This is a genomic window from uncultured Brevundimonas sp., from assembly GCF_963975535.1.
GTDB lineage: Bacteria > Pseudomonadota > Alphaproteobacteria > Caulobacterales > Caulobacteraceae > Brevundimonas.
This window is the reverse complement of sequence record NZ_CAXBHE010000001.1, coordinates 110896-226238: the sequence shown is the minus strand read 5'-3', so window position 1 is coordinate 226238 and position 115343 is coordinate 110896. Positions and strand designations below refer to the sequence as shown.

Here is a 115343-nt window from a genome sequence, read left to right as displayed (position 1 = left end):
CATCCCAAGAGCTTCGTCTCGCTGGACCATGCCAACCATCTGCTGACCGACCGGGCCGATTCCGACTATGCGGCCGCGGTCGTCGCGGCCTGGGCCGGTCGCTATCTCGATCTTGCCGAGGACGCGGTTGAGCCGCCGGTCCAGGGCGTCCGGGTCGAGGAAACCGGGGCCGGGAAGTTCCAGGTGCGGGTGGTGACGCCCTCGACCACCTTCCTCGCCGACGAGCCGGCCAGCGTCGGCGGTCTGGATTCGGGCCCGACCCCCTATGACCTGCTGAGCGCCGGTCTCGGGGCCTGTACGGCCATGACCTGCCGGATGTATGCCGAGCGAAAGCAATGGCCGCTGGTCCGGGTGGTGGTCGAGGTCGGCCATACGGCCAAGACGACGTCGGAGCGGGACCGGTTCGTGCGCCGGATCGCCTTCGAGGGCGATCTGGACGCTGCCCAGCACGCCCGCCTGCTGGAGATCGCCGACCGCTGCCCGGTGCACCGCACCCTGACCGAGAGCGCGATCGTCGAGACCGGGCACCTGGCCGAGGATCAGCCGCACGCGGCCGTCGAGGACTGCCCCGAGGATCATCTGCTGCGCATGGAAGAGGCCTGCGCCGACGCAAACGGCGCGTAGCCGGTCAAACGATCGCCGGCTCAGGGCCGTCTGAGCAGGCGATCGACACTGACGGGCCCCGCGCCATAGCGGACCAGATACAGCAGCAGGCCGGCCCAGGTCAGGTGGGTGGCCCAGGCCCCCGGATAGACGAAGGTCTGGATCACCAGGGTCATGCCCAGCAGGCCAAGGGCGGAGAGCCGCGTCGCCAGGCCCAGCACCAGCAGGATCGGGAACAGATGTTCCGCCCAGGTCGCCAGATGGGCGGCGATGGCGGAAGGGATGAGCGGGACCCGGTATTCCTCGGCGAACAGATAATAGGTGCCGTCGGTGATGTGCAGCACGCCGTCGACCTTGGTCCGGCCCGACAGGAAGAAGACCGAGGCGATGCCGAACCGCACGACCAGCCCCAGCAACCACGGCGGGATCAGGGTTTCGACCAGGGCCGTGAACCGGGCGAACAGGGCGGTGATCCCGGTGCCGGGTGATGCGGCGACAGTGTCAGTCATGGGGTGGGGTCTCCGGTTGCAGCGGGGTCAGGGCCCCCATGGTCAGCAGGCTGGCGAACAGGGTGCCGAGGTCGAGCGTCGGGTCGCTGGCAAAGGCGTCCTGGGCCGCCTGTCCCAGGGTGTCGCCCCGGCGGCAGGCCTTGAGAAAGGTCCATTGCGGGTGGGACAGGCGATGCCAGGTCACCGCCCCGGCCGGGCGCACGATCAGCAGACCTTCGGGCCGCTCTTCCCAGACAGCGTCGGGCGCGTCGCCGTCGGCGCGGTTGGCGCTCCAGATCGTCGGCACGGTCCAGTCGAACCAGAACAGCCGGGCCGAGGGGTGCAGGCCGGTGCGGGCGGTGAACAGGCGGGCCGGGGCCAGGTGCGCGGTGTCGCGGCTGGACAGCGACGGGGCATCCGGCGCGCGATGGGCCTGGCTCCAGGCCAGGTCGAGACGGGCCACCGGGGCCAGATAGGGCAGGTCCCGCGCCGGCGGGAAGGCCACCAGCCAGTCGGGAAAGGCCAGGCCATAGTCGTCGAGCACGGCGGAGGCGGGCGGTGCGGCTTCGGCAAAGATCAGGGCGGCCTGACGAAACCAGTCCGTCCCGACCAGCCGTTCGACCGTGGGGAACAGGCCGGACAGGGCGTCGGCCCGGGCCTTGGCCACGGTGTTGCGATAGACGGCCAGGCCGGGCGCGGCGGAACCGTCGGCCGGCAGCCAGGCGGCCAGCGCCCGGTCATCGCCGGCCAGCATCGCGTTGAAGGCGGTCTCGTAGCTATCAGGTTCGGTCAGGGAGTCATGCATGGCGGAGCTCCGCAGGCATGGTCATCAGGGCGGCGGCCCGGTCGCGTTCGGCCATCAGCTCCGCGAACGGCGGCAGGTTGCCGTCACGCTCGATCAGGGTCGGGCGGGGACCGATCCGCTCGATCGCGTAGGCGTAGAGCGCCCAGACCGACTCGGCGACGGGGGCGTCATGGCTGTCGATCAGCAGGGCCTGGCCCTGTTGCGGGTCGGGTGTGTGTCCGGCCAGGTGGATCTCGCCGACGGCTGTCGCAGGCAGGGCATCGATATAGGCCCGGGCGTCGGTCCCCATGTTGTTGCCGGTGACATGGACATTGTTGACGTCGAGCAGCAGGCCGCAGCCGGTGGCGGCGACCAGTTCGGAAAGCAGGTCGGTCTCGCTCATCTCATGACCCTGCAGATCGAGATACAGGGACGGGTTCTCGATCAGCACCTGCCGGCCCAGCGCGTCCTGGGTCCGCGCGACATTGTCAGCGATGCGCTGCAGCCGGGCGCGGGTGCGCGGGAAGGGCAGCAGGTCGGGATGATAGATGGTCTCGTGGCGCGACCAGGCCAGGTGTTCGGACACGGCGAACGGCTGGTAGCGATCGACCAGGGCGCGGAGACGGGCCAGATGGTCGGGGTCAGGGGCGGCGAAACCCGCCAGGGACAGGCCGACGCCATGGAGCGACAGCGGCCTGTCCCGGCGGATCGCCTCGAGCCAGGCGAGCCGGGGCCCGCCTGTGACCATGTAGTTCTCGGCGTGAACCTCGAACCACAGACCGGTCGCCGACGCCGCCAGGGCGTCTTCGTAGTGCCGGGCCTTCAGACCCAGGCCCGCCGTCGGGCCGTCACCGCCGGGGGGGCGCGGGACGGGTTCGACCGGGGACGTGGCGACCGGTTGCAGGGTCATCGCGGCGTCGGGCTCAGCGCGAGACCGGCGTCAGCGAGCCGTTGCCCGCGGGGGTCCGGATCGAGGTGCAGGTGCCGGCCGGAACCAGCTTCCAGGCATTGCCCTGGTAGTCGCGGACCGAGGTGCCGGCACAGGTCGTGCCGGGACCGGCGGCGCAGTCATTCTTGCCGGCGAGGGCGACGCCGTAGCATTTTTCCATCGCGGGGGCGGTCGCCTGGCCACTGGTATTGGCATGGGCGATGCCGGCACCGGCGACGAGGGCCAGGGCGCTGGCACCGGCAATGGTCATCTGGGTGGGGGTCATGGGGGGCTCCTTGGTATGGTGCGGTCGTCGTGACCGGACACCCTCCCATTCGTCGGAGCCTCGCCACGGTTACAGTGGCGCTTCACTTTATTGTCGGGCGCGAACGCCCGGGGCGACGATGGTGGGTGATGCAGGGTTCGAACCTGCGACCCGCTGATTAAGAGTCAGCTGCTCTACCAACTGAGCTAATCACCCGAACCGATCGTCTGACGCCCCGCGAAGGGGCGTGTCGCCGCGGCTGGACCTGGTTGGACAGGACTGGCCGGAGGGCGGTCGTACTAAGGGGCCAACTGTTACAGTGCAAGTATGGATTTCTCCTGAACGCGTGGGGGCCTACGCTCGGCGCGGGAATCAGGGGCCCTGTCGGGTGCCGGGGGAGGCAACGGTCATGGCGAGACGGGATCTGTCGGGGGCGGTCGATTTCACCGTGCTGGAAGGCATGACCGGCGGTGACGACGGGATCGGCGAGGAGGTGCTGGGCCTGTTCGTCCAGCAGGCGGCGCTGTGGTCACCGATGCTGGACGTGCGCGAGGCCGGCTGGCGCGACGGGGTGCATACGATCCGCGGCGCGGCGGCGGGGATCGGGGCCGGGACCCTGGCCGAGGCCTGTGCGGCGGCCGAGGTGGCGGAGAAGGCCGAGGCCCCGCCCTTGCTGGACCGGGTGCGTGACGCGCTGGACGAGGCCCTGGCCGATGTGGCGGCCTACCGGCACGAATTGATGCTGCGATCGCTGAAGGGCTAACCGCGGGTCCGGTCCCAGACACCCAGTTCATGGGCGATGCAACGGTCGATCAGGGTGCGCCAGACCGGTTCGGCGATGGCGGGGGACAGGCCTGCGGGGGCGGCGGCCGCCAGCACCTTGGTCACGACATCCTCGATGCGGGCATCGTCATGGACCACGTCGCGGCTGGGCTTGATCCGCGCGGCGGCGTCCATATAGCGCTGGCGCTCGGCCAGCAGGGTGACGAGGGCACGATCGAGGGCGTCGACGCCCTGACGCACCTCGGCCATCGAGGCGCAGGACTCCGGCGCGGTGCGCGGATCGATCGTGACGCTATCCGACAAAGGCGCGCTCCAGCACATAGTCGCCCGGTTCGGCGTTCGAGCCTTCCTTCAGGCCGAAGGTTTCCAGCAGGGCCGCCGCCTCCTTGATCATGGCCATCGAGCCGCACAGCATGACGCGGTCGCGCCCGGGCGAAAACCCGGGTGGCAGGCCGAGGTCGGCGAACAGGGCCCCGGAGGTGATCCGGTCGGTGATGCGGCCGGGGGTGTCGAACGGCTCACGCGTCACGGTTGGATAGTAGACCAGCCGGTCGCGCGCCTCGTCGCCGACCAGGGGGTCGTCGTGGATGCCACTGCTCAGAAACTCGCGATAGGCCAGGTCAGCGACGCCACGCACCGTATGGCAGACGACGACCTGGCCGAAGCGCTGATACGTCTCGGGATCGCGGGCCACGGCCAGCCATGGGGCCAGGCCCGTGCCGGTGCCGATCAGGAACAGACGTTCGCCGTCGGTCAGGGCGTCCAGCACCAGGGTGCCGGTCGGCTTCCTGCCCATCAGGACGGTGTCGCCGGGCTGGATCTTCTGCAGGCGCGAGGTCAGGGGGCCGTCGGGCACCTTGATCGAGAAGAACTCCAGCTCTTCGGCCCAGGTCGGTCCGGCAATCGAATAGGCGCGCAGCACCGGTTTGCCGCCGTCCTCTCCCGGCAGGCCGATCATCACGAACTCGCCGGAGCGAAACCGGAAATCGTCGGGTCGTTCGAGGGCGAAGCTGAACAGCTGATCGGTCCAGTGGCGCACCCACAGGACCTTCAGCTCATGAAAGGCGGACGCCTTGGCGGGGGCGGGCGTGAGGGCGGTGTCGGTCATCGCGCCCTAACTAGGCGGTTGGACAGGCGAGGAAAAGGCGGGGACCGCAATCAGGGCAGACGGTCGCACCGAATCCGGATGACGGTCGCCGAAACCCCGGCTAGCTTCGCGGCCATGCGCACCCTTCTTCTCGCCTCCACCTTCCTCCTGGCCGCCGGATCGGCCGCTGCCCAGTCACCGGCGGGGGGGATGGATATCCTGACGCCCGAGCGGGTGTTCGCCAACCCGTCGCTGGCCGGGCCGGTGGCACGGGGGGTGACCCTGTCGCCGGACGGCGAGCTGGTGGCCTTCCTGCGCTCGCGCGAGGATGACGTCGATGTGCTGGACCTGTGGGCCGCTCCGACGGGGGAGGGGGAGCCGTTCAAGCTGATCGACGCCCGCGCCCTGGTGCCGGACGCGGGTGAACTGTCGGAGGCCGAAAAGGCCCGGCGCGAGCGGATGCGCATCAGCCAGCGTGGCGTGGTCGAATATTCGTGGGACGAGCAGGGGCGCTACATCCTGGCCCCGCTGGAAGGCGATGTCTTCCTGGCCAGCCGGTCCGACGGCACCGTGCGTCGTCTGACCGAAACCGCGGCCGATGAGATTGACGCCAAGGTCTCGCCGCGAGGCAACTATGTTTCCTTCGTTCGGGACCAGGATCTGGTCGTCCATGATCTGGCGACCGGCGGCGAGACCGAAGTGACCACGGACGGTGACGGCCTGATCACCTGGGCCACGGCCGAGTTCATCGCCCAGGAGGAGATGGATCGCGATACCGGCTACTGGTGGAGCCCCGACGAACGCTACATCGCCCTGCAGCGCACCGATGAATCGACCGTCGATGTGATCCCGCGCCTCGACATCACCGGCGGCGGGGCCAGCGTGATCGAGCAGCGCTATCCGCGCGCCGGTCGGCCCAATGCCGTGGTCGATCTTTATGTGCACGACCGCGAGAGCGGCGAGCGGGTCCAGGTCGATCTGGGGGCGAACAGCGACATCTACCTGGCCCGGGTCAACTGGTCGGCCGACGGCCGCACCCTGTATGTCCAGCGCGAGTCGCGTGACCAGAAGACGCTGGACCTGTTGAGGGTCGATCCGGCCACGGGCGCGTCGCGGGTGATCCTGACCCAGAGATCCGACGCCTGGGTCTCCCTGACCCATGACTTCAAGGTGCTGGAGAACGGCAATTTCATCTGGTCGTCGGAAGAGAACGGCTGGCGGCACCTGTATCTGTATGACCGCAACGGCCGGCGGCTGCGGGCGATCACGCGCGGTCCGTGGCCGGTCAAGAGCCTGAACGGCGTCAACCAGGCCACGGGCGAGGTCTTCTTCACCGCCTCGATGCGCGACGGCCGTGAGTTGCCGATCGAGCAGCAGCTGTTCCGGGCCAGCCTGAACCGGACCGTGGCCCCGGTGGCGGTGACCCCGGCGGGCGGCTGGTGGAGTGCCTCGGTCAACAAGACCGGTACCGCCTTCGTCGGCAACTATTCCGATCCGGACACCCCGTCGCAGTCGGGCCTGTACCGGGCCGACGGCAGCTTCGTGCGCTGGATCGAGGAGAACCGGCTGGATGAGGCCCATCCCTTCTTCCCCTATGCCGGCCGGCAGCAGGATCCGACATTCGGCACGCTGGACAGTCATGGCCAGACCCTGGTCTGGCAGATGACGACACCGCCGGACTTCGATCCGTCGAAGACCTATCCGGTGGTGATGCAGGTCTACGGCGGACCGTCTGGCGGCGGGGTCAAGCGGGCCTGGCAGAGCGCCAACAATCAACTGTTGACCGAGGCCGGATACATCATCTTCCGGCTCGATAATCGCGGCGAGGGCGACCGGTCCGCCGCGTTCAAACAGGCCCTGTATCTGCGGATGGGTCAGCCTGAGATCGAGGATCAGGTGTTGGCAGCCAACTATCTGAGGTCGCTGCCATTTGTCGACGACAGCCGCATCGCGGCCATGGGCTGGAGCTATGGCGGCTTCATGACCCTGCACATGCTGACCGAGCCGGCGATGGGCCTGACCTCGGCCATCTCGGGCGCGCCGGTCACGGACTGGAGCCTGTACGACACGCACTACACGGAGCGGTTCATGTCGACGCCCCAGGCCAATCCGGAAGGCTATGCGGCCTCGGACGTGGTCGACCAGCTGGACCGGCTGACCGGCCGCCTGCTGCTGATGCACGGCATGGCCGATGACAATGTCATCCTCGAGAATTCGACCCGGGTGATCGATGCGCTGCAGAGCCGCAGCATACCGTTCGAACTGATGCTCTATCCCGGCCAGCGCCATGGGGTGCGTGGCAACGAAAGGCAGCTGCAGCAATGGCGCACCTATCTGGACTTCCTCGACCGGACCATCGGGTCCCGGGCGATTAAGGTTCAATAAACCGCTCACCCCGGCAAAAGCCGGGGCCCAGTTCTTTCGCGACGCATAGCTTCAGGGACAACAGTCAATGCCAACGCCGACCTTCCCAACGTCCAAAGGACTGGGTCCCGGCTTTCGCCGGGATGAGCGGAAGTGGGGGACGGCCACCGCGCTCATGTTTGCGCTGATTGCCACCCCGGCGTTGGCGCAGGATGTCTCCCCGGAAGTGGAACCCGCGCTGGAAGCCGCGCAGGCGCAGTGCGGATACTTGCCGCATGCGATTTCGACCCAGGCCCTGGAAGACCCGGGGGCGGACTTTCGGGTCGTCGCGTTCAATCAATGCGTTGGTGACGCGATCACGGATCGGGCAATCATTCGCTGGGCGATGCCCGGACCAATTGAATTCTGGTCACGGCGACAGGGAAACATCCGTGGCCTGCCCATCCTGCTGAAGGACAACATCGAGACGCGCGACATGCCGACCACGGCCGGGTCCCTGGCGCTGGTCGACAACGCCCCCGGCCGCGACGCGCCGCTGGTGGCGCGGCTGCGGGAAGCCGGGGCCACCATCCTCGGCAAGACCAATCTGTCGGAGTGGGCCAATATCCGGTCGTCCAATTCGATCAGCGGCTGGAGCGCGGTCGGGGGGCAGACGCGCAATCCCTATGATCCCGAGCGCACGCCGTGCGGCTCGTCGGCGGGCAGTGCGGTGGCGGTGGCCATCGGCCTGGCTCCGGCGGCGATCGGGACCGAGACCAATGGCTCGATCGTCTGCCCGGCCTCGGTCAATGGTGTGGTCGGGTTCAAGCCGACCGTCGGGCTGGTGTCGCGCACCCACATCGTGCCGATCAGCCATTCGCAGGACACCGCCGGGCCGATCACCACCACGGTCGAGGACGCGGCCATCATTATGACGGTCATCGCCGGCTCGGACCCGCTGGATCCGGCCACGGTCGAGGCCGATGCGCGCAGGGTCGACTATCGCGCGGCGCTGGACGCCAACAGCCTGCAGGGGGCCCGGATCGGGGTGATGCGGTTCCTACTGACCAACTATTCGACCGAAACCCGGGCGGTGTTCGAGCAGACTCTGCAGGCCCTGCGCGACGCGGGTGCGGAACTGGTCGAGATCAACGAGGGGCCGGACATGCGGGCCATCGGCACGGCCAGTCGCCAGGTGCTGATGACCGAACTGAAGGTCGACCTGAACGCCTATCTGGCCTCGACCGATCCGGTGCAGGTGCCGACCCGGACCCTCGCGGACCTGATCGCCTTCAATGACGCCGAGCCGCGCGAGACGGTGCTGTTCGGCCAGGAGCTGTTCCTGGTGGCCGAGGCCACGAGGGGACTGGATGATCCCGAATACATCGCCGCCCGCGCCAGTTCGCTGCGCATGGCCGGGGTCGAGGGCATCGACCAGATGATGGCGGACAACCGCGTCGTGGTCCTGATTGCCCCGACCACCTCGCGCGCCTGGACCAATGACCCGGACGACGACGACCGGTCGCAGGGCTCGTCCAGCTCGCTGGCGGCGGTGGCCGGCTATCCGCACCTGACCGTACCGATGGGCTTCGACCGCGGCATGCCGGTGGGGATCAGCTTCATCGGCGGCCGGTGGGATGACGCGCGGGTCCTGTCGCTGGGCCATGCCTATGAGCTGAAGACCCAGGCGCGGCGCGCACCGGCGATCGCCAAAGTGACCCCGTGACCGCGCCCGGTGCCCGGCTGCGGCACCCGGCGTAGCCCTCATGAAAAAGCCCCGGCGCGATGGCCGGGGCTTGATGACTTCCGGGATCGTCGATCAGGCGGGGGCCTTGACCGTGCGCAGATAGGGCAGCTTGACGTCGACGTCGCCGAACTTCGCCCTGGCATCCTCGGTCGAGACCGACAGGGCGACGATCACGTCCTGACCGGGCACCCAGTTGGCCGGCGTGGCCAGCGGCATCCCGTCCGTGGCCTGAACCGCGTCGAGCGCGCGCAGGATCTCGGCGAAATTGCGCCCCACCGACATCGGGTAGGCCATGGTCAGCCGCACCTTCCTGTCCGGGCCGACGATGAACACCGTGCGCACCGAGGCGGAGTCTGCGGCCGTGCGCCCGTCGGGCATATAGGCGTCGGCGGGCAGCATGTCGTACAGCTTGGAGACGGTGAGCGAGGTGTCGTCGATGATCGGGAAGTTGGCCGGCGCGCCGGCGACCTTTTCGATATCGGCCTTCCATTTCACATGGTCGTCGACGCTGTCGACAGACACACCGATCACCTTCGTCCTGCGCTTTTCGAACTCCGGGGCGAGCTGCGCCACGGCCCCGAATTCGGTGGTGCAGACCGGGGTGAAGTCCTTGGGGTGCGAGAACAGGATCGCATAGTGGTCGCCGATCCAGTCGTGAAACCGGATCTGGCCCGCGGTCGAATCCGCCGTGAAATCGGGAGCAGTATCGTTGATGCGCAGACCCATCGGGCAATCTCCTGTCAGCAAAAAATTCAAGGTCGTGCCTGGACATAGGCCTTCCTGACGCCCCCTGCCAGACCGCGCGGAACCTGGAATCGGCCAGACCGTTGGGCGATCATGGAGAAGATGTTCATCCGTATGGCCAGCGCCACCGCCCGGATGGCGGGCAAGCCCTGGACCTTTCTGGCCTGTCTCGGGATCGTCATGGCCTGGGCGGCGTCGGGACCGGTGTTCGGGTTCAACGAGACCTGGCAGCTGGTGATCAATACCGGCACGACCATCGTCACCTTCCTGATGGTGTTCCTGATCCAGAATACCCAGAATCGGGACGCCTCGGCGATGCATGCCAAGTTGGACGAACTGCTGCATGCCGTGCGCGGGGCCGAGGAGCGGTTCATCGGCATCGAACATCTGACCGACCACGAGCTGGCGCTAATTCTCGCTGAAGTGGAGGCCCGCAGCCGGAAGATCCATGCCCGGCCGGGCCCGCGAGGAGCCGGATCGACCCGCGCAGGTCGCGGCAGGCCGGCAGGGTCCTGACCTGTTCGGAAGTCCGGGGGGGGCGGGCGCTGGACAGGGCGACGATTCTCCCCCCACCTTGTCGGGGGGATTCCAAAAGTGGTTGATATAACGGTGGTATTGGCGATCCGATCATGAAGTCGGGCGCGACGAACGACGTCCGCACGACAGGGCCCCGCCTCGTGGTGTTGCTGGGACTGGCGCATTTCGCGGGGTATGCCGACCGCGCCATTCCGGCCGTGTTCGCGCCGGGACTGAAGGCAACCTTCGGTTTGAGCGACGCCCAGCTGGGAGCCCTGCAAGGGGCCCCGTTCATTCTGAGCTATGTCCTGGCGACACTGTGGGCCGGGCGGCGGACCACCCGGCAGGTGCGACCGGGCACTCATGTCGGTCTGTGCATCCTGCTCTGGACCGCAGCTGCCGTCGTCTTCGCCCTGGCCCCCGACTATCCGACCCTGCTGGGCGGGCGGATGGTGTTCGGCCTCGGTCAGGCGGCGTTCGCGCCGGTGGCCCTGGCGATGCTGGCCACCGCCAACCCGATCGCCGGAATCCAGCCGGTCGGCATTTTCACGGCCGGGTCGGCCACTGGACGTAGCGGCGGCATGCTGCTGGGTGGACTGGTGCTGACGCTGGCGGCTGCCAGCGGGCTGACGGCGGTGCTCGAGCCGTGGCGGATCGCAGCCCTGTTGATGCTGGTTCCCAATCTGCTTCTGGCCGTCAGCTTTCTGGCGCGGCGGACCTCGGGACCCGCGCCGGAACCGGCCGGCGGCGGACTGGCCGACGCCCTGCGCTGGGTGACCGGCCGGCCGTGGACACTCACCCTCTATATGGTCGCCGCCTGCGGTATGGTGATGATGGTCCAGTCCCTGGCGGCGTGGAGTCCGTCCATCATCGGGCGGCAGTTCGGCATGGATCCGGCCGCCGCCGCGGTGCTGGTCGGCGTCGTGACCCTGCTGGCGGCCCCGGCCGGCCATCTGCTGGCCGGACGCACCGGAACCTCTCGGTTTCTTGCCGCGCGCGGACCCGGCCTGGCCCTCGGGGTCAGCGCGGCCCTGGCGATTCCGGCGGTGATCGGACTGAGCCTGGCCTCGACGCCGGACGTGGCGTCAGCCTGTCTGGCGGCCCTGATCGTCGCCAGCGGTTTCGGTGCCGCGATGGCGCTGATCGGCCTGCAGGACCTGGCACCGGCTCCGTGCCGGCGCGGCATGAACAGCCTGTTTCTGGTGCTGGTGACGATATTCGGGACGGCGGCCGGTCCGCTGATCACCGGCACAGTCAGCGACCGGATCGCCGCCAACGGCCTGGCGCTGAGCCTGGCCCTGGCCATCGTGGTGACGGGGGCAGCGGTGGTCGTAATGGCGGCCAGCCTTGCCGGAGCCCGCCGCTGGCGGCGTCTCGCCGCCGATGTCCGGACCGGAACCGTCCGGTCCGACGACCCGCAAACCGTTTGTTGAGATGTCGCGTCCCCATGCCTGACCAGTTCCAGTTTTCGAGTGCCGCCTTCGCCGAAGCGGAAGGGTTCGCGCATTACGTCCGGCTTTACAGTGGCGGCTCCGATGTCAGCCGTGGCGCGGGCCGCTTTCATGCCCGCGTGCGCGCCTGGCGGATGGCCAATCTGCTGCTGTTCGAACGGTACCTGTCGGGCGTCGTCCATGCGCGGACGGGACGGGCGAATACCGATGGCTTCGACCATATCGTCGTCACCCTTGTGCTGGCCGGTCGGGTAACCGGTAGTGCGGACAGCGGCTTCGGCGGGGTGGAAGCGGGTGACATCTATCTGACCGATACGCTGCGCCCGTCCCGAACGGAGTTCCACGCAGCCCATGTCCTGACCGCGAGTGTCGCCCGGACCCTGGTCGGCGTCGCCATGGGGAGCCATGCCGGCCTGCACGGGCGGGTTCTGAAGGCACCGGAAAACCTTGTGCTGGCGGATTTCATGCAGTCGCTCGTCCGCCACGGCGATCTCCTGCGCCCGGAGGTCCTGGCCAGCCTGGGCCGCGCCTTCATCGACGTCCTGTCCTCGGCCGCCGTCGTCGACCTGCCCGGCGGCGGAGAGGCCCGGCGCAAGGATTTCGTGCGGCGGGAGGCCGTCAAGCGGCATATCCTCGACAATCTCGGCCGTCGGGACCTGTCGGTTGAGTCGATCAGCAAGGCGACCGGCATCTCGCGGTCCGGGCTGTATCGCCTGTTCGAACTGGAAGGGGGCATCGCCGGGCTGATCCTGGGCCGGCGGCTGGAAGCGGTCCGAACCGCTCTCGATCGACGGGCCAATGCCACGCCCGACGGGCTGGCGGAGCAGTTCGGGTTCTCGGACGCGACGGCAATGGGCCGGTCGTTCGTCGAGGCCTATGGCATGTCGGTGCTGGCCTACCGCAAGACCGTTGCGGCGACCGCGCCCGGGGACAGCGAGGACAGCCAGCGCCGCTGGGAAAGCTGGCTGACCGAGATCATCTGACTTCGCCGCATGGCGGCCCGCCCGCCACATAGATGGTGCAGGTCGAGGAGTCGCCGGTCAGGGGATTGGCGAACGGCACGACCTGGGCCACCGGATTCGTGAAGACACGCCCCAGCAGTTCGATAAAGGGCCCGTCAGGCGCGTCGTCAGACCAGAGGGCGAAGACCCCGCCGGGGGTCATCCAGGACTTCATGCGGGCCAGGCCCTCGGCCGTGTAGAAGCGGGCATGGGCGGGATGCAGCAGTCGGCAGGGCGAATGGTCGATGTCGAGCAGGATGACGTCCCACAGTCCGCCCTCATCAGGGTCAGCATCGAACAGGCTGAAGAAATCGGCGTGGGTCAGGGTGCAGCGGGGATTGGCCCCGAGGCTCTCGCCGATCGGCACCAGTCCTTCGCGGTGCCAGTCGATCACCGCCTCGATCGCGTCGGCGACCTCGACCGAGGCGACCCGGGGGTCGGCCAGGGCCGCCTGCGCCGTGTAGCCGAGACCCAGGCCGCCGACGAGCACCTTGCATGCGTCGCCTGACGCCCGGGCCAGGCCGAGGGTGGCCAGCTCGGTCTCGCCGACCGTGAACAGACTCGACATCAGATGCTCGTCGCCCAGGATGACCTCGACCACGTCGCGATCCAGGGCCGAAACCCAGCGCCGCCGCAGGACGATCGGTCCCATGGGGGTGGGGCGGTAATCCAGTTCCTCGATCAGACGCGACAAACAACGACTCCTGGCAACAGATGTGAGCCGTCACCATCGACCATCGACCCGCGGGATGCACGCGATGATCGTCGCGACCCGGGGGCGGGGGCCTGACGCGGAACAATCCCGACATTGCCGTACCCGCCGAAAATGCTAGGCAGAAGGCCTGACACCGTCGGCCGGAGTGTCGGGGCGCGAACCGCGACCCGACCGGTCGGAAAGGCCCCGCTCGTGAGATCTGTCACCGCCCTGATCCTGGCCCTGTTCCTGACCTCTGCTGCAGGCGCGGTGCAGGCGACTCCGCGCGTCGACCCGGGCCTTCAGGTCGCGCCGGTGGCGGCGGACGTCCCGCCCGCCCGGCCGGCCGAGATCACCGTGGAAGCGGCAGAGCAGCAGGCCCGGCTGGAAGCCGCCCGGCGCGCCCGGTCGGCCGCCCAGCGACAGATCGAGACGGAACAGCGCGAACTGGCGGCCTATGCGGAGACCCTGACGGCGGCCGAGGCCGCACTGGATGCCGTGGCACAACGGCACGCCCTGGAGACCGAGGCGGCTCTGGGATTACGCCAGCAGGCGCTGGAGGCGCGTAGCGACCCTGCCAGGGCTGACGCCGTCTATGCCGACCTCCGCGCCGAGTTGCGGGCCACGCGCCAGCGGCTGGGGGCCACGCTCGACGCCATGCAGGGCCAGGCCGACCTGCCGTCCCTGCCGCCCGCCACAGCCGATTCCCTGGCCCCGGGTGTCGAGCGGACCGCCGTGCGGGTGCAGCGCGGCGTCCTGGAGGCGCGACGGGCGCAACTGGCCGTCCGCCTGCACGACGGCAACCGGACCGAGGCCCGCCTGTTACTGGTCCGCCTGACCACCCTGAACGAGGCGCGCCTCGATCTGCTGCCGCATCTGTCCGCCGCAAAGCGGCGTGCCACGACCGGCTTTACCCCGGCAGGCTGGAACCAGGTTTCGGCCGAGTTCGAGCATCTGGTGCTGATCGTCCGCTACCACGCCCATACGCTGGTGGAGGCGACGCGATCGGGCGTGATCGGACGGGATATCCTGTCCGCCAGCGCCCTGCTGGCGGCGTCCACCCTGTTGTGGATCCTGGCCCTGGCCGGTTTCGCGCTGTGGCGGGCCACCGCGCGGCGGGTCCTGCCGCTGTGGGAGCAGAGTCTGCAGGAGAAGCATCTGGCGACCCTGCGGTCGACGCCCGACCCGCGTCTGTGGGCTCTGCGCCTGTTCATAGCCGTGCGCGGTCCGCTGGAATGGCTGATCATGCTGTTTGTGCTGCGGGCGTCGCTGCCCACGCACGTGCAGAACCTGCTGGAAGTCGAGATCATCGGACTGGTGGTCGGCTGGACGCTGATCGCGGCCGTGGCCTCCCGCTTGCTGGATGCCCTGCTTGGCGCCGGCAATGACCGGATGGGCCGACGCGCGCGCGAGCTGGGCCCGTTGCGCCTGCGCTCGATGCGGCTGGCGACCAATGTGGTGGTCGGGTTCATCCTGGTGCTGACATTGACGGCCAAGCTCGTCGGCAAGGGGGCCTTCTACAATTGGGTGGCCTCCACCGGGTGGCTGGCAGCCCTGCTGACCATGCTGATCCTCATCATCTGGTGGCGGGGTGAGGTCTTCGCGCAGCTTGAGCGGCATCGGCGCCCCAGTGCGTTGCAGCGCTGGGTGCTGGACAATCGCACGGGCCGCACCGCGCCGGTCGCCGCGTTGCTGGGCACTGCGGACGTCGTGATCCGCAGTACCAGCCGGACGATCCGAACCGTCGGCAGTCGCTTCATCTCGGTGCGGCGCACCCTGGCCTTCCTGTTTCGGCAGCAACTGAGCCGTGCCGACCTGAACACGGTGTCGGACCTCGTGCCCTTGCCGGAAGACGCCTTCGCCAGCCTGTCGCCCGAGGTGCACGGCGAGACCTGGGTGGTGACCCGGCTGGAGCCGACGCTGGATCTGCTGGTCCAGCGCAGCGCGGGCGGTCTGGTGGTGCTGGTCGGCGAGCGCGGCGCGGGCAAGACCGCGGCGCTCAGGCGGTTGCAGCAGCGAATGGACGATGCCCGGCTGGTCACGGCCACGGAACTGCTTGCCGAAAGGAAGCCGCGCCGCGCGGCGTCGCGCGTCCGGGAGCCGGCGGCGGAACCGGCGGTGATGCTGGTCGATGAGCTTGAGGCCCTGGTCCATTTCGATGTCGGAGGACTGGCGGCTCTGGATGCCTTCCTGGACCTCGCCCGCGAGACCGCTGACCGAACGCTGTGGGTGCTGGCGATCGATAGCGCCGTCTGGGACCTGGTCTGCCGGCTGCGCAGCGCGCGCACCGCGTTCAACACGGTGATCGAGGTGCCGCACTGGACCGACACGGCGATCGCCGAACTGCTGCAGTCCCGGGTCGCCGGGGCCGGGATCACGCCGGGCTATGACCGGATGATCGAGGATATCGCCGATCTGGACGACATCGACCGCCGTGAGGCGGTGGAGGCCAAGAACGCCGCCTTCATGCTGTTGTTGTGGGACGCGTCGGACGGGAATCCGGGAGTCGCCCTGCATCTGTGGCGGTCGGTGCTGGGGGTGGCCGCGGACGGCTCGGTGTTCGTGCGCCCGCTGCACCCGGTGGTCGAGGCGGCGATCGAACGCCTGCCGCTGGAAGCCCTGTTCGTCTATCGGGCGGTGCTGCGCCGGACCGGGGCCACGCCGGAGGAGATCGTCGCGGCGACGCGTCTGTCCGCCGGTGTGGTGGCCGATGTGCTGCGATCCGGCGTCCAGGACGGGCATCTGCTGGTTCGGAACGACGGTTACCATGTGTCCTGGGACTGGTACCGGGCCCTGACCCGCAGTCTGGTCCGTCGTCATCTGGGGAGGGTCGTATGATCCGCCGTGTCACATCCGTCCTGCGCCCGGCAGCGCTGGGCATCGCGGTGGCCCTGGTCACCGCCGGAGCCGCGCGGGCCCAGGAGCAGGTCGACCTCAGCCAATTGGCCGGGTTCATCCAGTGGGGCGGGGTGGCCGCCTCGGTCGTCGTCTTTGTCCTGGCGCTCGCCCTGCTGCGCGGGCTGGAACATCTGTCGGCAACCCTGTGCGAGCGTTTCGTCAGCCGGCGGCCGACGATCCAGATGGTCGAATCGGCCTCGCGCTTCATCGTCTACCTGCTCACCATCATCATCGCCGTGCGGCTGAGCCTGAGGATGGATGCGACGGCCCTGACCGTGATCGGTGGGGGCCTCGCCTTCGCCGTCGGCTTCGCCATGCGCGATCTGGTGGCGGCGGTGATCGCCGGGATCACCATCATGTTCGACCGGCCGTTCCAGGTCGGGGACCGGGTCGAATACGCCGGCCAGTACGGCGATGTCGTCAAGATCGGTCTGCGCAGCGTGCGGATGAACACGCTGGACCACAACGTCATCACCATTCCCAACAACAAGGTGCTGACCGACGTCACCTCCAGCGGCAACTACGGGGCCCTGGAGATGCAGGTGCCGTTCGAAATGGTGATCGGTGCCGATGAGGATCTGGAACTGGCGATGACCCTGGTCCAGGAGGCCTGTCTGACCAGCCCCTATGCCTATCTGGACGAGCCGGCCCCGGTGCTGGCCCGACACGTGCTGGAGGGCAATTTCGTGATGATCCGGATCATCGCCCGGCCCTATGTGTTTGAAGCCAAGCACGAGAAGAGCTTTGAAACCGACGTGACCCTGAGGGTGCGGCGCGCCTTTCGCGAACATGGCATCGCCGCCCCGACCGTGGTTCTCCGCCGGGCCTGAACGGGCGGTACTGGCGGGCGGCGTTCCGGGCGGCGTTCTTGCCCCCGCGGCTGCTAGACCGACAGCGCTGTCGCCACGGCATGGGCGAGTTGCGCCTGGGTGAAGGGTTTGGCCAGTCTGGGCAGACCAGGTTTCTGCGGGACGGGGCGCTCACCCAGGTCCGCGTATCCTGTTGCGAGAATGATCGGCAGGACCGACCCGCCCTCTCTTATGCGGCGCGCCAGCTCCGTGCCGGTCATGCCCGGCATGACTTCATCGGTGACCACGAGGGTGATTTCGGGACGCGCCGCCAGATGGCTCAGCGCCTCCTCACCCGATGCGGCGGTCAGAACCTGGCGACCCAGATCTTCGAGCATCGCCGCCGTGTTCATCAGGACCAGGTTGTCATCATCGACGACAAGAACGAGACCGGCGCGATCGATGGGGCCTGATTGCCTGGAGGGGCCGGGCTGTTCGGTGGCCGCAGGCGTCGTCGTCGCCGGGAACCAGAGCTCGATCCGCGTGCCCTTTCCCGGTGTGCTCTCGATCGCAAGCGTGCCGCCCGACTGGGCCGTGAGCCCATGGACCATCGAGAGGCCCAACCCCGTACCCTTGCCGACGCCCTTGGTGGTGAAGAAGGGCTCCGAGGCCCTCGCCAGAATCTCGGGCGGCATGCCCTGGCCGGTGTCCGCGACGCAGAGGACCACATAGGCACCGGCTGACAGCTCGCCGCGGCCCTGGTCGAGGTGCCGGAGGTCGGCGGACATCGTGACCGTGCCGCCCGACGGCATCGCGTCGCGCGCGTTGACCACCAGGTTCAGCACGGCGGCCTCGAGCTGATTGGCGTCGGTCAGAACCCGGGGCAGGTCGGCCGGGAAGTCGAGCGTCATCTGGACGCCGGCTCCGATGGTGCGCTGGATGAAATCGAACATCCCTCGTACCAGCACCGAAAGGTCCACCGCTTCCATCTGCAGGTCCTGCTTTCGTGCGAAAGCCAGCATGCGCCTGGTCAGGGTCGCACCACGCTCCGCGCCCTGGACGGCGTTTTCGAGCAGGGGGGTGATGCGCGGATCATACGGCAGGCGTTTGCGGACCAGCTCCAGGCTGCCGAGGATGGCACCCAGCAGATTGTTGAAGTCGTGGGCGATGCCGCCGGTCAGGCTCCCGATCGCCTCCATCTTCTGCGCCTGGAAGAGCGACTGCTGCGCTGCGGCCAGGGCCTGATCGTTTGCGATCCGCTCGGTGATGTCCCGCGTGACCTTGGCGAAGCCGATGACCTCGCCCTGGTCGTTGCGGATGGCGTCGATGACCACATGCGCCTGGAATTGGGTGCCGTCCTTTCTGACGCGCGCGCCCTCCCGTTCGAACCGGCCTTCGGCGACGGCGGTTTCCAGCGCCTTCATCGGCCATTGCGCCTTCCGGTCGGCGTCGGTGTAGAAGGTCGAGAAATGGCGACCGATGATCTCGTCGGCCCGGTAACCCTTGATCCGCTCCGCCCCGGCGTTCCAGCTGACAACCGTCCCCGCCCGGTCGAGCATGTAGATCGCATAGTCGGTGACGCCCTCGACCAGCAGCCGAAACTGTTCCTGGCTGGTGTGGAGCGCATCCTCCGCCGCCTTCCGCTCCGAGAGGTCCCGCGTGATCTTGGCGTAGCCGATCAGCTCACCGTCGGATGACCGTATCGGGTCGATGATCACATGCGCCCAGAAGCGGCTTCCGTCCTTGCGGAGCCGCCAGCCCTCGGCCTCGAACTGGCCCGTTTCCGATGCCTGGCGCAGCGCCGCCGCGGGGGCACCGGCCCTGCGGTCCTCCGGGGTATAGAAGCGCGAGAAATGCCGGCCGATGATTTCCTGGGGCTGGTATCCCTTGAACCTTTCGGCCCCGCGATTCCAGCTGCTGACCCGGCCGTCGGCATCCAGCATATAGATCGCATAGTCGGTGATGGCGTCGACCAGCAGCCGGTATCGGGCGTCGTCGTTCAGCGGTCCGTCGCGTGCTGACGTCAAGAGTCGCATCTCCCCCTGCCGGATCAGGCGCGCGCGCGCCGGGACCCGCCGTCGTTCGTTAACTCTGCGGCCATGGACTTGGTTCCTGGGAGTCCGGTCGGGCGATATCCCGGGTCGTCGCCGCTGAGCACAATTCGTCCTGCCGGGATGGGTGATGGCGGGGAACCGGGGGCCTGCACCCGTGTCCGGGGAAGAGGGGGGCAGCCCCTTGTGCTCGGAGCACCGGATCGTCGGCACGGTCGTCAGGCGGCTGATCCCAAATCGATGCGCAGGATCAATATTCCGATCGTTTCGAATATTAGACAAGCTATATCAGGGCTCTACCGTTGCAAAGAAATAGGCTTGCGGGTCGGAGACGGCGGGCCGTCTAATGTCGTCTCGTGGAAGGGGGGCACAATGCAGAACGGACCGACCGACCTGAGTGCCTTCTGGATGCCCTTTACGGCCAACCGCGATTTCAAACAGTCGCCGCGCCAGCTCGGTTCAGCCGAGGGGATGCACTATTATACACCCGAGGGCCGCCCGGTGTTGGACGGGACCGCGGGGTTGTGGTGCGTCAATGCCGGGCATGGGCGCAGGGCGATTGTCGACGCCATCTCCGAGCAGGCCGCGACACTGGACTATGCGCCGACGTTTCAGCTGGGCCATCCCAAGGTGTTCGAGCTGGCCACGCGACTGGCCGACCTGTTGCCCGGTGACATCAACAAGGTGTTCTTCGCCGGTTCGGGCTCGGAGGCCGTGGATACGGCGCTGAAGATCGCGCTGTCCTATCACCGCGCCAACGGTCAGCCGGAGCGCACGCGGTTTGTCGGCCGCCAGCGCGGCTATCACGGCGTCGGTTTCGGCGGGATTTCAGTGGGCGGGCTGGAGAACAACCGGCGGGGTTTCTCCCTGCTGCCCGGGGTCGACCATCTGTCGCACACCCATAGCCTCGAGCATGCGGCCTTCACCCGCGGCCAGCCGGACTGGGGCGCGCATCTGGCCGATGAACTGGAGGCGCTGATTACCCGGCGCGGGGCGGGGACTATCGCCGCCGTCATCGTTGAGCCGCTGGCCGGGTCGACCGGCGTTCTGGTGCCGCCGGTCGGCTATCTGGAGCGGCTGCGGGCCATCAGTGAGCGCCATGGCGTGCTGCTGATTTTTGACGAGGTCATCACCGGCTTTGGTCGTCTGGGCGCGGCGACCGCAGCCGCGCTGTTCGACGTCATCCCCGATATGCTCGTCTGCGCCAAGGGTCTGACCAACGGGGCCGTGCCGATGGGCGCGGTCGGGGTGCGCGATTTTGTCCACGACATGATCGTGGACGCCAGCGCGGGCGGTATTGAGTTTTTCCACGGCTATACCTATTCGGGCCATCCGCTGGCTGCGGCCGCTGGATTGGCGACGTTGAACATCTATGCCGAAGAGGGCCTGTTCCAGCGGGCCGGCGATCTGGCCCCCCTGTGGCAGGAGCAGGTGCATCGACTGGGCAAGCTTGCCAACGTGATCGACATTCGAAATCTGGGCCTTGTGGCGGGGATCGAGCTGTCGGCGCGGACCGGTGCGCCCGGCGCGCGGGGGACCGCGGTCTTTCAGGCCTGTTTCGACCGGGGCGTTCTGGTTCGCGTGACCGGAGACACGATCGCCCTGTCACCACCCTTGACCGTCTCGCCCGACCAGATCGCGCAAATGCTCGACTGCGTGGCTGACGTTATTCACCAAACCCAATGACCACCCGGTTCACAATGAGGGGAAGATTGCCATGAGACAGTACCGCGCCGGTGCTTCGATTTTCGTTCTTGCAGTCGCCGCCTCGACTGCCGCCATGGCCCAGACGGCCCCGGCGGCCCGCCCCCAGGCCGCCACAGCCCTGGACGACGTCATCGTGACCGCCCAGCGGCGCGAACAGGCGGCACAGGATGTCGGCATCGCGCTCAGCGTGCTGTCCGGTGAGGCGCTGACCAATCGCGGCATCACCAACGTCAACCAGCTGCAGACGGCGACGCCCAACCTCGAGATCGAGCCCGCGTTCGGCGGCGGGGCGGCCCAGTTTCGCCTGCGCGGGGTCGGATTCCAGGACTATGCGTCGAACAACTCGCCGACCGTCGGCGTCTATGTGAACGAGGTGGCCTATCCGGTTCCGGTGATGACCCAGGGGCTGATTTTCGACATCGACCGGGTCGAGATCCTGCGCGGGCCGCAGGGCACGCTCTATGGCCGCAACACCACGGGTGGAGCTATCAGCTTCGTCACCCGCAGGCCGACAGAGGTCGTGAGCGCCGGGATCAAGGGCGAATACGCGACCTTTGATGCCGTTCAGCTCGAGGGCTATGTCTCGGGCCCGATCAGCGACACGGTGAAGGCTCGGCTGGCCGCCATGACCCAGCAGGGCGGGGGCTTCCAGTACAACCGGACCACCGGGGAATCGCTGGGCGATGCCGATCGCACCGGCTTGCGCGGTCTTCTGACCTTCGAACCGACGGCCGCCCTGTCGTTCACCCTGGATGTGCACGGCGGTATCGACAAGTCCGAGAACGAGGGCCTGTACCTGCTCAGCCCGCTGGTCACGCGTCTGGGCGGACCGGGCTCCGTCACCATTCCCGCCGACGTCGATCATCGCGCGACCGGCTGGGGGCTTTCACCCCGTTTCGCCGCCGAGATGGGGCGCGACGTCAATGCCAAGCCGGGCCGGGACAATTCGTCGTGGGGCACGTCCCTGAACGGCCACTACGATTTCGACACGATGCGGCTGACCAGCATCACCAGCTATGAAACCCTGGACCGCAGTGAATACGGGGACTGGGACTCCTCGTCCTCGGTCGAGGCGGACACCTTCTTCGCCAGTGACGTCAGCGTGTTCTCGCAGGAGTTCCGGCTGTCGTCGGACGCCGGGGGACCGCTGAACTGGGTCGCGGGCGTCTACTATTCGAAGCAGGAACTGGACGAGCGCTATTCGTCGGACTTCATCGATGTGTTCGGCACCTACGGTCAGGTGGCCTATGCCCAGGCGGTCGAGTCCTACAGCGTCTTCGGCCAGGCGGAATATCAGTTCAGCGACCGGTTCAAGGTGATCGGCGGCCTGCGCTACGAGGAGGAGACGCGCCGCCTCAACGGGTTCGGTACGGCGTTCGGCGGGGCCACCGCCCTGCCACCCACTTCGGTCGAGACCGAGATGACCCCGTTGACCGGCAAGGTCGCGCTGGAGTTCACGCCCGGCGACAACCTGCTGATCTACGGATCGTTCAGCCGCGGAGCCAAGTCCGGCGGCTTCACCACCTACAACACCGGCAGTGCCAGCGGCATCGCCCCGTTCCGGCCGGAAATCCTGCTCGCCTACGAAATCGGGTTCAAGGCGGATCCGACGCCGGCCTTCCAGCTGAACGGGGCCGCCTATTTCTATGACTATACCGACCAGCAGGTGCTGTCGGCGGTATGGGGGGTCAACGGGCCGGTCGGCAAATTCGCCAATGTGCCGTCGTCGGAAATCTACGGGGCCGAGCTGGAGGGTACCTGGCGGCCGGTGCCGAACCTGCGGATCACCCAGTCGATCAGCTACAAGCACGGCGAATACACCGACTTTTTCGATCTGGATGTCGCGGCGTCGCGACGGGCCAATGCGGCGGTCTTTGTCGACAAGTCGGGCGTGGAAATCCCGTTCCCGGCGGTCAGCTATGGCGGTTCGGCGGCCTATGACTGGCGGGCGGACCGTCTGGATGTCACGGCCGAGGTCAACTACAGCTATCGCGACGACTACCCGTCCTGGCTGGGTGTGAAATACGACGTGCCGTCCTACTGGCTGTTCAATGCCAGTGTGATGGTGTCGCCGCAGGCCGGACCGTGGTCCGCCGCCCTGTTCGTGCGCAACCTGTTCGACCAGGAATACGATCTGACCCGCAACTTCTTCACCACCGCCGATATCGCCCAGCCGGGCCGGCCGCGTACCTTCGGCGTGCGTCTGAGCTATCAGTACTGAGGCCCGGATCGACGGCCCGTCGCCCGTGCGCGCAGCGGACGCCGGCCGGTGGCCGTTGGTCGGTGTCTTCAGGACGGTCGAGCTGTCGACAGGAGGGTCGGGGATGAGCACCGCTACCGAAGCTGCCGCTGCGCCTGAGCCGACCGGCCGCCGTCGGGCGGTCCCGGGGCAGCGACTGCTGACGGCTGCCGGTATCGGGGTGGCGGTGCTGGTCTGTGCGCTCAGCGGCCTGGCCGCCGCCCGGACCGTCACGGCCGCGTCCGGCCCGCCACCCGCGCTGCAGGCCTCGCCCCACGGCGACCGACTGGTGCTGGGGCTGCCGCTGGAACCGCCCAATCTGGACCCGACGGTGGGAGCGGCCGCGGCGGTGGACGAGGTGGTCTACGGAAACATCTTCGAGGGCCTGACGCGGATCACCGCCAATGGGCTGGCGGCACCGGCCCTGGCGCACTCGTGGGAGGGTTCACCCGACGGCCTGACCTGGGTGTTTCACCTTCGTCGCGGTGTCCGGTTCCAGGACGGAACCCCGTTCGACGCCAGCGTGGCCAAATTCTCTCTGGACCGGATCACGGCCCCCGGATCGGGCAATGCCCAGAAGGCGTTGTTCGAGCCGATCCGGGCGGTGACGGTGATCGATCCGCTGACGCTGCACATCCGCCTCGATCGACCGGTCGCCGCCCTGCCGTCACTGCTGGGTTGGGGCGATGCGGTGATGGTCGCTCCCGGGTCCGCGGCGACCAATGCGACCCGTCCGGTCGGGACGGGCCCCTATCGTCTGGCCTCGTGGCAGAAGGGCGCAGCCCTGACCCTGACCCGCAATGACGACTACTGGGGCAGCGAGCCGCGGATCGGTGCGGTGGTGTTCCGCTTCATCAGTGATCCCAGCGCCGCCTTCGCGGCGATGAGCGCCGGCGACATCGACGCCTTTCCCAACTATCCCGCGCCGGAGAACGTGGCCCAGTTCCGCCGCGATGCGCGCTTCAAGGTCATGGTCGGGGCCTCCGAGGGCAAGGTGATCCTGGGCATCAACAACCGAATCGCCCCGTTCAACGATGTGCGGGTGCGGCGCGCGATCGCCCATGCCGTCGACCGGCGGGCGCTGATCGAGGGGGCCATGTTCGGGTTCGGCGAACCGATCGGCAGCCATTTCGCCCGGCAGGGGGCGGGCTATGTCGACCTGACCGATCTCTATCCGCACGATCCGGCGCGGGCCCGGGCCCTGCTGGCCGAGGCCGGCTATCCGGACGGCATCGATGTGACGCTGAGGCTGCCGCCGCGTCCCTATGCCCGGCGCAGCGGCGAGGTACTGGTGTCGCAACTGGCCGCGGCCGGAATCCGGGTGAAGACCGAGAATCTGGAATGGGCCCAATGGCTGGACCAGGTGTTCAAACGCCACCAGTTCGACCTGACCATCGTCGAGCACGTCGAGCCGATGGACTACGACATCTACGGCCGCAAGGACTACTATTTCGGGTACGACAACGCGGCGTTCGACGCCCTTCTGGCCCGGTTGAACGCGGCCCCGGACGAGGCGACGCGGCTGGCGCTGCTGGGCGATATCCAGCGCAAGATCGCCGAGGACTCGGTCAACGCCTTCCTGTTCCAGTCCTCGCGTATCGGTATCTGGAAGGCCGACCTGAACGGCCTCTGGGTCAATGCGCCCATTGCCGCCAATGTGGTCGCCGGGGCCTGGTTCGAGGGGGCAACGGGGACGGCGGCGACAGGCCCGGCCGCGCCGCGGGACGGGCTGCCATGGGGCTGGATCTCGCTGGCCGCCGCCGTGGCGCTGCTGGGCTATGCGACGCTTCGGTTCGGGGCGGCCTATGTGACGGCCAAGCTGGCCGGTCATGCCCTGACGATGGCGGCGGCGACCGTGGTCATCTTCCTGTTGCTGCAGGTCATTCCGGGCGATCCGGCAGCCTATATGATGGGTTTGAACGCCAGCCCGGAGGCGGTCGACGCGCTGCGTCAGCAGATGGGTCTGGATGGCTCGATGCCGGACCGCTACCTCGGCTGGGTCGGCGGCATGGTCAGCGGCAATTTCGGCGTCAGCTACACCTACCAGTCGCCGGTCGCTTCGTTGATCGCGGAGCGGTTCCAGGTCTCGGGGCCGCTGGCCCTGCTGGCGACGCTCATGTCGCTGCTGGTCGCGGTGCCGATTGGTCTGCTCGCCGCCAGCCGTCGCGGCTCGGCCGTCGACATGGGTCTGATCGGCGTGACCCAGGTCGGGGTGGCCCTGCCCAATTTCTGGATCGCGATGCTGTTGATCCTGGCCTTTTCGGTCAATCTGGGCTGGTTCTCGGCGGGTGGCTTCCCCGGCTGGGAAGCCGGCTTCTGGCCCGCCCTGAAGGCGTTGATCCTGCCGGCTGTGGCGCTGGCGGCCCCGCAGGCGGCGATCCTGGCGCGGGTGCTGCGCACCGCCCTGCTCGAGACGATGAACGAGGACTATGTGCGCACGGCCCGGGCCAAGGGGCTGAGCCGGTCCCAGGCCCTGTGGCGGCACGCGCTGCGCAACGCCACCATTCCGCTGCTGACCATTTTGGGGCTGCAGTTTCCGTTCCTGCTGGCCGGCGGCATCATCATCGAGAACGTCTTCTCACTGCCGGGTCTGGGACGGCTGGTGTTCCAGGCCATCACCCAGCGAGACCTGATCGTGGTGCAGGGCGTGGTCGTGATTCTGGTGTTCGCCGTGGTCGCCGTCGGCTTCCTGATTGACCTGGCCTATGTCGCCGTCGATCCGCGTTTGAGGGGCCGCCGCCGATGACCGCACCCGTTGTCGAGACGCCCGAAACCGCCGCGCCCGTCGCCAAGGCAGCGCTGCGCGTGCCGCCCGCCTTGATCGTGGGTGGGGTGATGACGGTGTTTACCGTCGCTGTCGCCCTGGTCTCGCTGGTCTGGACGCCGTTCGACGTTGAGGCGATCCGCATCGGCGACAAGCTGATGGCACCGTCGGCCGCGCACTGGATGGGCACGGACCATTTCGGGCGCGACGTGCTGTCGATGGTGATGGTCGGCGCGCAGACCTCGCTGGTCGTGGCCCTGGTCGCGGTCGCTATCGGGGCCGGGATCGGCGTGCCGTTGGGCCTGACCGCGGCGGCGCGCGGCGGGCTGATCGATGACGCGGTGATGCGGACCAACGACCTGATCTTCGCCTTTCCCGCCCTGTTGCTGGCGGTGATGATCACGGCCGTGTTCGGGGCCGGGGCCATCAATGCCGTCATCGCCATCGGCATTTTCAACATCCCGGTGTTCGCCCGGGTCAGCCGGGGCGCGGCGCTGAGCCTGTGGACGCGCGACTATGTTCTGGCGGCGCGCACAGCGGGCAAGACCTCCGGGCAGATTTCGCGGCAACACATCCTGCCCAACCTGACCAGTCTGCTGGTCGTGCAGGCGGCGATCCAGTTCGCGCTCGGCATCGTCGCCGAGGCCGGACTGTCCTATGTCGGGCTGGGAGCCCAGCCGCCGATCCCGAGCTGGGGCCGGATGCTGGCCGAGGCCCAGACGATGATCGGCTTCGCGCCCTGGCTGGCGATCTTCCCCGGTGTGGCCATCGTCTTCGTGGTGCTGGGCCTGAGTCTGACGGGCGACGGCTTGCGTGACGCGCTGGATCCGCGCGTGCGGCGGGAGCGTGGCGCATGAGCCCGACCCTGACGCCGACGCTGGCAATCCGTGACCTGGACGTGTCCATCGGTGACGTCCCGATCCTCAAGGGCGTGTCGTTCGAGGTGCCACCCGGACAGGTGATGGGACTGGTCGGGGAATCCGGCTCGGGCAAGTCGATGACGGCGCTGGCGGTCATGGGCCTGTTGCCGCCGCGGTCCATGGTCTCGGGTGACATCCGGCTGCAGGACGTCGCCGTGCCCCATGCCGACGACGCGGCGATGCGGACGGTGCGCGGGCGGGAGATCGGGATGATTTTTCAGGAGCCGATGACGGCCCTGAATCCGCTGATGACCATCGGCGACCAGGTCGCGGAGACGATCCGCATTCACACCAAGGCGACGCACAAGGCGGCGCTGGCGACGGCGGCGCGAATGCTGGAGCGGGTCGGCCTGCCCAACGCCGAGTTTCCCCTGAGCCGCTATCCGCACGAACTGTCGGGTGGTCAGCGGCAGCGCGTGGCCATCGCCATCGCCATCGCCCTGACGCCGAAATTGCTGATCGCCGACGAGCCGACGACGGCGCTGGACGTGACCACCCAGGCGCAGATCCTGGCGTTGCTGAAGACCCTGGTGCGCGAGGACGGCATGGGGATGATCCTGATCACCCACGATCTCGCGGTCGTCGCCGAGACGGCCGACCGGGTTGCGGTGATGAAGGCGGGCGAGATCGTCGAACAGGGCGAGGTCGGCCGAATGCTGACCCGTCGCGGCGCAGACGGCATGGTCCACCCCTATTCCAGGCGACTTCTGGCGGATGCCACCCATGCGCCGGTGCGGCGGTCGAAGCCCCGCGACGGGGCACCGGTTCTGGTGGTCGAGGGGATCGTGCGCGACTATCCCGGGGCCCGGCACCTGTTCAGCCGGGGTGCACCGAAGCGGGCCGTGGACGGCGTCAGCTTCTCGATCCAGCCGGGCGAAAGCGTGGGCCTGGTCGGGGAGTCCGGCTGTGGCAAGTCGACCCTGTTACGCACCGTGCTGGCGCTCGACACCCCGCAGGCGGGGGCGGTGCGGGTCATGGGCGAGGGCTTCACCCGTGCGCGCGGGGCTGATCTGAAACGCCTGCGCCGCCACGTTCAGGTGGTGTTCCAGGACCCCTATGGCAGTTTCGATCCCCGCTGGCGGGTCGAGCAGCTGGTGGCCGAGAATTTCCATCTGCTGGAGGAGCGGCCCGACCGGGTCGAGGGCCGTCGTCGGGTCGAGGCCATGCTGGATCAGGTGGGCCTGAGCCCGGCCGACGCCGACCGGTTTCCGCATGAGTTCTCGGGCGGCCAGCGGCAGCGGATCGCCATCGCCCGGGCCCTGATCACCAGTCCGTCGATCATCGCCCTGGATGAGGCGGTGTCGGCGCTGGACGTGTCGATCCGCGCCCAGGTGCTGGACCTGCTGGCTGATCTGTCGGACCGGCTGGGCCTGTCCTATCTGTTCGTGACCCATGACCTGACGGTGGTGCGGGCGATCACCGACCGGCTGATGGTGATGCAGGCCGGGCGGATCGTCGAGACCGGGCCGACCGAGGCCGTCTTCACCGCGCCGGCCCATGCCTATACCCGCAGCCTGCTGGCGGCGACGCCGGACCTGGCGCGCAATATTCTGGCCCTCGACGACACGGGCGGCCATCATCCGAGACCACAGGAGACTGAGCGATGAACCGCAGAACCATGCTGGGATCGATGGCGCTGATCGGAGCCGGATCTCTCGCCGGCCGCGCCGCCGCGGCTGCACCGGACGTCGTCGGACCGAACGCCGCCAGGGTGGCGGTTGGTGGCACCGGTCGCCTGAACCTGATCACCGATGTGCCGGGCCTCAAGGTCGGTCAGGCCCAGGATGTCGGGGTGCGCACCGGGGTCACCGTCATCCTGGCCGATACGCCGGCGACGGCGGCCGTCGATGTGCGCGGCGGCGGACCGGCCAGCCGCGAGACCGACGTGCTGCGGCCCGAGAACCTGGTGCAGCAGGTCGACGCGATCGTGCTGTCCGGTGGCTCGGTCTATGGCCTGGGGTCGGGCGACGGCCTCACAGCCTGGCTGGGCGCGCAGGGCAGGGGATTCGGCTTCGGTCCCAAGGTGCCGGGAATCCCGTTCTCGCCGATCGTGCCGACGGTCAGCCTGTATGATCTCGCCAACGGCGGCGACAAGGACTGGGGCACCGAGCCGCCCTATCGGAGACTGGCCGTGCAGGCGGCGGAGTCCGCTTCGCAGCAGTTCGCCCTGGGCACGGCGGGCTGTGGCTACGGGGCCAGGGCCGGATCGCTGAAGGGCGGTGTCGGCTCGGCCTCGGCGGTGCTGAGCACGGGCTATACGGTCGGGGCCATCGTCGGCGTCAACAGCGCCGGATCGGTGATCGCGCCCGGCGGCAAGACCTTCTGGTCGGCCCCCTACGAGATCGACGGCGAGTTCGGCGGACTGGGGTCCAGCGGCCTGTCGGCGGCCGGTGACGAATGGGGCGCGGCCCGACCCAATCCGCGGGCCGGCGAGAACACCACCATCGCCGTGGTCGCCACCGACGTCGCCCTGACCCGGGTCGAGTGCCAGCGGGTGGCCATCATGGCCCAGGACGGGATGGCCCGCGCCATCCGGCCGTCGCATGCCCCGTTCGACGGGGACATCGTCTTCTGCATCTCGACCGAGAAGCAGCAGATCCCCGAGGGGGCGATGCGCCAGTTCGTGGTGGCCCAGATCGGGGCGGCCGCGGCGGATGTGCTGGCCCGTGCCATCGCCCGCGGCGTCTATCATGCGACCAACTGGGACGGGGTGACGGGTCAGGCCTGGAGCGACCTGTAGAGGCGCGACCGCGCCGCCCGGTCAGAAGCTGGGCGGGGTGCAGGCGCTGACCACGTGGCAGGGTTCGGTCCCGATGCAGCGAAAGCGATGCGGTTTGTGGCTCTCGAAATAGTAGGCGTCGCCGGGTCCCAGGACCCGGCGTTCGCCGTCCACGGTGACCTCCAGCCGCCCGCTGATGACCACCGCCCCTTCCTCGCCGTCATGCATCAGGGGCACACGGCCGGTGTCGGCACCGGGTGCATAGGTTTCGCTGAGAATCTGCAGGCTACGGCCAAACAGGCTCTCGCCGACCTGGCGGTAGGAGATCGCGCCCTTGCCGATCTCGGTCAGTTCGTCGACGCCGTAGAAGAAGCGCGACGGCGCATCGGGCTCGATGGCGAAGAACTCGGCCAGACCGATGGGGATGCCGTCGAGGATTCGCTTCAACGCCCCGATCGAGGGGTTCATGCGATTGGCCTCGATCAGGGAGATGGTCGAGTTGGTCACGCCGGTCAGCCTGGCCAGCTCGCGCTGCGACAGGTTCTGTCGCTCCCGGACGAACCGCAAGCGGGTTCCGACATCAACGCTCATGGCACAGCTTCCTGTTGCGGGTGTTGCGGATCAGGCAAACACTGCGGCTGCGGGCACAGGATTTCAATGGCTTGCGGAAGTCCAGAAAAGGACTTGTTGTGTCTGCCGCAAGGGAGCCCAATCACCGTCTGATGACTTTCCGTTTTCCAGCCCCCCATATCCTGATCGACGGCCAGTGGCGGGAGGCCGACGGTGGTCAGACCCTGCCGGTCGAGGATCCCTCGACCGGCCAGACCTTTGCCCGGATCGCCGCCGGGACCGCACGGGACGTGGATGCGGCGGTCGCCGCCGCCCGGCGGGCGCTCGCGGGCGAATGGGGGGGCATGCCGGCGTTCGAGCGCGGCCGTATCCTGGCGCGCATCGGCCATGCCGTGCTGGCGCAGATCGATGCGCTGGCCGATCTCGAGGCGCGTGACGTCGGCAAGCCGCTGAAGCAGGCGCGGGCCGATGTCGTGGCCCTGGCCCGGTATCTGGAATTCTACGCCGGGGCCGCCGACAAGATCCACGGCGAGACCATTCCGTTCCAGGCCGGATACACGGTCTACACCCTGCGCGAGCCGCACGGCGTGACGGGCCACATCATCCCCTGGAATTATCCGATGCAGATCATCGGCCGGTCGGTGACCGCGGCCCTGGCCATGGGCAATGCGGCGGTGCTGAAGCCGGCCGAGCAGGCGTCGCTGACCTCGCTGGCCTTCGCCCGGATCGCGACCGAGGCGGGATTGCCGGCCGGCGCGCTGAACGTGGTGACGGGACTCGGCGCGGTCGTCGGCGCGGCCCTGGCCGGCCACCGCGACGTCAGCCATGTGTCCTTCACCGGCTCGACGGGGGTCGGGGTCGATATCCAGAAGGCGGCCGCAGCCAATGCCGTGCCGGTGACGCTGGAGCTGGGCGGCAAGTCGCCCCAGATCGTGTTCGACGACGCCGATCTGGACAAGGCGCTGCCCTTCCTCGTCAACGCCGGCATCCAGAACGCCGGCCAGACCTGCTCGGCGGGGTCGCGCATCCTGATCCAGCGCGGGGTTCTTGACCGGTTGCTGGCGAAACTGGTCGACCGCTATCGGGCACTGACCGCGGGACCGGCCCTGGCCGACGCCGATCTGGGTCCGCTGATCTCCGCCGAACAGAAGGCCATGGTCCTGGCCTATCTGGCGTTGGGACGGCAGGACGGCCTGATCGTCGCCGAGGGACGGGTGTCGCCGGAGGCCCCGGCGGGTGGCCACTATGTGCCGCCGACCCTGTTCGCCCCTGTCCCGCCGGATCATCGGCTGGCGCAGGAGGAGATCTTCGGGCCCGCCGTGGTCGTCATTCCGTTCGACACGGAAGACGAGGCGGTCGCCATCGCCAACGGCACGGCCTTCGGGCTGGTCGCCGGGGTCTGGACCGCGGACGGCGGACGCCAGATGCGGATGGCGAAACGGCTGCAGGCCGGTCAGGTCTTCCTCAACAACTACGGCGCGGCCGGCGGGGTGGAACTGCCGTTCGGCGGTGTCGGCAAGTCGGGCCACGGACGCGAGAAGGGGTTCGAGGCGCTGTACGGCTTCTCCACCCTCAAGACCGTCGCGGCGCATCACGGTTAGGATGACCATGAGACTGCAGGGCAGGACCGCGATCGTGACCGGAGGGGCTTCCGGCTTCGGGGAGGGCATTGTGCGCCGCTTCGCGGAGGAGGGCGCGCGCGTCATCGTCGCCGATCGCAACGGCGAGGCGGCCCGGGCGCTGGCGGAGGAACTGGGCAATGCGCGGCTGGGGCTAAGTGTAGACGTTGCCGATGCCGCTGACGTGGCCTCGCTGGTAGCGCAGACCCTGGAGTTGACCGGCCGGCTCGACATCCTGGTCAACAACGCCGGGGTCGGCCACACGCCCCAGCCGATGGAGGAGCTGTCGGAAGCCGAGTTCGATCGCCTCTTTTCGGTCAATGCCAAGGCCATCTATCTGCTGGCGCGCGAGGTCGTGCCGGTCATGAAGGCGGCGGGGGGCGGGGCGATACTGAACATCGCCTCGACCGGCGGGGTCAGTCCGCGTCCGAACCTGACCTGGTACAATGCGTCGAAGGGCTGGGTGATCACGGCGACCCGGGCCATGGCGGTCGAATTGGCCGCGTCGCAGATCCGGGTCAATGCGCTGAACCCGGTGGCGGGTGAGACGCCGCTGCTGAAGACCTTCATGGGCGAGGACACGCCGGAGGTCCGGGCCAAATTCCTGTCTTCCATTCCGCTGGGGCGGTTCTCGACCCCGGCCGACATGGGGGCGGCGGCGGCCTTCCTGTGTTCGGACGATGCCTCCATGATCACCGGCGTGGCGCTGGAGGTGGACGGTGGCCGCTGCATCTGACCCCGGGGCCTTCCGCCTGCTGGTCCTGCCGGGCGACGGCATAGGACCCGAGATCATCGGCCAGACCCTGAGGGTGGTGCGCTGGTTCGAGGTGGCCCGGGGCTTCCGGTTCGAGGTGGTCGAGGGTCTGGCCGGGGGCGCGTCGATCGACGCGACCGGTGAGCCGATCACCCAGGCGGTGGTCGATCAGGCCATGGCCTCGGACGCCGTGCTGTTCGGGGCGGTCGGCGGACCGGAATGGGATGCCCTGCCGCGCGCCAGAAGGCCCGAGATGGGCATATTGTGGCTGCGTCAGGCAATGGATCTATACGCCAATCTGCGACCGGCGGTCTGTTTCGACGAACTGCTGGACGCCTCGGCGGTGAAGCCTGAGCTGATCGCCGGTCTGGACATCATGATCGTGCGCGAGGCGACGGCCGGGGTCTATTTCAGCCTGCCGCGCGGGCAGGAGACCGGCCGCGACGGCCAGCGCCGCGCCTACGACACCCAGGCCTATACCGAGGCGGAAATCGCCCGGGTGTGCCGGACCGCCTTCGAGCTCGCCCGCGGCCGCAGCGGCCGGGTCTGTTCGGTCGACAAGGCCAATGTGATGGAGACCGGGGCCCTGTGGCGGACGGTGGCGACCGAGGTCGGGGCCCAATATCCCGATGTCGCCCTGAGCCATATGTATGCCGACAACTGCGCCATGCAGCTGGTGCGACGCCCCAGACAATTTGACGTCATCGTCACCGACAACCTGTTCGGCGACATCCTGTCCGACGCCGCCGCCGCCCTGACCGGGTCGCTGGGCCTGTTGCCGTCGGCCTCGCTGGCGGGGCTGGACCATTCGGGCCGCAGCCGGGCGCTGTACGAGCCGATCCACGGCTCGGCCCCCGACATCGCCGGGACGGGCAGGGCCAATCCGATCGGCACCATCCTGTCGTTCGGCATGGCCCTGCGCCACTCGTTCAATGCGCCCGAAGCCGCCGACCTGCTGGAGCGGGCGGTGCGCCGCGTCGTGGCCTCGGGCGTGCGCACGCCGGACATCGCCGCAGAGGGGGTTGCCGCCGTCTCGACGGTCCAGATGACCGATGCGGTGCTGGCCGCGCTGGATGCCCTTTCGCCTGACGCCCAAACATGAGGTTCGACCGATGAGCACCCGCGATCTGACCGCGCTGATGGACAGCATTGCCGGGCGGACCGAGGACCTGGTCGCCCTGACCCAGGATCTGATCCGCTTTCCGACCGTCAACCCGCCCGGCGAGGCCTACCGCCCCTGTGCCGAATACATCGGCGACCGGCTGAGAAAGCGCGGCTTCCAGGTGGAATATGTGCGCGCATTGGGGGCACCGGGTGACTCGGACCGGTATCCGCGCATCAACGTCATTGCCCGCCGCGAGGGGTCGCGTCCCGGTCCTTGTGTGCATTTTAACAGCCATATCGACGTGGTCGAGACCGGCGCGGGCTGGACCGTCGATCCGTTCGGCGGCGAGGTGAGGGACGGCAGGGTTTACGGCCGTGGGGCCTGCGACATGAAGGGGGGGCTGGCCTCCTCGATCATCGCGGTTGAGGCCCTGATCGATTCGGGCCTCGACCTGCCCGGCGCGCTGGAGATTTCCGGCACGGTCGACGAGGAGTCGGGTGGCTATGGCGGCGTGGCCTATCTGGCCGAGCGGGGCTGGTTCTCCAAGCCGCGCGTCGATCATGTGATCATTCCCGAGCCGCTGAATGTCGACCGCGTCTGCATCGGCCACCGCGGCGTCTGGTGGGCCGAGATCGAGACCAGGGGGCGCATCGCCCATGGCTCCATGCCCTTTCTCGGCGACTCCGCGATCCGGCACATGGGCGCGGTGATGCAGGCGTTTGAGGACAAGCTCTATCCGGCCATGGCCCTGCGCCATTCAGACATGCCGGTGGTGCCCGAGGGCGCGCGCCAGTCGACGATGAACATCAACTCGATCCACGGCGGCCAGGGCGAGGAATTCGAGGGCCTGCCGGCCCCCTGCGTGGCCGATTCCTCGCGGATGATCATCGACCGCCGCTTCCTGATCGAGGAAAGCCTCGAGGACGTGCGGGGCGAGGTCGTGGCCCTGCTGGACGAGCTGGCGGCGACCCGGCCGGAGTTCAAGTATCACATCAAGGACCTGTTCCAGGTCGCGCCGAGCATGGCCGACCGCGACGGGCCGGTGGCCAGTGTGACGGCGCGTGCGGTCGAGACGGTGCTGGGGCGCAAGGCCCAGTTCGTCTGCTCGCCCGGCACCTATGACCAGAAGCATGTCGACCGGATCGGCAAGCTCAAGGACTGCATCGCCTACGGGCCGGGCGTGCTCGATCTGGCGCACCAGCCCGACGAATGGGTCGGCATCGACGATATGGTCGCGGCGGCCCAGGTGATGGCGCGCGCCGCCCATGGCCTGTTGCACGGCGAGCGCTGAGGCGCGGGACGCGGAGGAGAGACCATGGACAACATCGTCGGTCCCCGGCTGCAGGGGTTGCGGGCGAAGCTGGGTCTGAGCCAGCGCGCCCTGGCCAGGAAGGCGGGGGTGCCGTCCAGCACGGTCTCCCTGATCGAAAGCGGCAAGTCGAGCCCGTCGGTGGGCTCGCTGAAGCGGTTGCTGGACGCGGCCGGCCTGTCGCTGGGCGAGTTCTTCAGCCAGGACTGCGACCTGCGGCCCAAGGTGTTCTTTCGTCGTGACGAACTGATGGAGATCGCCCAGGGCGCGGTCTGCTACCGGCAGTTGGGACACGGCCATCCGTCCAGTCTGCAGATGCTGCACGAGACGTATCAGCCGGGTGCGGACAGCGGCCGGGTACCCCTGTCGCATGCGGGCGAGGAGGGCGGACTGCTGATTGAAGGGCGGCTGGAAGTGACGGTCGGTGACCAGATCCGCGTGCTGAAGGCCGGGGACGGCTATCTGTTTTCCAGCCTGCTGCCCCACCGGTTCCGCAATCCCGGCCGCGAACCCTGTGTGGTCGTCAGTGCCTGCACCCCGCCGTCCTTCTGACGTTGGCCGCCTGATTGATGTTGGTACTGAGGCTGTTCCGCGGGGCTCAGGCGAAGTACCAACGCCAACAACGGATCAGGGAGGACGGGCGGAATGAAGGACTGGGTGATCGGCGTCATCGGTGGATCGGGGCTGTACGACCTCGATGGCCTGACCGACCGCAGGACGCTGCGGCTGGAGTCGCCATGGGGCGCGCCGTCCGACGACCTGGTGACCGGTCAGCTGGACGGGGTCCGTCTGGTCTTCCTGCCGCGGCATGGTCAGGGTCACCGCCTGCCACCGGGCGCGATCAACGCCCGCGCCAATATCGATGTGCTGAAGCGGGCCGGCTGCACCGACCTGGTCTCGGTCTCGGCGGTCGGCTCCCTGCGCGAGGAATTGCCGCCCGGCACCTTCGTCGTGGTCGACCAGTTCATCGACCGGACGGTGGCACGACCGTCGTCCTTTTTCGGCCCCGGCCTCGTCGCCCATGTGTCGCTGGCCGATCCGGTCTGTCCGGTGCTGTCGTCCGCAGCGGCCACGGCCGCGCGCGCGGCCGGTGCCACGACGGTCGAGGGCGGCACCTATGTCGCCATCGAGGGCCCTCAGTTCTCGACCCGGGCCGAGAGCGAGCTATTCCGCAGCTGGGGCTGTTCGGTGATCGGCATGACGGCCATGCCCGAGGCGCGGCTGGCGCGCGAGGCGGAGCTGCCCTACGCCAGCGTCTGCATGGTCACAGACTATGACTGTTGGCGCGCCGAGACCGCCCACGTCGAGGTGGCCGAAATCCTGGCCACGATGCGCGGCAATGCCGAGACGGCGCGGCGGATGCTGGGTGAACTGGTGCGCGGCCTGCCCCCGACCCGGCCCGCTTCGCCGATCGACAGCGGCCTGGACCGGGCGGTGGTGACCGATCCTGCCGTCCGCGATCCGGCGCTGGTGGCCAGGCTGTCGGGCATCTGTCCGCGACTGTTCAGCGCCACCGCGAACGGCTGAGATAGCGTCGCAGCGAGGGGCCGTCGTCGACATCCTCCTGCATCCGCAGCAGGGCGACGGTGCGTCCGTCCATCGCCGCCAGGGTGTCGGCCAGGGCGTGTTCCGTTGACCACCGCACCGCGTCGAACGGCAGATGCTGGCGTGGCCTACGGCGCAGGCCGATCAGCCAGTACCCCCCGTCCCGGGCCGGTCCGAACACCGCGTCGTGGCTGCCCAGGGCGGCGAAGGCGTCGGCCACGTCCTCGCGCGTCACGGTCGGGGTATCGGCCCCGAGGATAACGACGGGCCCCGGCGGCAGGGCATGAACGACGCGGCTCAACCGGTCGCCAAGATCACCCGGGCCCTGGGCGATGACCCGGGCCGGGGCGGCCCAACCGGTCGGCCGATCCGGCGAGACGGCCAGCCACAGGGTCCAGCGCGGGTCGGCCCCGAGGGTGCGGCGCAGGCGTTCGAGCGCGCCGCGCGCGAAGCGCAGGGCCTCGAGGTCGCCGACGTCAGCGGCGAGCCGGCGCTTGCCCACGCCATAGCGCGGCTGGCGCGCGAACAGCACCAGATGCTTTCGGGACGGATCAGCGGCCATAGAGGGTCGCGATCCGGCTCGGGGCGACGCCGAGGAAATAGAGGGCCAGACAGCGCAGATTGCGAGCGCTCTGGCGGAGCCAGCCACGCCGCCGCCAGCGCTCGGCCGAGGTCACAGCGGCCCCGTCCAGGACCCGGAGTCGACTTCGACCCAGTCGACGCACCAGATCGACATCCTCCATCAGTGGCAGGGGCGCAAAGCCGCCGACCGCGTCATAGAGGTCGCGATGGATCAGCAGGCCCTGATCACCGTAGGGAAGGGCCAGGGCGGCGACGCGCAGGCGGACGCCCCATTCCAGCCCCCGGGCCTGCCAGGCCGGATCGTCGAGCCTCAGGCGAAACACGGCGGCGACGGAACCGGCGCCCGGTCGCGCGATATGGGCCGCCAGAGCCGCCCAGGCGGCGGCGTCCAGCCGGGTGTCGGCATGCAGGAACAGCAGCCAGGGGGCCGTGGCGGCCGCGGCCCCGACGGCCAGTTGTTCGCCGCGGCCCGGATCCGAGCGAAGGACCCGGGCACCGTGGGCGGCGGCACGGGCGGCGAAATCATCGGTCGACCCGCCGTCGACGACGATGACCTGATGCACCGGATGAAGCTCCGCCAGGGTTTCGCTCAGTCGCGCGCCGCCGTTGAGCACCGGGATGATGACGGCAAGCGCATCCAGCGGGGCAGGCGGCGTCGTCATGCGGCGCTGCAACTGGCCCCGCCCAGCACACAGAACTGGGCGCAGAAGGGATGATTGAGCTGGACCGCGCCGGAGGCGTCCTCGAGCGTCCGCCCCAGCTCGAACTGCGGGTCATAGGGTGTCAGGGTGCAGGCGACCACGGCGGCCTCGGCCGCGCCCTTGCGGCGCACCACCATGCGACTGGTGGCGCACATCATCTGTTCGGGAGCCCGGTCGAGAATGGCCCAGCAGGCCTCGGTGATCTCCGGCACGGCGCGATCGGCCTCCATCTCGGGAAACAGCACCAGGGCTCCAGGATCCCCGGCGTCGACCGGGAGGCCGCGCGACCGGAACAGGTCGGCATAGGCCGTCCGCGCCACAGCCTCGCTCTCGTCGGCCAGACGGCGACCGGCGACGGCGATGCGCTGATCCCGCGCGACGAGCCAGTCCAGACCTTGCCAGGCCTTGTCCCACGACCCGGCCCCGCGTTCGGCGTCGTGGACGGCTTCGGTGTGATGATCGAGGCTGACGCGAAAGGTCAGCCGATCGCGGTGGGCCGCGGCCAGATCGGTCAGCCGCTCACCCCAGCGCACCATCGGCCGCATGGCGTTGGTCAGGACCAGCGCCTCGTGTCCGGCCTTCAGGGCGAGGTCGAGCATGGTCAGGATGCCGGGGTTCATGAACGGCTCGCCGCCGGTGAAGCCGATTTCGCGGGTCGGCAGGCCGGTGTCGGCGATCTCGGCCAGATAGCGGGCGACGTCCTCGACCGTCAGATAGGCCAGGGCGTCATTGGTCGGCGAGCTCTCGATATAGCAATTCGCGCAGGCGATGTTGCAGAGCGACCCGGTGTTGAACCACAGGGTCTCCAGCCGGGTCTGGGCCACCGCGGCGCGGCGCGATCCGTCGGCCGTGACGAACGGATCGACGAAACGGCCGGGACCGGCGATGTCGCGCCGGGTGGCGAACGGTGAGGCGGTCAGTGTCGTCATGGCGTCCCTTGTGGCAGTCGCGGTCCACGCCTCCCAGCGTCGATGAGTCTTTATTCGTCAGAGGTGCCCGGAAGGTTTCAGTCACCCCGCCCCGTCACGCCCGCTGGCGCGGCGGCGGATAACGTGGAACCCTGCGGGGAAACAGGGAAACTGACCATGTCCGGACGATCAAAATTCGCGAGCCTCGCCCTGGCCGTGTCGCTGCTTGTGCCGCTCTGGTTCATCGTCGCGGCCCTGGGCGTGAAATTCGGGCTGTGGCCGTGGCGGCTCGGACTCGGGGTCCTGATCGTGCAGTGGGGGCCGCGCGTAATGATCGCGGCGGCCGTGATCGCCGCCGTCGCCCTGATCGCCGTGCTCCTGCGCCGGCCCCGTCGCGGCTGGCAGGCCGCCGTGATTGCCCTGCTCATTCCGCTGGTGGGATTCGCCTATATGGGTTGGGTCCGGTCGCAATCGGCCGACATCCCGCCGATCCATGACATCGCCACCGATATCGTCGACCCGCCGGCGCCGAGCGCGCGCCTGTCGGCCCTGCGCACGGCCGACTCGGCCAATCCCGTGCTGGACATGACCGCGCCCCTGACCACGGCGGACGCCTATCAGGGGCCCCGTTTCGCCCGCTTTGGCCAACAGAGCCTGGGCGAGGTCGGGCACGCGGCCTATCCGGCGGTGCGGACGGTGGAGGTTGCCGTCAAGCCGGCCGTCGCCTTCGCGGCTGCCCGCAAGGCGGCGGTGGACATGGGCTGGACGCTGGTGACCGAAGACGAAGCCAGCGGCGTGATTGAAGCGACCGCCGAGACCTTCTGGTTCGGCTTCAAGGACGACGTCATCGTCCGGGTGCGGCCGACCGCGAACGGGAGCGGGGTTCGCATCGATGCGCGCTCGATCTCGCGGGTCGGCCTGAGTGATCTGGGGGCCAACGGCAAACGTATCGAGCGCTACCTCACGCGGGTCTCGGCCGAGCTGGACGGCTGAGCGGAACGGCCAGGTTGACGTCTCGCCGGCTCGTACTGGTCGGGGCCGGCCACGCCCATCTGCAGCTGGTGCGCGAGGCCGGGCGACTGCACGCGGCCGGCCTTGAGGTGACGCTGATCGCGCCGCCGCGGTTCCAGTATTCCGGCCTCGCCAGCGGCATCCTGTCCGGCGCGCTGGCGGAAGAGGCGGGCGAGATCGACGTGGCGGCCCTGGCGGCGGGTGTCGGGCTGCGCCACCTGACCGAACCGGTCAACGCCATCGACCGCACGGCCCGGAGCCTGGTGCTGGCCGGCGGGGCGAGCGAGCCCTTTGACCTGTTGTCCCTGAACATCGGCAGCGTGGCGGCAGACCCTTACGATCTGGCTGCGCAGACCGGGGTCTGGCCGGTCAAGCCGCTGGTGAATCTGTTCGCCCTGCGAACCTCTGTCGAGACGGTGATCACGCGGGGCGGAGCCACACCCCGGATTGTGGTCGCCGGTGGCGGCCTCAGCGCCCTCGAACTCGCCGCCAGCCTGTGCGGCCTGCTCGAACGGCTGGGTGTGCGTCCCGAGGTGACCGTGGTCGCGCCTGTCCATGGGGCGGCCCTGCCGCCGGCGGCTCGGGCCCGGTTGCTGAGCCGTCTGGCGGCGCGTGGCGTCGCGTTCCGGTGCGGCACGGTCGTTGGGCGTGAATCCCAGGCCTGTCGGCTGGCAGACGGCGCGATCCTGCCTTGCGACAGTCTGCTGCTGGCGATCGGTCTGGCAGCCCCGCCGCTGATCGCCGACCTCGGCCTTCCGGTGGATGATGACGGACGGCTGCGGGTCACCCCAACCCTGCAGTCCGTCGGCGATTCCACGATCTTCGCGGCCGGAGACTGCGCCGTGATCGACGACCATCCGCGGCCGGCGGCGGGCGTGTTCGGAGTCCGCGCCGCGCCGGTGTTGCTCGACAACCTGGTCGCCCGTGGCTGCGGCCAACCCCTACGGGCGTATCTGCCGCAGAAGCGGTGGCTGGCCATTATGGACCTCGGCGACGGGCGCGGCGTGGCGACCCGGGGCGGGCTCTGGGCTTACGGTCGTATGGCCCTGTGGCTGAAGCGCCATCTCGACCTCGGCTTTGTCCGGCGCATGCGCGCCGCCTCCAAACCCTAGGCGAACCGTTTCAGGACCGACACCAGCGCCCGGGTGCGGTCCGAAAACAGGGCCGGGGTGTACCACTGGCCGGCGAGGCGTTTGCCGATTTCGCCGCGGGTCGGATAGGGGGCGATCATGCTGGTCAGCTGGCTGAGCTTGAGGCCCGCCGACAGCACCAGCGACCACAGATGGATGTGGTCTCCGGCGTGGCGGCCGACCAGGGTGACACCGAGGACCTTGCCCTTTGTCGTGGTGATCAGCTTGCCGAAACCGCGGGTGTCGCCCTCGGCGATGGCCCGGTCATTCTCGGCGAAGTCGAAGGTCTCAACGCGGATGTCATCGCCGTGGGTCTTGCGGGCTTCGACCTCGCCGAGGCCGATCGCGGCCAGCTCAGGATCGCAATAGGTGACGCGCGGGACCTGCAGGGTGTCGGCGTTGACCGGCAGGGCGAACACGGCGCGCCGGACCAGCAGCGAGGCGTGGGCTCCGGCCAGATGGGTGAACTGGCCGCGACCGGCGGCGTCGCCGACGGCGTAGACCCGCTTGTTGCTGCTGCGCAGGGATGTGTCGGTGACGATGCCGTTGCGGTCGGTAGTGACCCCGGCCTTGTCGAGCTCAAGCCCGTCCAGCGACGGTTTGCGGCCGACGGCGATCAGCAGATGGGTGCCGGTGACCTTGCGGGTCTCGCCGTCGCACGCGACCGTCAGCGTCGGGCCGGCCTCGACCCGCGTCGCCTTGCAGCCGGCCATGACCTCGACGCCGTCGGCGCGCAGCTGGGCCATCACCACGGCGGCGGCGTCCGGATCCTCGCGTCCCAGCAGGGCTTCCGCCTCGATGATCACCACCTCGGAGCCGAGTCGCCGGAAGGCCTGGCCCAGTTCGACACCGATCGGACCCCCGCCCAGCACGATCAGCCGCTTCGGCAATTCCGTCAGGCCGAACAGGGTTTCATTGGTCAGATAGGGGAACGCGTCGAGCCCGGGGATCGGCGGCACGGCGGCGTGCGAGCCGGTGGCCACCACGATCTTGCGGGCCCTGACGCGAACGCTGTCGCTGGCCAGGGTGCGGTCGTCGATAAAGCGGGCGGCTTCGCGCACGACCTGGACACCGAAGCCTTCGAAGCGGGACTGGCTGTCATTGGGCGCGATGGCGGCGATGGCGGCGTGGACGTGGGCCATGACCTTCGGGAAGTCGACCGTCACCGCGCCCGTCGAGACCCCGAGCGCTCCGGCCGCGCGGGCCTCATGTGCGGCGCCGGCGGCGGCGATCAGGGCCTTGGACGGGACGCAGCCGTAGTTGAGGCAGTCGCCGCCCATTTCGCCCTTTTCGAACAGCACGACCTTGAGTCCCAGCTGGGCGGCACCGGCCGCGACCGACAGGCCGCCGGAGCCGGCCCCGATGACAGCCATGTCGACCTTGAGGGTTTTCGGGCTCACAGGGTGTCTCCGGTCTTGGCGCGGCGGCGCTGGTACAGCGTAACCCCGAGCGACAGCAGGCCGAGGCCGACCAGGGGCAGAAGGATTCGCGGTTCGAAGATGACCCCGGCGTCCGGTGTCTCGCCACGGGCGATCAGGTCGCCGATCCCCGCCCCGATTCCGCTGTAGATGAAGGTCGCCGGCATGATGCCGAGGAAGGTCGCCAGCGCATAGGCGCGCAGCGGCGCATGGGCCAGGGCGGCGGCGATATTGACCATCCAGAACGGGGCCAGCGGCACCAGCCGCAGGGTCAGGATGTAGCCGAAGGCCCCGGCCTCGACGCCGTCGATGATCGCCTTCAGCTTGCCGCCCGAAGCCTCGGCCCGGCGACGCAGGATCGTCCCCAGCGAGGTGCGGACGGCATAGAAGACCGCCACGGCCCCGAGGGTGGCCCCGACGACCGTGGACGATCCGCCGACCCAGGGGCCGAACAGATATCCGCCGGTGAGGGTCAGGATCAGGGCCCCAGGCAGGCTGACCGCCGTGGCCACCGCATAGACCGCGATGAAGGTGGCCAGGGCGAGGATCAGATTGTCACTGACGAAGCCGCGCAGCGCGGCCTCGTGGGTCAGCAAGGCGTCCAGATTCAGATAGCGGGTCACGCCGCTGGCGAACACGGCCACCACGACGATGACGAGGACCAGCAGCGGCAGATAGCGTTTGAACCGGGTCATCAATTTCCTGTCGTGGCGTTGATCGCCCAGTTGTAGGTGTCAGCGGCAATGCGGTCGATCGACCCCAGCCGGGCCGCCAGCGGTGCCGCGGCATGACGGCTGAGATGGGCGATGACCCGGGCGTCGGTGCCGCCGAAGTCCACCGCATACCATTTGTAGATCGAGGACACCGTCAGGGACGAGCCGTCAAGGGTGACGCCACGTGGATGATTGACATAGGCGCGGGCAGCGGCGTCCAGCGCCGGGCCGAGAGCCGCGCCGCGCCAGGCCCGCAGCGGCAGGTTGGGACAGCTGAACGAGGCGCAGTTGACCGCATAGTGGACGCGCGCATCGGACCAGCCCTTGCGCAGGATCTCATGCTCGATGTCGTCCAGCGACAGGTCGACGCCGCCGACCCGGACGACGGTCTTCTTCCACGGCCCGGCGACCAGCAGCGATGAGCGGATATCGCGGATCGACCGCACCGGCCAGGCGTCCAGCACCACCCGGATGGTCGCGGCATTGTAGAGGTTGGCCCAGTAGGCGAACTGCTCGGGCCGGGTCAGGCTCAGTGGATCGAGGGCCGACAGGGCGTCGATGTAGCGGGTCAGGGCCGTGCGGTCAGCGGCCGAGCCGCGCCAGCCGGCGTAGTCGACCCGTACCACCCCGTCGCGGGAGTTGCGGGCCCGGCGCGCCAGCAGGGCGTCGAACGCCGCGTGGTCAGCCGTGGCCCGCCCCGCCTGCCGGCCCGTGAAGCGTGACGGGCTCTGGGCCAGGGCGGGCGTCGTGCTGAGACCGGCCATCAGGCCGACGCCGGCCGTGATCAGGCCGCGTCTGTTGAAGGGAGTCATGGTCAGAACCTCGCTGTCAGTCGGGTGTAAAGGTAACGGCCATTGATTCCGACCGGTGACAGGACGTCCCCGGGCAGGTTGCCGAAATAGCGGATCGCGGGGCCGGACCGGTCGGGATAGTTGTCCAGCCGCTGACGCGACCCGGCGACCCGGTGTCGGTTCACGACGGCCACTGCGGGCCGGTGACCACCACCTCCGGCAGGACGGCTCCCGGATATTGTGGCGACGGGAGTTGGACAAGGGCGACAAGGGCGAGTGACAACATGGGGGTTCCGGGTCTAGATCGGGATCGCCGAGGCGCTGGATCCGATCTATTCGCCCGGTTGCCTCATCGGTTACAGCCGGGGCGATCCATGCGGTGTCGTGAGCTGTAACCATCTGGCCCGACGTCCGAACAGGGGGCTGTGTGAAGACGCTGGAAGCACGGCTGAAGCCGCTCATGATCGCCGGACTCGACGGAGAAACCCGGGCGTGGCGCGAGTTTCTGACGCTGTTGCGACCGGCCCTGCACGCCTATTTCAACCGTCGTCAGTTTTACGGCGACGCCGACGTCGAGGATCTGGTGCAAGACGCGCTTCTGGCCATTCATACCAAGCGGGAAACCTGGCGGCGCGCCGATCCGGTGACGCCCTGGTGTTTCACGATCGCGCGCTACAAGCTGATCGACCATCTGCGCAAATCCGGGCGGGCCAGGCTGGTGCCGCTGGTCGAGGACCTCGTCATGACCAATGACGGCGTCGAGGACGGTGCCGTGCGTCACGACCTGGACCGGCTGCTGGATACGGCTCCGGCGCGGCAGCGGGCCCTGATCGAGGATGTGCGGCTGACCGGATTCAGTCTGGCCGAGGCCGGTGAACGCGCCGGCATGACGGAGGGGGCCGCCAAGGTCAGTCTGCATCGCGCCCTGAAGGCCTTGATGAAACGGGTGGCCGATCGTGAACACTGACGATCTGATCGAGGCCCTGGCCGGCGACGCCCGGCGCGTGCCGGCCGGTCGTGCGGGATGGCGTCTTGTCTGTTGCACGGGCATGGCGCTGGCTGCGGCCGTCGCCGTGGTCTGGCTGACGCTGGGATTCCGGCCCGATCTCGGGGCTGTGGTCGATGGCGTCAGCTTCCTGATGCGGCAGGCCTATACCCTGTCGATCGCCGGCTTCGGGGCCCTGCTGCTGCTCAGGCTGGGTCAGCCGGGGGCCCCGCTGCGGCTGCCGCTGGCCGGACTGGCCGTCACTGTCGCGGTGATCCTGATCGCGGTCGTCGTTGAGCAGTCGGCCCTGTCGGGCCCGGCGCGTATCGACGCCTGGCTGGGGCAGTCCTGGCAGTCGTGCACCCTGCGGGTCGCGGCCATCAGTCTGGTGGCGACGCCCTTCATTTTCTTCGCTGCGCGACGGCTGGCCCCGACCCGGCCGACGACAGCGGGATTCGTCGCCGGTTTGGTCGCCGGTGCCGTGGCGGCCAGCGCCTATGGCCTGTTCTGTTCGGAGGAGACGGTGTCCTTCATGGCCGGCTGGTACAGCCTGGGCATGCTGACGGCCGGCGCGATCGGGGCCGGTGCCGGCCGGTTCCTGCTGCGCTGGTGAGGTGACGGCAGCGTTGCCGGCCCGCAGAAGACCAGGCGCGGGACCTGCTCAGCTCGATAAGGAGTGTCGGAGGCCCCGGCCTGCTGCTTTCAGGTTGCAGACGCCGCGCGGCCGGTTTCCTCGTGCGTCCGCCCGTCCCGGATATTGTAGAGACGTTTGAACGTGGGGATGATCTTCTCGTCGTGGGTGACGATGATTATCGCGGTCTGGTAGCGGGCCGCCATGTCGTTCAGAATCTGGACCACGGCCAGCGCCCGTTCCCCATCGAGCGGCGCGGTCGGTTCATCGGCGAGGATTACCGGGGGGCGGTTTACCAGCGCCCTGGCGATGGCGACCCGTTGCTGTTCTCCGCCAGATAGTTGCGAGGGCATGGCCCGGGCCCGGTGGGCGACATCAAGGGCCGTCAGCAACTCCACGGCACGGGCGCGGGCCTTCGCGTTGGTCTCGCCGGCGAGCATCGGCAGAAGGGCGACATTGTCGGTCACATCGAGAAACGGGATCAGGTAGGGCGATTGAAAAATGAAACCGATCCGGTCGCGACGCAGCGCCCGCAGGTCGGGGATTTTCCATTCATTGTCGTAGATGATCTCCTCGCCGATCGTCATCCGCCCGGACGTCGGCTCGATCACCGCGCCGAGGCATTTGAGCAGGGTACTCTTGCCCGACCCCGAGGGCCCGATGAGACCGACGACCTCGCCCGGGGCGACGTGCATGTCCACGCCCCGCAGCGCATGGACCGCCGTGTCGCCTTCGCCATAGGTCTTGACCAGGTTCTCGATGAGGATGCCGTCAGCCACCGATGGCCTCCGCCGGATCGATCCTCAGCGCGGCGCGGATGGCGAGCAGGCTGGCGATCGCGCAGATCACCATGACCGCGACGAAGCCGCGCATGGAATCGCTGGAGAGCAGCAGGACGTATTTGGGGAATATCGGGGCCCAGAAGGTGGCGGCGATCTTGCCGACGACAAAGCCGATCAGACCGAGCCCGAGCGCCTGCTGCAGGATCATCAGCGAGATGGTCCGGTTGCGGGTGCCGATCAGCTTCAGCACCGCGATCTCGCGGATCTTGCCCATGGTCAGGGTGTAGATGATGAAGGCGACGATCGCGGCACTGACGATGGACAGGATGACGAGAAACATGCCGATCTGACGCGCGGACGTGGCGATCAGCTTCTTAACCAGAATCTCTTCCATTTCCGCCCGGGTGTAGACGGTGAGCCGCTGCCAGCGCCGGATCGGCTCAGCCACCTGGTCCGGACTGAACCCCTCCCTGACCTGCACCAGAACGGCGTTCACGTACGGATTGCTGGTCTGGGAGGCCGTCACGGCGTCGATCATGCCGGGATTTCCGGGCGGATTGAGTGCCGGGTTCCGGGCCGTGCGGGCGCGCTGGCGGACGATCGCGTCACTGTCTTTCAGGAACTGGGCCTGCTGGGCGTCCTGCAGGGGGATGAACAGCATGGGATCGCCGCCTGATGACACCATGCGGCTGGTCAGGCCCACGATGACGTATCGGTTGCGGCGCACCTGTACGACATCCCCCAGACCGAAGCCGGTCGCCTCGTCAGCCACCGCCTCGTAATGGGCGCGCACGATCTGTCGCCCGGCGATGAGGTGGGGCGGCTGCCCCGGTTCACCGGGTGACGCGGCTTCGGTGCCGACCATCATGACCCGAACGTCGCGTCCGGCGTGATCGATCTGCATCGTCAGGTAGGTCACATTGGCCGCCCGCGCGACACCGGGCATGGCCCGGATCGACCGGTCGACATCGTCATTGATGCTGGATGGTTCGGCGTAGGGGCCCAAAGTGTCCTTCTGGACCACCCAGAGGTCGGCCCCGCTGTTGTCGAGCATGGCCTGGGCATCGTCGACCATGCCGCGATACACGCCGGCCATGGTCAGGGTGACGCCGATCAGCAGCCCGAGCCCGATGCCGGTGAAGACGAACTTGCCCCAGCTATGGAGGATGTCACGACCGGCGAGACTGATCATTGTCCGTCGCCCGCAATCTGGTCGACGATCCGGATGCGCGTGCGGGCGGTCAGGGCGCGCTGACTATGCACGACCACGGTCGCACCCGGCTGAAGTCCACTCAGGATCTGGACCGTGCCCTGGATATCCGTTGCCCCGGTCGTGACCGGCTGAAACCGAAGCTTTCGGCCCTCGACGACCCATACGCCGGTCTCGCCCCTGACGCGGTGAATGGCAGCGTTCGGTACGACGAGCGATGTTCGGACCGGCGGCAGGATCACCGTTACTTCCGCCAGTTCGCCGACAGGCGGCAGGTCGGGGGTCTCGAACCCGATCTTGGCCATCACCTCCTCGGTGACCGCGTCGGCGAGCGGCTCGGTACGGATGACACGCCCGGCCAGGGGCGTACCGGCACGTGACCGCAGCAAGACCTGCGCCCTCAGGCCAGGTTGAAGGCCGGTCGACTGTAGCTGGTCGAAGCGCGTGTTGACCCAGAGATTGGCGGGATCGATGATTTCCACCACCGCCTGGCCGGCGACCACGGTGGTGCCCGGCTCGGCCGCGCGGCGGACGACAAGGCCACCGGCCGGCGCGAGCAGCAGCAGGTTGGCTTTCTGTCGGACGAGGGCTGCGCGCTCCGCGCCGGTTCGTCCGCGATCCTGGGCGGCGGCGGCGACATTGGCGCGCGCCGCTGCTGTCGCGGCTTCCGCCACCTGCAGTTCCTGCCGGCGGACGTCGACCGCGGCCTGCGTCACCCAGCCTCCGGTGAGCAGCCGTTCTGTCCGGCCGGCCTGTGACCGGGCCAGCCGTGCGCGTGCCTCTGCGTCGGCAAGCTGGGCCTGGGCCGCGCGCTCCAGGGCGAGGGATCGCCCTTCCGCACCCGCCTGCGCGGCAATGCGCTGATCAAGATCGATCGGATCGATTTCGGCGAGCGGTTGTCCGGCGACGACATGGTCGCCCACATCTACCCGCAGTGTCCGTACCCGACCGGCGTTGGTGGGGCCGACCCGGTGCGTGTACCGCGCTTCAACGGTACCGATGCCGAAGAGCGATGGCGAGATCGCCTGTTCCTCGACCGCGATCACGGTCACCGGCACCGGCGCGAGCGGACCCGAACGCAGCACCACATAGGCGAACAGCACAATCAGCGGTGTCAGGACCGCAATCAGCAACAGGGTTCGCCGGTTACCGGGGAGGGCGAGCTTCATGTCTTTCCTCCGATACCCCTGAGGTAGATGCCGAATACCCGTCCGGCCATGGGTCGCATGGCCCTGAAATCACCGCTCATCATGGCCTGCATGACCAGGCCCTGAATGGTGCCCACGAACAGGGTGGCGGCGGCTTCGGTATCGAGGTCCGGGGGAAGTTCACCATCGTCGCGACAGCGATCGAGCACCTTGACCAGGCGGGCTCGGTAACCGTCGATCAGCGCCCGTGCGCTGCGCTTCGCGGCGGTGTCGCCGGTGCGCTGCAGTTCGCCAAACATGATGCGGGGAACGCCCGGCCTGGTCGCGACGAAGTCGACGTGGGCGAGGAACATCTGTTCGAGCGCGCGCAGGGGCGATGAGCCCCTGGCTTCGGCCTGATCGAGTCGCCGGGTGAGCTGGTCGGCCGTCCACACCATGACTGCGTCCCAGACGGCGTCCTTGGTCGGGAAGTGACGGAACAGGGCCCCCTGGGTCAGCTTCATGTGGTCAGCGATCTGACCGGTGGTGATTTCGGCGGGATTGCGCGTTGCGGCGAGGTCAACGACCGCGTCCACGGTCGCTTCCCGGCGTTGCGCAGCTGGAAGATTCTGTCGTGCCATGGCCGAATACATAGCCAAAAGAAAGTGAGTGGTCACTATCTTTTTCGAGCCCGGAGGCGATGTGACGCAGGTGGCCAGGGTCAAATCCCGTCTCCGGGACCGCACCCGGGGATCGGCGGGACACCCTGCGCGGGGTCACTGCCGGTCCGGAGCGCTATTCGATCGGTCGCGCCGTCGAAAGCAGATCCTCGTCAGGCGATACGCGCCGTTCCGCCGCAATCGTCTTGTCGAGGTGGACATCGGGGCGGACCGACATCGGCTCGTTCGGAGCGACCTCGGGCCGCGCCGGCGACGGAGCGACCGGCGGCTTCGTGCCCGGGACCGAAGCCGCGGTCCCTGCGCGGGCCAGTTCAGGAAATTGGTCGATCCGCAGGCGATAGATCGGTTCAGGCAGGGTGAAGCCGGCGGCCTCCACCGCCATCTTGGCCGCCCGGATGGCGCGGCTTCGGGCCTTGAGGAAATCCGCATCGTCCTGATTGATCCATGCCGTGAACTTCAGCACGATATTGCTGTCGCCGACGGTGACGATCAGGCCGCCGGGCGCGGGATCGGTGAGGATGAAGTCGAGTGCCGCCAGCGCCGCCACGCCGGTGCAGATGGCCGATTCCGGATCGTCTTCGGCGTCGACGCCCAGCTCGAATTCGAGGCGCCGCTCGGGATTGCGCGTGTAGTTCAGGATCACGGCCTTGAACACGATCGCATTGGGGATGCGCAGGTGATTGCCGTCCAGCGTCATCAGCACGGTGGCGCGCGACGTCAGCCGCACCACCTTGCCCTCCTGCCCGTCGATGACGACGTGGTCGTTGGCCCGGAACGGCTGACGCAGGCTGAGCATGATGCTGGAGATATAGTTCTCGAGCGCGTCGCGAACTGCGAAACCGATCGCCAGACCGAGCACGCCGGCCCCACCCAGCACCGTGCCCATCAGGGCCGTGGCCCCGACGAGGTTAAGGGCCAGCACGACGCCCACCACCACGCTGGCCACCCGTATGGCCTGTGCCAGCAGGTCCCCGACAAAGGGGTTGGGGGTCAGCCTCCGCCAGAATAGTTTGAAAGACGCCAGCCACCAGCCGAGCACGACAAACGCCGCCAGCACCAGACCGCCGAGCAGCAGCAGCGGGGCGCTGTTGATCGCCGACCGGAACAGGGCCGTCAGCTTCTGCAGAAACGGCGAAACGCGTTCGCCGACATCGACGCTGGTCTCGATGTCATTGCGCACGGCGACGACGCCTTCGACACGGTTGGCGATCTGTTCGGCACGATCGAGGTCGTCCCGCTCGGGCAGCGCCCCGTCCAGTGTGACCACCCCTTCGGCGACCCGAACCTGCACCGACGAAAGGGCGTCCAGTTCCCCGTAGATGCGGCGCAGGCGCTCCGCGATGGCGGCATCCGACTGGGCATCACTCTGCGTCCGGATCAGCGGCGCGTCCTGGACGGTCTCGACCGTCTGGGCCTGGCCCGGGCCGGCCAGGGCGGCGAGGCCGACCGTGAAGGTCAGACAGGCCGCCAGTCCAAGGTGGGAAATCTTCGCTTTCACGTGGCCCGTGCCCCCATTCACCCATGCAGCGCCGCGTCCCGGTGCGGGGCCTGGTTCAGTCGATGACGGCAACAGGCAAAACAGGTCCCGCTTGCGGGTGCAACGGGCAGGCGGCGGTTTCGTGCCGCGACTGACGGTGGCCCGCCGTGGGCGAGCGGGCGATGACGGGACATCGGTCGCCGGGAACGGGACGGTCCGGAGGGGGCGAGATATCTCCACGGCTACGCTGGACTTGCAGGTTCCCAGCGGAACATAGTGAGAACATATGACCCAGCTCGATCTCCGCAAAAAGCTGTCCATCCTCGCGGATGCGGCCAAATATGACGCCAGCTGTGCGTCCTCCGGCACCGCCAAACGCAGCTCGGAAGGGGGGCGGGGGATCGGATCGACCGAGGGCATGGGGATCTGTCACGCCTATACGCCCGATGGCCGTTGCGTATCGCTGCTCAAGATCCTGCTGACGAATTTCTGCATCTATGACTGCGCCTACTGCATCAACCGCGCCTCGTCGAACGTGGTCCGGGCGCGGTTCAATGTGGACGAGGTCGTTCAGCTGACGCTGAATTTCTACAAGCGGAACTATATCGAGGGTCTGTTCCTGTCGTCCGGCATCATCCGCTCGGGTGACTATACGATGGAGCAGCTGGTGCTGGTGGCGAAGACCCTGCGCCTCGACCATGATTTCCGCGGCTATATCCATCTGAAGCTGATCCCCGAAGCCGATCCGAAGCTGGTCGAGGAGGCCGGGCTGTATGCCGATCGGCTGTCGGCCAATATCGAACTGCCACGGGATGCCGCGCTGAAGCGGCTGGCCCCTCAGAAGGACGTGGGGGTCATCAAGAAGGCGATGGGGCAGGTCCGGCTGGGCATGGAGGCGGCGCGCCCGGGCAAGCGCGACCGCCTCAAGCCGCCGCGGTTCGCGCCGGCCGGGCAATCGACCCAGCTGATCGTCGGGGCCGACGGGGCTCCGGACACGGAAATCATGGACCGCAGCGCCGCGCTCTACGGCGGATACGGCCTGCGCCGGGTCTATTATTCAGCATTCAGTCCCATTCCCGATTCCTCGAGCGTGCTGCCCCTGTCGCGGCCACCGCTGCTACGGGAGCACCGACTCTACCAGGCCGACTGGTTGATGCGGTTCTACGGATTTTCGCCGCGGGAAATCGGGGAGGGCGCAACCGACGGGATGCTGGATCTGGCGATCGATCCCAAGCTGGCCTGGGCCTTGAACCGCCGCGAGCAGTTTCCGGTGAACGTGAACACCGCCGACCGGGAACGGCTGTTGCGGGTGCCGGGACTGGGCGTCAAGTCGGTCAACCGGATCCTCTCGGTCCGGCGCTGGCGCACCCTGCGGCTTGAGGACATCGGGCGGCTGTGCCGTGGCATCGACAAGGTCCGGCCGTTTATCACGACGCTCGACTGGACGCCCGGGGGGCTGACGGATGCGCCCGACCTGCGCGTCCGGATCGCGCCCGACCCGAAGCCGGTGCAGTTGAGCCTGTTCTGATGCAGGTCGCGACGCTGCGGCATCCCACGGACTTCGACGGCTGGCGCGCGGCGGCGCGGGCCTTCCGTCAGGCCGGCGTGCGGCCGGAGTCTGCCGCTTTCCGGATCGGCGGCGAACCGGTCGGCCTGTTCGACGAGGCCGCGCCGGCCGGGCGAAACGACGACGCGTTCACCACGCCCGGGGCGTTCATCGCCCTGGCGCGGGAAGTCATCCTGCACCGCGCGGCTGACCGGTTTGACCTGTTGTACCGGCTGGTGTGGCGACTGCGGCAGGAACCGGACCTGATGCGGATCGTCACCGACCCTGACGTCGCCGATGCGCTGGAGCGGGCGAAGAACGTCAGCCGAGCCAGTCACAAGATGAAGGCCTTCGTGCGCTTCCGGCGGGTGGAGGACACGGATGGCGAAGCCTGGGTCGCCTGGTTCGAGCCCGCGCATTTCGTGGTCGAGAAGACCGCGCCCTTCTTCGTGCGCCGGTTCACGACTCTGCGCTGGTCGATCCTGACGCCGGACGGCAGCGGTTACTGGGATGGTGAGGCGCTGACCTTCGGGCCGGCCGCCACGCGCGATATGGCCCCGGCCGAGGACGAGATCGAGGATTTCTGGAAGACCTACTATGCCGCGACCTTCAATCCGGCGCGGCTCAAGACCCGCACCATGCAGGGAGAGATGCCGCGGCGGTACTGGAAGAACCTGCCGGAAGCGCAGCTGATTCCGGACCTGATCGCCCGATCCGGCGCGCGCACCGAGGTGATGGTCGCCCGACCGGCGACGGCCCCCAATGCACGGCTGGCCAAAACCCTGTCGCGCATGAACCGGGACCAGCCGTTCGGCGACGGCTTTGCGCCGGCCAACCTCGCTGAACTGGGTCATGCGGTGCAGGCCTGCCGGCGTTGTCCGATCGGGTGCGACGCGACCCAGGGTGTCTGCGGCGAAGGGCCCCGGGACGCGCGTCTGATGATCGTCGGCGAGCAACCGGGCGATCAGGAAGATCTGACAGGCCGTCCGTTCATCGGTCCGGCGGGGGAACTGCTGGATGCGGCCCTGGCCGAGGCCGGCATCGTTCGCGGGGACGCCTACGTCACCAATGCGGTCAAACATTTCAAACACACGCCGCGCGGCAAGCGCCGGCTCCATCAGACACCGGTCACCAGCGAGATCAGTGCCTGTCGCTGGTGGCTGGACGCCGAGCGACGGCTGATCCAGCCGAAAGTCATCCTGGCGCTCGGCGCGACGGCGGCGCTGTCAGTGCTGGGGCGGCGGGTGGCGGTGTCCGAGGCGCGGGGGCGGGCCATCACGCTTCCGGACGGGGCGAAGGTCGTGGTGACGGTTCACCCGGCCTATCTGTTGCGAATTCCGGATCGCACCGGCCGGGCGGCCGAACGGGAACGATTCCTCGACGATCTGAGGCGAACCGGCCAACAGCTGTGACACCTCCGGTCGGTGCGCGCCGTTTCTGGTCTCAGGGCGGACTGCAATCCCCGTTGTCGCCGCCTTGGGCGCGTCTTCGACCCATGGTCCAGTTGGCCTGCATCCTGACCCTGGGATTGGGCGCGCACCAGATCTCGCCTGTGTCATTGATCGCCGTTACCCAGATCAGGTTGTGCTCCTGGCCGTAGTCAATGACCGCAATCGCGAAGCCCGATCCCTTGCCCTCGACGTGGATCGGTAGCGGTGGTTCCAGCTGTGTGAACATGACGGCTTCTCCTGCGACCCCGTGAACGCCGGGCGTTACGTCTGGTTTCCGCGTTCCGGCTTCCAGTCGCGGCGGGCCGGTCATCGATAAGGGGAGCGTTCGGCTCAGGGGACTGCTGATCCCCGGGGCGAGACTGCTTCCCGCGACCCGGGTCTCCCTATCCCGGCCCGGGACCGGTCAACCGGCCGGAGCCGTTTCGCTCGGCACGAGGGCGCGGAACGCCGTGCGCATGAAATGCACGGTGACCTCGGCCGGCAGCTCCACGGTTTCGCCGTCCAGGATCGCGGGAATGGGCTGGTCCGACCTGACGACCACCTTCCGGACCCGGGCGGTTTCCACATTGGGGTCGCTTCGCCATTCTGACACCAGCGCTCTTGCGGCCAGTTTCAAGGCATCGAGAGGCCCCTCGGGGTCGATCACAACCGCCTCCAGGACCGTATCGTCGTCTTCAAGCGCACGCGACGCCAGGGGGCAAACCACGGCGACCGCTTCAGCCTGGCCGGACAGGTCGTCAAACTGATAGTCTAGGCCTCGGCCGAAGGCCTTGCTGACGGCCTCGATTCCCTGTTCCGTCGCTTTCGATACGTCGCCTTCCCGGATGGCTTCGCGCACTTCGGCCCAGCGGGACGGGTCACCGAAGATCGCGGCGCAATAGAAGCGCATGTCGCCAATCCGGCCGCTGTTCACCGGTTGCACAGACGGCGACGACAGCGTTGCCGCCAGGGCTTCGGGCCAGGTGACGTCGCCATACAGCGCGGAAGGCAGCATGTTCATCGTGCCGCCGGGCAGGGGAATGAGGAACGGGCCGTCCTTGTCACAGGTCTCGGCGGCCGAGCGTATGGTGCCGTCACCGCCAAGCACGATCAGGACATCCAGCCCGGCCCCGGCAATCTCTTCCAGGGCCCCGGCCACGGTGTCTCCCGTACCGCACCACATCTGGTGGATCTTGCAGTCGGCCGCCTCGAGCAGGTCCAGGACCTGTTGCTCACAGCCCTCGTCGCAACTGCCGCTCGATGTGTTGAGAAGTGCGCCGATCCGCAGATCTTTCAGGCTCGGGGTCGAGTGTTTCACGCGCGCGGCTCCAGAGGGTATCGACATACGCCGATCCTCCTAATCGATGCAGGAGCCGAACCGGTTCCACCGCGGCTCCCCGATTTCGCCCAACGCTCCAGCATTTCCGGCAAGGCGTTGCATGACCGCCAGCAGCACCAGGCCACAGTCCATCCGGCTCGTGCCGGGCGACGGGCGCACCGCGGCGTCCGTCGCTCGTCCGGTGGGACGCTGTCGGGACCGGTCGTGCCGAATGCCGGCTGATCACCGGGCACGAGGGAAACTTTGCCGCGCTGTCGGGTTGACTGTCCTGCAACCTCCCAGCGGAAACCCATGGCCCCCTCTGTTAGCCAAAGCCCCGTGACGCGCCTCGATTCCATCCTGCGCCCCACGCCCGATGGATTGTGGTGCGAGGCCGGTGCCTTCTTTATCGACCCGCCCCGGCCGGTGGACCGGGCGGTGATTACCCATGGCCATGCCGACCATGCGCGGGCCGGGCACGGCGCGGTGCTCGCCACCCCGGAAACCCTGGCCATCATGGGCGAGCGCTATGGCCATGACTTCGCCACCCATACCCAGGCCCTGACCTGTGGCGAGCGCCTCAACATCGGTCAGGTGGAATTGTCGCTGGCCCCGGCCGGGCACGTGCTCGGCTCGGCCCAGGCGACCGTGCGTCAGGGCGGTCTGACCGTCACGGCCTCGGGCGACTACAAGCGGCGACGCGATCCGACCTGTGCCCCGTTCGAACCGGTGCCGAGCGATGTCTTCATCACCGAGGCGACCTTTGGCCTTCCGGTCTTCCGGCATCCGCCGGACAGCCAGGAAATCGGCCGGCTGCTGCGCTCGGTCGTCCAGTTTCCCGAGCGGGCCCATCTGGTCGGGGCCTATGCCCTGGGCAAGGCGCAGCGGGTGATCCGGCTGCTGCGCGAGGCCGGCTATGACGAGACCATCTATGTGCATGGGGCGCTGGAGCGGCTGAACCGGCTGTACGAACATTTCGGTGTCGAGCTCGGGTCGCTGGCCCCGGCCACCGGCTCGAAGGCGGATTTCGCCGGCCGTATCATCATCGCCCCGCCGTCGGCCCTCGCCGATCGCTGGAGCCGCCGCTTTCCCGATCCGGTCACCGCCTTTGCCTCGGGCTGGATGAGCGTGCGGGCCCGGGCGCGGCAGCGGGGTGTGGAGCTGCCGCTGGTGCTGTCCGACCACGCGGACTGGGACGAGCTGACGGCGACCCTGACCGAGCTGTCGCCCCGGGAGACCAGGATCACCCATGGCCGTGACGATGCCCTGCGCCGCTGGGCCGAGCTGAACGGCCTGACCGCGCGGGCCCTGCATCTGGTCGGTTATGAGGACGAGGACGACGACTGATGCGCGCCTTCGCTGCCTTGCTCGACCGGCTGTCGCTGACCGCTTCGCGCAACGCCAAACTGCGGTTGATCCGCGACCATCTGGCCGAGACCCCGGACCCGGACCGGGGCTGGGCCCTGGCGGCCCTGACCGGCGGGCTGTCGTTCGCGACCGCCAAGCCGGCGCTGATCCGCGCGGCGGTTGAGGCGCGGGTCGATCCCGCGCTGTTCCGGCTGTCGTATGACTATGTCGGCGACCTGGCGGAAACCGCGGCCCTGATCTGGCCGACGCGACACGGGGCCAACCGGGAGCCTGAACTGGGCGAGGTGGTCGAGGCGTTGAAGGCGGCCGGACGCGGCGAGGTCCGCGGCCTGCTGGAGGGCTGGCTGGATGCGCTCGACCCGGACGGTCGTTGGGCCCTGCTCAAGCTGGTGACCGGCAGCCTGCGCGTCGGCGTGTCGACCCGGCTGGCCTGGCAGGCGGCCGCCGATCTTGGCGGGGTCACCCTGGAGGATATCCAGGAGGTCTGGCACGCGCAGAACGCGCCCTATGGCGAGCTGCTGGCCTGGCTGGACGGCCGGGGCGATCGCCCTTCGGCCCGGGCCGACGGGCGTTTTCGCCCCGTCATGCTGGCCCAGCCGATCGACGAGTCGGCGCTGCAGGCCCTCGACCCGGCCGCCTATGCCGCGGAATGGAAATGGGACGGAATCCGGGTGCAGGCGGTCAGCGAAGGCGGGGTGAAACGCCTGTACAGCCGTACCGGGGAGGATGTATCGCCCGCCTTTCCGGACGTGCTGGCGGCCCTGACCTGGGAGGGCGTGATCGACGGGGAGCTGGTGGTCCGGCGCGACGGTCAGGTCGCGCCGTTCGGGGACCTGCAACAGCGGCTGAATCGCAAAACCGCGGACGCCCGCCTGATGGCAGCCTATCCCGCAGGCATCCGCGCCTATGACCTGCTGGCGGTCGATGGCGTCGACCTGCGCCCGCTCCCGTTCACGGAGCGCCGTGCCCGCCTGGAAGCCCTCGTCGCCGCCGTCGCGTCCGGCCGCGTCGACCTGTCGCCGCTGCAGCCGTTCGCCTCGTGGGATGAGTTGGCGGCCCTGCGCGCGACGCCACCGGCCGGCGATCCGCAGGCGGCGGAGGGGGTGATGCTGAAACGCATCGACAGCGTCTATGAGGGCGGTCGACCCCGGGGACCGTGGTTCAAGTGGAAACGCGACCCGCACCGGGTCGATGCCGTGCTGATGTATGCCCAGCGTGGCCATGGTCGTCGGTCCAGCTACTATTCAGACTTCACCTTCGGCGTCTGGACCGGGGGCGACGACGGCACCCCGGTCCTGACCCCGGTGGGCAAGGCCTATTTCGGCTTTACCGACGAGGAACTGAAGCAGCTCGACAAATTCGTGCGTGACCACACGGTCGAACGGTTCGGGCCCGTGCGGTCGGTCCGCGCCGGAAGCGATTTCGGCCTGGTGCTCGAAATCGCCTTCGAGGGTCTGCAACGGTCGAAACGCCACAAGTCCGGCCTGGCCATGCGCTTTCCCCGGATCGGCCGAATCCGGTGGGACAAGCCGGCGGCAGAGGCGGATGAGCTGGCGACGCTGGAACAGCTGCTGGATGCGGTGTCGTGACCGCAGGCCCAGCGCGGCTGGCCATCAAATCCGCTTCGGGAGCCGGGCTAGCCGATCACGGCCGTGGTCTCGATCTCGATGCGGGCGGCGTCCTCGATCAGGCCCTTGACCTCGACCACGGCCATGGTCGGGTAGTGGGGGCCGATCCGCTCTTTCCAGATCGCGCCGATCTCGCGCAGGGCGGCGAGGTATTCGGCCTTGTCGACCACGTACCAGGTCATGCGGACGATGTGCTCCGGCCCGGCCCCGGCCTCGGCCAGCACGGCCAGGGTATTGTCGAGGGTCTGCCGGAACTGGGCCGCGAAACCGTCCGGGAAGACGCCGGCCGTGTCCCAGCCGATCTGGCCGGCGACGAAGACCAGCTCGCCGCTGGCGGCGATGCCGTTCGCATAGCCGCGCGGCCGGGGCCAGCCCTCGGGCAGCAGGGTGCGGTTCATGGCTGGACCTCGACAAAGGGCTGGATGCGGGCGCGCAGCGCCTCGGGCCAGGGCTCGGGTTTCATCGAGGCCCCGACATAGACGATGGTCTGGCTCGCCTCGAAACGCAGCTGGGGGCCGGCGCTGATGCGGTGGCGCAGGCCGCAGGAGGCCCCGCCCAATCTGGTGACCGTCAGGGCGAAGGTCAGCTCATCCTCAAGCCGTGACGGGGCGATGAAGCGGGCCTCGACGGCGGCGGTCGGGACGCTGACGTGGCGGTTGAGATGCAACTCGCGAAACGAGGCCTGCAGCGGACCGGCGAACCAGTCCTCGACCACGCCGTTGAGCATCTCGAAATAGCGCGGGAAGAAGACGATGCCGGCGGCGTCACAGTCGGCAAAGCGCACGCGCCGTTCGGTGGTGAAGATCTGACCGGTCATGCGTCCGCCTTGAGCCGGAAGCGTTGCAGCTTGCCGGTCTGCGTCTTGGGCAGGGCGTCCACGAAGGCCAGCGCCCGGGGATATTTGTAGGGGGCGATGACCCCCTTCACATGGGTCTGGAGCTCGCATTTCAGGGCGTCAGAGGCAGTATGGCCCGGGTTGAGCACCACGAATCCCTTGACGATCTGGCCGCGTTCCTCGTCCGGCACGCCGATGACGGCGGCCTCGGCCACGGCGGGATGGCGCAGCAGGGCGTTCTCCACCTCGGGCGCGCCGATGTTGTAGCCGGACGAGACGATCATGTCGTCGGACCGGGCCACGAACCAGAAATAGCCGTCCTCATCGAGGCGGTAGACGTCGCCGGTCAGGTTCCATCCGTCCTGGACATAGGCGGCCTGACGATCGTCATCGAGATAGCGACAGCCGGTCGGGCCGCGCACGGCGAGGCGGCCGGTCTCTCCCGCCGGCAGGGGGTTGCCGTCCGCGTCGATGATGCGGGCCTCGTAGCCGGGGACGGGCTTGCCGGTAGCCCCGGGGCGGATGGCATCGCCGCCGGCCGAGATGAAGATATGGATCATCTCGGTCGAGCCGATACCGTCGATGATGCGCACGCCGGTCGCCTCATGCCAGGCATCGGAGGTGGCGGCGGGCAGGGCCTCACCGGCCGAGACGCAGGTGCGCAGCGAGGAGAGGTCGTGCGCATCCGCCAGCTTGAGCAGGGCGCGATAGCCGGTCGGGGCGGTGAACAGGGCGGTGGCACGATGGCGGGCGATGGTCTCGGCCAGGGCGTCGAAGCCGGGGCAGGGGGCGAAGGCGGTGGCGGCACCCACTGCGGCCGGGAACACCACCAGCCCGCCGAGGCCGAAGGTGAAGGCGATCGGCGGGGTACCGACGACGATGTCGGCCTTCGACAGCTGCACGATATGGCGGCCGAAGGTATCGGCCATGGCGAGGATGTCGCGGTGGCCGTGGACGCAGCCCTTGGGCTGGCCGGTGGTGCCGGAGGTGAAGGCGATCAGGGCGGGATCGTCGGCGGCGGTGTCGACCGGGGCGAAACCGATCCCGGCCGGTTGCGACTGCGCCGCCTTTTGCAGGGTCGCGGAGTCCATGATCTGAACCAGCGTCGGGGCGGTCGCCTGGGCCTCGGTCACGGCCTCGACGAGGGTGTCATAGACGAGGGCGTGGCTGATGCGGGCCTTGTTGACGACGATGGCCAGTTCGGCGGCGCGCAGCATCGGCATGGTGGCGACGACGACGCCGCCCGCCTTGAGGATGGCGAACCAGGCCAGGGCCGTCCACGCCGAATTGGGGCCGTGCAGCAGGACGCGGTTGCCGGGGACCAGGCCCAGGTCCTCGACCAGAATCCGCGCCATCCGGCTGGAGATGGCGTCGACCCGACCCCAGCTGAACTCATGGTCGTGGTCGATCAGGGCGCGGGCCTCGGGGCCGGCGGCGGCAAGGGCGCGGCGCAGCAGTTCGGCACCGGCGTTGAGGCGTTCGGGATAGGCCAGTTCGGGGCGATCGAAGATCCGGTCGGGCTGCTGCGCCGGCGGCGGCAGGTGGTCCAGCACGAACCGGTCGAGATGCGCGCTGCGGGGCATCAGGTCCCTCCCGCCATCGCCGCCAGTGCCTGACGGGCGATGACGATCTTCTGCACCTCCGAGGCTCCCTCATAGATGCGCAGGGCCCGGATCTCGCGGTACAGGCGCTCGACCGGGTTGCCGGACACGACGCCGAGACCGCCGAACAGCTGGACCGCGGCGTCGATCACGGCCTGGGCCTCGTCGGTGGCGTAGAGTTTGGCCATGGCGGCCTCGCGGGTGATGCGCGGTGAACCCTGGTCCTTGAGCCAGGCGGCGCGATAGATCAGCAGGGCCGAGGCGTCGATCTTCAGCGCCATGTCGGCCAGCGAGGCCTGGACCAGCTGCAGGTCGCTCATCGGGGCCCCGAACAGGGTGCGGGATGTGGTGCGGGCGGCGGCCTCGTCGAAGGCGCGGCGCGAGAAGCCCAGCGCGGCGGCGGCGACGGTCGAGCGGAACACATCCAGAGTACCCATGGCGATCCGGAAGCCCTGACCAGCCTCGCCCAGCAAGCGGTCGCCGTCGATGCGGCAGGCGTTGAAGCGGATCGTCGCCAGCGGATGCGGGGCCATCAGGGGAATGCGTTCGACGATCTCGAAACCGGGCGTGTCGGCATCGACGACGAAGGCGCTGAGGCCGCGGGCCCCGGGGGCTTCGCCGGTGCGGGCGAAGACGGTGTAGCGGTCGGCGAGGCCGCCATTGGAGATGAAGGTCTTGGTCCCGTCCAGCACCCAGCCGTCGCCGTCGCGGCGGGCGGTGGTCGACAGGGCGGCGACGTCGGAGCCGGCCTCGGGCTCCGACAGGGCGAAGGCGGCGATGGTCTGGCCCGAGGCCACGCCGGGCAGCCAGCGCGCCTTCTGGTCGTCGCTGCCGAACAGGCTGATCGGGCCGGTGCCCAGTCCCTGCATGGCGAAGACGAAATCGGCCAGGCCGGAACGGCGCGCCAGGGTCTCGCGGGTCAGGCACAGGGTGCGAACATCGAGCCTGCCGTTGGCGTCGGGCACGGCATTCTTGAGCCAGCCGCCGTCGGCCAGGGCCTTGAGGATGCGGCGGCAGTCACCGTCCAGATCGTCGTCGCCGTGCAGGTTGACCGTGGCGGCATTGGCCTCGGTCCAGGCTTCGAGATCGGCGGCGAAGGCGCGGTGGCGGTCTTCGAAAAACGGCCAGTCGAGGAAGGTGCGGTCCGCCATGGCTCAGTTCCCCTCGAACACCGGATCACGCCTGGCCGCGAAGGCCTCGAAGGCGCGGCGGAAGTCCTTCGTCTGCATGCAGATGGCCTGGGCCTGGGCCTCGGACTCGATGGCGGCGTCGAGGCTCATGTCCCATTCGAGGTTGAGCTGGGTCTTGGTCACCCCGTGGGCGAAGGTCGGGCCCCGGGCCAGCGACAGGGCCAACTCCCGCGCCGCCTCCATCAGGGCGTCGGGCTCGACAAGGCGGTTGTGAAAGCCCCAGCGCTCGCCCTCGTCGGCGGTCATGATCCGGCCGGTGAACAGCAGTTCCGAGGCGCGGCCCTGACCGATCTGGCGGGGCAGGATGGCGCAGGCCCCCATGTCGCAGCCGGCCAGGCCGACGCGGGTGAACAGGAAGGCGGTCTTCGTCTTCGGCGTGGCGATGCGCAGGTCCGAGGCCATGGCCATGATCGCGCCGGCCCCGACGCAGATGCCGTCCAGCGCCGCGATGATCGGTTGCGGGCAGTTGCGCATGGCCTTGACCAGATCACCGGTCATGCGGGTGAAGTCGAGCAGGGCCGGCATGGCCATCTCGGTCAGCGGGCCGATGATCTCGTGCACGTCGCCGCCCGAGGAGAAGTTGCCACCGGCCCCGGAGAGGATCACCACCTTGCAGTCGCGGGCGTGGACGAGGGCGCGGAACAGGTCACGCATTTCGGCATAGGAGTCGAAGGTCAGCGGGTTCTTCCGCTCGGGCCGGTTCAGGGTCAGGGTGGCGACTCCGTCGCCGTCGACGGTCCAGAGAAAATGCTCGGCCTTGTAGTCGCGCGCCTTCATGGGGTCGGCTCCGTGTGGGTTTGCAGAGAACGCTTGGTGCGCTCCAGCAGGTGGGTCAGGGTTTCGGCCTCGGCGTCGTCCAGACCGGCGAACAGGGTCTCGATCCAGCGTTCGTGGGCGGCGGCCATGACGGCGAAGCGGGTCCGGCCCGCTGGCGTCAGCCGGATGCGCTGCACGCGCCGGTCCGGGCCCGGCAGGGACTCGATCAGGCCGTCGGCCTTCAGGCGCGCAGCCAGACCGGTGACATTGCCGTTCGACACCATCAGCATCGCGGCCGCCTCGCCCATGGTCAGGCCGGGGTCGCCGGCGCGGTCGAGCGCGGCCAGCAGGTCGAAGCGGGGCAGTGTGGTGTCAAAACTGTCGCGCAGCCGCTGGGCAACGGTCTGTTCGATGGTGGTGGTGCAGGTCAGCAGGCGCAGCCACAGGCGCAGGGACCGCTTGCCGTCCGGGGCCCCGCCGAGACGGTCGGGGAGCAGGGCGGCGGTCGGGCTCACAGTTCGCCTCCGGCCACCGGCACGGCCACGCCGTTGACGCCCGAGGCCCCGTCGCCGCACAGCCAGACGATGGTCTGGGCCACCTCGTCGGGGGTGATCAGCCGGCCCTGCGGATTGGAGGCGGCGAGGGCGGCGCGGGCCTCGTCTTCCGTCCGTCCGGTCTTGCCGGTGATGGCCGCGACCGAACGGGCCACCAGTTCGGTGTCGGTGAAGCCGGGGCAGACGGCGTTGACGGTGACGCCCTTGGCGGCGACCTCGAGCGCCACGGCGCGGGTCAGGCCGACCAGCCCGTGTTTGGCGGCGACATAGGCCGACACATAGGCATAGCCCTTCAGTCCGGCGGTCGAGGCGACATTGACGATCCGGCCCCAGCGACGCGTCAGCATGCCCGGCAGGACCAGTCGCATGGCCTCGGCCGGGGCTTCGAGATTGAGGGCCAGCATGGCACGCAGGTCGGCGGCCGAGGTCTTCAGGAACGGCGCGGAGGAGGCGGCCCCGGCGTTGTTGATCAGGATGTCGATCGGGCCGAAGCGGTCGCGGCCAACCTCGATGGCGGCGGCGAGGGCGTCGGGGTCGGTGACGTCGGCGGGCGCGACGAAGGCGGCGTCGCCGATGCGGTCAGCGGACTCGGTCAGGCGACCGAGGTGGCGACCGATCAGGGTGATCTGGCAGCCGGCCTCGGCCAGCCGCTCGGCCGTGGCCCGGCCGATGCCGGAGCCGGCCCCCGTGACCGCGGCATGGCGACCCTGAAGGCTCATACCGGCTCCGCCTGCTGCTGCTTTTCGAGGTTGCGGGCCAGCTGGGCAAAGCCGGCGCGGTACTGGACCGGCGGCTGGAGGCCGCGCCAACCCCGTTCGGCGGCGGCGCGCAGGCTCCAGTTCGGATCGGCCAGATGCGGCCGGGCCAGGGCGCACAGGTCGGCGCGCCCGGCGGCGAGGATGCTGTTGACGTGGTCGGTCTCGTAGATGTTGCCGACGGCCATGGTGGCGACGCCCGCCTCGTTGCGGATGCGGTCGCTGAACGGGGTCTGGAACATCCGGCCGTAGACGGGCTCGCCCTGGGGCGTGGTCGATCCGGCGGAGACGTCGATCAGATCGCAGCCGGCGTCGGCGAAGGCGCGGGCGATGATCACCGTCTCCTCCGGCGTGATGCCGTCGTCGACCCAGTCCGTTGCCGACAGGCGTACCGACATGGGGCGCTCCCCGGGCCAGGCCGCGCGCATGGCGGTGAACACTTCCAGCGGGAAGCGCAACCGGTTCTCGACAGAGCCGCCGTACGCGTCCGTTCGGTGGTTCGACACCGGCGTCAGGAAGGACGACAGCAGATAGCCGTGGGCGCAGTGCAGCTCGACCATGTCGAAGCCGGCCTCGACGGCCCAGCCGACGGCGCGGACAAAGTCGTCGCGGACCCGGTCCATGTCGGCGCGGGTCATCGCGCGCGGGACTTGGTCGTCGTCCGACCATGGGATCGGCGACGGGGCGATCAGCGCCCAGCCACCCTCGAGCAGGGGTTGATCGGCGCGCGGCCCCCACGGCCGTTCGACCGAACCCTTGCGCCCCGCATGGGCCAGCTGGATGGCGATGCGCGCGCCCTGGCCGTGAACGAAATCGACGATCCGTTTCCAGGCGTCGCGGTGCTCGGGCCGGTACAGTCCGGCGCAGCCGGGGGTTATGCGGGCGTCGGCCGAGACGTCGGTCATCTCGGTGAAAACCAGACCGGCCCCGCCCAGCGCGCGCGCACCGAGGTGGACCAGATGGAAGTCGTTGATCAGACCGTCCTCGGCCGAATACATGCACATCGGCGAGACCACGACGCGGTTGGGCAGGGTCAGGCCGCGCAGTTGCAGCGGCGCGAACATGGGCGCGGGCGGCGGTTCGGACGGCGGCGCGCCGGCGCTGTCGGCGAACCAGCGCTCGACCCCGGTCAGGAAGTCGCGGTCGCGCAGGCGCAGGTTCTCATGGCTGACGCGCTGGCTGCGGGTCAGCAGGCTGTAGGTGAACTGCAGCGGGTCGAGGTGGACGTAGCGGTCGACCGTCTCGAACCATTCGGTCGAATTGCGCGCCGCGCTCTGCAGTTTCAGCACCTCGATCCGGCGCTCGGCCTCATAGGTCGCGAGGGCGAGATCGAGATCACCGCCACCGGTCAGGGCCCCGGCCAGATGGATGGCGTCCTCGAAGGCCAGTTTGGTCCCGGACCCGATGGAGAAATGCGCGGTGTGGGCGGCGTCCCCCAGCAGGATGACCTTGCCGTCGCGCCAGTTGGAACACGCGACGCGCGGGAAGTTGAGCCAGGCCGAGCCGCGGATGTGTCGCGCATTGCTCATCAGGGCGTGACCACCCAGCCAGTCGGCGAACAGGGTTTCGGCCGCACGACAGGTCTGATCCTGGTCGAGTTGATCGAAGCCGAGGCCAAGCCAGGTCGCCTCGGTGCATTCGACGATGAAGGTCGAGGCTCCCGGTTCGAACTGGTAGGCGTGGGCCCAGATCCAACCGTGCGGGGTGTCGACGAAGGCGAAGGTGAAGGCGTCGAACGCCTGATGCGTGCCCAGCCAGATGTATTTGTTGGTGCGCACGTCGATGTCGACGCCGAAGGTCTCGGGCCGGGCATTGCGGGTCACGCTGTTCAGCCCGTCGGCGGCAACCACGATGTCAGCGTCAAGCGCCCAGGCGTCCGAGACCTCGGCCTCAAACCGCAGCTCGACGCCCAGGGCGCGGGCCCGGTCATGTAGGATGGTCAGCAGTCGCTGACGGCCGATGCCGGCGAAGCCATGGCCGCCCGAGCGGATCGTCTGGCCGTGAATATGAACGTCAATGTCGTCCCAGTGGACGAAGGCCGCCTCGATCAGGGCCGCGGTTTCGGGATCGTTGGCCTTGAGATTGGCCAGGGTCTGGTCGGAGAAGACCACCCCCCAGCCGAAGGTGTCATCCGGCCGGTTGCGCTCGTGCACGACCACGCCCAGCGACGGATCATGCAGCTTCAGCGATATGGCGAGGTAAAGCCCGCCCGGACCGGCACCCACGACGGCGATGCTTTTGACAGCGCGACTCGACGACATGCTTTAAGTTTAAAATAGTTGTGTCGCGACGTCCAGCGGTGTGTCCCGTGGCGGATTTGCATTGGAACCGTGCCGGGTATCCCGTCCGGGTTTCGCGACCGGCCGGCACCGCGATGACGACGCGACCAGGCCGGCGCCGACGGTCTCCCACCACAGGATGTCTAGTGTCTCAGTGACCGCTCGATGACATCAACCGGCGCGTTGATCAGGGTTTTTGCCTGCTCAAGCACCAGTTTTTCCGTAACTTCCTGATGCAGAAGCGGCCGGATTTCACCCAATGTGCGTGGGTCGGCCATCAGGACGAGTTGATCAAACTTGCCCGCATGCGCCAGCTTGAAGAGCCGCCGCGCGATCTGTTTCGAGAAGGTCGCTTCGTCGATGTCCTTGAACGAGGCGTCCGGTGGGCTCTTTCCCGAGGGTCCCTCATCCTCGAGGTTTACCGCATTCCAGTTTTCGGCGTGTTGAAGTGACCCGTTTCTCATATGGAACGTCTTGGCCGCCTCTCCGCTGGCGACGACGACAAATGTTCCGTCCCGGTAGTGTCGTAGAGTCATATCCGGCTCCTTGCTTGCCGCCGCGTGGCCGGAAGCGGCCCGTGTGCGATCAGGTCCCGCAATGCGCCGTCCGGCGCGGCGGCGAATGGCAGTGTTCAAATGTACCGGGTCGGCCGTCACGGGCAGGCCTTCAGGGTCCGGGGGGACCAGGAATGCCTGCGGGCGAGCGCACGAGCCCGTCGGGTCAGGCCTTGCCCAGGTTGCCGCCAGGGCTGCCACCGCTGCCGCCGCTGCCCGGCTCGCCGATCGGACCTTCGCCCGGCATGCCGAGTTCGACCCCCGCACTCTTCACCGCATTGATTTCATCGGAGTCCATGCCGGCGCGGCGCAGGTCAGACCAGTCGCGAAAAGGTCGTTTCTCGATGATCGCCGCGGCGCGCTCGCCGATATTGGGTACCTTCGCAAGGTCCGATGCAGAGGCAAGGTTGAGGTAGACTGTCTTGGTTTCCGGCATCGAAATCTCCCTGTTTGCGGGTGGTCCTGGCCACCGGCTCGACCCGGGCGCGGTATGCTGCGGGTGATGTCGCTGCGCGCCCTGGAACAATTAAGTCTCCGAGTCCCGGTGCGGTTCCGAACGGCGCTGCCGGACCGGTGAGATCGGGGCGCGGCATTCGGGTCCGGGTCGGTGTGTTGCGGTACCGGACCGGGCAGGCGGCGCAGAGGCCGGCAACGGCCTCAAGACCCCAGGCACATCATCCCGCCGTCGGTCCGGTCCCCGCTTCTAATTCGACCGGGCCCCGCGAACCCGGTTGCCGTCCGCGATGGTGTCGCCGGGAAAGAGAATGACCCGGTCGCCGACGGCGAGACCCCCGAGCACAGCCCGGAAGCGGTCGTCGCCGGTGCCGATGCGGATCGGGGTCAGTCGGGCACGACCGTCGAGAATCCGGAACACTGCCCAGCCGGTGCCGTGGCGGACCAGGGCGTCGGTCGGGACACGCAGGGCGTTCGGGGTCTTGCTGACGACGACGCGCACATCCAGCCGGAAGCCGTGTCCCAGCGGCGGGGCGGTATCCGGATCGGTCAGATGCAGGATGACATTGACGCGCTGTTCCTCGATGCCGAGCGCCGAGATCTTGGTGTGGGCAAACGGCTCGATGACCGAGACCCGCGCCGGAAGCGCCGTCTCGCCGCCCCAGCCCTCCAGGAAGGCCGTGGCTCCCGTGGGGATCAGCATGGCGTCCTGGGACAGGAATTCGGCGACGACTTCCAGATTGGCCGGGTCACCGAGCTCGAGCAGGGGCGTGCCGACCAGGACGACACCCTGGCTGGGGCGCAGCAGCTGCAGCACCCGGCCGGAGGCGGGGCTACGCACCGGTGTCGGGCGACCCGGCCCGGTGCGGCTGCGACCGGCGGCGACGATCGCGCGCTGAAGTTCAGCCCGGCGTGCCGAGACTTCCGCCCGGGCGGCACGCAGGGCGGCGTTCGCGCTGTCGAGGGCGGCCGGGGCGGCAAAGCCCTGCCCGGCGAGTCGGGCGACCCGTGTCTGGTCGCGCTGCGCCAGGTCGGCGTTGGCTTCGGCGGCAGCGAGGGCCGAACGCGCCGCTGCGACCGCGGCCACGGCTTCCTGCGCGATGCGGGCGTCCAGCAGGGGCGGATCGGCGGGCAGGATGGTCGCGACGACCGCGCCACGGGTGACGGGGTCGCCGGGATGCAATTCGATCCGCTGCAGCGCGCCGGCGACGGGTGCCGAGATGACGAAGACGTCGTGGATACGGGTGCGACCCTCGTCGACGATTTCGCGCCGGACCATGCCCCGGTCGATGACCGCCGTCTCGATCTCAAGGGCCCGGGGCCAGGCCAGCCAGACCAGTCCGATCGCCAGCATCAGACCGGCCGCGGACCACAGCCACCGGGCGAGCGACAGACGGGGGAGGGACGGGCGTCTCATCATCTAGTCCCTGGCCTTGAGCACGCTGACCATGTCGAGGCGATCAACATCCTGCCTGACGATAAGGGCGGCCACGGCGACGCAGCCAAGGGCGAACGCTATGGCAAAGGCATAGCTGGCCGGGTCATAGACGAAGGCGAAGCTGTACATGTCGGTCTGGAACAATCGCATCAGCCAGAGCCCCAGACCGGTGCCGATGACACAACCGAGCGGGACGGCGGCCAGGGCCAGGACGAACAGCTCTCCGATCAGCACATAGGAGGCCTCCATCCGGGTAAAGCCGAGCACCCTGAGGGTCGCGAGATCGCGGGCCTGTTCCGCCATCGTCACCCGGGCGGCGGAAAAGGCTACCCCGCCGGCCATGACCGCGGCGAAGGCGATGTAGATATAGTTCATGACGCCCACGCCTTCGTCGAACGCGCGGCGCATCGAGCGTTCCGCCTGACGCAGGAAACTGGCCCCGGCCAGGGCCGGGGTTTCCTTGAGCCGCGTGTTGAAGGCCCCGTAATGTGCCGGATCGAGTACCAGATGGGCTCCGCTGATCCGGCCCGGTTCGCGGAGCAACCGGCCCAGGGCATCCAGATTCATATAGGCGGAGGATCCCACCATCGGGTCGACGATGCCCGTGACCCGGATGCGGGCCTTCAGGCGGCGGCCCGCGACCTGCTCGATCTCGATTTCGTCGCCGGGCCGGGCGTCCAGTTTTGCCGCCAGGGCGCGCGCCAGCGCGATGCCCGAGGCCGGCGGCTCGATCGCCTTGCCGGAGCGGCCGATCAGCCGGCTGAGACGGGCGTTGAACGGCAGGCCCAGCAGGGCCTCCCGCACCTCCCGGTGACCGTTTCTCAGGATCACATCGTCGGCCCGGAACGGCTCGGCATAGACCACGCCCGGCAGATGTTCGACGTCGTGCAGCACGGCGATTTCCCGGGGAAAGAGAAAGGACAGGGTCGCGTCCTGCCGGTTGGCGATGGAGAAATGCACGTCCAGCAGCTGGTTCATCACGGCGGGAAAGGCCCCCGAGACGATCAGCAGGGCGATGGCAAGGGCGACGCCCAGAACGGTGGTGGCTGCCCGGCGTGGAAAGCGCTCGATCCGCCTGAGGATGATGCGGCTCTTGGCGTCGAGCCGGCCGGCGAACCGGGCGATCGGACCCGCCGACTGAAAGAAGGCCGCCGGCTGCGGGGGTGACAGGGCCTCGGCCGGTGCGAGGCGCAGGGCCCGCCAGACCGAAAACACCGCCCCGACCCCGGCGGCGGCGAAGGCCCCGACCCAGGCCCCGGCGAAGGTCAGGGGGGCGGCCGAGAATTCCAGTGCCGGGAAATGGTAGTAGGCCCGATAGAGGTCGGCGATCGCCCGGCCGAACAGGACACCGGCGACCGAACCGAGTGCGGCCCCGACGGCGGCGAAGATCAGGGCGCTCTTGGCATAGTGCCAGGCGACGGTCCGGTCGCTGTAGCCAAAGGCCTTGAGCAGGCCGATGTTCGAGCGTTCGGTGGCGATGACCCGGCCCAGGGCGATATTGACCAGAAAGGCCGCGATCACGAGGAAGAAGGCCGGGAGAAAGAAGGCCATGGTCGCCAGCTGCTTCAGTTCCTCGGTCAGGAAGCGGTCGGAGACCATCAGGTCACGCCCATAGGCACCGCCTGACCCGAACGGGCGCAGGATGGTGTCGATGGCGGGCATTACCCGGTCGACGTCGGCTCCGGGCGACAGGCGGAACACCGCCTCGTTGAAGGCTCCCTCCATGTCAAAGGCGCGGGCGAGAGCGTTGCGGCTCATCCAGAGCACGCCGAACCGGTCCGGCTGCGGGAACAATTCGCCGGGTGCGGCGACGAACACAAACTCGGGCGAGTTGGCGATGCCGACGACGATCAGGGTGTGGCGGCGGCCATGGATGGTGGCGTCGACCCGACTGCCGATGTCGAGGTCGAGGGCGGTTGCGAAGGCCTCGATGACGACGGCTTCCTCCGCCCGGGCCGGGTCGGGCAGACGGCCGCGCACGAGCGCCAGGTCATTGATGCGCGGGCGGCCCTTGAGCGGCAGGGAGACCAGCCGGGCCGAGGCCGGTTCCTGGATCTGCGGCAGGTCCAGCATGGCCAGGCCGGATACCCGGGTCTCGACCGCAGCGACGTCCGGCACGCGGGCGAGGTCCGCGATGACCCGGTCCGGGGCCCGCACGACCGGGGCGGTGAGGTCCATCATCCGGTGGTCGGCATAATAGGCCGCGCGGGTGTGCTCCAGCGAGGCGCGCATCCCGACCGCCATCACATAGACCGCCAGACCGCAGCCGAGCACCAGGGCGACGGCCGCGGCATGGATGCGCATCGTCCAGACGTCGCGCAGCAGCTTGCGGTCGAGCGGATGCAGGGACAGTCTCACCAGTTCAGCTCCGAAGGCGGGACGCGGGCGGCATTGGTTTCGACACTGCGGACGCGCCCGTCGACGAAATGGATCACGCGCTGGCCGATCCGGGCGACGTCGGCGTTATGGGTGATGATCAGGGTGGTCGACCCGTAGCGGGCGTTGATCTCGACCAGGGCCTCCAGCACGCGCACGCCGGTCTTCAGATCCAGCGCCCCGGTCGGTTCGTCACACAGCAGGACGGCGGGGCGTTTGGCGATGGCCCGGGCCACGGCGGTGCGCTGCTGTTCGCCGCCGGACAGCTGGGCCGGAAAATGATCCATCCGGTTGCCCAGGCCGACCAGCTCGAGCGCCGCCTCGGCGCTGAGCGGATCGTCGGCGATCTCGCGCACCAGATTGACGTTCTCGCGCGCGGTCAGGCTGGGGATCAGGTTGTAGAACTGGAAGATGAAGCCGACGTTCCTGCGGCGATAGTCGGTCAGGGCCCGGTCGCTCATCGTCGTCAGGGACGTGTGATGAAACTTGACGTCGCCGGCCGTCGCGCGGTCCAGGCCTCCGAGAATGTTGAGCAGGGTCGACTTGCCCGAGCCGGACGGCCCCAGCAGGATCACCAGCTCCCCCTCAGGGATGTCGAGGTCGATGTCCCGCAGGGCGTGAACCGCCGTCGGGCCCTCGCCGTAGGTCTTCGACAGGCCGCGCGTGTGGAAGGCCGGTACCGGGTCGGAGACGATGGCGCGCGCGGAGTCTGGCACGGACGGGACCTTTGCGAAGACGTGCGCCAGTTTGAGCCGGGATTGGCGGGAATTGTATTGATCAGGGTCAAGGACGCCGCGGCGAACCCGTGCGATCCGGCCGTTCAGGCTGGAAAGGCGTCGCTGAATCCTCATGCCCGCATCGTCCCGTATTCGCTGGTTCGACACCCTTGGGCTGGATGACGTTCCGCAGGTGGGCGGCAAGACGGCGTCGCTGGCGGAACTGCACCGACTGCTGGCGGACGGCCCGGTCACCGCGCCGGACGGGTTCGCGGTAACGGCGGCGGCCTATCGCGAGGCGCTGACGGCCGCCGGGGCGTGGCAACCGCTGCGGGACCTGCTGGAGGATCTGGATGTCCGGGACGTCTCGGCCCTGGCCCGGGCCGCCGCCGCGGCGCGCGCCCTGGTCCATGAGGCGACGGGGGAGGCCGGGCTGAGGACGGCGATCGTGACCGCCTATCGCCGGCTGAGCACGCAGAACGGGGGCAGGCTGTCGGTCGCGGTGCGCAGTTCGGCCACGGCCGAGGACCTGCCGACGGCCAGTTTCGCCGGTCAGCACGACAGTTTCCTGCATATCGAGGACGAGGACGGGCTGGTCGAGGCCTGTCGCCGCTGCTTCGCCTCGGTCTTCACCGACCGGGCCATCGTCTACCGGGTCAACAACGGCTTCGACCATTTCAGCGTCGCCCTGTCGGTGGCGGTGATGCGGATGGTGCGCTCGGACGCGGCGGCCAGCGGCGTGGCCTTTACCCTGGACACCGAGTCCGGGTTCCGCGACGTCGTCTTCATCACCGGGGCCTGGGGGCTGGGCGAGAACATCGTCCAGGGCCGGGTCGGGCCTGATGAATTCTACGTCCACAAGCCGACCTACCGGGACGGCTACCGGGCCGTGCTGCGCCGCTCACTGGGCAGCAAGGAGACGCGGCTGGCCCATCGCCGGTCCGATCCGGGCGGGGTGTTGCACAGCTATCGCGTGCCGCGCCGCGATCGCGACCGCTACTGTCTGAGCGACGCCGAGGTGCTGGATCTGGCCGGGGTGGCGATCCGGATCGAGGATCACTATTCACAGCGCGCCGGCATGCCCATGCCGATGGATATCGAATGGGCCCGGGACGGCGGGGACGGACGGCTGTACGTGCTTCAGGCCCGGCCCGAGACGGTGGCGTCGCGCCGCGATCCGGCGACCTTCGACACCTACCGCCTGACCGGCGAGGGGCCGGTCCTGGTCACCGGCAAGGCGGTGGGCGAGACGATCGCCAGCGGCCGGGCGCGGCTGGTCCGGTCAGCCGCCGATCTGCAGGCCTTTCTGCCAGGCGAAATCCTGGTCGCGCCGTCGACCAGTCCCGACTGGCTGCCGGTGATGAAGATCGCCGCCGGCATCGTCACCGACCAGGGCGGACGCACCTGTCATGCCGCCATCGTCGCCCGCGAACTGGGGGTGCCGGCCGTGGTCGGGGCGGCGGGGGCGACGGCGCGGCTGGAGACGGGTCGGACCATCACCGTGTCCTGCGCCGAGGGTCAGACCGGGCGGGTCCATGACGGGGCCGTTCCCTTTACGGTGGACCATCTGGCGCTGGATGCCATTCCGCGGCCGCACACACCGATCATGGTCAACCTGGCCCAGCCCGACCTGGCCTTCCGGACCGGCCTGCTGCCCGCGGCGGGGGTCGGCCTGGCCCGGATGGAATTCATCATCGGCGAGCAGATCGGCATCCACCCGATGGCGGCGGCCCACCCCGACCGGGTGACCTCGGTGCGGGAGCGCCAGGCCATCATCAGACGGTCGCGCGGCGACGCCTCGCCCCGCGACCATTTCGTGCGGCGTCTGGCCGAGGGGGTCGGAGTCATCGCCGCGGCCTTCTTTCCGCGGCCGGTGATCGTGCGCCTGTCCGACTTCAAGACCAACGAATACGCGCGGCTGCTGGGCGGAGCGGCGTTCGAGCCGGTCGAGGAGAACCCGATGCTGGGGTTCCGCGGGGCGTCGCGTTACGCCCATCCGCGCTATGCCGACGGCTTCGCCCTGGAATGCGAGGCCCTGCGCCGGGTGCGCGCGGATATGGGCCTGACCAATCTGAAGGTTATGGTGCCCTTCTGCCGCCGCGTCGGTGAGGCCGAACAGGTGCTGGCCGCCATGGCCGCGCATGGGCTGACGCGCGGCGACGACGGGCTGGAGGTCTATGTGATGTGCGAGATCCCCAACAATGTCATCCAGATCGACGCCTTCGCCGCCCTGTTCGACGGCTTCTCGATCGGGTCCAATGACCTGACCCAGCTGGTGCTTGGCGTCGACCGGGACTCCGAGGCCGTGGCCTTTGATTTCGACGAACGCGATCCGGGCGTGCTGGAGATGCTGCGCCAGGCGGTCGAGGGTGGCCGGCGCAACGGCCGTCCGGTCGGCATCTGTGGCGAGGCCCCGGCCACCTGGCCGGAGGTCGCCGCCTTCCTGACCCGGCTGGGTATCGGATCGATCAGCGTCAATCCGTCCAGCCTGGCGCGCACGATGACGGTCGTGGCCGCGCATGAGACGATGATGGCTGCCGGGCGCAACCCCCGGGTTTGACGTCGGTCAAAGTATTCGGGGCGGGTTTCCCGCTAGGGTGCTGTCATTACCCCCTCAAATGCACGAGGCCGTCATGGCAAATCAAGCATCCGGCAAGACGACCCTTCCCGATCTGCAGCGATCGGCGATCGGAACATTCGCGCCGATTCAGCGGGAATTCAATCGCCTGTTCGATGAGCTCGGCAATGGCTGGAGCCATCTGACCCAGTTCGAACTGACTCCCCGCATGGACATGACCGAGACCAGGGAGGCTGTAACCCTGACCATGGAGCTTCCCGGCATGACCCGGGAAGACCTCACCATCGAGGTCGAGGATCATGTGCTGACGGTCAGCGGTGAGAAGAAGTCCGAGACCAAGACCGAGAAGGACAATTACCGGATTTCCGAACGCAGCTACGGCGCGATCTGTCGGTCGGTGACCCTGCCGACCAGCGTCAATGAGGACAAGATCGAGGCCACGATGGCGGACGGCGTCCTGACCCTGGTCGCGCCCAAGGACGGCAGTGCCACCGCAAAAACCATCCGGATCCAGGGCGCGAAATAGATCGTCGGACCGGTGCCCGGCCGGCGGCGTGCCGGGTGGTGCCCGGTGCGTCCCTGTCGTGCGTTCCGAGCCAGGTCATCGGGACCCGGCCTAGCGAACAGTCGCTGCGGCGTTGGGGCCGAGAAACCGGATGATCTCGCCGATGGAGCTGACGGCGGTATCGCCGGGCGTGGTCATGGCCAGCGCACCGTGGGCCGTGCCCCAGTCCACTGCGACCTGCGCACCGAAGCCCGACAACAGGGCATGGACGACCCCGGCTGCGAAGGCGTCGCCGCCGCCAACGCGGTCGAGAATTTCCAGATCCTCGATGTAGTGGGAGGCATGCCGGACGTCGCCCTCCCGGATCAGGCCGCCCCAGCCGTTTCGCGTTGCCGTCACCGGGTCGCGAAGCGTTGTCGCCACCACGGACAGCTGGGGGTAGCGGGCGATCAGTTGATCGACGCTGTGATCAAACGGACGCCGGTCCGTCGGGGTCTCCCGCGCGACCGGGGCGTTGGCCTCGCCCAGACAGCCGGCGATGGCCAGTTCGTCCCCGAACAGCACGTCGCAGTTCGACACGATCTCGCGGTTCACCCGGCGCAGCGTTTCCGGATCTCCGTGGCTGGTCCACAGGCTGGGGCGATAGTTCAGATCGAAGGACACCCGGGTGCCGTGCCGTCGGGCCGCCTTTACGGCTTCCAGGGTGATCGCCGCGGTCGATGACGACAACGCTGTGAAAACCCCGCCGGTATGCAGCCAGCGCACGCCGTCGCGTCCGAACAGGGTGTCCCAGTCGATCTCGCCCGGGGCCAGTTGCGACGCTGCGGAATTGGCGCGATCGGAACAGCCAAGGGCACTGCGGACGCCAAAGCCGCGCTCGGTGAAATTCAGGCCCATGCGGGAATCTCGACCGATCGCATCAGCCTCGCGCCAGACGACCGGACTCATGTCGACGCCCCCCTGAAGGATCAGGTCCTCGGCCAGCGCGCCGAGCTCGGTGCGGGGCAGGGCGGTGGCGATCGCGGTGCGCCAGCCGAAGGTCCGGCGCAGGCTGCGGGCGACATTGTACTCGCCACCGCCTTCCCAGACCCGGAAGGATCGGGCGGTGCGTATCCGATCCTCGCCGGGGTCGAAACGGAGCATGACCTCGCCCAGGGCGAGACAGTCCCATCGGCATTCGCCGGCCGATTTCGGGGAGACTTTCGGCGGCGAGGGAGCAACTGCGGGCATGGTGTCCCCTTCAGGAGAAGTTGAGGCCGCCGTTGACGTCGATATTGGCCCCGGTGATGAAACCGGCCCCGTCCGATGCGAGGAAGGCCGTGACCGCGGCGACTTCGCTGGCCTGACCCTCGCGCCGCAGGGCGGTGGATCCGGCCACGGCCTTGCGCACCTCGTCCTTCGAAAAGGTATCATGGAAGCTGGTGCTGATCATGCCCGGGCACAGGGCGTTGACGCGAATGCCCTTCGGCCCCAGTTCCTTGGCCATCGACCGGGTAAAGGTCGTGACGGCTCCCTTGGACGTCGAATAGGCGGCGGCACCGGGCCCACCACCATCACGGGCCGCCAGCGATGAGAAGTTGATGATCGCGCCACCGGCCGACATCAACGGCACCACGGCCCGGGTCATCAGGAAGGTCGATTTCAGATTCAGGTTCATCACCTGATCGAAGAAGGCCTCGTCCATCTCGAGCAGGGGTTTGCGCGCCACCATGCCCCCGGCGAGGTTGACGAGGATGTCGACACCCTCGCCGAAGGCCGCGCGGCACGCCGCGATGAGGCCATCGACCTCGGTCGCGCGGGTCACATCGGCGCGGTGCAGGATGGCCTGTCCGCCCGCGGCCTGGACCAGCCGCAGGGTCTCGGCGGCGCTGTCGGCGTCATTGGCGAAATTGATGCACACGCGGGCCCCTTCCGCGGCCAGCTTGAGCGACACTTCGCGGCCGATGTCGCGGCCACCGCCGGTGACGATGGCGATCTTGTTCTGGAGGGTCATTCAGTGATCCTTGGAAGAGGTGGAGGAGGATTTTGCCTGGGGGTCGACGGGCTCGAAGCGACCGCTGATGAACCAGACGAAGATGAGCGACAGGGGAACCAGAGCCGCGACCAACAGGAAAATCGGGCCGTAGGAAATCCGCGTCATGACCGGAACCAGCCAGGTGATGATCAGCGTGCCGGCCACGGCGGCCATGCCGCTGGCCCCGGCCAGGGAGCCGACCGAGCGGCGATCGAACACATCGGCCGGGAGGGTCTGGATATTGCCGATGGCGATCTGGAAGCCGAACAGCACGGCCGCGATGATCAGCACCGCCGCTGTCGGATCGGCGGCCTGCGGCGCGGCGATCAGGGCCGGGGCCATGATGGCTCCGCCCACGGTGACGACGGTCTTGCGGGCCCGGTTCACCGTCCAGCCCGACCGGATCAAGATCCCTGAGAGCCAGCCGCCGAGCAGGCTGCCGATCATGGCACCGACGAAGGGTACCCAGGCGAACAAACCGATCTGTTTGACGTCGAAGCCGAAGGTTTCGGCCAGATAGATCGGCAACCAGGAGACAAACAGCCACCAGATCGGATCGAGGAAGAAGCGGGCCCCGATGATGGCCCAGCTCTGACGATGCGACAGCAGCTGCCGCAGGTTGGGCACATAGGCCGGGCGGGCGTCGGACGGGGTGGCGGCGGCCTCGGGCGCGTCGAGGATCAGGACCCGTTCAGCGGCGCTGACCCAGGGGTGGGTCGCGGGGCCGGACTTGTAGATGATCAGCCAGGGCAGCAGCCAGATGAAGCCGAGCAGGCCGACCAGGAGAAAGGTCCCCTTCCAGCCGAAGCTCAGGAACAGCAGGGCGATCAGGGGGGCCGAGACGATGGCCCCGATCGAGGCCCCGGCGTTGAACACGCCCTGGGCCAGGGCCCGCTCACGCGGGGGAAACCATTCGGCATTGGCCTTGACCGCTCCGGGCCAGGCACCGGCCTCGGTGAAGCCCAGCATGGCGCGGAAGATGCTGAAGGACAGGATCGAATTGGCAGTGGCGTGCAGCATGATCGAGATCGACCAGGTCGCGATCGACACGGCAAAACCCATCCGCACGCCGATCCTGTCGAAGATCCGGCCGAAGGCGAACTGGCCGGCGGCGTAGAACAGCATGAACACCGTGACCAGCAGGGCGTACTGTTCCTTGGTCGCGCCGATGTCGGCCGAAATCTCCGGCCACATCACTGCCATGGCGTTGCGGTCGATGTAGTTGATGACGGTGCCGATCGCGATCAGCGCGACGATCACCCACCTCAGCCTCGTGGTTTTCATGGCCGTGTCTTCCCTGTTGTGGGTCGGTCATCGCGGTTGCCCGCCCGCCGGCCTCTATCGATCAAAGCGCGCATGGGTGCCCGACCATTGGTATGTCTGTCCGTCGACCGTGACCCGGTGGGCGGCGGTGGAGCTGCTGTCGTCGGCCAGGCCGATAGCCAGCACCGCGCCGGTGGTCAGGGTCAGCACCACGACCTCGGCGCTGGCGCTGGTGCCGTGGCGAAGCGACGCGATCCGGCTGGCGGATCCGGTCACCGTCTCGCCCGTGCCGTCGTAGCGACCATGGGGCTCAAGCACGCTGAAGAAGCTGACCCTTCCCTGGCCCTCGGTGCGCTGGATCAGGGCCGGCTGGCGGCGCAGGTTGAAGTCGGGATCATTGGCCCCGCTCTCGACCAGCAGGGCCTGACTGGGGACGCTGGAGCCGAACCGGTAGGTGTAGAAGCGGCCGTCCAGCAGCCAGGCCAGGCTGCGCTCGGTCTCCGCCACCGGCGAGACGCTGTCGACCCAGAGGTGCTGATAGCCCGCCGCATCGCCCAGGACCGGACGGTGGGTGAGGTTGCGCCGGGCTTCGAAGTCGACGGTCATGATGTGGCCGTTGAAATGCAGCGGCAGGTCGTAACGGACCGCGTGATCGGCGCGCGCGCGGAGCAGGTCGATGGCGACGGGCAGGGGCAGGTCCGGATGGCGGACCAGCATCAGGGACCGGTCGAACACCACGCCGTCCCACGCTCCCACCATCCGCGACGAGGCGATCTGCAGGCCGTTGTCGGTGACAAACTGGCCCGTGGCGGGCCAGTGCGCCTCGGCGGTTTCGAGGTCGCCGTCGAACTGGCTGCGCCCGTCCACGACGAGCGTGTTGTGCGCGATCGTCTGGCTGGCCCAGGTGTCGTTCTCGGGCAGGTAAACGCCGCCGGCCTTGGCCTCGATGTTGAGGAAGCGTGCCGCGCCGTAGTCGGTCACGACCTCGTTGCCATTGTCGTAGAACAGCCAGTTGAGCCGGTCATAGTGGCCGTGCCCCATGCCCTGGGCGGTGTTCTTCATCACCAGGGTCTGGCCGGTCCGGTCGTCCCCTTCACGCAGGATATCGAGCGCCCCGCGGTCGCCGTCCGGGCCGTCGCGCAGGCGAGTGGAGGTGAAGTCGAACGGCTGGTCGTGGCTCTCCGCCAGACCTTCAGCCACGGCCAGACCGTCGGGGGACAGCAGGGTGCGGCCCTGACGCCGCGCGATGGACAGCAGGGTCGGATCGCCGGTGCGTCCGTAGGCGACGGCGACGCCGGAAATCAGCTCCTCGGTGTCGATCCCCTTGTCCTTGATGGCGTCGTTGATCGGGAAGAAGTAGCCGCCGTAGCTGCTCTGGATTGTGGTTGTGACGGCCTTCAGCAGCACGCCGTCGCGGCGCTGGAAGATCTGCCGCTCCGGCTCGTTCTGGTCGATGGCGCGGGCGAAGATGACGAAGGGGGCGAGGGCATAGCGTTGATAGTACGGCCCTTCCTCGTAGTAGCCGTCCGGCGAGAACAGCCGGTCGATCTGGCGCAGAAAGCCGGCCTCTCCGTCTTTGGCCAGGCCCAGCAGGGCCTTGTCGACCAGATCCTGGTCACGCAGCACATAGCCGGTCATGCCGACGCCCGCGACGGCCCAGGTGGCGTGGTTGTGGATCAGGTTGAAGACGTGCGGACTGCCGTCCGACAGGAACCGTGCCATCGGTCGGAACACGCCGGTATCGATGGTCTCGCGCTCGGCCGGGGTCAGGCTGTCGCGCACCGCGTCATAGCCTTGCACCGAATAGACCAGCCAGACGGAATCGTTGAGCGACTGCCAGAACAGACGGCCGCGCCGGCTGCTGCGCGTCACCGGGTGGGGGCCGAGAGTCGGGTAAAGGTCGGCGTAGGCCAGCAGCATGTCGCGGACGAAATGGGCATAGCGCACGTCGCCGGTCAGCCGGTACAGGGTCCCGGCCTCGTAGATGGCGCGCTGGTTGCGCTTGTGCTGCTCATGGGTGAAGCCGCCGCCGGGGTCGACCGGGACCGGGACGTTGATCCCTGCCGCCATGGCGGTGGTCACTGAAGTCTCGAACCGGGTGCGTTCCCGGGCAAACATGGGAAGACGGTCGCCGGCCTCGGCCATCCGATGCCAGCCTTCGGGCGATACCAGAACCGGGGCGGTTGCCTCTGACCGGAGGGCGGACTGGGTGGTCGGAGTTTGCGCGCGGGCGATTCCGGCGTGCGTCAGCGGCAGCAGGGCGGTGCCGGCCAGCAGGCACAGGAGCAGACGGTTCATTGGGCCTGTCCCGCGTTCAGATTGGTCCAGGTCGCGGGTGCGCGATCCAGCGTCGTGCCCGTCTCGCGGAAGCTCGGTGCCCCCACGGTCCGGTAGAAGCGCACACCGCCGCCGTTGATGAAGCGGTTATCCGAAAGTCGGGCGTTCTGGACGCCGTGCAGGGCCAGGGCGACGGGCGGACTGCCCCGTGCACCGACCCGCTCGAAGGTGGAGCCCGATACGACGATGCGGGGCCCGAAGGTGCTCTCGTCGGTGCCACCGCGATACAGGTCGACGGCCGGACCGGTAATGTCGGTGAAGACGGAATCGATGATCTCGACTCCCTCGACATTGTAGAAACCAAGGTCATCGGTTTCCGTGTGGGCCGCGAGCACAGAACCGCTGATGTGGTCGGCGCGAACCCGCCGCAGGATGATCTGGTCGGCCGTGGTGCCCTTGGTCAGGGAGATGGCGTCGAAGGCCCGGTTCACACCCATATCGGTGAAGCGGCTGTCCTCGATCACCAGCCGATAGTTGGCGGCCCCGGCCGCTGTTCGGATCACGGCATTGCCGACATAGTCGGGTGCCGCCTCGCCGCTCATGGTCAGGCCGCTCAGCTTCAGTGACCCGCCGCGCGCGATTTCGAACAGGGTCGGGCGACTGAATTTCAGGACGGCCTCGCCGTCGTCAGGCCCGCGGACGGTGATGACATGGGCCACGCTCAGGACCTGATTGACGGTGTATGCGCCCGAGGCCAGCACCAGCCGGTCGCCGGGCAGGGCCGAGGCGAGGGCGGCCGTCAGGGTGTCGTCTCCGGGGAGCACTGGAATGGTGCGGCCCGAGTCGAAGGCGATGCTCTCGGTGCCCTTCGCATACCAGGCGACGCCCGTGTCCTGACGGCGGGTGACGCGCAGATCCGCGCGCGCGCCGACGTCTCTCATGCCGACCGGGGCCTGGAGACCGCCGGAGCCGCGCTGAAGCTCAATGGTGGTGCGCCGGACGCCGGGCAGGGCGGTGGCGGAGCCCGGAGGTGACTGGATGTTGCCGTCCAGCGCCAGCCCCGACATATCGCCCTGGATGCGAAAGGGGTCGTGCCCGTCGGTGTTGACGATCAGGTTGTTGGTCATGCGGCTGAAGACCGGCGCGGCCGACCGTTCGCTGTCCATGCCAGCACCGAGAAAGATGCTGGCGGAGTCGATGATGGTGTTGTTTTCGATCACCGCATTCTCGACCCGGACATAGCGGTTGGCCGGAGAGTTTGGCACGCCGTACATCACGGTCAGGGCGCTGGCGAAGCCCGTTCCGGTGAGGCCCTGCATGTAGTTGTTGCGGATGGTCTGGTTGCGATTGATGACCCGGATTCCGCCGGTGTGGTCGACGCCGTTGCCGATGAAGACGTTGTCCTCGACCAGATTGCCATCGCCGTGACGCAGGGTCAGCGCCCCGCGCGATTCGAAAAAGACATTGCCGCGATAGACGTTGGCCCCGGACTTGTTCGAGATGATCTCGACCTCGCCGTCGCAATGGTCGAACCAGTTGAACTCCACCGTGGTGAAGCTGTCGGATTCGGCGTCGTGGCTGGTGCCCACCCGGAGAGTTTCGCCGCCGTTCGAGCCCAGGCTGGGACGCGGTCCGAAATAGTTGTGGTCGATGCGGTGGTGGTTCGCCAGGCCCTGCTCGGCATCCCGAACCACAACCAGGGTCGTGCCGGCATTGGTTTTGCCGACGATATGGTTGTGATCGAAGCGGTTGTTCTGGCCGAACAGGGCCACCCAGTTGTCGGCGTCCCGACGGTCCGGCTTGCTGAACCCGTCGATGACCATGCCGGTCACCCGGCTGTCCGTGGCCCGGTCCTGGCGGTTGCGCCGGAAGGAGATCACCTCACCGGTCGGGGAGTAACCATCGCGGAACACCAGATTGGCGACGACCAGGTAACGACCCGCCATGCGCAGGTTCGACAGGCCTGTCAGGATGACAGATCCGGGCGTTTGAGCCGTCACCGTTATGGTTCGACCGGCCTGTCCCTGGCCCGACACCAGCATCTGGAAGTCCCGCCATTCACCATCCGCCAGCACGATGGTGTCACCCGGACGGGCGGCACGCATGGCGCTGGAGAATTCAGCCGGCGTACGGACGAGGCGACCTTCCGTCCCCGGCTGGGCCGAAGCCGCATCCACGGTCGCGGCCGCGATGGCCAGACAAAAAAGGGCGACAAGAAGCCGGACGCTCATGGTGGATACTCCCTCCCCTTGGCGGCTTTCGGGACTCTGATTGGTCCCTTGCCGTCGGGACGGACCGTAACGAACCGGATTTCCGTGTCAACCAATATGAGCGATTTGGCCGACAAAGTGGACAACCAATATTCCGTTGGGCCCCAGGTAAAGCCAGTGCTGGCTGGTCAGGGCGGAGGCTTTCAAACGACGGGTGGCTGATGAACTGCCAAATTTCGGCCGCGGCAGTCGGAAATGGTTCGGGGGTATAGCCAAGCGATAAACCAGTTTGTGAGCCAAGCTAAGAAAATTGGTTGACTGCGTGGTTCGCGTCATCATAGCTTCCGGCAAGCCCGTCAAAACGGGCATGTCCTGGGGAGGAAGTTATGCGGCCATACAACGCTCGGAGTTTGTCTCGTTTGTCGGACCGGCGACCGCTGAAAGCGGCGCTCCTGTGCGGCATGGCCTGGACCGTAGGTGCCGGTCTTGCCCAGGCCCAGACCGCCACGCCGGCCCCGCCCACCTCCCAGGTGGATGAAGTCGTCGTGACCGGCTTCCGTGCCTCCGTGCAGTCGTCGATCAGCCAGAAGCGCAATGCCGACATTGTCGCTGATGTTCTGTCGGCCGACGATATCGGCGACCTGCCCGCGTCGTCGATCGGTGAAGCGATCGAAACCATCACCGGAGCCTCGACCCATCGCGAGAAGGGGGGGGCCTCCGAAATCTCCATCCGGGGCCTCGGTCCGTTCCTGGGATTCGCCACCTTCAATGGTCGAGAGGCCTCGAACGGCAGCGGCGACCGGTCCGTGAATTTCAACCAGTTCCCGTCAGAGCTCATTAATTCGGTCGCCATCTACAAGACCCAGCGGGCCGACTTCATCGAAGGCGGGGTGGCCGGCATCATCGACATGCGCACCATCCAGCCTCTGGACTTCGGCCGTCGTCGTGTTCAGGTCGAGGCGCGGGCGCTGTGGGCCGACTATGACGACAAGCTGAACGATCCGGCGGGCCCGGGCTGGCGGGGTACCGCCAGCTATGTGGACCAGTTCGATCTCGGCGGGGCCGGAAGGCTGGGCCTGTCCCTGGGCATCCAGTCGCTGGAGACCACCAACCCCGAGGAACTGTTTTCCAGCAGCTCGACATGGGTCGCGTGCAATGGCACCCAGACGGTGTCGGCGACGGCGAACTGCAGTGAGGTCACGGCCGCCCAGGTCGCGGCCGGGACGCCCTATTATCTGATCCCTGGCAGTCGCACCTATCGCCAGTTTGTCGAGAACGACCAGCGTGACGCCATCTTCGGAGCCCTGCAGTGGCGTCCCAATGACGTCCTCGAGTTCTCGCTCGACTATCAGAGCTCGCGGCGGACCTACACCGAGGACCGGCAGGACCTGAACTTCTCCGAGACCCGACGCGGTGTGAACAGCCGGGACGTCAGCGCTGACGGCGTCCTGCTGTTCTACACCGGCAACAGTTCGATCGAATCCACGCCGACCTACCGCATCCGGGACGAGCAGTATGAGGGCGGCGGCCTTGGCGCGAAATGGGACGTGCGGGACGACCTGAGGATCAGCGCCGACCTGTCCTACTCCAGCACCTACCGCAGCGAACTGGATCGCCAGACGCGTCTGCGCTCGTTCAACCGGGATGTGAACAACGTCGTCGTGCCCGGCGTGATCAACACCAACCGTGTCGGCTACACCTTCGACTATCGCAACAGCGATATCCCGCGGATCACCGTTGACCCGCTGTTCGATCTCAACGACCACGACAATTTCAGCACCAATGGTCGCGTGCGCCGGGACGAGGCCGTGCGCGAACACGAGGTGCGGTCCGCGCGCATCGACGTCGAGTACGACCGGCACGATAGCGTCATCACTGCCTTCAAGGCCGGTACGCGCCTGTCGGACATGACCTATGCCGATTTCGACGACCGGGTGGAGCTGAGCTACACCACAGCCCAGACCAGCGCGGCCAACCTGGCGTGCCGTCGTGACTTCGCCCAGAGCGACTTCCTGTCCAACGCCTCGGGCAACACCATCACCAGCTGGGCCCAGTTCGATCCGCTGTGCCTGTTCAGCGCCCTGACCGGGGTCGCGGACACCGGCCGCAACGCCGACATTCGCGCCATCGGCAACCGGGACGTCGAGGAGCGCACCATCGCCGCCTATGTGATGGCCAATTTCGATACCGTGCTGTTCAACCTGCCATTCTCGGGCAATTTCGGGGTTCGCTACGTGAACACCGACGTCACTTCACGCGGCCTGCGCAGTGGGCTGAATGTCGTCAACAATATCGACGGCAGCGTCACCCTGGTGTCGACCGGCGCGTTCGAGACCCAGACGTTCGAAGGCAGTTCCGATGCCTGGCTGCCCAGTTTCAATGGTACGTTCGAGCTCAGGGATGATCTGCTGCTGCGCGTCGGTGCCTTCCGGGCCATGTCGCGACCGGATCCCAGCGCCCTGGGGGCCGGGCGGACCATCACCCTGGAGAGCGGCCTGTCGTTCCCCACGGTCGAGGATGCGATCAACAACATCACCGCCAACGGCAATCCGGCGGCCGAACCGCTGTTGTCGTGGAACGGCGACCTCTCGCTGGAGTACTATCCGAACCCGGATTCCATGTTCAGTGCCGCCATCTACTACAAGCAGTTCAACGGCGGCTTCGCGCCCACCATTTCCAACGAGACCTACATTATCGGCGGCACGCCCGTCGTGGTCCCCGTCCAGGTTGATACGGCGACGGACGATACCAGTGACCTGTTCGGCGTGGAGCTGACGGTGGCCCACCGCTTCTCCAACCTGCCGGCCCCGTTCGACGGCCTTGGCGTCAAGGCCAGCTACAACTACGCCGACTCCAACTACCAGACCCACGACCTGCGCCTCGGCGACCAGATCAATCCGGTGACGGGCGTGGTCACGCCCGGTATCATCGAGCCGGCGGGTATTTTCGGCCTGTCCAACCATGTTTTCTCGGGATCGGTCTATTACGAGATCGGGCCGGTCGAGCTGCAGGCCATCTACAAGGCCCGCACGGAATATTATCAGAAATTCGTCGGAGGACCGTCCCAGAACCGCTATATTCGCGACACCGATACGCTGGACTTCCGGGCTTCCTACCGGGTGAACAGCCACCTGTCGTTCAGCTTCGAAGCGTCAAACCTGACCGACGAGCCGCGAATTCACGACATGCCGGTTTCCGGCAGTCTGAGGGAATATAATACCTATGGTGCAAGGTATTATCTCGGAGCGCGCTACCGCTTCTGATCCGCCGGCGCGGGGTGAGCGACGGACACGGACGCCCGGAACGGCGTTTGGTCCCCGCCGCCCCAAACCGGGGTCGCCATGACGGAAGCATTGGGGTTCGCGAAGTGATATCTGGCTGAGAGCATGTCCGAGAAACGACTCTATCAAACCATCGCACGGGAGATCCGGGCCCTGATCGACTCAGGGGATTTCCCTGTCGGCGCACGGCTGCCCGGCGAGCGGGAACTGGCCGAACGCTTCAATGTGAGTCGGGTGACGATCCGGGAGGCCGAGATCGCCCTGGAGGCCCAGGGGCGGATTTCCATCCGCACCGGGTCCGGCGTCTATGTGACCCGACGGCCCGAGGGGGGACCGGATGCCCTGCCGAACGTGACCGCCTTCGAACTGACGGCGGCCCGGGCGGTGATCGAGGCCGAGGCGGCGGCCCTGGCCGCAGCCAACATCACCGACGACGAGATCGACGAACTCGAGGAACTGATCCTGTCGATGTCCCGCGCGGACGACGGCTCTGACAGTGGCGAGGACGCGGATCGGCTGTTCCATCTGACGATCGCCCGGATTTCCGGCAATCCGGTCATCGAGTATTTCGTCCAGATGATCTGGCGCATGCGGACCGAACTGCCGCGGGTGAAACGAGTCTATGCCAGCGTGTGCAAGCACGACAGTGGCGCGCGGGCCGACGAGCATTCCGCCATTCTCGCGGCCTTGCGCAATCGCGATCCTGCCGCCGCGCGTATCGCCATGCGCGACCACTTTCACCGGTTGTTCGAGACCATGCTTGAGGCCGCCGAGTCCGAAGCCTTGAGCGAGGTTCGCCGCCGCACCGAACTGGATCGCGAACGCTTTCTGGCCACGACCCGCATCTAGGTCCAATCGACATTCAGGGATTCCCGGATCACCGGATGCGTGATTCATAGGTCTCCGCTTTGGCGGAGGTCTGTAATGGGTGTGAAGCGGTACGAACTGGATGAGGTGCAGTGGGCTCGGATCGAGTCCCTGCTGCCGGGTAAGGCTTCGGATCCCGGGCGGACGGGCTCGGACAACCGACTGTTCGTGAACGGGGTGCTCTGGGTGCTGCGGTCCGGGGCCCACTGGCAGGATCTCCCCGAGCGCTACGGCAAGTGGAAGACGGCGCACAAGCGCTTCAGCCGCTGGGCGGCGGCAGGGGTCTGGGAGAAGGTGTTCAATGATCTGATCAAGGATCGGGACAACCAGTACCTGATGTTGGACTCGACCCTTGTGCGGGCTCACCAGCAGGCGACGACCGGCCGGGGCAGTGGCCGAAAAAAGGGGGCCTCGACCCGGCTGTGGGGCGTTCCCGAGGTGGACTGACGACCAAGGTCCACATGGCCTGCGACAGCCTTGGCCGCCCGGTCCGCTTCCTCATCGCACCGGGCCAGAGCCACGACATCCTGGCCGTTCCGACGCTTCTGGAAGGCCATCGCCCCGCCGCCGTGCTCGCCGACCGCGCCTATGACGCCAACAGTCTTCGCCGCCATCTGGATCAGATCGGAGCCGAGGCCGTCATCCCCTCGACCCGCTCACGCAAGGCCCCGATCCCACACGATCCGCTGGTCTACCGACTCCGCAACCGCGTCGAGCGTTGCTTCAACAGGCTCAAGCACTTCCGACGATTCGCCACCCGGTTCGACAGGCTGGCACGCCACTACCTCGCCTTCATCCACATCGCCGCCTCCATGCTCTGGATGCGATGAATGTCGATTCGTCCTAGCCGGCGGCTTCCGCGCGCGTCCCTGTCAGGGGGCCGGTTCCGCCGCGATTGCCAGGCAGTCAATGACACCGTCGACCCCGAAGTCGGCCCGGGCTGTCTGACCCGTGATGATGGGATGGACGCCGGCCGCGGCTCCGGTCGAGACGAGATCGCCCGTGTTCAGCACCCGCCCGCGGGGATGCAGATGATTGAGCAGGAAGGCCAGGGACGCGAGCGGCCCGCCGGGGATTGCCGCTGCCCCGCCGTCGCCGCGGACCTGGCCATCGATGCTCACGGCGCAGCGCAGGCCGGGCAAACGCTCGCGCCAGTCGCTGATCGCCTGGCCGATCACGAGCCCGGCGTTGTTGCCGAAATCCGCTGCCGTAACGGCGGGTCCGTGTTGATTGATCCCGGCGTACGGACTTCCGGCGATCTCCACGCCGGTGAAGGCGCGACTCACCAGGCCGGCAGCGTCTTCCGGGGTCCAGCGGTCCCGTGACGGTGGGGTTTCCCCGATCTCGAGCACATATTCAGCCTCGATCGCGGTATAGCCCCCGCTGATCACCGCCACCGATACCGGTCGCGAACCGGCGGCCCGAATCCGTCGGGCAAAGATCGGGCCCGCCAGGCGACCGACCCCATGGATCGTGTCATGCGGAGCCCCGATGCGGGCCAGCTTCCAACCGGCGACTCGATCCGGCCAGGCGGCAATCGCCGCATCCTGGATGGCATAGGCCTCGGCCAGCGACGTCGGTCGGGGACCGGGAAAGTCCGCCAGGGCCCGCGCTTCGCGCCTGGCCCCGACCAGCAGGGCCGCTGTCATCCGGGGCTGTGTCTGATCAAGAGCCAATGCCGTCTCGCCTGTTCCCGGCGAACCGGGGTCTGCTGCTGCTGGAGACGGCATCTAGCGGAAAGCCGCGTCGACCGTCCAATCTGTCGCCGGTCGCATGGTCCCGGTGCCGTCGCGGCCGGTGGGGGGTAACCCGGGCAGACTGCCGCCGAAAGAAATTCATCGCCACGCGGCTGAATTCACCCCGCCGATCACGAAATATTCGCCGTGCAGGTGGTGAATTCGCCTGCGAGGCGTGGCGTCCCAAGATTGGGATTCCGGGTCATTCCTGTCGATGCAACACGCTGTTAGTTACTGAAAAGTTAACGATTATTTGCGGGCCGCTGCAGAGCGTCCCGGAGAGGGTCGTCTGACGGATCAGGGCGCGGCCCTGTGACTTTTCTGGGTGGGCTGCCTGTCATGACTTCGATCAAATCCCGCGCCGTGTCCGGCGCGCGTTCGTCCAAGCGTGCGCGCAAGTCCGGCGGTTCCAGCCCGATGCGCGCCGGCCTGCTGGGCAGCACGGCTCTGGTGGCGGTGAGTCTGGCGGCGACGGGGGCCATGGCCCAGACGACGGTCGTCCCCAGCCCCGGGGATCCGGCTCCCGGGCAGACCGCCATCGCCGGCGGGACGACGCTGCAGCTGAACAACACCAGCGGAAGCGTGAACTGGCTCGACGGCTATGTTTTTACTGGTACCGGCACGCTTGAAACCAACACGACCGGGGCAAGCTCGTTCGCGCTGCGAAGCGAGATGCGCATGTCGGCGGGCGGCGCGCTCAACGTCAACACCGGCCAGTTCTCGGGCAGTTCCGACGGGCAAGGCAACTGGACCAACAACCTCGGCAGCCTGAACATCAATGCGGGTGCCATTTTCGACGGCGTCGAGGGTGCCATCTTCGTCGATGCGCTGACCGGTTCCGGGCGGCTGGCCGGCGGATTTGCGGGTGCGAGGACCACGACCATCGGTGTCGCAAACGGCTCCGGCACCTTCAATGGCATCATCACTAACACCTCGAACACCGGGCAGACAGGCTGGATCCTCGCCCTGACTCACGTCGGCACGGGCACCCAGACCCTGACCGGTGTGAACACCTATACCGGGGCGACGACCATCACGGGCGGTACGATCGCCTTGAGCGGGTCCGGCTCGATCAGTCAGTCGGGTTCCTTGAGCATCGGCTCGAGCGGCACGTTCGACATCTCGGGCCTCGCCGGCGGGACGACCGTCAACAGCCTTCAGGGCGCTGGATCCGTGATCCTCGGCGCGAACACGCTCACGGCGACCGGGGCTTCGAGCACCTTCTCCGGCTCCATCACCGGCTCGGGCGGCTTTACGCACACTGGTGCCAACACCCTGACGTTATCCGGCACGAATAACTGGACCGGTGTCACCACGGTCAGTCAGGGTGTCCTCGCAGGGACGGCCAGCTCGATCTCGGGCAGCAGCATCGTCGTCAACGCCTCTGGCTTCGGGCTGCAATACAGCGATGTGGTCGCGGGCACGGTAACCCAGAACATATCCGGCACGGGTCTTGTCAATATCGTCAGCGCGGCCGCGCTTACGTTCGCGGGAGACATCACCACCAGTGGCCGGCTGTTGGTGAACCATTCCGGCGCCAACGTCACGCTCGCCGGCACGCGGAGCGGAGGCACCGACTACGCGGTGAGTGCCGCCGGCACCTTCACGGTCGCCGATACGGGTCAGGTGCTGGGCGGTGCCTATATCGGCGTGTCGGCCGTCAACCCGGCCACGGTCAACAATTTCGGGCTGGTGTCCACGACCGGTACCAGCGGGACCGGCGTCGGGCTCGGTTCGGCCATGCGCTTCACCAACTCGTCGGTGGTGAACAACGGGTCGGTTACCGACGCCGTGGCGTCGATCACGGGCATCGAGAATGGCGTTTACACTGAAACCCCGTCCTCATCGACGGTCGGGAACTATGGCTCGATCACCGGCACGAACGCGTTCGGCGTTCGCTCGGCAGGCACGGGCGCGCTGAACCTCACCAACTACGCCGGCGGCACGATCACCGGCGGAGCCGCGGGCGTGTTCGCCTCTGGCGTGCTGAACCTGACCAACACCGGTACGATCACCGGCAACGGAGCCACCTCCAGCAGCGGCGGCGTCGTCGCATCGGGCGGCACGATCACCAACAATGTCGGTGGGGCCATCACCGGTGCCTATTTCGGCATCCTGAACAATGCGAACGGCCTGACCGTCGTCAATAATGGCGCGATCACGGGCAGTGACGCCGGGATCTATACCCAGGGTGCCCTGACCTATTCCGGTGCCGGCTCGGTTCTCAGCCAGACCCAGGCAGGCATCGCCACCTTCGCCGGCGGCACGATCAATGTCGGCACGGGTGGGTCAATCACGGGTCAGACCCAGGGAATTTACAACAATGCCGGTGCCCTCGGCGTCACCAATGCGGGTTCGATCCGCGGCGTAACCAACGACGGCATCACCTCGCATGGCGCCCTGACCCTGACCAACACCGGCACGCTCAGCTCCAGTATCTATTCGGGCGTGGCGTTCGTCGGCGGCGGCTCGGTGACCAACTCGGGCACCATTACCGGGGCCAGCGATGCGACCTATGGCTATGGTGTCCAGAACGCCAGCGGTGCCGGCACCACGACCCTGATTACCAACCAGTCGGGCGGCCTGATCAACGGCGGCACGGGCTCGATCCTGCTCAATGGCGCAGGCAACACCACCATCGATCTGCAGGCCGGGTCGACCACGACCGGTCAGATCCTGTCGAATGCCGGCGGCACGCATACTGTGACCATCGCGGGCACCCTGAACGGGGCCTACAACGCCGCGACCGGCTCGGGCATCGACAACATCACCCTGGCCTCGACCGGCTCGATCAGCGGCGCGGTGACCCTCGGGGCCGGCGACGACACCTTCACCTGGCAGGGCGGCACGATCGGCAGCACGATCGACGGCGGCACCGGCACGGCCGATGTGTTCAACAGCGTTCTGGGCACGGGTGTCAGCGGGTCGCTCTCCTTGAGCAACCTTTCCAATTTCGAGACCTACAATCACCAGTCCGGCACGTTGACCCTCACCGGCAGCCGGACCGGGGGCGCGGTCTGGACCCTCGCGGCAGGCACTATCCTGAACGTCGCGGGCTCGCTCTCCAACGTCGGTGGTACCGGGTTCGGGATCACGGCGAACGGGGCAGCGACCGTGAACGTCCTCGAAACGGGTGTGCTCAACAACTGGGTCGGCGTCTATTTCAACAGTGCCAGCACCAGCACAGTCGCCAACGCCGGGGCGATCACCGCAACCAGCACGGGGATCGCGACCGCCTCGGGCCCGGTCAACGTCACCAACGCCAGCACCGGAACGATCACTTCGTCTGCCGGTGACGCGATCCGGTTGGCCAATGGCCCCAGCACGATCACGAACAGCGGTGTGATCACCGGTTCCACCACCGGCTATGGCGTCTACACATCGTTCGGTCAGACGACGGTCAACAACAACGCCGGGACGATTTCAGGTGGTGCCGCGGGGCTGAGAATGGGGCTGGTTAGCGGCGGCAGCTACGGCGGGCTTTTGACAGTCACGAATGCCGCGGGCGCACAGATCTCCGGCGGAACCGGGATCGAGACGGTCGGAACCGGTGCCCTGACACTCAGCAATTCCGGCCGTGTTCTGGGTGCCGCCACTGGCGCGATTGTCGCCAATGGCAGCGGTGCGGTCTCGATCACCAACAATGCCGGTGGCCAGATCGTTTCCAGCGGCGGCAATGCCATCTCGACCATCGGTACGGCGACGATCACCAACGCCGGCCTGATCGGTAACGGCACCGTCAGCGGTGGCGTCTATACCGCCAGTGGAACCGGATATGCGATCAGCGTCGCCGGCGGCACCATCACCAACTCGGGCACGATCCGCGGCGCGTCTTCCGGAATTTATTCGTCGAACGGCCTGACCCTGACCAACACCGGCACGATCTCCGGCGGGCAGGGCGGTACGTCGATGTGGCTTGACGGTGTTTCATCGATCAACGCGCCGTCGACCATTCTCAATGCCGGTACGATCAGCGCGCCGGTCTATTCGGCCGTGGTGGTCGAGGGGGGCACCGTCACCAATGCCGGCGGCGGCACCCTGACCGGTGGTAGCGATTCGATCTACGGCGTGGCGGTCCAGTTCATCGAGACCGGCGGCACCTTCACCAACTACGGCAGCGCCACCGGTGCCGGGGCCGGGGCCGTCCGGGTCAACACCGCGGGTGCGGCGACCACGATCAACCTGCATGCCGGGTCGACCACCGGGTCGATCCTGCTCAACAGCGGTAACGACACCGTGACGATCTACAACGGTCGCGGTTCGACGGGCGCGGCGACGGTCGACGGGGCCAGCGGCCTCACCCTGCAGGCGGCCGGAACCCTGGCGGCGGCGTCGTTCGGCGCGATCAATATGGGCGGCGGCACGAACACCCTGACCCTGCGCGGTGCCGGCGACGGCACGGCCGCCAACGGTGCGGCGGGCACGATGGCCATGGGATCGATTACCGGTCTGACGAACCTGAGCAAACTCGACAGCGGTACCTGGACCCTGACCGGTGCCGGCAGCTACGCCGGCACGACGACGGTGTCGGGCGGCACCCTGCGCGTGCTCAACACCGGCAACGGACTCGGCAACGGAGCCGTCTCGATCGCCACGGGCGCGACCCTCAATTTCGACAACCAGACCGGCGGTGTGCTGGCCATCAAGGGCGATACCTTCACCGGTACCGGCCGGATTCTGTTCACCGGCGATGCCGGAAGCCTCACGGCCCTCGGCAACGGCGGCAACGGCAATGTCGTGATCAGCCTGTCGCAGGGTGGCCTGATCGATGTGCAGAGCGGAACCGTCAACGGCAGCGGTTCGGGCCAGGGCCTCTGGACCAACAATATGGGCGGCCTGAATATCGCGTCGGGCGCACGCTTTGATACGGTCGAGGGTCTGGTCCGGGTCGATGCCCTGACCGGCGCGGGCGCCCTGTCCGGTGGCTATGGCGGCACGGTGGCGATCACCGTCGGCGTCGCCGGTGGCACGGGCACCTTCAGCGGCACGATCGGCGACAATCCTGATATTGGCGGTCGCTATCTGGCCCTGACCAAGATCGGGGCCGGGACCCAGACCCTGACCGGCACCAACACCTATACCGGCCAGACCTCGATCGAGGCCGGCACGCTGGAGGTCCGCAACGGATCGGCCATCGCCGACACGGGCGTGGTGTCCGTGTCGTCGGGCGCGACCTTCCTGGTCTCCAATTCCGAAACCATCGGCCGGCTGACCGGCGCGGGCGCGGTGGTTCTGGGGACCAGCAACCTGACGGTCGGCGGCGTGGGTGCCAGCACATTTTCCGGCGTCATTTCCGGCTCCGGTGGGGTGAGGATCAGTGGTGGCGGCACACAGACACTCAGCGGTGCGAACACGTACACCGGCGCGACCACAGCCTCGTCCGCGACCCTGCGTCTGGGCGCTTCGAACGTTCTGGCCGATACAACGGACCTCGAAGCCAGCTCCCTCGGCATCATCGACATGGGGGCGTTCAACGACACAGTGAGAACGGCCACCTTCTACACCGGCACCCGACTTGACGGCACGGGCACCCTGACTGCGAACAGCTACATCAGCTGGGGGGCGGATTTTAACGCCAACCTCGGCACCGGGACGTTTACCGCCCTCGGCGGTACAACCCGGCTGAACGGAACGCTCGCCGGCACTTATGTGGCGGTCAACAGCGGCAGCATCCTTCAGCTCGGGGGCTCGAACCGCCTCGCCGACACCGCGTTGGTTACGGTGGCGTCGGGAGCGACCCTGGATCTCAACGCCTATAATGACACGATCTCCCGGCTCGAGCTCGCGGGTCGTCTGGACGGTTCTGGCACGCTGACGGCTGCCACAACCTCGCTGACCGGGGCAACCGTGAACGCCAACCTCGGCACAGGCGCGCTGTTCCAGCAAGGTGGAGTCACCCTGCTGAACGGAGTCGCCGGCGCGACCACCGTCAGCATCAACGGCGGCACGCTTCGGCTGGGAAGTTCCGACCGACTGTCGGACGTCGCCAACCTGTATGTGAACGCGGGCACGATCCTGGATATCCAGGGCTTTTCGGACAGGGTCGGGGCTGTCGAGATCACCGGCGGTGCCCTGAACGGCACCGGCCTTCTGACGGGCGGACGGTTTTTCCTCAGCGGCGCGACGATCAACGCCAACCTCGGCACCGGCAACCTTTCGGTGGAGGGCTCGCGGGGAGCCACGATCCTGAACGGCTCATCGGCATCGACCCAAGTCTCTGTCTGGGATGCCGATTCGAGTCACGGCATTGTGGCGGGCAATCTGGTGCTGGGCGGATCCAACCGTCTGGCGGACAGTGCGGCCGTGACCGTTGGTACAGGCGGCGTGCTGAATCTCCAGGGCTTCAATGACACGGTCGGTACCCTCCTCCTGCGCGGCGCGCTGAACGGCACCGGCACGCTGACAGCAGGTAGCTATTCGCTGAGCAATGGCACCGTGAATGCCAACCTCGGCACCGGCCTTCTGATCAACATCGGCGGGACCTCGACCCTGAACGGCACCTCGGCGGCGTCGACGGCCTGGGTCCAGGCCGGCACCCTGCACCTGGGCGCGTCCGAGCGGCTGTCGGATGCGGCGATGCTGTCGGTCTCCTCCGGCGCGACCCTGGACTTGCAGGGCTACGACGAGACCGTGGGCGTGGCCTGGCTGAACGGCATGCTGAACAGCTCAGTGCTGCTCCCGTCGCCCCTGGCCGGTGATGCCGGCGACGGCCCGCAAGCGGCCCTGCTCCCGACCGGGACCGGTACCCTGACCGCGGCCGAATACTATCTCGACGGCGCACTCATCAATGCCAACCTCGGCGCGGGATCGCTGTTCAACACCGGCGGAGTCTCGACCCTGAACGGCACGTCGGCGGCCGGGATTGTCACGGTCCAGGCCGGCACCCTGCGACTCGGTCAGTCAGACCGCCTGGCCGATACGGCCATGCTCTCGGTTTCAAGCGGCGCGACGCTGGACCTGATGGGCAATGACGAGACGGTTGCCCTGGCGGTGATCAACGGCACTCTCAACACCAACCCCCTGGCGGTCCCGGCCGTGACGCCCCCCTCGGGCGAGGCAACGGTCGCTTTCAGCCCGGCCCCGGTCGGGACCGGCACCCTGACGGCGATCGAGTACCAGCTGAACGGGGCGACGGTGAACGCCAACCTCGGCAGCGGATCCCTGTTCAACCTGGGTGGCGTCTCAACCCTGAACGGCACGGCCGCGGCCGAAGAGGTCGTCGTTCAGGCCGGCACCCTGCGTCTGGGTCAGTCAGACCGCCTCGCAGATGGCGCGACGCTCCGGGTCTGGACCGACGCGACGCTGGACCTGATGGGCAATGACGAGACGGTCGCCCTGGCCTACCTGAACGGGACTCTGGACAGCACGGTCAGCCTCCCGTCGCCCGACGCGGACCCGGCCCAGGTCATTCCGGCCCTCAACGTCAACGCAAAGGGGGCGGACGGCCCGCTCACGATCCCGGTCCCGACCGGCACCGGTACCCTGACGGCGACCCAGTATGTTCTGAACGGCGCGACCATCAACGCCAACCTCGGTTCCGGTAGCCTGTTCAACGCCGGTGGGACCTCGACCCTGAACGGCACCGCGGCCGCCGGCTCGGTCTCGGTCCAGGCCGGCACCCTTGCCCTGGGCGCGTCCGACCGTCTGGCCGATACGGCCATGGTCTCGGTCTCGACCGGCGCGACCCTCGACCTCAACGCCTTCAGCGACACCGTCGACCTGGTCCTGCTCAACGGCACCCTGGACGGCACCGGCACCCTGACCGCGGCCCAGTATCAGCTGACCGGGGCCACGGTGAACGCCAACCTCGGCGCGGGCTCCCTGTTCAACCTCGGCGGAGGCTCGACCCTGACCGGCGCCGCGGCCGCTACCTCGGTCTCGGTCCAGGCCGGCACCCTGGCCCTGGGCGCGTCCGACCGTCTGGCCGATACGGCCACGGTCTCGGTCTCGTCCGGCGCGACCCTCGACCTCAACGGCTTCAGCGACACCGTCGACCTGGCCCTGCTCAACGGCAGCCTGGCCGGCACCGGTACCCTGACCGCGGCCCAGTACCAGCTGACCGGGGCCACGGTGAACGCCAACCTTGGCGCGGGCTCCCTGTTCAACATCGGCGGAGACTCGACCCTGACCGGCACTGCGGCCGCCGGCTCGGTCTCGGTCCAGGCCGGGACCCTTGCGCTGGGTGCGTCCGACCGTCTGGCCGATACGGCCACGGTCTCGGTCTCGTCCGGTGCGACCCTCAACCTCAACGGCTTCAGCGACACCGTCGGCCTGGCCGTGCTCAACGGCAGCCTGGCCGGCACCGGTACCCTGACCGCGGCCCAGTACCAGCTGACCGGGGCCACGGTGAACGCCAACCTCGGCGCGGGAAACCTGGTCAACTTCGGTGGCACCTCGACCCTGAACGGCACCGCGGCGGCCGGCTCGGTCTCGCTCCAGGCCGGCACCCTGTCGCTGGGCGCGTCCAACCGTCTGGCCGATACGGCCACGGTCTCGGTCTCGGCCGGGGCGACCCTCAACCTCAACGGCTTCAGCGACACCGTCGGCCTGGCCCTGCTCAACGGCACCCTGGCCGGCACCGGAGCCCTGACCGCGGCCCAGTACCAGCTGACCGGGGCCACGGTGAACGCCAACCTTGGTGCCGGAGCCCTGATCAACCTCGGCGGCACCTCGGTGCTGACCGGGACGGCCGCAGCCTCGCAGGTCAATGTAAACGCCGGGACCCTGCGTCTGGGCGCGTCGGATCGCCTGGCTGACACGGCCGCCGTCTCGGTCTCGACCGGGGCGACCTTCGACGTCAACAGCCGCACCGACACGATCGGGGCCCTGTTCGGCACCGGAACGGTCGCGATCGGCGCGGGACGCCTGACCTTCGGCGGCGTGGACTCGTCGTTCGGCGGGATCCTGACCGGGACCGGTTCACTGGTTCATACCAGCGGCCTGTTCACCCTGGGCGGCAACCACACCCTGCAGACGATGACCAACACCGGCGGCGAGCTGCGCTTCCTCGCCACCACCACCGGCAATGTTGCCGTCAGCGGCGGCAGCCTGAGCGGCGCGGGCACCATCGGCGGGGCCCTGACGGTCTCCAACGGTGCGACCCTGTCGCCCGGCCTGGCCGGACAGGCCAGCGGCATCGGTACCCTCTCGGCCGGCAGTCTGACCCTGAACGGCGGCACCCTGGCGCTGGACGTGCTGGGCAGCGCCGGCGGCAACCTGATCGACCGTCTGGTGGTTTCCGGCACGGCAAACCTGACCGGTGCGATCGTCGCCCCGACCTTCCGCAGCCCGACCAGCGGCTATGAGTTCTCGACCCGCTACGCGTTCCTGACGGCGGGCCAGCGGATCGGCACCTTCAGCAATGGCGCGGCCTTCACCGAGTCCGCCACCGGTTCCGGCCTGTTCTGGCGGGTCCGCTACGATGTGAACCCCAATGGCGCGGTGCTGGAACTGCGCAACCTGGTCAATTTCGACCTCGGGACCAATGGCAGCGGCAACCAGAACGCGGTCGGCCGGGCCCTGACGGGAGGGCAGCTGCAGGCCTCGGATGACTGGGCCGCGGTGCTGAGCCTGCTGGCCGGGCTCAACACCAGCCAGCGCCAGGCCGTGTTCAACAGCCTGAGCGGCGAGGCCCTGGCCGACCTCAACAGCGCGCTGTTCGCCGCCAATGACGCCTTCACCGGTGCGGTCCGTGAGGCCGGAGCCTCCCGGAACCAGGGTTCCGCCCCGCTGAATTTCGCCAGTGCCTTCAGCTTCGTCGGTGGTCGTGACGGGGCCGCCGCCATGGTCACCGGCGTGCTGGACGCCTTTGACCCGTCGGCCGAGGCCGGCACGGGTCGCGGCGGCTGGGTCTCGGTCCAGGCCAGCGACATTGATCTTGAGGGCAAGGCCGGCCAGGCTGATCTGAACACGCGCCTGAACAGCTTCACCGGCGGCTATGCGGTCGGCACCGGCAACTATGTGCTGGGGGCGGCCGCCGGGGCGACCCGGGTCGAGGGTGATGTCATCGGACGCCAGTCTGCGTTCGAAAGCGATCTGTTACACGCCGCCGGCTATGCCCGCTTTGACGACGGGCGCTGGGCCGCCGACCTGACCGCCTCGGCCTATGGCGGCGAGATCGACAGCCGGCGTATGGTGACGGCCGGGGCCTTCTCCGGCCAGGCCCTGGGCCGGACCCACGGCGAGGGTCAGTCGCTGTCAGCCAGTATCGCCCGACGCTTTGCCAATGACAGCGGCGGCACGGTCTCGGTCGGCGTGATGGAGACGATGTCGCGCAGCACGGTCGACGGCTTCACCGAAACCGCCGGCGGCGGCCTGTCGCTGGAGGTCGCCGAGCAGGAGCGCAACTGGCAGACAACGCAGCTCAACCTGCGTGTCACCCAGGACTACCGGCCGGACGGTCAGCCGCTGCGGCTGTATGGCGGTCTCGGCGTGCTGATCACCACGGGCGACCGGGAAGCCCTGGCCGACATGCGCTTCAGCGGTGCCGCGGCCGGCTTCGGTGGCTTCACCATCGAAGGGGCCCAGGCCGCGCCGCTGGCCGGCGTCACCGAGTTCGGCCTCGAATACCAGCCGCGCAAGGGCGTGACCCTGTCGACCGGCTATCGCGCCGTATTCAGCGATCGCCTGCATGACAACCAGATCGGTGCCCGTATGAGCGTCCAGTGGTAGGCTGAACTCCCGGCGTGTCCCCCGCTCCCGAAAGGGCGCGGGGGATGCGGATTCCGGCAGGTCCGTTGGACGCGTGGGGGGCACCCCTGGACCGTCTGCGAATGGATGGTTCCGCCACGGCGCTGACGGGGCGGGCCGAGTCCGTGGACGCGCCCTGTGAGGCAGGCTGTGTTGAGGCAATGATCGGCTGGGGCGACCGATGGGTCGTTGCCGCCCTTCAACACGGCGGTCGGCTCGACCTTGACCTGCAAACGCTGATGCCGCCGCTGACGTCCTGCGACGCACTTGAACGCGTTCAAAGAGCCGATGCCCGCCGTGCCGGGGATCGCGCGGCAGTCCGGCGATCCGGACGCCAGGCCGGAGCGATGCGGTTCCGGTATTTGCCTGTAGACAGGCAATGCCGTCCGGCCGGCGGCCGACGGAGCCGGCTCAGTCCGCACCCGGGTCGCAGAAAAATTCAGGAAGACAGCGACCCGCCCGGCAGCGACAGACGGGGTGGCGGACAGAGAGGGATTCGAACCCTCGGTACGCTTTCACGTACACACGCTTTCCAAGCGTGCGCGATCGACCACTCCGCCACCTGTCCGTTCCACGCCTGGGCGAGGCCGCCGGGGGTCGTCCCGGCGGAGGCGAGGCTGATAGACCACCATGTCCCCCTCGGCAAGCCGGTTTGCCGTCCCTATATGACGACCAGCCCCTGACTGGAGATCCGACATGTCGTTCCGAGACGCCGACCCGTTGCCCGACGCCGCCACCGCCCTGCCGGGCCGGACCACGCCGCTGCCGACCGACGCGGTGCATTTCGTCAATGGGCGGCCGTTGCAGGGGCCGCATCCGGAGGGGTTCGAGACCGCCATCCTGGGCATGGGCTGCTTCTGGGGCGTGGAGCGGATCTTCTGGTCGTTACCCGGGGTGTGGGTGACCTCGGTCGGCTATTCGGGCGGGATCACGCCCAATCCGACCTACGAAGAGACCTGCACCGGCCGCACCGGCCACGCCGAGGTGGTGCAGGTGGTGTTCGATCCGGCTGAGATCAGCTTCGCCGAACTGCTGAAGGCCTTCTGGGAGAACCACGACCCGACCCAGGGCATGCGCCAGGGCAATGACGTGGGCACCACCTACCGTTCGGCCATCTATTACCGGACCGCGGCCCAGAAGGTGGAGGCCGAGGCCTCGCGTGACGCCTATCAGGCGGCGCTGACGCAGGCCGGGCGGGGGACGATCACCACCGAGATCGCGCCGGCCGGGCCCTACTATTTCGCCGAGGCCTATCACCAGGCCTATCTCGCCAAGAACCCGGACGGCTATTGCGGCATCGGCGGCACCGGGGTGGTCTGCCCGATCGGCGTCGGCGTGGGGGCCTGAGCATGGACCGGGCCGGGGTCGGCAGAGTCTGCCTGGCCCTGCCGGCGGCGACTCTGGACCATCCGTTCGGGGACGATCACGACACCTACAAGGTCGGCGGCAAGATGTTCGCCATGGTCGGCGGCACGGGCGGCGTGTCGTTCAAGGTCTCGGACATCGCCTATGCGGTGCTGACGGAATCTGGCCACGCGCGGCCGGCGCCCTATATGGCGCGGGCCAAATGGGTGAACCTGCCGCGGATCGACGACTGGCCGGACGACGAACTGGCCGACCACCTCGCCATCGCTCACGGCATCATCGCCGCGAAGCTGACGCGGAAGGTGCGGGCGGCGCTGGGCCTGACCTGACCGCGCTTGCCATTATCGGCAAAACGCTGTTCTTTCCGGTCTCGGCCGGGGAGGGCGACAATGCGATCGAAGACGATAATCCTGGCGCTGGGCCTGCTGGCCGTTGCCGGGTGCGGCCAGGCCGATGTCGGCGCGACCGTGCCGACCAGCCCGCGCGTTGTCGCGGCCACCGAGATTGACGCCGGGCGATACCTGGTCCGGGTCGGAGGCTGCAACGACTGCCACACGTCCGGCTATATCGCGAGCGGCGGCCGGACGCCCGAGGCGGAATGGCTGAGGGGGAATGACCATGGCTTCTTCGGCCCCTGGGGCACCACCTATGCCCACAACCTGCGCCTGACGACGGCGAACATGACCGAGGACGCCTGGGTCGAGATGCTGAGCACACGCGAAGCCCTGCCGATCATGCCCTGGCCCAGCGTCAAGGCGATGCACGAGGCCGACAAGCGCGCCATCTATCGCTATATCCGCAGCCTGCCCGGCGAGGCCGGTGCGCCGGCACCGACAGCCCTGCCGCCCGGGCAGACCCCGACGACGCCCTATGAGGACCTGACGACCAGGACGCCGGCCGACGCCTCGACCTGACGTCGCCGGCGATTGCGGAGCGCGGGAGCGCGGACAACAGCCGCACCGACGATCCCGCGAGGGGCGGTGGCCGGTCCGCCCCCCCCCCCTTAGGGGGGCGGTGCCTTCGCCTCGGCGATCCAGGCGTCCATGCGGCTGTCCAGCAGGTCCAGGGGCAGCGGACCGTCGACCAGCAGGGCGTCGTGGAAGGCGCGGATGTCGAACCGGTCGCCCAAGGCCGCCTCGGCGCGGGCGCGGATGGCGCGCAGGCGGATCTCGCCGATCTTGTAGGCCGTGGCCTGGCCGGGCCAGCCGATATAGCGCTGCAGTTCGGTTTCGATGTTGAGCGGGGCCAGGGCGGAGTTGTCGCGGAAACAGGCGCGCGCCTGTTCGGTGCTCCAGCCCATCCAGTGCAGGCCGGTGTCAGCCACCAGACGGCAGGCGCGCCACATCTCGTAGCTGAGCCGGCCGAACCGCTCATAGGGGGTGCGGTAGAAGCCCATCTCCTCGCCGAGATATTCCGAGTACAGGCCCCAGCCCTCGATGAAGGCGGTGACGTCGGCCCCGCGCCGGAAATAGGGCTGGTCCTCGGCCTCCTGCTGCAGGGCGATCTGCAGGTGGTGACCGGGCACGGCCTCGTGCAGGGTCAGGGCCGGCAGTTCGTACAGCGGCCGCTGGTCCAGGTGCGAGGTGTTGACCATATAGCCGCCCGCGACGCCGGTCTTCATCGAGCCGCCATTGTAGCGACCCGTGGTGTAGCTGTCCTCGATGGCTCTCGGCACGGGGCGCACGCCGTAGGGGAGCCGGGGCAGGGTACCGAACAGGGCCGGTAGCCGGTCGTCGGCGCGCTTGGCCATCTCGGAGGCCTTCTCAAGCAGATCCTCGCGCGAGGTGGCGTAGAATTGCGGATCGGTGCGCAGGAAGCTCAGGAAACCGGCGAAATCGCCGGTCCAGCCGGCGGCGCGCATCTCGGTCTCCATGCGGGCGCGAATGCGGGCGACCTCCTGGATGCCGATCTGGTGGATCTGGTCCGGGGTCAGGTCGGTGGTGGTGAAGCCGCGCACGAAATAGGCGTACATGTCGCGGCCGCCGGGCCGCAGGCCCAGGCCGGGTGCCACGGGGGCAGCCGGCGCGGCCTCGTCGGTCAGGAAGGCCAGCCAGGCCTGCCGGCGGGGCACGATGCTGTCGGTGATCACGGTCCGGGCCCGCTCGCGCAGGGCGGCCTGGTCCGCCGCGGTAATGCTGGACGGCAGGTCGGCGAAGGGCTTGAGCAGAGGGTCTCCATCAAGCGGCTGGGCGGCGTCGGTACGGGCCAGCTGGATCGCGCTCTCGACCACCGAGGCGGGCTGGACCAGGCCGGTGGCCAGGCCGCGGCGGGCGTCGGCCAGGGTATCGTCATAGAGCCGGGGCAGACCCTCAAGCCGGGCCAGCCACGCCTCGGCGTCGGCCCTGCTGGCGATGCGGGTGGAGGAGGCGAGATAGGCCGCCGACTGGCCGTAGCCCCCTTCCGAGTTGAAGGCGAGCCGGTTGGTGTCGAGGGCGATTCCTTCCAGCTCACGGCGCAACAGAAACAGCAGGAAGGTACGATTTCGGGCGTCGGCGGCGCTCAGCCGGGCCGGCGCGATGGCCTCGGTGCGGTCCAGCAGGGCCTGGATCGGCGCGCGGCGGGCCAGTTCGCCCGCGCGCGACAGGTCGGGCAGGCGGGCCAGGGCCTCGCGATCCCCGTCGAGGCCGGCGGTGATGGGGTCCTTGGCACGCAGATAGGCCTCGTAGTCGGCGAGAACACGGGCGAGGCGGGCGTCGGTGACAGCTGGCGCAGCGACGGTGCGGGGCGCGACCGGGGGCGTCTGGGCCAGGGTGGGCAGGCCGCCGGCGAGCCCGGTCAGGAGGGCCGCGGCCCCGATCATCGCGCGTTTCATCGTGTCATTCCCTTATGCCTGGCGAGACTGCATCGGAGGGCGGGCATGCCGTCAACCGTCGAGACCGGTATTACCGGAGCCGCGCTGCCGGTAATCAGCCGCAGAAGGCGAAAAAGCGGGCGATTCGTGGGGTCGATCCGGGATGGGCGACATAGGGGTGGCTCTCGTCGCCTTCGCGATGGGCGAGCCAGCCGACGGCCTGGAACCGCCGGAACACGGGGTCGGAAGCCGGGGCCGTGGCGGACAGAACGATGCCGTCGGCCAGCTCCGACGCCTCGGCGGTGGCCGAATAGCGGGCCGTTTCGCTGCCGGACTCGAGGCGGATCTCACGGGCCGCGCCGGTCTCGCCGACGGCGCTGAGGGCCAGACGGCCGGTACCCCGACGGCAGTTCAGTCCCAGGCGCAGATCGTCGCTGTCCCGCAGACCATAGGCCAGGCTGGCATCGTCCCCGTCCTGATGCAGGTACCAGTCATAGTTTGCGACCGGCGCTGCCGCATTGCCGGCGGCCATCAGGGGCGGGGCGGTGACGGCCACAGGCGCGCAGGCCGCCGCGGTCAGGGCCAGGCCGCTCAGTACAACGGGGACAGGCAAGCGCATGGCAAAATTCCGATTCAGCTGGCGCAAAGCTCGGTGAACCGGCGCAATTTGGCAAGGTGGGATCGCTGGACCTCGATGACCCGGCGTTCTTCCCCGATCATCACGCCGAGATGGCCGTTGGCGGCGAAGGCGGCAAAAACCGGATGATCACTGCGCAGGACCAGACGCAGCCCGTCGCCCCGGGCGGGCTCCACCGCGGCGGTGGTCGCCGCCGAACCGGCGGTCACGCGGGCAAAACCGTGGGCCGGGGCGGCCGGGTAGAGAGACAGGCGCACGACGCTGGAGCCGGGTTCACATTCAAAGGTCGACCGCAGCCGGGCCGTGTCCGGGACCTCATTGGCGAGGACCAGCGGGTTATCGTCGTACAGAGTCCAGGTCCAGGCGGGGGTGGCGGGCGCGACTTGCTGGATCAGAAGCGCCAGGACGACGCTTGTAAGGCCGGTCATGCATCAGCTCCCCCGAGGCTTGAAACCACAGACTTGGTCAGACGCGAGCCGAACCGCAATAGGCAAGAAAATTCGCGGCGACCCGCTGTTCGTCGGGTGCCGCCGGGAGATCGAAGTCTCCGGCGTCGCCCCGAACCCGCAGGACTCCGCGGCTGGCCAGTGACTGCAGGCCCGGATCGCGTACGGCGATCCGAACTTCGGACGCGTCGCCGTCACTGAGCGGATCCAGTTCCACGGCGCGATCGGAAGCCTGAATCAGAACGGGGGCGACCGGCTGGACCACGCCATAGACGACCACGCTGGAGCGACCCGGCTCGCAGGTCATCATCAGCGCCAGTTGGTCGGAGTTCTCCACGCCATAGGCCAGCTTGGCCAGGCTGCCCTCATGGCTGAGGTGCCAGCCCATGGCGACTGGTGCGGCGGTGACATCATAGGTCGGCGTTCGGGTCTGGGCGGCGAAGGCGACCAGCCCCATGGCGGCGACGGCAGGAATGAGAATTTTGAACATTTGGATACTCGCGTCTGAAGCTCAAACGCGGGTTTCCGTTAACGGTTCACGGCTCAGCTTGCCAAATCGACACTGATGCCGCTCTCGACCCGGCAAGCCGGGCGGAAAAGCCTCCCCCGCGGCCGGCACCGCCGGGGGAGGCGCACAGCTCAGAACGGACTGAAGCGCTCGATCAGCGACTGGGCGGCCGGAGTGGCCTGGACGCGGCTGATGTCGCCGCGACCGCCGTAGCTGATGCGGGCCTCGGCGATCTGGGTGTGGTCGATGGTGTTGGCCGACGAGATGTCCTCGGGGCGCACGATGCCGGCCACCGTCAATTCGCGGACCTCGCGGTTGGTGCGCACTTCCTGCCGACCCTGGATCACCAGGTTACCGTTGCCGAGGACGTCGGTGACGACGGCGGCGATGGTCAGGGAGACCTTTTCGGAGCGGCTGACCGAGCCGGAGCCGTTGGCATTCGACGACCCGGACATGCCGACCATGTTGCCGGGGTCAAAGCCGCCGGGGAAGGCCCGGCCGATGCTGTTCTCGAGACCAAACAGGTTGGAAACGCCGCCGGCGATGTCATTGGTGCGGGTCCGGGCCGTTGTGTTCTGGGTCTGGGCCTGGTCGTCGATGTTGATCGTCACCGTCAGGATGTCGCCGATGCGACGGGCGCGCTGGTCACCGAAGAAGGTCCGGGCACCGGTGCGCCACAGGCTGTTGGCGCTGGCGGCCTGCCGGGCTTCGGGGGCCGGCAGATAGGTCTGCTGGGCCGGAATCAGGGCGGCCGGATAGCCGATGGGGGCCAGTTCAGGGCCGCGCACCGCCTCCATCGCCGTGGAGCAGGCTCCGAGGGTGAGGGCGGTCGCAGCGATGGTCAGGATCGTACGCATGGCAGACGGTCTTTCGGCTGGCCCCGAGGGGCAACGAACTCTTAGAGGGCGGCGCGGGCGGCGCGGGCGGCCGGGCCGGCAATGGCCTGACCCGGGCTGACCGCAAGGGCGTCGATGGTGCGGCCCGAATCGAGATTGAGAATGGAGACGGGCTCACCGGCCGCCGCATTGGCCGTCGCCCGGCCGCTGATGGTCAGGCGGACGCCGCCGACGATGTAGATGACCTGGACGATGTCGTTGCGGCTGATGACCCGTTCGGCGCGCTGTGAGGGCTGAAGCGCGACCGGCCTCGCGGGGACAGGGGCCGGGTTGCCGGCCGCCACCGACGGGGTGACAGCGGACGGGGACAAGGCTGCGCTGCGAATGACGACGCGCCGCAACCCCCGGGGATTGTCCCATTCGAGCCCGGACTGCCGCGCCATGCTCTGCAGTTGCCCGGCCTCCATCACCACGGAGGGACCGCTGCGGCGGGCGACGACAACCGACGAGGCCGCCCCTGCGCCATCGAAAATATCGCCGAAGGTCACCTGGCCGTCGGTGTCGACGGGGTTGGACTTCAGGGTGACCGGACCGGCCAGGGCCGGGGTGGCAACCAGCAGGCTGGCGACGGCGATGAGGGTGCGGGACATCAGCTTCATGATCCTAGCCCTTCACCTGGGCGGTCACCGACAGCATCTGGTCGGCGGTGGAGATGACCTTGGAGTTCATTTCATAGGCGCGCTGGGCGATGATCAGGGCGCTGATCTCGGACACCGCGTCCACGTTCGAGGATTCGGTGAATCCCTGCAGGATCTGGCCGAAACCGGCTTCGCCGGGGGCCCCGGTCGTGGCCGGACCCGAGGCCGCGGTTTCCAGCAGCAGATTGTCGCCGACGGCCTCGAGGCCCGCCTCGTTGAAAAAGGTGGAGAGTTCCAGCTGACCGACCGTCTGGGGATCGGGCGAGCCCTGGGTAATGACCTGGACCAGGCCGGTCTTGGAGACGACCACGTCCACCGCATCCTGCGGAATGGAAATGGCCGGCTGGACGGCGTAACCGTCATCCGTGACCAGCTGGCCCTCGCCGTTCAGGGAGAAGTTCCCGGCCCGGGTAAAGGCGGTCTCGCCCGAGGGCAGGTTGATCTGGAAATAGCCGCGACCGTTGATCGCCATGTCGAAGCGGCCGCCCGTCTGGCTGGGACTGCCCTGGTCGGTGATGCGGTAGACGCTGCCGGCCTTCACGCCGGCACCGATCTGGATGCCGGTGGGGACCACCGTGCCCTGGGACGAGGACTGGGCCCCCATGCGTTCGACGTTGTGGTAGAGCAGGTCCTGAAACTCGGCGCGCTGCCGCTTGAACCCGATGGTGTTCATGTTGGCGATGTTGTTGGAGATGACCTCCACATTCAGCGCCTGTGCGGCCATGCCGGAGGCCGCGGTTCTGAGAGCTTGCATGGTTCAGCCTTCCCTTAGTTCACCCGTCCGAGGCGCTCGACGGCACGCTTGGACAGGTCAGTGGTCTGTTCGATCAGCCGGGTGATGGTCTCGTAGGCGCGGCTGACCTCGATCAGATTGGTGATCTCGAGGATCGAATTGACGTTCGAGGCTTCCAGCATGCCTTGCTGGATCCGGGCATCCGTAGCGTCGATGGCGACAGCGTTGGAGCGGTTGCGGTAGAGGCCGTCGCCACTCTTTTCGATTGCGGCCAGACTGTCGAAGCGAACGACGCTCAGACGACCGGCGAGCTGGCCATTCTGGGTGATGGTGCCGTCGGCACCGACGGCCACCTCACCGAGGGCCGGGTTGAGGATGATCTCGCCGCCGTCGCCCAGAACCAGCACGCCGCCCTGGGTGGTCAGACGGCCCTCCGGGTCGAGGGTGAAGGCCCCGTCACGGGTATAGGCCTCGCCGGCCCCGTCCTGGAGTTTGAAGAACGCCCCTTCGCCTTCGATGGCGAAGTCCAGCGGCCGGCTCGTCTGGGTCAGGGCACCCTGACCGAAATCGCGGCCCACGCCGTTGTCGAGCACGAAGCTGACGCTGGGGCGGACATTGTCATTGCGCGCCCGGGCTCCGAGTTCGGTACCGATCAGCAGTTGCTCAACCTTGAAGCCGGTGGTGTTGGCATTGGCGATGTTGTTCGCCACGACGTCGAGTTCACGCCGCAGGGTCATTTGCCGGGACAGTCCGATGTAGGTGGCGTTTTCCAATTGGGGCGAGCTCCTTTGTCCCGTCCCTCGCAATGGCCGTGCCAGACTGGTTAATGCAGTGGTGGCGGGGATATTCCCGGAATTGACCCCTCGAGCACCCGGCAGGATTTGCCGGTTATCAACGTCCCGTTAACCAAAAGGCCCGCTACTGGACACTGGGATTCTCCGGGGCGTCGCGCATGCTAAAATTCGGCAAGAAGAAGGGCGACAAGGCCGCCGAGGCCGGTGAGGGCGAGACTCCGCCCGCCGCCGAGGGCGAAGCGGTCGAAGGTGAGGGGGCTCCCGCCAAGAAAAAGAAACTGCCGATTCTCTTCATTATCATCCCCGCCGCCTTGCTGGTGCTGGGCGGGGGCGGGGGCGCGGCCTTCTTCCTGATGAAGCCCAAGCCGGCGGAGGCCGAGGCTGGGGCGGACGACCATGGCGCTCCGGCCAAGGGCGGGGATGACAAGAAGGCCGACAAGAAGGCAGACAAGGGCGGCCACGGTGCGCCGGCGGGCGGTGAGGGCGATGCATCCCTGGGCACGATTGCCGAGGGGCCGGACGGCGTCACCTTCTTCACGCTGCCCGACATGGTGGTGAACATCCAGTCTGCCGACGGTCGCCCCACCTTCCTGAAATTGAAGCTGACCCTGGAGATGGCCGACCCCGATCTGGCGCATCACCTGCAGACAGAGGCCCCCCGAATGCAGGACATGTTCCAGAGCTTCCTGCGCGAACTCCGGCCGGAAGATCTGGCCGGCTCGGCCGGAACCTTCCAGCTGCGCGCCGAACTGCTGAGGCGTGTCAATCTGATCGCGGCACCCGGGAAGGTTGACGCCGTCCTGATCGAAGAAATGCTGGTCCAGTAAATGACCGATACCACGCTCGAAGACATCTCGACCGACCCGTTTGCCTCCGACATCGGCGACGGTGACGATTCGTCCGGGTCGGGCATGGCCGAACGCGTTCTTAACCAGGACGAGATCGACAACCTGCTCGGTTTTGACCTCGGCGATGACGACGGATCCGAGCGTTCCGGCATCCGGGCCATCATCAATTCGGCCCTGGTCTCCTACGAGCGGCTGCCGATGCTGGAAATCGTCTTCGACCGCCTGGTGCGGCTGATGACGACCTCGCTGCGCAATTTCACCTCGGACAATGTCGAGGTCAGCCTCGACAACATCTCGTCGATCCGTTTCGGCGACTATCTGAACTCCATCCCTCTGCCGGCGATCCTGGCCGTGTTCCGGGCCGAGGAGCTCGACAACTATGGTCTCCTGACGGTCGATTCCAACCTGATCTATTCAATCGTCGACGTGCTGCTCGGAGGACGGCGAGGCACGGCGGCGCTGCGGATCGAGGGGCGTCCCTACACGACGATCGAGCGGGTCCTGGTGCAGCGGATGGTCGAGGTCGTTCTGGCCGACGCCCAGGCCGCGTTCGAGCCGCTGACGCCGGTGCATTTCAATCTCGACCGGCTGGAGACCAATCCGCGTTTCGCGGCCATCGCCCGGCCGGCCAACGCCGCCATCCTGGTCAAGCTGCGCATCGACATGGAAGACCGTGGCGGTCGTATCGAACTGCTGCTGCCCTATGCGACCCTGGAACCGATCCGGAAAATGCTGCTGCAGCAGTTCATGGGTGAGAAGTTCGGCCGCGACAATATCTGGGAAGGCCACCTGGCTACCGAGCTCTGGACCACGGACACCGAGGTTCGGGCCGTGCTGGACGAGCAGCAGGTCCCGCTGTCCAGTGTGCTCAATTTCAAGGTCGGCGACACGCTGATGCTGAACGCCACGCCCGATTCCGACATCTCGATTCGATGCGGGTCGATCCCTGTAACCACGGGGAAGATGGGGCGGCGCGGCCAGAACATTGCGGTGCGGGTCGAGAACCCGATCAACGTCGAGGCCGCCTCGAGCCTGACCAGGGGAAAGCGCTGACATGACCGGTATCATCCTCGACGCGGTGCTGATGCTGATGCTGGTGGTGGCCATCGGCTACGGCATCCGCCTGGAGCGCAAGCTGGTGGCCCTGCGCGAAGGTCAGCTGGCCTTCGCCAGCGCGGTGACGGAATTGAACACGGCCGCCGGACGGGCTGAGGCAGCCCTGGCCTCGCTGCGGGCGTCCGGACAGGAAACCGACCTGCTGCATGATCGGATCATCAAGGCCCGCGCCGTGAAACAGGAGCTCGAGGCCCTGATCGCCCGCAGCCCGACCCGCGGGGCCGCTGCGCCGATCATCGCCGAGGCGGAGTCTGCGGAGACCCCGGAGGCCGCATCGCCTTCGCGTCCGGTGCTGGTCAGCGACACCGATGAGAAATCCCGCCGCATGGCCTCACTGGTCGAGCGGATCGGCGGCGTCGCGGCCGACGTCAAGCCGCGCCCTGAGGCGCTCAAGCAGTTTGCGCCGGTGTTCCAGGCTCTGGCCGCTAACCAGGCTGCTCAACAAAGCCTCAACCGCGCCCGTCGTAGTCTCGACGACGATCTGTTCGCCGCCTGACCCCTGTCCGAGTAGAATTCCAATGAGCAAGATTCCCCGCCTCCTGCCCCTGATCGCCATCGCTATTGGCGGTGTCGTGGCCGTGCGCGCTCTGGGCGTGGCCCCCGGCCTGTTCGACGGAGCCAAGGCCTGGGCCGAGGAGGCGGTGCCCGCCGCGGCACCGGGCAGTACGCCTGGGACACCGGCTCCGGCCGTCTGTGCGTTGACGCCGGACCAGTTGGCCCAACAGGCCGGTATTTCCCCGGCCGAGCTGCGCATCATTCAGAGCCTGTCGGCGCGACGCACCGAACTGGATGCGCGTGACGCGGACTTTGCCACCACCCTGCCGTTGATGGTGGCGGCCGAGCAGAAGCTCGATGCCAAGGTCCAGGCCCTCGCTGCGATCCGGACCGAGGTCCAGGGGTTGCTGGGCCAGGTCGACGGGCGCGAGAAAGAGGAAGTCGACCGGCTGGTCGCAGTCTATTCCGCCATGCGCCCGCGCGAAGCGGCGGCTGTATTCGTGGGTCTGGACGACGGGGTTCTGCTGCCGGTGGCTGCTGCCATGCGCCCGCGCTCGCTGGCCGCCGTGCTGGCCCAGATGCCGCCGGCCGCGGCGCGGTCGCTGACCGAGAAGCTGGCCCATCGATTCCAGGCGCAGCAGCTGGCGGTTCGCGCCGCCGCCGCCGGGCTGACATCGCCGACGGTTACGCCCACGGCAGCCCCCGCGGCATCGCCTGCCGCAGCGCCGACCCGAACGGCTGCGGCGTCACCACCTGAAACCAGCGAACCGGCTGCGGCGACGGCGAGTCCGCCGACGCCCCGGCCCGTCGCCAATCGCGCCCCGGCCCGCACGACACCCCGTCGCGCTGCCGCTACGCCGCCGCCGCCCCCGGCGGCGACCGGACCCCGGCCGTACAGCGCCCCGCCTGCGGCGGCCACCGCGACCCCTGCCGCAGGTGCTTCCGCAGCGACGGTGCCGACCCCGCCGCGTCAGACCGTCCAGTAGAGTCCCCATTGGCAGGACCGGTGGCGACCGCTATCACCGCGCCTTCCTCTGACGCAGACTTGCTGGCCGCCATGTCCGACACCCTTCCCGACCGCCTTTCGGTGGACCCTTCCAGCCCGTTCCACGACGGCGAACTGCTTGCGCGCGGTATCGGCATCCGTTTCAAGGGTGAGGAAAAGACCAACGTCGAGGAATACTGCATCTCCGAGGGGTGGGTCCGTCTGGCGCTGGGCAATCGCGTCGATCGCAAGGGCAAGGCCCTGACGGTCAAGCTGCAGGGGCCGGTCGAGGCTTTCATCAAGGCCGAGTAGTCAAGGCCGGCCTTTGCCCCGGCACGATGTCTCGCTAGGGTCCGCGCCTCGATCCTGAGTCTGGAGGCGCGCCCGTGATCCTTTCTGCCCGTAGTCTGGCTGTCAGCGCGTTTGCGCTTGGCCTTATCGCCAACCCGGTCCTGGCCCAGGATGCCGGCACGATCCAGCGGGCCGAGACCATTCGCGATGCGGCGCTGACCCGGAATATCGCCCTCGACTACGTCACCCAGATCACCACCCGTTTCGGGCCGCGCCCGGCGGGGTCGAAGGCCGAGCAGGACGCCTCGGCCTGGGCCGCCGACTACATGCGGTCCCATGGCTTCCAGAATGTACGCATCGAAGCGTTCCCGCTGGTCGGCTGGGAGCGCGGTGAGGAAAGCGCCGCGATCGTCGGCGACCGCCCGCAGCGGCTGGTGGTCGCGGCCCTGGGCCATTCGCCGGGCACGGACGGCGTCATTGAGGCCGAGGTCGTGCATTTCACCAGCCTGGACGCGTTGAATGCCGCCCCGGCCGGTTCCCTGGCCGGAAAAATCGCCTACGTCGACGCCGGACAGATGGTGCGGATGCAGGACGGGGCCGGCTACGGGCCACTGTCGCGAATCCGCGCGGCCGGTCCCGCCGCCGCCGCCGCCAAGGGGGCGCTGGCGTTTCTCATGCGTTCCGCCGGCTCGGACGAGCACCGGATGCCGCATACGGGCACGACCCGCTATGTCGATGGCGTCGTGCCGCTGCCGGGTTTTGCCCTCGCTGCGCCGGATGCCGACACCATTTCGCGTCTGATCGCCATGGGCGAGACGGTTCGCGTTCGCCTGTCCTCGACGGCGCACACCTATGAGACCCACTCCCAGAACGTGATCGGCGATATCGTCGGCCGGACCCGCCCGAACGAGATCATCGTCCTGGGGTCACACATGGACAGCTGGGACCTGGGAACCGGGGCCATCGATGACGCGGCCGGTGGGGCGATCACCCTCGGCGCGGCCAAGGCCGTCGCCGACAGCGGACGGCGTCCGGCCCGGACGATCCGGGTTGTGCTGTACGGAGCAGAGGAAGTCGACCAGCCGAACAATGTCGGCAATGGCGGCGGAGCCTATCTGCGGAGCATCGGCGACGCCGTCGAGACGCACATCATCGCCGGGGAGAGTGATTTCGGGGCCGACCGGGTCTATGCGCTGGGCCTGCCTGCAGGGGCGCAGGGCAGCGATTTTGCCAGGGCCGCCAGTCAGGTACTCTACCCGATCGGGGTTCTCGCATCCCAGGATCCTGAAATGTACGGCGGGGCCGACATCGGCCCGCTGGCCATGGCCGGGGTGCCGGTGTTCCGTCTGGCCCAGGACGGCACCCGCTATTTCGACCTGCACCACACCGCTGACGACACCCTGAACCAGATCGATCCGGCGCAGCTGAACCAGAACGTCGCCGCCTGGGCCGGTCTGCTCTGGCTGATTGCCGACTCGGACGTGGATTTCCGCGCCATGCGATCGGCGGCCACTGCGACGCACTGATCCCGCCTCCGCGAGCGTGGCGAAACTGGTAGACGCAAGGGACTTAAAACCCACTACCGTAGATTTACGTAGCTAAATCAACCGGTTGCGAGGGGTAGAGACTTACACATGCCTTACACAGTTGCCGCATGCGGCAAGGAGGTCATGTGCCGGAGTCTCACTCCCTCATGGACGGCAAGCTTCACGTGTACCGTCGCGAGAACAGTCGGTTCTGGCAGTGCGCGACCTACCTGAGCGGTCGCAACTATCGTCAATCGACGAAGGAAACGAACATCGCTTTCGCGCGGGAATTTGCGCGCGAGTGGTATCTCGACCGGGTCGCCGAGGATCGTCTTCGCAAGTCCGGGAAGCTACCGGCGTCGCCGGAGACGTCTATCGTCATTCCTGCACGAATCGCGCCGAAACGGCCGGGCGAAAAGACCTTCCGTGAGGCCGCGGCCGTCTTCGAAAAGGAGTTCGAGGCGATGACGCTCGGTGAGCGGAACACCCACTACGTCGCCGGCAAGGGGCGGGTGATCCGGCTTTATCTGAATCCGTTTTTTGGCGATCTCCCGATTTCCGAAGTCTCCGCCGGTCGGATCCAGGATTACCGGCTGCACCGCGTCACGCCTCCCGACGAACCGCAGCGGGTGCGCTTCGTCTCGGATGGTCAGGAGCGGATCGGCAAGGCCAAGGTCTGGAAACGGCCGAGCCGCCAGACCCTCCACAACGAGATGGTCTGTCTCCGGCAGATTCTGAAGACCGCGAACCGGAAAGGATGGATTTCGGCGCTTCCGGATATGAGCAACCCATATCGAGCTTCCGGCAAGGTGAGCCACCGGGCCTGGTTCTCACCCGAAGAATACAAGCGTCTTTACGAAGCGACCCGAGAACGCGCGAAGAACCCGAAGAAGGAACGCTGGCGCGAAGAGTGCGAGCAGTTTCACGACTTCGTACTGTTCATGGTCAACACCGGGCTGCGTCCCGACGAGGCGCAGCGCCTCGAGTTCAGGGACGTCTCGATCGTCAAGGATGAGGCGACCAGCGAACGGATCCTCGAGATCGAGGTGCGTGGCAAGCGCGGCGTCGGCTACTGCAAGAGCATGCCGGGAGCCGTCCGCCCCTTTGAGCGGGTGCTGAAACGCAAGAATGGTCAGCCAACCGATCTCGTCTTCGGGCTGGTGCAACGCGAGCTTCTCAACGCGATCCTGGACGAACTAGGTCTCAAGAAGGATCGGGATGGCAAGCCAAGGACGGCCTATAGCCTGCGTCATACTTATATCTCGATGAGGCTGATGGAGGGCGCCGACATCTACCAGGTGGCCAAGAACTGCCGCACCAGCGTGGAGATGATCGAGAAATATTACGCCTCCCACATCAAGAACGTGCTCGACGCATCGGCCATCAATGTCCGCAAGCTAAGGCCCGCCAAACGGCGGGCGGCGAAGGCTCTGGCGACGGACGTCGACTGAACTCGCCTTGGCGATAGTGATCGAACGCGGCTATAGAGCGGTTCGGCCCGCGGGCGTGGCGAAACTGGTAGACGCAACGGACTTAAGCTGAGGATTGAGTGCGCCGGGGGAAATCCCGGACGTAGAACCGCTCAAAGTCGGGGAACCCTGTCAAATGGCGATCCCGAGCCAAGCCCGTCTCCGGACGGGAAGGTGTAGAGACTAGACGGGCGGCGTCTAAGGCCTTCGGGCTACGACGAAGGGATAGTCCAGACCACGAACGCGCTTCGGCGCGGCGGCGAAAGTCGAAGTGGTATGAAAATCCGTCGGGCTTTGCCCATGCCGGTTCGACCCCGGCCGCCCGCACCAAACCTAATCCGATGAATGCTGCTCCTGAAATGGGCCAGCAGCGCCGGCGACCTGTCGCTAGAAATCCGCCTTGAGGCTGGGGTCGATCGACTTCCGCATGAAGTCATCGACCTCGGCCGCCTCGGCGAACCGGGGCCAGTCCGCGACCGTCGCGACGACCTCGTCGATGATGGCGCGGGCGCGGGTGGCGTTGATCGAGGCGGTGGCCGCGCAGGCTTCGAGATCCGCCCGTGAGATGTCCTTGCGCCGGCCGTTTACCGACATCTGGTGCTGCCGCAGCCACTGGTTCGTCAGGTCAAGGGCCCAGGTCACGTCGTAGGCGGGGGACAGGGACCAGACGCCGTTGCGATCCATCAGGAAGGCGATGTTCTTGACGTGGTCGTCCTGATTTCGGGCGACGACGTTGAACGTCATGCGTCGGAACAGCTCCTCCATCTGGTCCATTGGCAGGCTCAGTTGCCGCATGACCTGAAAGGCCTGCTCATAGGTGTAGCTGTCCGGGCTGCAGTAGTCGTAGTGGGCGAGGGCGGCTAACGACTGCATGTGCAGCTTGCCGCCGGTCTCCGTGCGGTCGAAGCGGCGGGTCATGAAGTGGCGGCGGCCGCCCTCCGGGAGTAGCCTGCAGTCGGTCATGGTGATTCCAGCCGCCTTGGCCATTTCCGAATAGGCGAACTCCACAGCGCCGAACCC

Annotated in this window: 95 protein-coding genes, 2 tRNA genes and 1 pseudogene (2 of these 98 only partly in view); 45 read left to right on the top strand and 53 right to left on the bottom strand. The window is 68.0% G+C overall.

The window, feature by feature from the left end:
- Positions 1-624: the 3' portion of a bifunctional alpha/beta hydrolase/OsmC family protein gene (locus AACZ75_RS01040; protein ID WP_339870697.1), read on the top strand. It extends 642 nt beyond the left edge of the window; only the last 624 of its 1266 coding nucleotides appear in the window; its start codon lies beyond the left edge, outside the window; its stop codon occupies positions 622-624.
- A gap of 20 nt (positions 625-644) precedes the next feature.
- Here the strand turns inward: AACZ75_RS01040 and AACZ75_RS01035 are convergent, their stop codons facing one another.
- From AACZ75_RS01035 to AACZ75_RS01015, 5 genes are all read right to left on the bottom strand, one after another.
- Positions 645-1112, bottom strand: coding sequence for a DoxX family protein (locus AACZ75_RS01035; protein WP_339870696.1), 468 nt, complete (start codon positions 1110-1112; stop codon positions 645-647).
- Positions 1105-1896 (bottom strand): DNA-binding domain-containing protein, encoded by a 792-nt coding sequence (locus AACZ75_RS01030; RefSeq protein WP_339870695.1) that lies wholly within the window; start codon positions 1894-1896, stop codon positions 1105-1107. The genes AACZ75_RS01035 and AACZ75_RS01030 overlap by 8 nt, the downstream gene beginning before the upstream one ends.
- Positions 1889-2785 (bottom strand): DUF692 domain-containing protein, encoded by an 897-nt coding sequence (locus AACZ75_RS01025; protein WP_339870694.1) that lies wholly within the window; start codon positions 2783-2785, stop codon positions 1889-1891. Before AACZ75_RS01025 ends, AACZ75_RS01030 begins: the two co-directional genes overlap by 8 nt.
- 13 nt (positions 2786-2798) lie before the next feature.
- Positions 2799-3089 carry a DUF2282 domain-containing protein gene (locus AACZ75_RS01020; RefSeq protein ID WP_339870692.1) on the bottom strand — a complete coding sequence of 97 codons (291 nt, stop codon included), beginning with the start codon at positions 3087-3089 and terminating at the stop codon, positions 2799-2801.
- Positions 3090-3208: 119 nt separating this feature from the next.
- Positions 3209-3284, bottom strand: a tRNA-Lys gene (locus AACZ75_RS01015).
- A gap of 193 nt (positions 3285-3477) precedes the next feature.
- Between AACZ75_RS01015 and AACZ75_RS01010 the strand changes: the two genes are divergently transcribed.
- A complete protein-coding gene (locus tag AACZ75_RS01010) occupies positions 3478-3831 on the top strand; it encodes an Hpt domain-containing protein (RefSeq protein ID WP_339870691.1) in 354 nt (117 codons plus the stop codon).
- Here AACZ75_RS01010 and AACZ75_RS01005 read toward each other — a convergent pair.
- Together AACZ75_RS01005 and AACZ75_RS01000 are read right to left on the bottom strand one after the other, a co-directional pair.
- Positions 3828-4172, bottom strand: a complete 345-nt coding sequence (locus AACZ75_RS01005) for a chorismate mutase (protein WP_339870689.1) — start codon at positions 4170-4172, stop codon at positions 3828-3830. The two genes, AACZ75_RS01010 and AACZ75_RS01005, sit on opposite strands and share 4 nt — an antisense overlap.
- Complete coding sequence (locus AACZ75_RS01000) at positions 4144-4959, bottom strand: ferredoxin--NADP reductase (protein ID WP_339870687.1); 816 nt, start codon at positions 4957-4959, stop codon at positions 4144-4146. Before AACZ75_RS01000 ends, AACZ75_RS01005 begins: the two co-directional genes overlap by 29 nt.
- Before the next feature lie 78 nt (positions 4960-5037).
- Here AACZ75_RS01000 and AACZ75_RS00995 point away from each other — a divergent pair, with 78 nt between their 5' ends.
- Both AACZ75_RS00995 and AACZ75_RS00990 read left to right on the top strand, forming a co-directional pair.
- On the top strand, positions 5038-7323 hold the full coding sequence (locus tag AACZ75_RS00995) for a S9 family peptidase (protein ID WP_339870685.1): 2286 nt from the start codon (positions 5038-5040) through the stop codon (positions 7321-7323).
- A gap of 364 nt (positions 7324-7687) precedes the next feature.
- Positions 7688-9007, top strand: a complete 1320-nt coding sequence (locus AACZ75_RS00990; protein ID WP_339870684.1) for an amidase — start codon at positions 7688-7690, stop codon at positions 9005-9007.
- A 93-nt stretch (positions 9008-9100) separates the two neighbouring features.
- On the opposite strand, the gene AACZ75_RS00985 is transcribed toward AACZ75_RS00990, so the two are convergent.
- A complete protein-coding gene (locus AACZ75_RS00985; protein WP_339870682.1) occupies positions 9101-9754 on the bottom strand; it encodes a peroxiredoxin in 654 nt (217 codons plus the stop codon).
- A 111-nt stretch (positions 9755-9865) separates the two neighbouring features.
- Between AACZ75_RS00985 and AACZ75_RS00980 the strand changes: the two genes are divergently transcribed.
- The 3 genes from AACZ75_RS00980 (at position 9866) to AACZ75_RS00970 (ending at position 12722) form a co-directional block, all read left to right on the top strand.
- Positions 9866-10288 (top strand): low affinity iron permease family protein, encoded by a 423-nt coding sequence (locus tag AACZ75_RS00980; RefSeq protein WP_339870681.1) that lies wholly within the window; start codon positions 9866-9868, stop codon positions 10286-10288.
- Between the two features lie 113 nt (positions 10289-10401).
- Positions 10402-11721, top strand: a complete 1320-nt coding sequence (locus tag AACZ75_RS00975; protein ID WP_339870680.1) for an MFS transporter — start codon at positions 10402-10404, stop codon at positions 11719-11721.
- A gap of 14 nt (positions 11722-11735) precedes the next feature.
- Entirely contained in the window at positions 11736-12722 is a 987-nt protein-coding gene (locus AACZ75_RS00970; RefSeq protein WP_339870679.1) for an AraC family transcriptional regulator, read from the top strand.
- Here the strand turns inward: AACZ75_RS00970 and AACZ75_RS00965 are convergent.
- Positions 12715-13434 (bottom strand): hypothetical protein, encoded by a 720-nt coding sequence (locus AACZ75_RS00965; RefSeq protein ID WP_339870678.1) that lies wholly within the window; start codon positions 13432-13434, stop codon positions 12715-12717. The genes AACZ75_RS00970 and AACZ75_RS00965 overlap by 8 nt on opposite strands.
- A 213-nt stretch (positions 13435-13647) precedes the next feature.
- On the opposite strand from AACZ75_RS00965, the gene AACZ75_RS00960 reads away from it, so the two are divergent.
- Together AACZ75_RS00960 and AACZ75_RS00955 are read left to right on the top strand one after the other, a co-directional pair.
- Positions 13648-16272 (top strand): hypothetical protein, encoded by a 2625-nt coding sequence (locus tag AACZ75_RS00960; protein WP_339870677.1) that lies wholly within the window; start codon positions 13648-13650, stop codon positions 16270-16272.
- A complete protein-coding gene (locus AACZ75_RS00955) occupies positions 16269-17162 on the top strand; it encodes a mechanosensitive ion channel domain-containing protein (RefSeq protein ID WP_339870675.1) in 894 nt (297 codons plus the stop codon). Before AACZ75_RS00960 ends, AACZ75_RS00955 begins: the two co-directional genes overlap by 4 nt.
- Positions 17163-17215: 53 nt before the next feature.
- On the opposite strand, the gene AACZ75_RS00950 is transcribed toward AACZ75_RS00955, so the two are convergent.
- Positions 17216-19147, bottom strand: coding sequence for a PAS domain S-box protein (locus AACZ75_RS00950; RefSeq protein WP_339870674.1), 1932 nt, complete (start codon positions 19145-19147; stop codon positions 17216-17218).
- Positions 19148-19543: 396 nt separating this feature from the next.
- Here AACZ75_RS00950 and AACZ75_RS00945 point away from each other — a divergent pair, with 396 nt between their 5' ends.
- The 6 genes from AACZ75_RS00945 (at position 19544) to AACZ75_RS00920 (ending at position 29541) form a co-directional block, all read left to right on the top strand.
- On the top strand, positions 19544-20857 hold the full coding sequence (locus tag AACZ75_RS00945) for an aspartate aminotransferase family protein (protein WP_339870673.1): 1314 nt from the start codon (positions 19544-19546) through the stop codon (positions 20855-20857).
- A gap of 31 nt (positions 20858-20888) precedes the next feature.
- Positions 20889-23099, top strand: a complete 2211-nt coding sequence (locus AACZ75_RS00940) for a TonB-dependent receptor (RefSeq protein ID WP_339870672.1) — start codon at positions 20889-20891, stop codon at positions 23097-23099.
- Positions 23100-23202: 103 nt separating this feature from the next.
- Positions 23203-25863: an ABC transporter substrate-binding protein gene (locus AACZ75_RS00935; RefSeq protein WP_339870670.1), complete on the top strand. Its 2661-nt coding sequence runs from the start codon at positions 23203-23205 to the stop codon at positions 25861-25863.
- Positions 25860-26738: an ABC transporter permease gene (locus AACZ75_RS00930; RefSeq protein WP_339870669.1), complete on the top strand. Its 879-nt coding sequence runs from the start codon at positions 25860-25862 to the stop codon at positions 26736-26738. The genes AACZ75_RS00935 and AACZ75_RS00930 overlap by 4 nt, the downstream gene beginning before the upstream one ends.
- Positions 26735-28408, top strand: a complete 1674-nt coding sequence (locus AACZ75_RS00925) for a dipeptide ABC transporter ATP-binding protein (RefSeq protein WP_339870668.1) — start codon at positions 26735-26737, stop codon at positions 28406-28408. The genes AACZ75_RS00930 and AACZ75_RS00925 overlap by 4 nt, the downstream gene beginning before the upstream one ends.
- The gene (locus tag AACZ75_RS00920; RefSeq protein ID WP_339870666.1) at positions 28405-29541 is read left to right on the top strand and encodes a P1 family peptidase; all 1137 of its coding nucleotides are present in this window, start codon (positions 28405-28407) and stop codon (positions 29539-29541) included. Before AACZ75_RS00925 ends, AACZ75_RS00920 begins: the two co-directional genes overlap by 4 nt.
- Positions 29542-29562: 21 nt before the next feature.
- Here AACZ75_RS00920 and AACZ75_RS00915 read toward each other — a convergent pair whose 3' ends face one another.
- The gene (locus AACZ75_RS00915; protein ID WP_339870665.1) at positions 29563-30111 is read right to left on the bottom strand and encodes a cupin domain-containing protein; all 549 of its coding nucleotides are present in this window, start codon (positions 30109-30111) and stop codon (positions 29563-29565) included.
- A 131-nt stretch (positions 30112-30242) separates the two neighbouring features.
- Between AACZ75_RS00915 and AACZ75_RS00910 the strand changes: the two genes are divergently transcribed.
- From AACZ75_RS00910 to mtnP, 6 genes are all read left to right on the top strand, one after another.
- The gene (locus tag AACZ75_RS00910) at positions 30243-31691 is read left to right on the top strand and encodes an aldehyde dehydrogenase family protein (protein ID WP_339870664.1); all 1449 of its coding nucleotides are present in this window, start codon (positions 30243-30245) and stop codon (positions 31689-31691) included.
- Between the two features lie 34 nt (positions 31692-31725).
- Entirely contained in the window at positions 31726-32445 is a 720-nt protein-coding gene (locus tag AACZ75_RS00905) for a glucose 1-dehydrogenase (RefSeq protein WP_339870663.1), read from the top strand.
- A complete protein-coding gene (gene leuB / locus AACZ75_RS00900) occupies positions 32429-33565 on the top strand; it encodes a 3-isopropylmalate dehydrogenase (protein ID WP_339870662.1) in 1137 nt (378 codons plus the stop codon). Before AACZ75_RS00905 ends, leuB begins: the two co-directional genes overlap by 17 nt.
- 10 nt (positions 33566-33575) lie before the next feature.
- A complete protein-coding gene (locus AACZ75_RS00895; protein ID WP_339870661.1) occupies positions 33576-34859 on the top strand; it encodes an acetylornithine deacetylase/succinyl-diaminopimelate desuccinylase family protein in 1284 nt (427 codons plus the stop codon).
- A 24-nt stretch (positions 34860-34883) separates the two neighbouring features.
- A complete protein-coding gene (locus tag AACZ75_RS00890) occupies positions 34884-35429 on the top strand; it encodes a cupin domain-containing protein (protein ID WP_339870660.1) in 546 nt (181 codons plus the stop codon).
- Between the two features lie 93 nt (positions 35430-35522).
- Positions 35523-36404 (top strand): S-methyl-5'-thioadenosine phosphorylase, encoded by an 882-nt coding sequence (mtnP, locus tag AACZ75_RS00885; protein WP_339870659.1) that lies wholly within the window; start codon positions 35523-35525, stop codon positions 36402-36404.
- Here the strand turns inward: mtnP and AACZ75_RS00880 are convergent.
- The 3 genes from AACZ75_RS00880 to AACZ75_RS00870 are packed head-to-tail and all read right to left on the bottom strand — an operon-like array spanning position 36382 to position 38634.
- Positions 36382-36984, bottom strand: a complete 603-nt coding sequence (locus tag AACZ75_RS00880) for a TIGR04282 family arsenosugar biosynthesis glycosyltransferase (protein ID WP_339870657.1) — start codon at positions 36982-36984, stop codon at positions 36382-36384. The two genes, mtnP and AACZ75_RS00880, sit on opposite strands and share 23 nt — an antisense overlap.
- The gene (locus AACZ75_RS00875) at positions 36974-37666 is read right to left on the bottom strand and encodes a TIGR04283 family arsenosugar biosynthesis glycosyltransferase (protein ID WP_339870656.1); all 693 of its coding nucleotides are present in this window, start codon (positions 37664-37666) and stop codon (positions 36974-36976) included. The genes AACZ75_RS00880 and AACZ75_RS00875 overlap by 11 nt, the downstream gene beginning before the upstream one ends.
- Entirely contained in the window at positions 37663-38634 is a 972-nt protein-coding gene (locus AACZ75_RS00870) for a radical SAM protein (protein WP_339870654.1), read from the bottom strand. The genes AACZ75_RS00875 and AACZ75_RS00870 overlap by 4 nt, the downstream gene beginning before the upstream one ends.
- Positions 38635-38790: 156 nt before the next feature.
- On the opposite strand from AACZ75_RS00870, the gene AACZ75_RS00865 reads away from it, so the two are divergent.
- Together AACZ75_RS00865 and AACZ75_RS00860 are read left to right on the top strand one after the other, a co-directional pair.
- Positions 38791-39606, top strand: coding sequence for a DUF1499 domain-containing protein (locus tag AACZ75_RS00865; protein WP_339870653.1), 816 nt, complete (start codon positions 38791-38793; stop codon positions 39604-39606).
- Positions 39607-39620: 14 nt separating this feature from the next.
- Positions 39621-40736, top strand: coding sequence for an FAD-dependent oxidoreductase (locus AACZ75_RS00860; protein ID WP_339870652.1), 1116 nt, complete (start codon positions 39621-39623; stop codon positions 40734-40736).
- On the opposite strand, the gene AACZ75_RS00855 is transcribed toward AACZ75_RS00860, so the two are convergent.
- From AACZ75_RS00855 to AACZ75_RS00845, 3 genes are read right to left on the bottom strand one after another with little or no spacing between them, the layout of a single operon-like run.
- The gene (locus tag AACZ75_RS00855; protein WP_339870650.1) at positions 40733-42154 is read right to left on the bottom strand and encodes an FAD-dependent oxidoreductase; all 1422 of its coding nucleotides are present in this window, start codon (positions 42152-42154) and stop codon (positions 40733-40735) included. The genes AACZ75_RS00860 and AACZ75_RS00855 overlap by 4 nt on opposite strands.
- The gene (locus AACZ75_RS00850) at positions 42151-42867 is read right to left on the bottom strand and encodes a TVP38/TMEM64 family protein (RefSeq protein WP_339870649.1); all 717 of its coding nucleotides are present in this window, start codon (positions 42865-42867) and stop codon (positions 42151-42153) included. Before AACZ75_RS00850 ends, AACZ75_RS00855 begins: the two co-directional genes overlap by 4 nt.
- Positions 42867-43697 (bottom strand): DUF547 domain-containing protein, encoded by an 831-nt coding sequence (locus tag AACZ75_RS00845; protein WP_339870648.1) that lies wholly within the window; start codon positions 43695-43697, stop codon positions 42867-42869. The genes AACZ75_RS00850 and AACZ75_RS00845 overlap by 1 nt, the downstream gene beginning before the upstream one ends.
- A gap of 406 nt (positions 43698-44103) precedes the next feature.
- On the opposite strand from AACZ75_RS00845, the gene AACZ75_RS00840 reads away from it, so the two are divergent.
- On the top strand, positions 44104-44643 hold the full coding sequence (locus tag AACZ75_RS00840; RefSeq protein ID WP_339870647.1) for a sigma-70 family RNA polymerase sigma factor: 540 nt from the start codon (positions 44104-44106) through the stop codon (positions 44641-44643).
- Positions 44633-45274, top strand: coding sequence for a DUF1109 domain-containing protein (locus tag AACZ75_RS00835; RefSeq protein WP_339870646.1), 642 nt, complete (start codon positions 44633-44635; stop codon positions 45272-45274). The genes AACZ75_RS00840 and AACZ75_RS00835 overlap by 11 nt, the downstream gene beginning before the upstream one ends.
- 89 nt (positions 45275-45363) lie before the next feature.
- Here AACZ75_RS00835 and AACZ75_RS00830 read toward each other — a convergent pair whose 3' ends face one another.
- The 5 genes from AACZ75_RS00830 to AACZ75_RS00810 all read right to left on the bottom strand — a co-directional run bounded on the left by AACZ75_RS00830 (position 45364) and on the right by AACZ75_RS00810 (position 50589).
- Complete coding sequence (locus tag AACZ75_RS00830) at positions 45364-46071, bottom strand: ABC transporter ATP-binding protein (RefSeq protein WP_339870644.1); 708 nt, start codon at positions 46069-46071, stop codon at positions 45364-45366.
- Positions 46064-47266 (bottom strand): ABC transporter permease, encoded by a 1203-nt coding sequence (locus AACZ75_RS00825; RefSeq protein ID WP_339870643.1) that lies wholly within the window; start codon positions 47264-47266, stop codon positions 46064-46066. Before AACZ75_RS00825 ends, AACZ75_RS00830 begins: the two co-directional genes overlap by 8 nt.
- Positions 47263-48453 (bottom strand): efflux RND transporter periplasmic adaptor subunit, encoded by a 1191-nt coding sequence (locus AACZ75_RS00820; RefSeq protein WP_339870642.1) that lies wholly within the window; start codon positions 48451-48453, stop codon positions 47263-47265. The genes AACZ75_RS00825 and AACZ75_RS00820 overlap by 4 nt, the downstream gene beginning before the upstream one ends.
- A complete protein-coding gene (locus AACZ75_RS00815; RefSeq protein WP_339870641.1) occupies positions 48450-49136 on the bottom strand; it encodes a TetR family transcriptional regulator C-terminal domain-containing protein in 687 nt (228 codons plus the stop codon). The genes AACZ75_RS00820 and AACZ75_RS00815 overlap by 4 nt, the downstream gene beginning before the upstream one ends.
- Before the next feature lie 70 nt (positions 49137-49206).
- Positions 49207-50589, bottom strand: coding sequence for a mechanosensitive ion channel domain-containing protein (locus tag AACZ75_RS00810; RefSeq protein ID WP_339870639.1), 1383 nt, complete (start codon positions 50587-50589; stop codon positions 49207-49209).
- Between the two features lie 265 nt (positions 50590-50854).
- Here AACZ75_RS00810 and AACZ75_RS00805 point away from each other — a divergent pair, with 265 nt between their 5' ends.
- Both AACZ75_RS00805 and AACZ75_RS00800 read left to right on the top strand, forming a co-directional pair.
- Positions 50855-52096: a putative DNA modification/repair radical SAM protein gene (locus tag AACZ75_RS00805; RefSeq protein WP_339870638.1), complete on the top strand. Its 1242-nt coding sequence runs from the start codon at positions 50855-50857 to the stop codon at positions 52094-52096.
- Positions 52096-53526 carry a UdgX family uracil-DNA binding protein gene (locus tag AACZ75_RS00800; protein ID WP_339870637.1) on the top strand — a complete coding sequence of 477 codons (1431 nt, stop codon included), beginning with the start codon at positions 52096-52098 and terminating at the stop codon, positions 53524-53526. Before AACZ75_RS00805 ends, AACZ75_RS00800 begins: the two co-directional genes overlap by 1 nt.
- A gap of 31 nt (positions 53527-53557) precedes the next feature.
- Here AACZ75_RS00800 and AACZ75_RS00795 read toward each other — a convergent pair whose 3' ends face one another.
- A complete protein-coding gene (locus AACZ75_RS00795; RefSeq protein ID WP_339870636.1) occupies positions 53558-53791 on the bottom strand; it encodes a hypothetical protein in 234 nt (77 codons plus the stop codon).
- 177 nt (positions 53792-53968) lie between these two features.
- A complete protein-coding gene (locus AACZ75_RS00790; protein ID WP_339870635.1) occupies positions 53969-54862 on the bottom strand; it encodes a diacylglycerol kinase family protein in 894 nt (297 codons plus the stop codon).
- A 312-nt stretch (positions 54863-55174) separates the two neighbouring features.
- On the opposite strand from AACZ75_RS00790, the gene AACZ75_RS00785 reads away from it, so the two are divergent.
- A complete protein-coding gene (locus AACZ75_RS00785; protein ID WP_339870634.1) occupies positions 55175-56209 on the top strand; it encodes a ligase-associated DNA damage response exonuclease in 1035 nt (344 codons plus the stop codon).
- Entirely contained in the window at positions 56209-57819 is a 1611-nt protein-coding gene (locus AACZ75_RS00780) for a cisplatin damage response ATP-dependent DNA ligase (protein ID WP_339870633.1), read from the top strand. The genes AACZ75_RS00785 and AACZ75_RS00780 overlap by 1 nt, the downstream gene beginning before the upstream one ends.
- A gap of 47 nt (positions 57820-57866) precedes the next feature.
- Here AACZ75_RS00780 and AACZ75_RS00775 read toward each other — a convergent pair whose 3' ends face one another.
- The 13 genes from AACZ75_RS00775 to AACZ75_RS00715 form a co-directional block, all read right to left on the bottom strand.
- Positions 57867-58256: a RidA family protein gene (locus tag AACZ75_RS00775; RefSeq protein WP_339870632.1), complete on the bottom strand. Its 390-nt coding sequence runs from the start codon at positions 58254-58256 to the stop codon at positions 57867-57869.
- The gene (locus AACZ75_RS00770) at positions 58253-58675 is read right to left on the bottom strand and encodes a thioesterase family protein (RefSeq protein ID WP_339870631.1); all 423 of its coding nucleotides are present in this window, start codon (positions 58673-58675) and stop codon (positions 58253-58255) included. Before AACZ75_RS00770 ends, AACZ75_RS00775 begins: the two co-directional genes overlap by 4 nt.
- Positions 58672-60276 carry an AMP-binding protein gene (locus tag AACZ75_RS00765; protein WP_339870630.1) on the bottom strand — a complete coding sequence of 535 codons (1605 nt, stop codon included), beginning with the start codon at positions 60274-60276 and terminating at the stop codon, positions 58672-58674. Before AACZ75_RS00765 ends, AACZ75_RS00770 begins: the two co-directional genes overlap by 4 nt.
- A complete protein-coding gene (locus AACZ75_RS00760; protein ID WP_339870629.1) occupies positions 60276-61445 on the bottom strand; it encodes an acyl-CoA dehydrogenase family protein in 1170 nt (389 codons plus the stop codon). Before AACZ75_RS00760 ends, AACZ75_RS00765 begins: the two co-directional genes overlap by 1 nt.
- Positions 61446-61448: 3 nt before the next feature.
- Complete coding sequence (locus AACZ75_RS00755; protein ID WP_339870628.1) at positions 61449-62261, bottom strand: enoyl-CoA hydratase family protein; 813 nt, start codon at positions 62259-62261, stop codon at positions 61449-61451.
- Positions 62258-62755 carry a MarR family transcriptional regulator gene (locus AACZ75_RS00750; RefSeq protein ID WP_339870627.1) on the bottom strand — a complete coding sequence of 166 codons (498 nt, stop codon included), beginning with the start codon at positions 62753-62755 and terminating at the stop codon, positions 62258-62260. The genes AACZ75_RS00755 and AACZ75_RS00750 overlap by 4 nt, the downstream gene beginning before the upstream one ends.
- Positions 62752-63513, bottom strand: a complete 762-nt coding sequence (locus tag AACZ75_RS00745; protein WP_339870626.1) for an SDR family NAD(P)-dependent oxidoreductase — start codon at positions 63511-63513, stop codon at positions 62752-62754. Before AACZ75_RS00745 ends, AACZ75_RS00750 begins: the two co-directional genes overlap by 4 nt.
- The gene (locus AACZ75_RS00740; RefSeq protein WP_339870625.1) at positions 63510-65774 is read right to left on the bottom strand and encodes a bifunctional salicylyl-CoA 5-hydroxylase/oxidoreductase; all 2265 of its coding nucleotides are present in this window, start codon (positions 65772-65774) and stop codon (positions 63510-63512) included. Before AACZ75_RS00740 ends, AACZ75_RS00745 begins: the two co-directional genes overlap by 4 nt.
- Before the next feature lie 197 nt (positions 65775-65971).
- Positions 65972-66484, bottom strand: a complete 513-nt coding sequence (locus AACZ75_RS00735) for a host attachment protein (RefSeq protein WP_339870624.1) — start codon at positions 66482-66484, stop codon at positions 65972-65974.
- Between the two features lie 64 nt (positions 66485-66548).
- A complete protein-coding gene (locus AACZ75_RS00730) occupies positions 66549-66818 on the bottom strand; it encodes a hypothetical protein (RefSeq protein ID WP_339870623.1) in 270 nt (89 codons plus the stop codon).
- 267 nt (positions 66819-67085) lie between these two features.
- The gene (locus tag AACZ75_RS00725) at positions 67086-68252 is read right to left on the bottom strand and encodes an efflux RND transporter periplasmic adaptor subunit (protein WP_339870622.1); all 1167 of its coding nucleotides are present in this window, start codon (positions 68250-68252) and stop codon (positions 67086-67088) included.
- 3 nt (positions 68253-68255) lie between these two features.
- Positions 68256-70631 carry an FtsX-like permease family protein gene (locus AACZ75_RS00720; protein ID WP_339870621.1) on the bottom strand — a complete coding sequence of 792 codons (2376 nt, stop codon included), beginning with the start codon at positions 70629-70631 and terminating at the stop codon, positions 68256-68258.
- Positions 70628-71365, bottom strand: coding sequence for an ABC transporter ATP-binding protein (locus AACZ75_RS00715; protein ID WP_339870620.1), 738 nt, complete (start codon positions 71363-71365; stop codon positions 70628-70630). The genes AACZ75_RS00720 and AACZ75_RS00715 overlap by 4 nt, the downstream gene beginning before the upstream one ends.
- Before the next feature lie 133 nt (positions 71366-71498).
- On the opposite strand from AACZ75_RS00715, the gene ppsA reads away from it, so the two are divergent.
- Both ppsA and AACZ75_RS00705 read left to right on the top strand, forming a co-directional pair.
- Complete coding sequence (gene ppsA / locus AACZ75_RS00710) at positions 71499-73925, top strand: phosphoenolpyruvate synthase (protein ID WP_339870619.1); 2427 nt, start codon at positions 71499-71501, stop codon at positions 73923-73925.
- A 73-nt stretch (positions 73926-73998) separates the two neighbouring features.
- The gene (locus AACZ75_RS00705; RefSeq protein WP_339870618.1) at positions 73999-74469 is read left to right on the top strand and encodes an Hsp20/alpha crystallin family protein; all 471 of its coding nucleotides are present in this window, start codon (positions 73999-74001) and stop codon (positions 74467-74469) included.
- Positions 74470-74559: 90 nt separating this feature from the next.
- Here the strand turns inward: AACZ75_RS00705 and AACZ75_RS00700 are convergent, their stop codons facing one another.
- From AACZ75_RS00700 to AACZ75_RS00680, 5 genes are read right to left on the bottom strand one after another with little or no spacing between them, the layout of a single operon-like run.
- Positions 74560-75678, bottom strand: coding sequence for a sugar kinase (locus AACZ75_RS00700; protein WP_339870616.1), 1119 nt, complete (start codon positions 75676-75678; stop codon positions 74560-74562).
- 10 nt (positions 75679-75688) lie between these two features.
- On the bottom strand, positions 75689-76441 hold the full coding sequence (locus AACZ75_RS00695; RefSeq protein WP_339870615.1) for a glucose 1-dehydrogenase: 753 nt from the start codon (positions 76439-76441) through the stop codon (positions 75689-75691).
- Complete coding sequence (locus tag AACZ75_RS00690) at positions 76442-77746, bottom strand: MFS transporter (RefSeq protein WP_339870614.1); 1305 nt, start codon at positions 77744-77746, stop codon at positions 76442-76444.
- A gap of 54 nt (positions 77747-77800) precedes the next feature.
- The gene (locus tag AACZ75_RS00685; RefSeq protein WP_339870613.1) at positions 77801-80023 is read right to left on the bottom strand and encodes a heparinase II/III family protein; all 2223 of its coding nucleotides are present in this window, start codon (positions 80021-80023) and stop codon (positions 77801-77803) included.
- A complete protein-coding gene (locus AACZ75_RS00680) occupies positions 80020-82233 on the bottom strand; it encodes a polysaccharide lyase 6 family protein (RefSeq protein WP_339870612.1) in 2214 nt (737 codons plus the stop codon). The genes AACZ75_RS00685 and AACZ75_RS00680 overlap by 4 nt, the downstream gene beginning before the upstream one ends.
- A 440-nt stretch (positions 82234-82673) precedes the next feature.
- On the opposite strand from AACZ75_RS00680, the gene AACZ75_RS00675 reads away from it, so the two are divergent.
- The 3 genes and pseudogenes from AACZ75_RS00675 (at position 82674) to AACZ75_RS00665 (ending at position 87190) form a co-directional block, all read left to right on the top strand.
- A complete protein-coding gene (locus tag AACZ75_RS00675) occupies positions 82674-85475 on the top strand; it encodes a TonB-dependent receptor (protein WP_339870611.1) in 2802 nt (933 codons plus the stop codon).
- Positions 85476-85598: 123 nt separating this feature from the next.
- A complete protein-coding gene (locus AACZ75_RS00670) occupies positions 85599-86342 on the top strand; it encodes a FadR/GntR family transcriptional regulator (protein WP_339870610.1) in 744 nt (247 codons plus the stop codon).
- A gap of 81 nt (positions 86343-86423) precedes the next feature.
- Positions 86424-87190: pseudogene (locus tag AACZ75_RS00665) on the top strand (IS5 family transposase).
- 42 nt (positions 87191-87232) lie between these two features.
- On the opposite strand, the gene AACZ75_RS00660 reads toward AACZ75_RS00665, so the two are convergent.
- Positions 87233-88009, bottom strand: a complete 777-nt coding sequence (locus AACZ75_RS00660; RefSeq protein WP_339870609.1) for a 2-keto-4-pentenoate hydratase — start codon at positions 88007-88009, stop codon at positions 87233-87235.
- Positions 88010-88435: 426 nt separating this feature from the next.
- On the opposite strand from AACZ75_RS00660, the gene AACZ75_RS00655 reads away from it, so the two are divergent.
- Positions 88436-98767, top strand: coding sequence for an autotransporter-associated beta strand repeat-containing protein (locus AACZ75_RS00655; protein WP_339870608.1), 10332 nt, complete (start codon positions 88436-88438; stop codon positions 98765-98767).
- A 496-nt stretch (positions 98768-99263) separates the two neighbouring features.
- Here AACZ75_RS00655 and AACZ75_RS00650 read toward each other — a convergent pair.
- A tRNA-Ser gene (locus AACZ75_RS00650) sits at positions 99264-99353 on the bottom strand.
- A gap of 128 nt (positions 99354-99481) precedes the next feature.
- Here AACZ75_RS00650 and msrA point away from each other — a divergent pair.
- From msrA to AACZ75_RS00635, 3 genes are read left to right on the top strand one after another with little or no spacing between them, the layout of a single operon-like run.
- Positions 99482-100132: a peptide-methionine (S)-S-oxide reductase MsrA gene (msrA, locus tag AACZ75_RS00645; protein ID WP_339870607.1), complete on the top strand. Its 651-nt coding sequence runs from the start codon at positions 99482-99484 to the stop codon at positions 100130-100132.
- A gap of 2 nt (positions 100133-100134) precedes the next feature.
- Positions 100135-100479: an MmcQ/YjbR family DNA-binding protein gene (locus AACZ75_RS00640; RefSeq protein ID WP_339870606.1), complete on the top strand. Its 345-nt coding sequence runs from the start codon at positions 100135-100137 to the stop codon at positions 100477-100479.
- Between the two features lie 60 nt (positions 100480-100539).
- Complete coding sequence (locus tag AACZ75_RS00635) at positions 100540-101064, top strand: cytochrome C (RefSeq protein ID WP_339870605.1); 525 nt, start codon at positions 100540-100542, stop codon at positions 101062-101064.
- A gap of 89 nt (positions 101065-101153) precedes the next feature.
- On the opposite strand, the gene AACZ75_RS00630 is transcribed toward AACZ75_RS00635, so the two are convergent.
- The 8 genes from AACZ75_RS00630 to flgF all read right to left on the bottom strand — a co-directional run bounded on the left by AACZ75_RS00630 (position 101154) and on the right by flgF (position 107572).
- The gene (locus tag AACZ75_RS00630) at positions 101154-102962 is read right to left on the bottom strand and encodes a DUF885 family protein (RefSeq protein ID WP_339870604.1); all 1809 of its coding nucleotides are present in this window, start codon (positions 102960-102962) and stop codon (positions 101154-101156) included.
- A 94-nt stretch (positions 102963-103056) separates the two neighbouring features.
- The gene (locus tag AACZ75_RS00625; protein ID WP_339870603.1) at positions 103057-103560 is read right to left on the bottom strand and encodes a hypothetical protein; all 504 of its coding nucleotides are present in this window, start codon (positions 103558-103560) and stop codon (positions 103057-103059) included.
- Positions 103561-103574: 14 nt separating this feature from the next.
- Positions 103575-104006: a hypothetical protein gene (locus AACZ75_RS00620; RefSeq protein WP_339870601.1), complete on the bottom strand. Its 432-nt coding sequence runs from the start codon at positions 104004-104006 to the stop codon at positions 103575-103577.
- Positions 104007-104043: 37 nt separating this feature from the next.
- The gene (locus AACZ75_RS00615) at positions 104044-104514 is read right to left on the bottom strand and encodes a hypothetical protein (RefSeq protein ID WP_339870600.1); all 471 of its coding nucleotides are present in this window, start codon (positions 104512-104514) and stop codon (positions 104044-104046) included.
- A 149-nt stretch (positions 104515-104663) separates the two neighbouring features.
- Positions 104664-105389: a flagellar basal body L-ring protein FlgH gene (gene flgH / locus AACZ75_RS00610; RefSeq protein ID WP_339870599.1), complete on the bottom strand. Its 726-nt coding sequence runs from the start codon at positions 105387-105389 to the stop codon at positions 104664-104666.
- 41 nt (positions 105390-105430) lie between these two features.
- Positions 105431-106018 carry a flagella basal body P-ring formation protein FlgA gene (locus tag AACZ75_RS00605; protein ID WP_339870598.1) on the bottom strand — a complete coding sequence of 196 codons (588 nt, stop codon included), beginning with the start codon at positions 106016-106018 and terminating at the stop codon, positions 105431-105433.
- Between the two features lie 13 nt (positions 106019-106031).
- Positions 106032-106820, bottom strand: coding sequence for a flagellar basal-body rod protein FlgG (flgG, locus tag AACZ75_RS00600; protein WP_339870597.1), 789 nt, complete (start codon positions 106818-106820; stop codon positions 106032-106034).
- Positions 106821-106834: 14 nt separating this feature from the next.
- Positions 106835-107572: a flagellar basal-body rod protein FlgF gene (gene flgF / locus AACZ75_RS00595; RefSeq protein ID WP_339870596.1), complete on the bottom strand. Its 738-nt coding sequence runs from the start codon at positions 107570-107572 to the stop codon at positions 106835-106837.
- 179 nt (positions 107573-107751) lie between these two features.
- On the opposite strand from flgF, the gene AACZ75_RS00590 reads away from it, so the two are divergent.
- The 7 genes from AACZ75_RS00590 (at position 107752) to AACZ75_RS00560 (ending at position 114305) form a co-directional block, all read left to right on the top strand.
- Complete coding sequence (locus AACZ75_RS00590) at positions 107752-108420, top strand: flagellar basal body-associated FliL family protein (RefSeq protein ID WP_339870595.1); 669 nt, start codon at positions 107752-107754, stop codon at positions 108418-108420.
- A gap of 84 nt (positions 108421-108504) precedes the next feature.
- Positions 108505-109494, top strand: coding sequence for a flagellar motor switch protein FliM (fliM, locus tag AACZ75_RS00585; protein ID WP_339870981.1), 990 nt, complete (start codon positions 108505-108507; stop codon positions 109492-109494).
- 1 nt (position 109495) lies between these two features.
- Positions 109496-110053, top strand: coding sequence for a DUF6468 domain-containing protein (locus AACZ75_RS00580; protein WP_339870594.1), 558 nt, complete (start codon positions 109496-109498; stop codon positions 110051-110053).
- A gap of 22 nt (positions 110054-110075) precedes the next feature.
- Entirely contained in the window at positions 110076-111038 is a 963-nt protein-coding gene (locus AACZ75_RS00575; RefSeq protein ID WP_339870593.1) for a hypothetical protein, read from the top strand.
- 71 nt (positions 111039-111109) lie between these two features.
- A complete protein-coding gene (locus tag AACZ75_RS00570) occupies positions 111110-111349 on the top strand; it encodes a DUF3297 family protein (protein WP_339870592.1) in 240 nt (79 codons plus the stop codon).
- A 74-nt stretch (positions 111350-111423) separates the two neighbouring features.
- Positions 111424-112854, top strand: coding sequence for a M20/M25/M40 family metallo-hydrolase (locus AACZ75_RS00565; protein ID WP_339870591.1), 1431 nt, complete (start codon positions 111424-111426; stop codon positions 112852-112854).
- 167 nt (positions 112855-113021) lie between these two features.
- A complete protein-coding gene (locus AACZ75_RS00560; RefSeq protein WP_339870590.1) occupies positions 113022-114305 on the top strand; it encodes a site-specific integrase in 1284 nt (427 codons plus the stop codon).
- Between the two features lie 405 nt (positions 114306-114710).
- Here AACZ75_RS00560 and AACZ75_RS00555 read toward each other — a convergent pair whose 3' ends face one another.
- Positions 114711-115343 carry the end of a HipA domain-containing protein gene (locus AACZ75_RS00555; protein ID WP_339870589.1) on the bottom strand. It continues 666 nt past the right edge of the window, so only the last 633 of its 1299 coding nucleotides appear in the window; its start codon lies off the right edge, out of view; the stop codon is at positions 114711-114713.

What these genes read in the sequence shown, in the direction of transcription:
- AACZ75_RS01035 (WP_339870696.1), bottom strand. Translation starts at nt 1,112, where the DNA reads ATGACTGACACTGTCGCCGCATCACCCGGCACCGGGATCACCGCCCTG.
- AACZ75_RS01030 (WP_339870695.1), bottom strand. Translation starts at nt 1,896, where the DNA reads ATGCATGACTCCCTGACCGAACCTGATAGCTACGAGACCGCCTTCAAC.
- AACZ75_RS01025 (WP_339870694.1), bottom strand. Translation starts at nt 2,785, where the DNA reads ATGACCCTGCAACCGGTCGCCACGTCCCCGGTCGAACCCGTCCCGCGC.
- AACZ75_RS01020 (WP_339870692.1), bottom strand. Translation starts at nt 3,089, where the DNA reads ATGACCCCCACCCAGATGACCATTGCCGGTGCCAGCGCCCTGGCCCTC.
- AACZ75_RS01010 (WP_339870691.1), top strand. Translation starts at nt 3,478, where the DNA reads ATGGCGAGACGGGATCTGTCGGGGGCGGTCGATTTCACCGTGCTGGAA.
- AACZ75_RS01005 (WP_339870689.1), bottom strand. Translation starts at nt 4,172, where the DNA reads ATGTGCTGGAGCGCGCCTTTGTCGGATAGCGTCACGATCGATCCGCGC.
- AACZ75_RS01000 (WP_339870687.1), bottom strand. Translation starts at nt 4,959, where the DNA reads ATGACCGACACCGCCCTCACGCCCGCCCCCGCCAAGGCGTCCGCCTTT.
- AACZ75_RS00995 (WP_339870685.1), top strand. Translation starts at nt 5,038, where the DNA reads ATGACGGTCGCCGAAACCCCGGCTAGCTTCGCGGCCATGCGCACCCTT.
- AACZ75_RS00990 (WP_339870684.1), top strand. Translation starts at nt 7,688, where the DNA reads ATGCCCGGACCAATTGAATTCTGGTCACGGCGACAGGGAAACATCCGT.
- AACZ75_RS00985 (WP_339870682.1), bottom strand. Translation starts at nt 9,754, where the DNA reads ATGGGTCTGCGCATCAACGATACTGCTCCCGATTTCACGGCGGATTCG.
- AACZ75_RS00980 (WP_339870681.1), top strand. Translation starts at nt 9,866, where the DNA reads ATGGAGAAGATGTTCATCCGTATGGCCAGCGCCACCGCCCGGATGGCG.
- AACZ75_RS00975 (WP_339870680.1), top strand. Translation starts at nt 10,402, where the DNA reads ATGAAGTCGGGCGCGACGAACGACGTCCGCACGACAGGGCCCCGCCTC.
- AACZ75_RS00970 (WP_339870679.1), top strand. Translation starts at nt 11,736, where the DNA reads ATGCCTGACCAGTTCCAGTTTTCGAGTGCCGCCTTCGCCGAAGCGGAA.
- AACZ75_RS00955 (WP_339870675.1), top strand. Translation starts at nt 16,269, where the DNA reads ATGATCCGCCGTGTCACATCCGTCCTGCGCCCGGCAGCGCTGGGCATC.
- AACZ75_RS00945 (WP_339870673.1), top strand. Translation starts at nt 19,544, where the DNA reads ATGCAGAACGGACCGACCGACCTGAGTGCCTTCTGGATGCCCTTTACG.
- AACZ75_RS00940 (WP_339870672.1), top strand. Translation starts at nt 20,889, where the DNA reads ATGAGACAGTACCGCGCCGGTGCTTCGATTTTCGTTCTTGCAGTCGCC.
- AACZ75_RS00935 (WP_339870670.1), top strand. Translation starts at nt 23,203, where the DNA reads ATGAGCACCGCTACCGAAGCTGCCGCTGCGCCTGAGCCGACCGGCCGC.
- AACZ75_RS00930 (WP_339870669.1), top strand. Translation starts at nt 25,860, where the DNA reads ATGACCGCACCCGTTGTCGAGACGCCCGAAACCGCCGCGCCCGTCGCC.
- AACZ75_RS00925 (WP_339870668.1), top strand. Translation starts at nt 26,735, where the DNA reads ATGAGCCCGACCCTGACGCCGACGCTGGCAATCCGTGACCTGGACGTG.
- AACZ75_RS00920 (WP_339870666.1), top strand. Translation starts at nt 28,405, where the DNA reads ATGAACCGCAGAACCATGCTGGGATCGATGGCGCTGATCGGAGCCGGA.
- AACZ75_RS00915 (WP_339870665.1), bottom strand. Translation starts at nt 30,111, where the DNA reads ATGAGCGTTGATGTCGGAACCCGCTTGCGGTTCGTCCGGGAGCGACAG.
- AACZ75_RS00910 (WP_339870664.1), top strand. Translation starts at nt 30,243, where the DNA reads ATGACTTTCCGTTTTCCAGCCCCCCATATCCTGATCGACGGCCAGTGG.
- AACZ75_RS00895 (WP_339870661.1), top strand. Translation starts at nt 33,576, where the DNA reads ATGAGCACCCGCGATCTGACCGCGCTGATGGACAGCATTGCCGGGCGG.
- AACZ75_RS00890 (WP_339870660.1), top strand. Translation starts at nt 34,884, where the DNA reads ATGGACAACATCGTCGGTCCCCGGCTGCAGGGGTTGCGGGCGAAGCTG.
- mtnP (WP_339870659.1), top strand. Translation starts at nt 35,523, where the DNA reads ATGAAGGACTGGGTGATCGGCGTCATCGGTGGATCGGGGCTGTACGAC.
- AACZ75_RS00880 (WP_339870657.1), bottom strand. Translation starts at nt 36,984, where the DNA reads ATGGCCGCTGATCCGTCCCGAAAGCATCTGGTGCTGTTCGCGCGCCAG.
- AACZ75_RS00875 (WP_339870656.1), bottom strand. Translation starts at nt 37,666, where the DNA reads ATGACGACGCCGCCTGCCCCGCTGGATGCGCTTGCCGTCATCATCCCG.
- AACZ75_RS00870 (WP_339870654.1), bottom strand. Translation starts at nt 38,634, where the DNA reads ATGACGACACTGACCGCCTCACCGTTCGCCACCCGGCGCGACATCGCC.
- AACZ75_RS00865 (WP_339870653.1), top strand. Translation starts at nt 38,791, where the DNA reads ATGTCCGGACGATCAAAATTCGCGAGCCTCGCCCTGGCCGTGTCGCTG.
- AACZ75_RS00850 (WP_339870649.1), bottom strand. Translation starts at nt 42,867, where the DNA reads ATGACCCGGTTCAAACGCTATCTGCCGCTGCTGGTCCTCGTCATCGTC.
- AACZ75_RS00845 (WP_339870648.1), bottom strand. Translation starts at nt 43,697, where the DNA reads ATGACTCCCTTCAACAGACGCGGCCTGATCACGGCCGGCGTCGGCCTG.
- AACZ75_RS00825 (WP_339870643.1), bottom strand. Translation starts at nt 47,266, where the DNA reads ATGATCAGTCTCGCCGGTCGTGACATCCTCCATAGCTGGGGCAAGTTC.
- AACZ75_RS00820 (WP_339870642.1), bottom strand. Translation starts at nt 48,453, where the DNA reads ATGAAGCTCGCCCTCCCCGGTAACCGGCGAACCCTGTTGCTGATTGCG.
- AACZ75_RS00805 (WP_339870638.1), top strand. Translation starts at nt 50,855, where the DNA reads ATGACCCAGCTCGATCTCCGCAAAAAGCTGTCCATCCTCGCGGATGCG.
- AACZ75_RS00800 (WP_339870637.1), top strand. Translation starts at nt 52,096, where the DNA reads ATGCAGGTCGCGACGCTGCGGCATCCCACGGACTTCGACGGCTGGCGC.
- AACZ75_RS00795 (WP_339870636.1), bottom strand. Translation starts at nt 53,791, where the DNA reads ATGTTCACACAGCTGGAACCACCGCTACCGATCCACGTCGAGGGCAAG.
- AACZ75_RS00785 (WP_339870634.1), top strand. Translation starts at nt 55,175, where the DNA reads ATGGCCCCCTCTGTTAGCCAAAGCCCCGTGACGCGCCTCGATTCCATC.
- AACZ75_RS00780 (WP_339870633.1), top strand. Translation starts at nt 56,209, where the DNA reads ATGCGCGCCTTCGCTGCCTTGCTCGACCGGCTGTCGCTGACCGCTTCG.
- AACZ75_RS00775 (WP_339870632.1), bottom strand. Translation starts at nt 58,256, where the DNA reads ATGAACCGCACCCTGCTGCCCGAGGGCTGGCCCCGGCCGCGCGGCTAT.
- AACZ75_RS00770 (WP_339870631.1), bottom strand. Translation starts at nt 58,675, where the DNA reads ATGACCGGTCAGATCTTCACCACCGAACGGCGCGTGCGCTTTGCCGAC.
- AACZ75_RS00765 (WP_339870630.1), bottom strand. Translation starts at nt 60,276, where the DNA reads ATGCCCCGCAGCGCGCATCTCGACCGGTTCGTGCTGGACCACCTGCCG.
- AACZ75_RS00760 (WP_339870629.1), bottom strand. Translation starts at nt 61,445, where the DNA reads ATGGCGGACCGCACCTTCCTCGACTGGCCGTTTTTCGAAGACCGCCAC.
- AACZ75_RS00755 (WP_339870628.1), bottom strand. Translation starts at nt 62,261, where the DNA reads ATGAAGGCGCGCGACTACAAGGCCGAGCATTTTCTCTGGACCGTCGAC.
- AACZ75_RS00745 (WP_339870626.1), bottom strand. Translation starts at nt 63,513, where the DNA reads ATGAGCCTTCAGGGTCGCCATGCCGCGGTCACGGGGGCCGGCTCCGGC.
- AACZ75_RS00730 (WP_339870623.1), bottom strand. Translation starts at nt 66,818, where the DNA reads ATGCCGGAAACCAAGACAGTCTACCTCAACCTTGCCTCTGCATCGGAC.
- AACZ75_RS00725 (WP_339870622.1), bottom strand. Translation starts at nt 68,252, where the DNA reads ATGAGACGCCCGTCCCTCCCCCGTCTGTCGCTCGCCCGGTGGCTGTGG.
- ppsA (WP_339870619.1), top strand. Translation starts at nt 71,499, where the DNA reads ATGCCCGCATCGTCCCGTATTCGCTGGTTCGACACCCTTGGGCTGGAT.
- AACZ75_RS00705 (WP_339870618.1), top strand. Translation starts at nt 73,999, where the DNA reads ATGGCAAATCAAGCATCCGGCAAGACGACCCTTCCCGATCTGCAGCGA.
- AACZ75_RS00700 (WP_339870616.1), bottom strand. Translation starts at nt 75,678, where the DNA reads ATGCCCGCAGTTGCTCCCTCGCCGCCGAAAGTCTCCCCGAAATCGGCC.
- AACZ75_RS00695 (WP_339870615.1), bottom strand. Translation starts at nt 76,441, where the DNA reads ATGACCCTCCAGAACAAGATCGCCATCGTCACCGGCGGTGGCCGCGAC.
- AACZ75_RS00690 (WP_339870614.1), bottom strand. Translation starts at nt 77,746, where the DNA reads ATGAAAACCACGAGGCTGAGGTGGGTGATCGTCGCGCTGATCGCGATC.
- AACZ75_RS00685 (WP_339870613.1), bottom strand. Translation starts at nt 80,023, where the DNA reads ATGAACCGTCTGCTCCTGTGCCTGCTGGCCGGCACCGCCCTGCTGCCG.
- AACZ75_RS00680 (WP_339870612.1), bottom strand. Translation starts at nt 82,233, where the DNA reads ATGAGCGTCCGGCTTCTTGTCGCCCTTTTTTGTCTGGCCATCGCGGCC.
- AACZ75_RS00675 (WP_339870611.1), top strand. Translation starts at nt 82,674, where the DNA reads ATGGCCTGGACCGTAGGTGCCGGTCTTGCCCAGGCCCAGACCGCCACG.
- AACZ75_RS00670 (WP_339870610.1), top strand. Translation starts at nt 85,599, where the DNA reads ATGTCCGAGAAACGACTCTATCAAACCATCGCACGGGAGATCCGGGCC.
- AACZ75_RS00660 (WP_339870609.1), bottom strand. Translation starts at nt 88,009, where the DNA reads ATGACAGCGGCCCTGCTGGTCGGGGCCAGGCGCGAAGCGCGGGCCCTG.
- AACZ75_RS00655 (WP_339870608.1), top strand. Translation starts at nt 88,436, where the DNA reads ATGACTTCGATCAAATCCCGCGCCGTGTCCGGCGCGCGTTCGTCCAAG.
- msrA (WP_339870607.1), top strand. Translation starts at nt 99,482, where the DNA reads ATGTCGTTCCGAGACGCCGACCCGTTGCCCGACGCCGCCACCGCCCTG.
- AACZ75_RS00640 (WP_339870606.1), top strand. Translation starts at nt 100,135, where the DNA reads ATGGACCGGGCCGGGGTCGGCAGAGTCTGCCTGGCCCTGCCGGCGGCG.
- AACZ75_RS00635 (WP_339870605.1), top strand. Translation starts at nt 100,540, where the DNA reads ATGCGATCGAAGACGATAATCCTGGCGCTGGGCCTGCTGGCCGTTGCC.
- AACZ75_RS00630 (WP_339870604.1), bottom strand. Translation starts at nt 102,962, where the DNA reads ATGAAACGCGCGATGATCGGGGCCGCGGCCCTCCTGACCGGGCTCGCC.
- AACZ75_RS00625 (WP_339870603.1), bottom strand. Translation starts at nt 103,560, where the DNA reads ATGCGCTTGCCTGTCCCCGTTGTACTGAGCGGCCTGGCCCTGACCGCG.
- AACZ75_RS00620 (WP_339870601.1), bottom strand. Translation starts at nt 104,006, where the DNA reads ATGACCGGCCTTACAAGCGTCGTCCTGGCGCTTCTGATCCAGCAAGTC.
- AACZ75_RS00615 (WP_339870600.1), bottom strand. Translation starts at nt 104,514, where the DNA reads ATGTTCAAAATTCTCATTCCTGCCGTCGCCGCCATGGGGCTGGTCGCC.
- flgH (WP_339870599.1), bottom strand. Translation starts at nt 105,389, where the DNA reads ATGCGTACGATCCTGACCATCGCTGCGACCGCCCTCACCCTCGGAGCC.
- AACZ75_RS00605 (WP_339870598.1), bottom strand. Translation starts at nt 106,018, where the DNA reads ATGTCCCGCACCCTCATCGCCGTCGCCAGCCTGCTGGTTGCCACCCCG.
- flgG (WP_339870597.1), bottom strand. Translation starts at nt 106,820, where the DNA reads ATGCAAGCTCTCAGAACCGCGGCCTCCGGCATGGCCGCACAGGCGCTG.
- AACZ75_RS00590 (WP_339870595.1), top strand. Translation starts at nt 107,752, where the DNA reads ATGCTAAAATTCGGCAAGAAGAAGGGCGACAAGGCCGCCGAGGCCGGT.
- fliM (WP_339870981.1), top strand. Translation starts at nt 108,505, where the DNA reads ATGGCCGAACGCGTTCTTAACCAGGACGAGATCGACAACCTGCTCGGT.
- AACZ75_RS00580 (WP_339870594.1), top strand. Translation starts at nt 109,496, where the DNA reads ATGACCGGTATCATCCTCGACGCGGTGCTGATGCTGATGCTGGTGGTG.
- AACZ75_RS00575 (WP_339870593.1), top strand. Translation starts at nt 110,076, where the DNA reads ATGAGCAAGATTCCCCGCCTCCTGCCCCTGATCGCCATCGCTATTGGC.
- AACZ75_RS00570 (WP_339870592.1), top strand. Translation starts at nt 111,110, where the DNA reads ATGTCCGACACCCTTCCCGACCGCCTTTCGGTGGACCCTTCCAGCCCG.
- AACZ75_RS00560 (WP_339870590.1), top strand. Translation starts at nt 113,022, where the DNA reads ATGGACGGCAAGCTTCACGTGTACCGTCGCGAGAACAGTCGGTTCTGG.